At 65.6% G+C, this 112,764-nt stretch carries 105 protein-coding genes, 3 tRNA genes and 1 pseudogene (2 of these 109 only partly in view); 68 read left to right on the top strand and 41 right to left on the bottom strand.

Features of this window, described 5'->3' with window-relative positions:
* On the top strand, nt 1-351 hold the 3' portion of the coding sequence (gene lysS / locus MRBLWO13_RS01905; protein ID WP_341976084.1) for a lysine--tRNA ligase. 1,179 nt of this gene lie to the left of the window's left edge; the window shows 351 of its 1,530 coding nt (coding positions 1,180-1,530); its start codon lies beyond the left edge, outside the window; it ends in the stop codon at nt 349-351.
* Between the two features lie 4 nt (nt 352-355).
* Here the strand turns inward: lysS and MRBLWO13_RS01900 are convergent, their stop codons facing one another.
* A complete protein-coding gene (locus tag MRBLWO13_RS01900; RefSeq protein ID WP_341976082.1) occupies nt 356-1,465 on the bottom strand; it encodes a DUF4192 family protein in 1,110 nt (369 codons plus the stop codon).
* A 125-nt stretch (nt 1,466-1,590) separates the two neighbouring features.
* On the opposite strand from MRBLWO13_RS01900, the gene MRBLWO13_RS01895 reads away from it, so the two are divergent.
* From MRBLWO13_RS01895 to MRBLWO13_RS01885, 3 genes are all read left to right on the top strand, one after another.
* The gene (locus tag MRBLWO13_RS01895) at nt 1,591-1,764 is read left to right on the top strand and encodes a hypothetical protein (protein WP_341976080.1); all 174 of its coding nucleotides are present in this window, start codon (nt 1,591-1,593) and stop codon (nt 1,762-1,764) included.
* Nucleotides 1,765-1,857: 93 nt separating this feature from the next.
* The gene (gene cls / locus MRBLWO13_RS01890; RefSeq protein WP_341976079.1) at nt 1,858-3,318 is read left to right on the top strand and encodes a cardiolipin synthase; all 1,461 of its coding nucleotides are present in this window, start codon (nt 1,858-1,860) and stop codon (nt 3,316-3,318) included.
* A gap of 20 nt (nt 3,319-3,338) precedes the next feature.
* Nucleotides 3,339-4,070 carry a hypothetical protein gene (locus MRBLWO13_RS01885; RefSeq protein WP_341976076.1) on the top strand — a complete coding sequence of 244 codons (732 nt, stop codon included), beginning with the start codon at nt 3,339-3,341 and terminating at the stop codon, nt 4,068-4,070.
* 11 nt (nt 4,071-4,081) lie between these two features.
* Here MRBLWO13_RS01885 and MRBLWO13_RS01880 read toward each other — a convergent pair whose 3' ends face one another.
* Nucleotides 4,082-5,080 (bottom strand): diacylglycerol kinase family protein, encoded by a 999-nt coding sequence (locus MRBLWO13_RS01880; RefSeq protein ID WP_341976075.1) that lies wholly within the window; start codon nt 5,078-5,080, stop codon nt 4,082-4,084.
* Nucleotides 5,081-5,137: 57 nt separating this feature from the next.
* On the opposite strand from MRBLWO13_RS01880, the gene serS reads away from it, so the two are divergent.
* The 3 genes from serS (at nt 5,138) to MRBLWO13_RS01865 (ending at nt 7,709) form a co-directional block, all read left to right on the top strand.
* Nucleotides 5,138-6,421 carry a serine--tRNA ligase gene (gene serS, locus MRBLWO13_RS01875; protein ID WP_341976074.1) on the top strand — a complete coding sequence of 428 codons (1,284 nt, stop codon included), beginning with the start codon at nt 5,138-5,140 and terminating at the stop codon, nt 6,419-6,421.
* Entirely contained in the window at nt 6,418-7,260 is an 843-nt protein-coding gene (locus MRBLWO13_RS01870; protein WP_341976073.1) for an HAD family hydrolase, read from the top strand. Before serS ends, MRBLWO13_RS01870 begins: the two co-directional genes overlap by 4 nt.
* A 203-nt stretch (nt 7,261-7,463) precedes the next feature.
* A complete protein-coding gene (locus MRBLWO13_RS01865) occupies nt 7,464-7,709 on the top strand; it encodes a hypothetical protein (RefSeq protein ID WP_341976072.1) in 246 nt (81 codons plus the stop codon).
* A 19-nt stretch (nt 7,710-7,728) separates the two neighbouring features.
* Here the strand turns inward: MRBLWO13_RS01865 and MRBLWO13_RS01860 are convergent, their stop codons facing one another.
* The 6 genes from MRBLWO13_RS01860 to MRBLWO13_RS01835 form a co-directional block, all read right to left on the bottom strand.
* A complete protein-coding gene (locus tag MRBLWO13_RS01860; RefSeq protein ID WP_341976071.1) occupies nt 7,729-9,138 on the bottom strand; it encodes a rhamnulokinase family protein in 1,410 nt (469 codons plus the stop codon).
* Between the two features lie 187 nt (nt 9,139-9,325).
* Nucleotides 9,326-11,377, bottom strand: a complete 2,052-nt coding sequence (locus tag MRBLWO13_RS01855; protein WP_341976070.1) for a bifunctional aldolase/short-chain dehydrogenase — start codon at nt 11,375-11,377, stop codon at nt 9,326-9,328.
* A gap of 1 nt (nt 11,378) precedes the next feature.
* Nucleotides 11,379-12,302, bottom strand: coding sequence for an alpha/beta hydrolase (locus MRBLWO13_RS01850; RefSeq protein WP_341976068.1), 924 nt, complete (start codon nt 12,300-12,302; stop codon nt 11,379-11,381).
* Nucleotides 12,303-12,306: 4 nt separating this feature from the next.
* A complete protein-coding gene (rhaI, locus tag MRBLWO13_RS01845; protein WP_341976067.1) occupies nt 12,307-13,470 on the bottom strand; it encodes an L-rhamnose isomerase in 1,164 nt (387 codons plus the stop codon).
* Complete coding sequence (locus MRBLWO13_RS01840) at nt 13,467-13,847, bottom strand: L-rhamnose mutarotase (protein ID WP_341976065.1); 381 nt, start codon at nt 13,845-13,847, stop codon at nt 13,467-13,469. The genes rhaI and MRBLWO13_RS01840 overlap by 4 nt, the downstream gene beginning before the upstream one ends.
* Before the next feature lie 95 nt (nt 13,848-13,942).
* A complete protein-coding gene (locus MRBLWO13_RS01835; protein WP_341976064.1) occupies nt 13,943-15,874 on the bottom strand; it encodes a DUF6807 family protein in 1,932 nt (643 codons plus the stop codon).
* 300 nt (nt 15,875-16,174) lie between these two features.
* On the opposite strand from MRBLWO13_RS01835, the gene MRBLWO13_RS01830 reads away from it, so the two are divergent.
* The 8 genes from MRBLWO13_RS01830 to MRBLWO13_RS01795 all read left to right on the top strand — a co-directional run bounded on the left by MRBLWO13_RS01830 (nt 16,175) and on the right by MRBLWO13_RS01795 (nt 22,693).
* Nucleotides 16,175-17,464: an extracellular solute-binding protein gene (locus tag MRBLWO13_RS01830; protein WP_341976063.1), complete on the top strand. Its 1,290-nt coding sequence runs from the start codon at nt 16,175-16,177 to the stop codon at nt 17,462-17,464.
* A 19-nt stretch (nt 17,465-17,483) separates the two neighbouring features.
* Nucleotides 17,484-18,467, top strand: coding sequence for a sugar ABC transporter permease (locus tag MRBLWO13_RS01825; protein ID WP_341976061.1), 984 nt, complete (start codon nt 17,484-17,486; stop codon nt 18,465-18,467).
* Nucleotides 18,464-19,375, top strand: coding sequence for a carbohydrate ABC transporter permease (locus MRBLWO13_RS01820; RefSeq protein WP_341976060.1), 912 nt, complete (start codon nt 18,464-18,466; stop codon nt 19,373-19,375). The genes MRBLWO13_RS01825 and MRBLWO13_RS01820 overlap by 4 nt, the downstream gene beginning before the upstream one ends.
* Nucleotides 19,375-19,995, top strand: a complete 621-nt coding sequence (locus MRBLWO13_RS01815; RefSeq protein ID WP_341976059.1) for a hypothetical protein — start codon at nt 19,375-19,377, stop codon at nt 19,993-19,995. Before MRBLWO13_RS01820 ends, MRBLWO13_RS01815 begins: the two co-directional genes overlap by 1 nt.
* A 46-nt stretch (nt 19,996-20,041) precedes the next feature.
* Nucleotides 20,042-21,046 carry a LacI family DNA-binding transcriptional regulator gene (locus MRBLWO13_RS01810; protein WP_341978256.1) on the top strand — a complete coding sequence of 335 codons (1,005 nt, stop codon included), beginning with the start codon at nt 20,042-20,044 and terminating at the stop codon, nt 21,044-21,046.
* A gap of 86 nt (nt 21,047-21,132) precedes the next feature.
* Nucleotides 21,133-21,217: transfer RNA gene (locus MRBLWO13_RS01805), tRNA-Ser, on the top strand.
* Between the two features lie 59 nt (nt 21,218-21,276).
* Nucleotides 21,277-22,512, top strand: coding sequence for an LCP family protein (locus MRBLWO13_RS01800; protein WP_341976058.1), 1,236 nt, complete (start codon nt 21,277-21,279; stop codon nt 22,510-22,512).
* Between the two features lie 89 nt (nt 22,513-22,601).
* Nucleotides 22,602-22,693 (top strand) — tRNA-Ser (locus tag MRBLWO13_RS01795).
* 13 nt (nt 22,694-22,706) lie between these two features.
* Here the strand turns inward: MRBLWO13_RS01795 and MRBLWO13_RS01790 are convergent.
* Nucleotides 22,707-23,864 carry a site-specific integrase gene (locus tag MRBLWO13_RS01790; protein WP_341976057.1) on the bottom strand — a complete coding sequence of 386 codons (1,158 nt, stop codon included), beginning with the start codon at nt 23,862-23,864 and terminating at the stop codon, nt 22,707-22,709.
* A 369-nt stretch (nt 23,865-24,233) separates the two neighbouring features.
* Nucleotides 24,234-24,812, bottom strand: a complete 579-nt coding sequence (locus MRBLWO13_RS01785) for a hypothetical protein (protein WP_341976056.1) — start codon at nt 24,810-24,812, stop codon at nt 24,234-24,236.
* Between the two features lie 352 nt (nt 24,813-25,164).
* On the opposite strand from MRBLWO13_RS01785, the gene MRBLWO13_RS01780 reads away from it, so the two are divergent.
* Genes MRBLWO13_RS01780 through MRBLWO13_RS01770 form a run of 3 tightly spaced genes read left to right on the top strand, consistent with a single transcriptional unit; the run spans nt 25,165 to nt 26,658 of the window.
* On the top strand, nt 25,165-25,491 hold the full coding sequence (locus tag MRBLWO13_RS01780; RefSeq protein ID WP_341976055.1) for a glutaredoxin family protein: 327 nt from the start codon (nt 25,165-25,167) through the stop codon (nt 25,489-25,491).
* Entirely contained in the window at nt 25,478-26,383 is a 906-nt protein-coding gene (locus tag MRBLWO13_RS01775; protein ID WP_341976054.1) for a hypothetical protein, read from the top strand. The genes MRBLWO13_RS01780 and MRBLWO13_RS01775 overlap by 14 nt, the downstream gene beginning before the upstream one ends.
* Nucleotides 26,380-26,658 (top strand): hypothetical protein, encoded by a 279-nt coding sequence (locus MRBLWO13_RS01770; RefSeq protein ID WP_341976053.1) that lies wholly within the window; start codon nt 26,380-26,382, stop codon nt 26,656-26,658. Before MRBLWO13_RS01775 ends, MRBLWO13_RS01770 begins: the two co-directional genes overlap by 4 nt.
* A gap of 219 nt (nt 26,659-26,877) precedes the next feature.
* Here MRBLWO13_RS01770 and MRBLWO13_RS01765 read toward each other — a convergent pair whose 3' ends face one another.
* From MRBLWO13_RS01765 to MRBLWO13_RS01750, 4 genes are all read right to left on the bottom strand, one after another.
* Entirely contained in the window at nt 26,878-28,047 is a 1,170-nt protein-coding gene (locus MRBLWO13_RS01765; RefSeq protein ID WP_341976052.1) for an ATP-binding protein, read from the bottom strand.
* Between the two features lie 113 nt (nt 28,048-28,160).
* Entirely contained in the window at nt 28,161-29,174 is a 1,014-nt protein-coding gene (locus tag MRBLWO13_RS01760) for a zeta toxin family protein (protein WP_341976051.1), read from the bottom strand.
* Nucleotides 29,171-29,392: a hypothetical protein gene (locus MRBLWO13_RS01755; protein ID WP_341976050.1), complete on the bottom strand. Its 222-nt coding sequence runs from the start codon at nt 29,390-29,392 to the stop codon at nt 29,171-29,173. Before MRBLWO13_RS01755 ends, MRBLWO13_RS01760 begins: the two co-directional genes overlap by 4 nt.
* Nucleotides 29,393-29,911: 519 nt before the next feature.
* On the bottom strand, nt 29,912-30,262 hold the full coding sequence (locus MRBLWO13_RS01750) for a hypothetical protein (protein WP_341976049.1): 351 nt from the start codon (nt 30,260-30,262) through the stop codon (nt 29,912-29,914).
* Nucleotides 30,263-30,797: 535 nt separating this feature from the next.
* Here MRBLWO13_RS01750 and MRBLWO13_RS01745 point away from each other — a divergent pair.
* The 5 genes and pseudogenes from MRBLWO13_RS01745 (at nt 30,798) to MRBLWO13_RS01725 (ending at nt 35,588) form a co-directional block, all read left to right on the top strand.
* On the top strand, nt 30,798-31,121 hold the full coding sequence (locus MRBLWO13_RS01745) for a helix-turn-helix transcriptional regulator (RefSeq protein ID WP_341976048.1): 324 nt from the start codon (nt 30,798-30,800) through the stop codon (nt 31,119-31,121).
* 53 nt (nt 31,122-31,174) lie between these two features.
* Nucleotides 31,175-31,574: pseudogene (locus MRBLWO13_RS01740) on the top strand (electron transfer flavoprotein subunit alpha/FixB family protein); the annotation flags it as partial.
* A 527-nt stretch (nt 31,575-32,101) separates the two neighbouring features.
* Nucleotides 32,102-32,779 (top strand): LuxR C-terminal-related transcriptional regulator, encoded by a 678-nt coding sequence (locus MRBLWO13_RS01735; protein ID WP_341976047.1) that lies wholly within the window; start codon nt 32,102-32,104, stop codon nt 32,777-32,779.
* A 68-nt stretch (nt 32,780-32,847) separates the two neighbouring features.
* Nucleotides 32,848-34,293, top strand: coding sequence for an MFS transporter (locus tag MRBLWO13_RS01730; RefSeq protein ID WP_341976045.1), 1,446 nt, complete (start codon nt 32,848-32,850; stop codon nt 34,291-34,293).
* Nucleotides 34,290-35,588: an amidase family protein gene (locus MRBLWO13_RS01725; RefSeq protein ID WP_341976044.1), complete on the top strand. Its 1,299-nt coding sequence runs from the start codon at nt 34,290-34,292 to the stop codon at nt 35,586-35,588. Before MRBLWO13_RS01730 ends, MRBLWO13_RS01725 begins: the two co-directional genes overlap by 4 nt.
* A gap of 43 nt (nt 35,589-35,631) precedes the next feature.
* On the opposite strand, the gene MRBLWO13_RS01720 is transcribed toward MRBLWO13_RS01725, so the two are convergent.
* Complete coding sequence (locus tag MRBLWO13_RS01720; RefSeq protein ID WP_341976043.1) at nt 35,632-36,378, bottom strand: winged helix-turn-helix transcriptional regulator; 747 nt, start codon at nt 36,376-36,378, stop codon at nt 35,632-35,634.
* Between the two features lie 140 nt (nt 36,379-36,518).
* Between MRBLWO13_RS01720 and MRBLWO13_RS01715 the strand changes: the two genes are divergently transcribed.
* Complete coding sequence (locus MRBLWO13_RS01715) at nt 36,519-37,304, top strand: MBL fold metallo-hydrolase (RefSeq protein ID WP_341976042.1); 786 nt, start codon at nt 36,519-36,521, stop codon at nt 37,302-37,304.
* A 54-nt stretch (nt 37,305-37,358) separates the two neighbouring features.
* Complete coding sequence (locus MRBLWO13_RS01710) at nt 37,359-37,775, top strand: ester cyclase (RefSeq protein WP_341976040.1); 417 nt, start codon at nt 37,359-37,361, stop codon at nt 37,773-37,775.
* 70 nt (nt 37,776-37,845) lie between these two features.
* Here MRBLWO13_RS01710 and MRBLWO13_RS01705 read toward each other — a convergent pair whose 3' ends face one another.
* Together MRBLWO13_RS01705 and MRBLWO13_RS01700 are read right to left on the bottom strand one after the other, a co-directional pair.
* Nucleotides 37,846-38,793 carry a LysR substrate-binding domain-containing protein gene (locus tag MRBLWO13_RS01705; RefSeq protein ID WP_341976039.1) on the bottom strand — a complete coding sequence of 316 codons (948 nt, stop codon included), beginning with the start codon at nt 38,791-38,793 and terminating at the stop codon, nt 37,846-37,848.
* A 198-nt stretch (nt 38,794-38,991) separates the two neighbouring features.
* Nucleotides 38,992-40,335 (bottom strand): aminotransferase class III-fold pyridoxal phosphate-dependent enzyme, encoded by a 1,344-nt coding sequence (locus MRBLWO13_RS01700; RefSeq protein ID WP_341976038.1) that lies wholly within the window; start codon nt 40,333-40,335, stop codon nt 38,992-38,994.
* A 345-nt stretch (nt 40,336-40,680) separates the two neighbouring features.
* Between MRBLWO13_RS01700 and MRBLWO13_RS01695 the strand changes: the two genes are divergently transcribed.
* Nucleotides 40,681-42,162, top strand: a complete 1,482-nt coding sequence (locus MRBLWO13_RS01695) for an APC family permease (protein WP_341976037.1) — start codon at nt 40,681-40,683, stop codon at nt 42,160-42,162.
* 37 nt (nt 42,163-42,199) lie between these two features.
* Nucleotides 42,200-43,654, top strand: a complete 1,455-nt coding sequence (locus MRBLWO13_RS01690; RefSeq protein WP_341976036.1) for a benzaldehyde dehydrogenase — start codon at nt 42,200-42,202, stop codon at nt 43,652-43,654.
* 110 nt (nt 43,655-43,764) lie between these two features.
* On the opposite strand, the gene MRBLWO13_RS01685 is transcribed toward MRBLWO13_RS01690, so the two are convergent.
* The 5 genes from MRBLWO13_RS01685 to MRBLWO13_RS01665 form a co-directional block, all read right to left on the bottom strand.
* A complete protein-coding gene (locus MRBLWO13_RS01685) occupies nt 43,765-44,781 on the bottom strand; it encodes a carbon-nitrogen hydrolase family protein (RefSeq protein ID WP_341976035.1) in 1,017 nt (338 codons plus the stop codon).
* Nucleotides 44,782-44,893: 112 nt separating this feature from the next.
* Nucleotides 44,894-45,796: an AraC family transcriptional regulator gene (locus MRBLWO13_RS01680; protein ID WP_341976034.1), complete on the bottom strand. Its 903-nt coding sequence runs from the start codon at nt 45,794-45,796 to the stop codon at nt 44,894-44,896.
* Nucleotides 45,797-45,831: 35 nt separating this feature from the next.
* Nucleotides 45,832-46,698, bottom strand: coding sequence for an SDR family oxidoreductase (locus MRBLWO13_RS01675; RefSeq protein ID WP_341976033.1), 867 nt, complete (start codon nt 46,696-46,698; stop codon nt 45,832-45,834).
* Between the two features lie 105 nt (nt 46,699-46,803).
* The gene (locus tag MRBLWO13_RS01670; RefSeq protein WP_341976032.1) at nt 46,804-47,985 is read right to left on the bottom strand and encodes a 4-hydroxybenzoate 3-monooxygenase; all 1,182 of its coding nucleotides are present in this window, start codon (nt 47,983-47,985) and stop codon (nt 46,804-46,806) included.
* A gap of 90 nt (nt 47,986-48,075) precedes the next feature.
* Nucleotides 48,076-48,825 carry an IclR family transcriptional regulator gene (locus MRBLWO13_RS01665; protein ID WP_341976031.1) on the bottom strand — a complete coding sequence of 250 codons (750 nt, stop codon included), beginning with the start codon at nt 48,823-48,825 and terminating at the stop codon, nt 48,076-48,078.
* Between the two features lie 128 nt (nt 48,826-48,953).
* Here MRBLWO13_RS01665 and MRBLWO13_RS01660 point away from each other — a divergent pair, with 128 nt between their 5' ends.
* Nucleotides 48,954-49,556, top strand: a complete 603-nt coding sequence (locus MRBLWO13_RS01660; protein WP_341976030.1) for a hypothetical protein — start codon at nt 48,954-48,956, stop codon at nt 49,554-49,556.
* 17 nt (nt 49,557-49,573) lie between these two features.
* Here MRBLWO13_RS01660 and MRBLWO13_RS01655 read toward each other — a convergent pair whose 3' ends face one another.
* Complete coding sequence (locus MRBLWO13_RS01655) at nt 49,574-50,470, bottom strand: LysR family transcriptional regulator (RefSeq protein WP_341976029.1); 897 nt, start codon at nt 50,468-50,470, stop codon at nt 49,574-49,576.
* A 106-nt stretch (nt 50,471-50,576) separates the two neighbouring features.
* On the opposite strand from MRBLWO13_RS01655, the gene MRBLWO13_RS01650 reads away from it, so the two are divergent.
* From MRBLWO13_RS01650 to MRBLWO13_RS01615, 8 genes are all read left to right on the top strand, one after another.
* Nucleotides 50,577-51,608, top strand: a complete 1,032-nt coding sequence (locus MRBLWO13_RS01650; RefSeq protein ID WP_341976028.1) for an amidohydrolase family protein — start codon at nt 50,577-50,579, stop codon at nt 51,606-51,608.
* A 14-nt stretch (nt 51,609-51,622) separates the two neighbouring features.
* A complete protein-coding gene (ligK, locus tag MRBLWO13_RS01645; protein WP_341976027.1) occupies nt 51,623-52,315 on the top strand; it encodes a 4-carboxy-4-hydroxy-2-oxoadipate aldolase/oxaloacetate decarboxylase in 693 nt (230 codons plus the stop codon).
* 2 nt (nt 52,316-52,317) lie between these two features.
* A complete protein-coding gene (locus tag MRBLWO13_RS01640) occupies nt 52,318-53,253 on the top strand; it encodes an amidohydrolase family protein (RefSeq protein WP_341976026.1) in 936 nt (311 codons plus the stop codon).
* Nucleotide 53,254: 1 nt separating this feature from the next.
* A complete protein-coding gene (locus tag MRBLWO13_RS01635; protein WP_341976025.1) occupies nt 53,255-54,556 on the top strand; it encodes a protocatechuate 4,5-dioxygenase subunit alpha/beta in 1,302 nt (433 codons plus the stop codon).
* Nucleotides 54,557-54,578: 22 nt separating this feature from the next.
* Nucleotides 54,579-55,535, top strand: a complete 957-nt coding sequence (locus MRBLWO13_RS01630; protein ID WP_341976024.1) for a Gfo/Idh/MocA family oxidoreductase — start codon at nt 54,579-54,581, stop codon at nt 55,533-55,535.
* Nucleotides 55,532-56,506, top strand: a complete 975-nt coding sequence (locus tag MRBLWO13_RS01625) for an aldo/keto reductase (protein WP_341976023.1) — start codon at nt 55,532-55,534, stop codon at nt 56,504-56,506. The genes MRBLWO13_RS01630 and MRBLWO13_RS01625 overlap by 4 nt, the downstream gene beginning before the upstream one ends.
* Nucleotides 56,503-57,210, top strand: a complete 708-nt coding sequence (locus tag MRBLWO13_RS01620) for a substrate-binding domain-containing protein (RefSeq protein WP_341976022.1) — start codon at nt 56,503-56,505, stop codon at nt 57,208-57,210. Before MRBLWO13_RS01625 ends, MRBLWO13_RS01620 begins: the two co-directional genes overlap by 4 nt.
* A gap of 281 nt (nt 57,211-57,491) precedes the next feature.
* Entirely contained in the window at nt 57,492-58,511 is a 1,020-nt protein-coding gene (locus MRBLWO13_RS01615; protein WP_341976021.1) for a TerC family protein, read from the top strand.
* Nucleotides 58,512-58,735: 224 nt separating this feature from the next.
* Here the strand turns inward: MRBLWO13_RS01615 and MRBLWO13_RS01610 are convergent, their stop codons facing one another.
* From MRBLWO13_RS01610 to MRBLWO13_RS01595, 4 genes are read right to left on the bottom strand one after another with little or no spacing between them, the layout of a single operon-like run.
* On the bottom strand, nt 58,736-60,418 hold the full coding sequence (locus MRBLWO13_RS01610; RefSeq protein ID WP_341976020.1) for a helix-turn-helix domain-containing protein: 1,683 nt from the start codon (nt 60,416-60,418) through the stop codon (nt 58,736-58,738).
* Between the two features lie 47 nt (nt 60,419-60,465).
* On the bottom strand, nt 60,466-61,590 hold the full coding sequence (menC, locus tag MRBLWO13_RS01605; protein WP_341976019.1) for an o-succinylbenzoate synthase: 1,125 nt from the start codon (nt 61,588-61,590) through the stop codon (nt 60,466-60,468).
* Between the two features lie 37 nt (nt 61,591-61,627).
* Nucleotides 61,628-62,455: a GNAT family N-acetyltransferase gene (locus tag MRBLWO13_RS01600; RefSeq protein ID WP_341976018.1), complete on the bottom strand. Its 828-nt coding sequence runs from the start codon at nt 62,453-62,455 to the stop codon at nt 61,628-61,630.
* Nucleotides 62,452-63,597 carry a M20/M25/M40 family metallo-hydrolase gene (locus MRBLWO13_RS01595; protein WP_341976017.1) on the bottom strand — a complete coding sequence of 382 codons (1,146 nt, stop codon included), beginning with the start codon at nt 63,595-63,597 and terminating at the stop codon, nt 62,452-62,454. Before MRBLWO13_RS01595 ends, MRBLWO13_RS01600 begins: the two co-directional genes overlap by 4 nt.
* Nucleotides 63,598-63,891: 294 nt before the next feature.
* On the opposite strand from MRBLWO13_RS01595, the gene MRBLWO13_RS01590 reads away from it, so the two are divergent.
* The 6 genes from MRBLWO13_RS01590 (at nt 63,892) to MRBLWO13_RS01565 (ending at nt 69,415) form a co-directional block, all read left to right on the top strand.
* Complete coding sequence (locus MRBLWO13_RS01590) at nt 63,892-64,821, top strand: ABC transporter substrate-binding protein (protein WP_341976016.1); 930 nt, start codon at nt 63,892-63,894, stop codon at nt 64,819-64,821.
* Nucleotides 64,818-65,798, top strand: coding sequence for an amino acid ABC transporter permease (locus MRBLWO13_RS01585; protein ID WP_341976015.1), 981 nt, complete (start codon nt 64,818-64,820; stop codon nt 65,796-65,798). Before MRBLWO13_RS01590 ends, MRBLWO13_RS01585 begins: the two co-directional genes overlap by 4 nt.
* Nucleotides 65,795-66,589, top strand: a complete 795-nt coding sequence (locus MRBLWO13_RS01580; protein ID WP_341976014.1) for an amino acid ABC transporter ATP-binding protein — start codon at nt 65,795-65,797, stop codon at nt 66,587-66,589. The genes MRBLWO13_RS01585 and MRBLWO13_RS01580 overlap by 4 nt, the downstream gene beginning before the upstream one ends.
* Before the next feature lie 239 nt (nt 66,590-66,828).
* Complete coding sequence (gene trxA, locus MRBLWO13_RS01575; RefSeq protein ID WP_341976013.1) at nt 66,829-67,200, top strand: thioredoxin; 372 nt, start codon at nt 66,829-66,831, stop codon at nt 67,198-67,200.
* Complete coding sequence (locus tag MRBLWO13_RS01570) at nt 67,197-68,888, top strand: FAD-dependent oxidoreductase (RefSeq protein WP_341976012.1); 1,692 nt, start codon at nt 67,197-67,199, stop codon at nt 68,886-68,888. The genes trxA and MRBLWO13_RS01570 overlap by 4 nt, the downstream gene beginning before the upstream one ends.
* A 260-nt stretch (nt 68,889-69,148) precedes the next feature.
* Nucleotides 69,149-69,415, top strand: a complete 267-nt coding sequence (locus tag MRBLWO13_RS01565) for a metal-sensitive transcriptional regulator (RefSeq protein ID WP_341976011.1) — start codon at nt 69,149-69,151, stop codon at nt 69,413-69,415.
* 241 nt (nt 69,416-69,656) lie between these two features.
* Here MRBLWO13_RS01565 and MRBLWO13_RS01560 read toward each other — a convergent pair whose 3' ends face one another.
* From MRBLWO13_RS01560 to MRBLWO13_RS01550, 3 genes are all read right to left on the bottom strand, one after another.
* Nucleotides 69,657-70,745, bottom strand: a complete 1,089-nt coding sequence (locus MRBLWO13_RS01560; RefSeq protein WP_341976010.1) for an LLM class flavin-dependent oxidoreductase — start codon at nt 70,743-70,745, stop codon at nt 69,657-69,659.
* A 63-nt stretch (nt 70,746-70,808) separates the two neighbouring features.
* Nucleotides 70,809-71,441 (bottom strand): isochorismatase family protein, encoded by a 633-nt coding sequence (locus MRBLWO13_RS01555; RefSeq protein WP_341976009.1) that lies wholly within the window; start codon nt 71,439-71,441, stop codon nt 70,809-70,811.
* Nucleotides 71,442-71,651: 210 nt separating this feature from the next.
* Nucleotides 71,652-72,497, bottom strand: coding sequence for an NAD(P)H-binding protein (locus MRBLWO13_RS01550; RefSeq protein WP_341976008.1), 846 nt, complete (start codon nt 72,495-72,497; stop codon nt 71,652-71,654).
* A gap of 61 nt (nt 72,498-72,558) precedes the next feature.
* Here MRBLWO13_RS01550 and MRBLWO13_RS01545 point away from each other — a divergent pair, with 61 nt between their 5' ends.
* Nucleotides 72,559-73,014, top strand: coding sequence for a glycoside hydrolase family 3 C-terminal domain-containing protein (locus MRBLWO13_RS01545; protein ID WP_341976007.1), 456 nt, complete (start codon nt 72,559-72,561; stop codon nt 73,012-73,014).
* A 28-nt stretch (nt 73,015-73,042) separates the two neighbouring features.
* Here the strand turns inward: MRBLWO13_RS01545 and MRBLWO13_RS01540 are convergent, their stop codons facing one another.
* Nucleotides 73,043-73,972, bottom strand: coding sequence for an AEC family transporter (locus tag MRBLWO13_RS01540; RefSeq protein ID WP_341976006.1), 930 nt, complete (start codon nt 73,970-73,972; stop codon nt 73,043-73,045).
* Nucleotides 73,973-73,997: 25 nt separating this feature from the next.
* Here MRBLWO13_RS01540 and MRBLWO13_RS01535 point away from each other — a divergent pair, with 25 nt between their 5' ends.
* Nucleotides 73,998-74,525, top strand: a complete 528-nt coding sequence (locus MRBLWO13_RS01535) for a CGNR zinc finger domain-containing protein (protein WP_341976005.1) — start codon at nt 73,998-74,000, stop codon at nt 74,523-74,525.
* On the opposite strand, the gene MRBLWO13_RS01530 is transcribed toward MRBLWO13_RS01535, so the two are convergent.
* The 3 genes from MRBLWO13_RS01530 to MRBLWO13_RS01520 form a co-directional block, all read right to left on the bottom strand.
* On the bottom strand, nt 74,512-74,886 hold the full coding sequence (locus MRBLWO13_RS01530) for a helix-turn-helix domain-containing protein (protein ID WP_341976004.1): 375 nt from the start codon (nt 74,884-74,886) through the stop codon (nt 74,512-74,514). The genes MRBLWO13_RS01535 and MRBLWO13_RS01530 overlap by 14 nt on opposite strands.
* A gap of 105 nt (nt 74,887-74,991) precedes the next feature.
* Nucleotides 74,992-76,041: a PLP-dependent cysteine synthase family protein gene (locus MRBLWO13_RS01525; RefSeq protein ID WP_341976003.1), complete on the bottom strand. Its 1,050-nt coding sequence runs from the start codon at nt 76,039-76,041 to the stop codon at nt 74,992-74,994.
* Between the two features lie 188 nt (nt 76,042-76,229).
* On the bottom strand, nt 76,230-77,147 hold the full coding sequence (locus MRBLWO13_RS01520) for a LysR family transcriptional regulator (RefSeq protein WP_341976002.1): 918 nt from the start codon (nt 77,145-77,147) through the stop codon (nt 76,230-76,232).
* Between the two features lie 162 nt (nt 77,148-77,309).
* Here MRBLWO13_RS01520 and MRBLWO13_RS01515 point away from each other — a divergent pair, with 162 nt between their 5' ends.
* From MRBLWO13_RS01515 to MRBLWO13_RS01465, 11 genes are all read left to right on the top strand, one after another.
* On the top strand, nt 77,310-78,632 hold the full coding sequence (locus MRBLWO13_RS01515) for an MFS transporter (RefSeq protein WP_341976001.1): 1,323 nt from the start codon (nt 77,310-77,312) through the stop codon (nt 78,630-78,632).
* Nucleotides 78,629-79,129, top strand: coding sequence for a RidA family protein (locus tag MRBLWO13_RS01510; protein WP_341976000.1), 501 nt, complete (start codon nt 78,629-78,631; stop codon nt 79,127-79,129). Before MRBLWO13_RS01515 ends, MRBLWO13_RS01510 begins: the two co-directional genes overlap by 4 nt.
* A gap of 74 nt (nt 79,130-79,203) precedes the next feature.
* A complete protein-coding gene (locus MRBLWO13_RS01505) occupies nt 79,204-80,409 on the top strand; it encodes an amidohydrolase family protein (RefSeq protein ID WP_341975999.1) in 1,206 nt (401 codons plus the stop codon).
* Between the two features lie 134 nt (nt 80,410-80,543).
* Nucleotides 80,544-81,491 carry a helix-turn-helix domain-containing protein gene (locus MRBLWO13_RS01500; RefSeq protein ID WP_341975998.1) on the top strand — a complete coding sequence of 316 codons (948 nt, stop codon included), beginning with the start codon at nt 80,544-80,546 and terminating at the stop codon, nt 81,489-81,491.
* 237 nt (nt 81,492-81,728) lie between these two features.
* Nucleotides 81,729-83,099 carry a carbohydrate ABC transporter substrate-binding protein gene (locus tag MRBLWO13_RS01495; RefSeq protein WP_341975997.1) on the top strand — a complete coding sequence of 457 codons (1,371 nt, stop codon included), beginning with the start codon at nt 81,729-81,731 and terminating at the stop codon, nt 83,097-83,099.
* Nucleotides 83,100-83,268: 169 nt separating this feature from the next.
* Complete coding sequence (locus MRBLWO13_RS01490) at nt 83,269-84,102, top strand: sugar ABC transporter permease (RefSeq protein WP_341975996.1); 834 nt, start codon at nt 83,269-83,271, stop codon at nt 84,100-84,102.
* 61 nt (nt 84,103-84,163) lie between these two features.
* Nucleotides 84,164-85,033, top strand: a complete 870-nt coding sequence (locus MRBLWO13_RS01485; protein WP_341975995.1) for a carbohydrate ABC transporter permease — start codon at nt 84,164-84,166, stop codon at nt 85,031-85,033.
* Nucleotides 85,034-85,071: 38 nt separating this feature from the next.
* On the top strand, nt 85,072-85,380 hold the full coding sequence (locus MRBLWO13_RS01480) for an L-rhamnose mutarotase (RefSeq protein ID WP_341975994.1): 309 nt from the start codon (nt 85,072-85,074) through the stop codon (nt 85,378-85,380).
* Between the two features lie 12 nt (nt 85,381-85,392).
* Nucleotides 85,393-86,361, top strand: coding sequence for an aldo/keto reductase (locus tag MRBLWO13_RS01475; RefSeq protein ID WP_341975993.1), 969 nt, complete (start codon nt 85,393-85,395; stop codon nt 86,359-86,361).
* A gap of 39 nt (nt 86,362-86,400) precedes the next feature.
* On the top strand, nt 86,401-87,552 hold the full coding sequence (locus tag MRBLWO13_RS01470; protein WP_341975992.1) for a mandelate racemase/muconate lactonizing enzyme family protein: 1,152 nt from the start codon (nt 86,401-86,403) through the stop codon (nt 87,550-87,552).
* 30 nt (nt 87,553-87,582) lie between these two features.
* Complete coding sequence (locus tag MRBLWO13_RS01465) at nt 87,583-88,344, top strand: FadR/GntR family transcriptional regulator (protein ID WP_341975991.1); 762 nt, start codon at nt 87,583-87,585, stop codon at nt 88,342-88,344.
* 66 nt (nt 88,345-88,410) lie between these two features.
* On the opposite strand, the gene MRBLWO13_RS01460 is transcribed toward MRBLWO13_RS01465, so the two are convergent.
* The gene (locus tag MRBLWO13_RS01460) at nt 88,411-88,812 is read right to left on the bottom strand and encodes a nuclear transport factor 2 family protein (RefSeq protein WP_341975990.1); all 402 of its coding nucleotides are present in this window, start codon (nt 88,810-88,812) and stop codon (nt 88,411-88,413) included.
* Nucleotides 88,813-88,981: 169 nt separating this feature from the next.
* Here MRBLWO13_RS01460 and MRBLWO13_RS01455 point away from each other — a divergent pair, with 169 nt between their 5' ends.
* Nucleotides 88,982-94,000: a hypothetical protein gene (locus tag MRBLWO13_RS01455; protein WP_341975989.1), complete on the top strand. Its 5,019-nt coding sequence runs from the start codon at nt 88,982-88,984 to the stop codon at nt 93,998-94,000.
* Between the two features lie 108 nt (nt 94,001-94,108).
* Here MRBLWO13_RS01455 and MRBLWO13_RS01450 read toward each other — a convergent pair whose 3' ends face one another.
* Nucleotides 94,109-96,631: an excinuclease ABC subunit UvrA gene (locus MRBLWO13_RS01450; protein WP_341975987.1), complete on the bottom strand. Its 2,523-nt coding sequence runs from the start codon at nt 96,629-96,631 to the stop codon at nt 94,109-94,111.
* A gap of 112 nt (nt 96,632-96,743) precedes the next feature.
* On the opposite strand from MRBLWO13_RS01450, the gene MRBLWO13_RS01445 reads away from it, so the two are divergent.
* Nucleotides 96,744-97,127, top strand: a complete 384-nt coding sequence (locus tag MRBLWO13_RS01445) for a VOC family protein (RefSeq protein ID WP_341975986.1) — start codon at nt 96,744-96,746, stop codon at nt 97,125-97,127.
* A 65-nt stretch (nt 97,128-97,192) separates the two neighbouring features.
* On the opposite strand, the gene MRBLWO13_RS01440 is transcribed toward MRBLWO13_RS01445, so the two are convergent.
* Nucleotides 97,193-97,642 (bottom strand): MarR family transcriptional regulator, encoded by a 450-nt coding sequence (locus MRBLWO13_RS01440; protein WP_341975985.1) that lies wholly within the window; start codon nt 97,640-97,642, stop codon nt 97,193-97,195.
* Between the two features lie 236 nt (nt 97,643-97,878).
* On the opposite strand from MRBLWO13_RS01440, the gene MRBLWO13_RS01435 reads away from it, so the two are divergent.
* The 3 genes from MRBLWO13_RS01435 (at nt 97,879) to MRBLWO13_RS01425 (ending at nt 100,718) form a co-directional block, all read left to right on the top strand.
* Nucleotides 97,879-97,972: transfer RNA gene (locus MRBLWO13_RS01435), tRNA-Ser, on the top strand.
* A 153-nt stretch (nt 97,973-98,125) separates the two neighbouring features.
* Nucleotides 98,126-98,977, top strand: a complete 852-nt coding sequence (locus MRBLWO13_RS01430) for a sugar nucleotide-binding protein (protein ID WP_341975984.1) — start codon at nt 98,126-98,128, stop codon at nt 98,975-98,977.
* Between the two features lie 286 nt (nt 98,978-99,263).
* Nucleotides 99,264-100,718, top strand: a complete 1,455-nt coding sequence (locus MRBLWO13_RS01425) for a cellulase family glycosylhydrolase (protein WP_341975983.1) — start codon at nt 99,264-99,266, stop codon at nt 100,716-100,718.
* 86 nt (nt 100,719-100,804) lie between these two features.
* On the opposite strand, the gene MRBLWO13_RS01420 is transcribed toward MRBLWO13_RS01425, so the two are convergent.
* Genes MRBLWO13_RS01420 through MRBLWO13_RS01410 form a run of 3 tightly spaced genes read right to left on the bottom strand, consistent with a single transcriptional unit; the run spans nt 100,805 to nt 102,787 of the window.
* Nucleotides 100,805-101,890 (bottom strand): GNAT family N-acetyltransferase, encoded by a 1,086-nt coding sequence (locus MRBLWO13_RS01420; protein WP_341975982.1) that lies wholly within the window; start codon nt 101,888-101,890, stop codon nt 100,805-100,807.
* Nucleotides 101,891-101,907: 17 nt separating this feature from the next.
* Nucleotides 101,908-102,087, bottom strand: a complete 180-nt coding sequence (locus MRBLWO13_RS01415) for a hypothetical protein (RefSeq protein ID WP_341975981.1) — start codon at nt 102,085-102,087, stop codon at nt 101,908-101,910.
* Between the two features lie 31 nt (nt 102,088-102,118).
* Nucleotides 102,119-102,787: a hypothetical protein gene (locus MRBLWO13_RS01410; protein ID WP_341975980.1), complete on the bottom strand. Its 669-nt coding sequence runs from the start codon at nt 102,785-102,787 to the stop codon at nt 102,119-102,121.
* Nucleotides 102,788-102,997: 210 nt separating this feature from the next.
* On the opposite strand from MRBLWO13_RS01410, the gene MRBLWO13_RS01405 reads away from it, so the two are divergent.
* From MRBLWO13_RS01405 to MRBLWO13_RS01385, 5 genes are all read left to right on the top strand, one after another.
* Nucleotides 102,998-103,207 (top strand): heavy-metal-associated domain-containing protein, encoded by a 210-nt coding sequence (locus MRBLWO13_RS01405; protein ID WP_341975979.1) that lies wholly within the window; start codon nt 102,998-103,000, stop codon nt 103,205-103,207.
* Nucleotides 103,207-104,160 carry a heavy-metal-associated domain-containing protein gene (locus tag MRBLWO13_RS01400; RefSeq protein ID WP_341975978.1) on the top strand — a complete coding sequence of 318 codons (954 nt, stop codon included), beginning with the start codon at nt 103,207-103,209 and terminating at the stop codon, nt 104,158-104,160. The genes MRBLWO13_RS01405 and MRBLWO13_RS01400 overlap by 1 nt, the downstream gene beginning before the upstream one ends.
* Nucleotides 104,161-104,197: 37 nt before the next feature.
* Entirely contained in the window at nt 104,198-106,459 is a 2,262-nt protein-coding gene (locus MRBLWO13_RS01395) for a heavy metal translocating P-type ATPase (protein WP_341975977.1), read from the top strand.
* Nucleotides 106,460-106,619: 160 nt separating this feature from the next.
* Nucleotides 106,620-108,242, top strand: coding sequence for a sodium-dependent transporter (locus tag MRBLWO13_RS01390; protein ID WP_341975976.1), 1,623 nt, complete (start codon nt 106,620-106,622; stop codon nt 108,240-108,242).
* Complete coding sequence (locus tag MRBLWO13_RS01385) at nt 108,239-108,373, top strand: methionine/alanine import family NSS transporter small subunit (protein ID WP_102194762.1); 135 nt, start codon at nt 108,239-108,241, stop codon at nt 108,371-108,373. The genes MRBLWO13_RS01390 and MRBLWO13_RS01385 overlap by 4 nt, the downstream gene beginning before the upstream one ends.
* Before the next feature lie 66 nt (nt 108,374-108,439).
* Here the strand turns inward: MRBLWO13_RS01385 and MRBLWO13_RS01380 are convergent, their stop codons facing one another.
* Nucleotides 108,440-109,465, bottom strand: coding sequence for a LacI family DNA-binding transcriptional regulator (locus MRBLWO13_RS01380; RefSeq protein WP_341975974.1), 1,026 nt, complete (start codon nt 109,463-109,465; stop codon nt 108,440-108,442).
* 150 nt (nt 109,466-109,615) lie between these two features.
* Between MRBLWO13_RS01380 and MRBLWO13_RS01375 the strand changes: the two genes are divergently transcribed.
* The 3 genes in view from MRBLWO13_RS01375 to MRBLWO13_RS01365 are tightly spaced (at most 9 nt apart) and all read left to right on the top strand, a layout consistent with a single transcriptional unit that may run on beyond the window.
* Entirely contained in the window at nt 109,616-110,998 is a 1,383-nt protein-coding gene (locus MRBLWO13_RS01375; protein WP_341975973.1) for a sugar ABC transporter substrate-binding protein, read from the top strand.
* Nucleotides 110,998-111,939, top strand: coding sequence for a sugar ABC transporter permease (locus MRBLWO13_RS01370; RefSeq protein ID WP_341975972.1), 942 nt, complete (start codon nt 110,998-111,000; stop codon nt 111,937-111,939). The genes MRBLWO13_RS01375 and MRBLWO13_RS01370 overlap by 1 nt, the downstream gene beginning before the upstream one ends.
* Before the next feature lie 9 nt (nt 111,940-111,948).
* A protein-coding gene (locus MRBLWO13_RS01365; protein WP_341975971.1) for a carbohydrate ABC transporter permease crosses the window boundary here: on the top strand, nt 111,949-112,764 show its 5' portion. Its footprint extends 18 nt past the window's final position; 816 of the gene's 834 nt are visible here — the first part of the coding sequence; it begins with the start codon at nt 111,949-111,951; its stop codon lies beyond the right edge, outside the window.

Genomic DNA, 112,764 nt, shown 5'->3' with positions numbered 1-112,764 from the left:
CGTCCGACGTTCGTGATGGACTTCCCGGTCGACACCTCGCCGCTGGTGCGTGAACATCGCTCGATCGCCGGCGTCGTCGAGAAGTGGGACCTGTACATCCGCGGTTTCGAACTCGCAACCGGATACTCCGAGCTCGTCGACCCGGTCATCCAGCGCGAGCGCTTCGTCGAGCAGGCGAAGCTCGCCGCGCGCGGTGACGTCGAGGCGATGCCCGTCGATGATGAGTTCCTGCGCGCTCTCGAGCACGGCATGCCGCCGTCCGGCGGCATGGGCATGGGCATCGACCGGCTGCTGATGGCGATCACCGGGCTCGGCATCCGCGAGACCATCCTGTTCCCGCTCGTCAAGTAGCGCCTCAGCCCCGCTGGAAGGCCCACTCGGGCAGCATCGCGGCGCTGATCATCGAGCCCAGGAGAGCGGCGAGCCCGTACTCGGGATCGATCTCGCGCACCAGATCGATGTAGTGCGCGGCGTGACTGGAGCGTCCGAGCGCCCACGACAGCCACGCCGCGACCGTCAGAGGCCCGGGTCGAGAAGCGCGCGGTGCTCGTGCGGCAGCGCCCCGGACGATGGCGAGGGCCAGCCGCAGCCGGTCGGGATCGGGCTTCGGGCCGCGCCCGAGGAAGACGGCGCCGAGGTCGTCGGGGATCGTCTTGCCGCTGTGCGAATAGGCGAGCTGGGCGTCGAGCACGCGGATGCCGCGAGCGGCATCGGTCGCCCACTGGGTCAGCGCCACATCGCGGAAGATCGGTCGACCCAGGCACCACAGCAACGCCGCAGTCGCGAACGGAGGCAGATTCTCGGGCTCGTCGAGGAGCATCTCGAAGAAGGCCGGAATGTCGTCGAGAAGCACGACGGCGGCGAGCGCCTGCGGATTCTCGCCTCCGGTCAGCCGGCCGGTGGCGTCATGCGTGAGCACCTCTTCGAGATCGTGGAGGGCCGTGCCCACGCGCTCCTTCTCCGCGAGGTCGATATGAGGCAGCGCTGTGCCGGCGAGCTGATCGCCGGCGACGTCGCCGATGCCCGGAGCGACCGGCGCGGCAGGGATGTCGGCGAGTGGAGCGAGCTTCGGCTCCTCCTCCAGGTAGCTCGCCCACCCGTCCGGCGTGACGCAGAGCGCATCGACGATGCGCAGACCGACATCCTCCGCACTGTCGAGGAGACCGTCGACGGCCACCGCCACGGGGAGCACGAGTCCGTCGCGCGTCGGCAGCGCAGGTTCATCGGTGTAGACGACGATCGCGACAGCATCCGTCCCCGTCACACGCGAGATGAGCGCGATGGCCGTCTCGACGTACTCGTCGAGGTCGACATCGTCGGAGGGGAGATCGAGGCGCATCGCACCGTAGGCGCGCTTGCCGCGGAAGGGGAGCAGGACGATGCTCTCGCGCGGCGTGAAGCCGGCGAGGGCGGGGACGAGGCCGAGGAAATCGGCGGAGCCGGATGCGTGGAGAACTGTGGTCATCACGCGAGTGTGCTCGTGCGGGTCGCCCCGTGGGGGGCCGAACGGTCCGATGTGGACGGATTCTCCGAGATCGGCGATTGTGCAGGAGGAGTCGAGGCCACAGCCGGTCCGCGTACCATGGAGGCATGGAGAATTTCTGGCTCGCAGCGGCATGGTCCCTTCTGCCGACCCTCGGTGTGAGCATCGTCTTCTTCATCGTGATCCGCGGCATCCTGCGTTTCGACCGCACCGAACGCAAGGTGCACGCGCAGATCGAGGCCGAGGAGCGCGCTGCGCGAGGCATGCCGCCCCGCCCCTGACGTGCAGGCTTCCGCTACTGTGAAGCGAAGCCTCGCCCATGGCGCGGCGCTGCGGCGAACGCCGTCGTGGCGAGGAGAGGTCGAGGGGACGCGATGATTCCGGAGGCCTGGCCGTGGTGGGTCGTCGGCTTCCTACTGGTCCTCGATATCGCCATCCGCATCACCGCGATCATCATCATCCCGCGCAATCGGCGGCCCACGTCCGCGATGGCCTGGCTGCTCGCGATCTTCTTCATCCCGTTCGTCGGGGTGTTCCTGTTCCTGCTGATCGGAAATCCGCGACTGCCCCGTGCCCGCCGTCGCAAGCAGGACCAGATCAACGAGTACATCAAAGAGACCAGTGAGAATCTGCACTTCGGCACGCTGCGGCCGAATGCGCCGGAGTGGTTCGACGCCCTGGTGCAGATGAACCAGAACATGGGGGCGCTGCCGTTGTCGGGCGACAACGGGGCCCGGCTGATCTCGGAGTACCAGGAGTCTCTGGATGCGATGGCCGACGCCATCCGCAGAGCTGAGACCTACGTCCATGTCGAGTTCTACATCCTGCAGTCGGATGCCGCCACCGACAACTTCTTCCGCGCGCTCGAAGAGGTCGCGGCCAGAGGCGTCTCGGTGCGCGTGCTGCTCGATCACTGGGCGAACCGCTGGAAGCCGCGCTACAAGAAGACCATCGCTCGCCTGGATGCGATGGGTGCCGAGTGGCATCTGATGCTCCCGGTGCAGCCCCTCAAAGGGCGGATGCAGCGGCCCGATCTGCGCAACCACCGCAAGCTCCTCGTGGTCGACGGACGCGTGGGGTTCCTCGGGTCGCAGAACGTCACCGATTCGACGTACAACCTGCCGAAGAACATCAAGCGCGGCCTGCACTGGGTCGACCTGATGGTGCGCGTCGACGGCCCTGTCGTCGCGAGCGTGAACGCTGTCTTCCTCGCCGATTGGTACAGCGAGACCGGAGAGGTGCTCAGCGACCTCGACATCACCAAGGTCGAGACCGGCACCGGCGATCTGGACTGCCAGGTCGTGCCCTCTGGGCCGGGATTCGAGACCGAGAACAATCTGCGCCTCTTCCTCGGTCTCCTCTACGCCGCCAAGCGCAAGATCATGATCGTGAGCCCGTACTTCGTACCCGACGAAGCGCTGCTGATCGCGGTCTCGGCCGCATGCGACCGTGGCGTGGCCGTCGAGCTGTTCGTCTCGGAAGAAGGCGACCAGGCGGTCGTCTATCACGCCCAGCGCAGCTACTACGAGGCGCTGCTGAAAGCCGGCGTGCGCATCTGGATGTACCGCCAGCCGTACATCCTGCACACCAAGAGCCTCACCATCGACGACGAGACCGCCGTCATCGGATCCAGCAACATGGACATGCGCTCGTTCGGTCTGAACCTCGAAGTGTCGATGCTCGTGCGCGGTGCGGAGTTCGTGGCCGGTATGCGCGCCGTCGAGGATCGGTACCGCGCGCTGAGCCGCGAGTTGACTCTGGAGGAGTGGATGCAGCAGCCGCTGCGCTCCACGGTTCTCGACAATCTCGCACGACTCACCTCCGCTCTGCAGTGACGGCGGGTACCCTGGGGGCCATGACCTCCCCCATGCGCCTTGTCGCCGCGTTGTCCGCGGTCGCCGCCACTGCCCTCCTCATCGCCGGATGCACCTCGACGCCGGGTGCCGTGACGCCGACGAGCACCGGTTCGGCGCCGCCGTCGAGTGCGCCGGACGACGACTACGCCGACATCGAGGGCACCCTGCTGGACGGCGGGCGCATGTTCGCTGTCGTCACGTGGGGGTCGTCCACCTGTGTGCCGGTCGTCGACTCCGTCGAGGCGGACGGGCAGAACGTCACGGTCACAGTGAAGGACAACGAAGCCGACGAAGTCTGCACGAGAGACATGGCGCCGCGTGCGAGCATCGGGGCGCTGCCGGAGGGGGTCGACCCGACCAAGGAACTGACGCTGAACGTCACGTACGGAGACCTCGTCGATGACGTGGATCTCGACGGTGATCCGGCATTCACGGGTGTGCCCGGATCCTCGACGGACTACCTGCCGTCGGCCGGCTGGATCGGTGACGGCGGTCTCGTGCTGCTCACCTGGGGTTCGTCGAGCTGCCCGCCGGTCGTCGAGTCGGTCGAGGGTGCGGGCAATGCGGGCACGGTGACGTTCACCACCGATGACGAGCAGATGTGCACGATGGACATGGCGCCGCGGGGCACCCTGCTCAGTTTCGGTGACGATTCCGTCGAGGAGGACGGCTTCACGCTGACGCTCGTCGGCGGGAACCTCGACGGCACCGTGAGCGTCCTCGGCGACTGACCCCGGGGCGGTCAGAGCGCGTCGACGGGGTGCCCGGCGGGAAGTGCCAGGAGCAGCGCCTTCGGCTCGACGCGGCAGCGGATGCGGACGGCCAGTCCGAACTCGTCGCCATCCAACTCGATCGGTGTGGGGCCGCTTCCGGCCACCTCCGCGCTCAGCCCGCGCAGATAGTGCACGGATGCATCCCTGCCGCGCCGCTGCAGCACGAGCCGGCCGGCACGGAAGCGACGGAGCACGGAGTTGTCCCACCAGATCTTGCGCCAGACGCCGAGCCAGCCGAGCATGCCGGTGGGCTGGATGACGGCGATATCCAGGATGCCGTCGGCGATCGAGGCATCGGGGATGAGCGCGATCCCCGCAGGGAGGGTGCCGCAGTTCGCGAACAGGATGCTGTGCACCTTGGTCGAGTGCAGTCGGCCGTCGTCGATCTGATACATCGCACGGAACGGCTTCGCGCCGGCGAGGGAGCGTGCAGCGCCGTCGACGTACGCGATCCAGCCGACCGACTTCTTCAGGTCGGATCGCGTGTTCGCGATCATGTCGGCATCCAGTCCGATGCCGGCGAGCACCACGAACGCGTGTTCCGACGTCTCGCCGTCGGTGCGCGTGAGCGCTGCCCAGCAGATGTCGATCGGGTGCGTGAAGTCGCCGAGTGCTGCCCGGATCATCTCGGCCGGGTCGCTGAGCGGGAGGCCGAGGTTGCGGGCGAGGAGGTTGCCGGTGCCGCTCGGCAGGATCGCCAGGGGCACACCGGTGCCGGCGATCGCCTCCGCCACGGCGCGCACGGTTCCGTCGCCGCCGGCGACGAGCACCACATCGATGCCGCGGGCGAGCGCCTGCGCGGTTGCTCCCTGGCCGGCATCCTGGATCGTCGTCGGATAGAACGCGGGGTGGGCCCACCCCGCGTCCTTCGAAAGGTCGCGCAGCAAGGCGCGCAGCCGCTTCTCGTCGACCTTGATCGGGTTGTAGACGAGTGCCGCCTGGCGCGGGGCTGCGGCGGGCTTCGTCATGGCGCTACTCTAATCCCGCCATCCGGGTCGTTCCCGCGCGCGCCCTAGACTTGAGGGATGATCGACCTCGCTCTTCTCCGCGACCAGCCTGAGATCGTCCGCCGCTCGCAGGCCGCGCGTGGCAACGACCAGGGAACCGTCGACGCAGCGCTCGAGGCCGATCGATCGCGTCGTGCCGCGCTCGCCACGTTCGAAGAGCTGCGGGCCGAGCAGAACGTGTTCGGCAAGCAGGTCGCGAAGGCACCCAAGGAGGAGAAGGCCGCCCTCGTCGCGCAGGTCAAGGACCTCGCAGACCGTGTCAAGCAGGCGCAGGTCGTCGCGAATGAGGCGGCGGACGCCGCATCCGCTGCCCTCGCGCGCATCGAGAACGTCGTCATCGACGGCGTTCCGGCCGGTGGCGAGGCAGACTTCGTCGAGCTGCGCCGGGTCGGCGAGGTTCCCGCGTTCGACTTCGAGCCGCGCGACCACCTCGAGCTCGGCGAGATCCTCGGCGCGATCGACATGGAGCGCGGCGCGAAGGTCTCGGGTGCGCGGTTCTACTTCCTCCGCGGGATCGGCGCACGCCTCGAGATCGCGCTGATGAACCTGGCGCTCGACAAGGCGCTGCAGAACGGCTTCGTGCCGCTGATCACGCCCACCCTCGTGCGGCCGGAGATCATGCAGGGCACCGGCTTCCTCGGCGAGCACGCCGACGAGGTGTACCACCTCGACAAGGACGACGACCTGTACCTCGTCGGCACCAGCGAGGTCGCGCTCGCCGGCTACCACAAGGACGAGATCGTCGACCTGTCCAAGGGCGCGCTGCGCTACGCCGGCTGGTCGACCTGCTACCGCCGCGAGGCCGGTTCGCACGGCAAGGACACCCGCGGAATCATCCGCGTGCACCAGTTCAACAAGATGGAGATGTTCGTCTACACGACGGCGGAGGATGCCGAGGCCGAGCACCTGCGCCTCGTCGCCCTGCAGGAAGAGATGCTGACGGCTCTCGGGCTCGCGTATCGGGTGATCGACGTCGCCGCAGGAGATCTGGGCTCGAGTGCCGCGCGCAAGTACGACATCGAAGCCTGGGTGCCCACGCAGGGGGCGTTCCGCGAACTCACGTCGACCTCGAACTGCACCACGTTCCAGGCTCGTCGCCTCGACATCCGGCACCGTCCGGCTGCGGAGGACGGGAAGTCCGCCAAGACGCAGCACGTCGCGACCCTGAACGGCACCCTCGCCACCACGCGCTGGATCGTCGCGCTGCTGGAGACGCACCAGCGCGCCGACGGCTCCGTGCTCGTGCCCGAGGTGCTGCAGCCGTATCTCGGCGGCCTCGCCGTGCTGGAGCCGGAGGCGTGACCGACGCTTCGCCAGTCTCGGGGACCCCCTGGCTCGTCGGACTCGACGTCGACGGCACCATCCTGCTGCAGGACGAGACGATGAGTCCCGGCGTGCCCGAAGCCGTCGCGCGGCTCAGAGACCTGGGCCACGTGGTCACGATCGCGACCGGTCGCAGCTGGATGGGCACGCAGCGCTACGTCGAGGAGCTCGGTCTGACTCCGGAGTACGTGGTGTGCTCGAACGGCGCGGTCACCATGCGACGCACAGGCGACGCGTGGGAGCGCTGGCATGTGGAGACGTTCGATCCCTCGACGGTGCTCTCGCTGCTGCGCGAGCGTCTGCCGGATGCGCGCTACATGGTCGAACTCGGATCGGGGCAGCGGCTGTACACCGCGCAGCTCGACGACTGGACCCTCGACGGTGGGCGTCAGGTGCTGTTCGAAGAACTCGGCGCGGCGCCGGTCTCGCGCATCGTCGTGGTCTCGCCCGGGCATGACGAGGAGGACTTCCACCGTCTCGTCGCGGATGCCGGGCTCAACGAGGTCTCCTACGCGATCGGCTGGACGGCCTGGCTCGACATCGCTCCGCAGGGCGTCGACAAGGGTACGGCCATGGAACGCGTGCGCGCGCGGCTCGGTATCGACGGCCAGCAGGTGCTCGTCGCCGGTGACGGCCGCAACGACATCGGCATGTTCGGCTGGGCGCTCGGCGTCGGTGGCCGAGCGGTGGCGATGGGGCAGGCTCCGGATGTCGTGAAGGACGCCGCGGGGGAGATCACCGGAGATGTGGCCGATGGCGGGCTCGCGACGGCGTTGAACACGCTTCCGACGGCCGTCGAGGTCGGCGCGGGCGACTAGCGCTCTGGTTCGAGCCCGAGTGGGGCTCGACGACCTGAGGAACCCGCCCCGGCGCGAGACGTGCATGCGAGTGGACTTCCGTGATTCTACGGATGTCGGCCTGTCTCGTCGGGTGCGAATCTGAAGGCGCACGATCGTCGACACGACGATGATGCCGCCGAGGTTGGCTCGCCCCGGTGAAACAGGGTCGAGAGGATGACGTCATGGGTTTCAAGGTCCGAGGGGCAGTGGCCGCTGGCGCGATCGCATTGGCGATCGCGTGCGGGACGCCGATAGCGGCCCACGCGGGCGACACCGTCTATGCGTGGAACTATCAGGGAACCGACTCCGGCGGGGCGTACGTGTACTCAAATCACCTCGGTGGAACGATCACGCTCGCGTCGTTCGTAGGCGACTCGTTCTACGGTTCGGAAGCGGACATCGTTCTGGACTCCGTCGGCAAGGACTGAACGTGGTGCGGCCGCCGTATCAGCCTCGAGGGTCGAATCGGGCGGGTGGGTGAGTCGCCGCCACGAGCGCACGCAGGTCCTCCAGCGCTGACGGCACGGCACCCAGCGCGCGTGCCTGTACGAGGATGTTACCCAGAGCGGTCGCCTCGACCGGACCCGCCAGCACGGGAAGACCGGAGCGGTCGGCCGTCGCCTGGCAGAGCAGCCGATTCAGCGATCCGCCGCCGACGAGATGGATGGCGTCGATCTCGCGCCCTGACAGCGTGCCAGCGGTGCGGATCGCGTCCGCGAATGCCTCGGCGATGCTCTCGACGACGCTGCGCGCGAACGCGGCTCGCGTGGCCGGGACCCGTCCGCCGGCTGCCTGAAGCAGGGTGGCGATCCGGGCCGGCATGTCCCCTGGCAGGCTGAGTGTCGCGTCGTTCGCATCGAACAGCGAAATGTCTCCGGCGACCTCCGCCGCCGCCGCCAGCAGCTCAGGCAGGTCGATCGGCGACCCGTCCTCCGCTTCCCAGGCGCGCACGCTCTCGCTGAGGAGCCAGAGTCCGGTGACGTTGTGCAGGAAGCGGATGCGACCGTCGACGCCGCGCTCATTGGTGAAGTTCGCGTCGCGCGCGGCATCCGACAGCACTGGCTCTGCCAGCTCGACGCCGACGAGTCCCCAGGTGCCGCAGGAGATGTAGGCGGAGCGCAGGGACGAGAGAGGGGTGGCGACGACGGCGGATGCCGTGTCGTGCGAGCCCACGGCGATGACCGGCAGGGTCTTGACGACGCGGCCGGCGACGTCAGGACGGAGCGTTCCGAGCAGCGTTCCCGGGTCGACGAGGCCAGGGAGCAATCGGGTCGGGATGCCGAGGCGCTCGGCGAGCTCGAGATCCCACTCACCGGTGCGGATGCCGAGAAGTCCCGTCGTCGACGCGTTCGTCCGTTCGGCGACGCGGGCTCCGGTGAGCAGGAACGCGATGAGGTCGGGGATGAGCAGCGCGGTGTCGGCATCGGGCAGACGCTCGTCGGCCCGGTACTGGTACAGCGTGTTGAACGGCAGGAACTGCAGGCCGTTGCGCTCGTAGAGCTCATCGAAGGGGGCGACATCGTGGACGTCTAGGACACCCCTTTCGGTGCGCCCGTCACGGTAGTGGAACGGCTGATCGAGCAGTTCGCCGTCGCGCAGCAGGCCGTAGTCGACCGCCCACGAGTCGACGCCGATGCTCTCGATCGCCGGTTCACGGCGGACAGCCTCGGCGAGGCCGTCGAGGATGTTCTCATACAGGGCATCGAAGTCCCAGTGCAAGCCATCGTCGCGCTGCACCGGACCGTTCGGGAACCGCGAGACGAGTTCGAGTTCCAGTCGGTCCTCCCCGACCCGGCCGATCATGACCCGTCCGCTGGTGGCGCCGAGGTCCACCGCTGCGACCGCGCGCACGGTCATCGCCTGGCCGCCCCTCGGTCGTGCGGACGGATCGACGCGTTTTGTCCCGTCGCTGGCGCTCCTCCCCACCTCTCTCCGACCAGCGCTTCGCGCTGCCCGGAGCCTCGGGGGCGTGGGCCCGGCTCAACGACCGATGACGATCCCCGGTCGTTGAGCGAGCGAAGCGAGACGAAACGCTGCCGAAGGGTCATCGCAGGAACGCGGCCGCGACGCCGGAGTCGACGGGGATGTGCAGGCCGGTGGTGCGGCTCAGCTCCGGGCCGGTGAGCACATAGACGGCATCCGCCACATTCTCCGGTACGACCTCGCGCTTGAGGATCGTGCGGTTCGCGTAGAACTGGCCGAGGTCCTCCTCCGCGACGCCGTAGGTCGCGGCGCGGTTCGCGCCCCAACCCGAGGCGAAGATGCCGGAGCCGCGGACCACGCCATCGGGGTTGATGCCGTTGACGCGGATGCCGAACTCACCGAGCTCGACGGCGAGCAGCCGCACCTGGTGCGCCTGGTCGGCCTTCGTCGCGGAGTACGCGACGTTGTTCGGGCCGGCGAAGACGGAGTTCTTCGACGAGATGTAGATGATGTCGCCGCCGAGCTTCTGGTCGATGAGTACCTTCGCTGCCGCCTTCGACACCAGGAACGAGCCCTTCGCCATCACATCGTGCTGCAGGTCCCAGTCCTTCTCGGTCGTCTCCAGCAGTGGCTTCGAGAGTGACAGCCCGGCGTTGTTGACCACGAGGTCGACGCCTCCGAAGGCGAGGACCGCCTCGTCGAGCGCGGCCTGTACGGCGGCGGCGTCGGCGACGTTCGCGGCGACGCCGATCGCGACATCGGTGCTCCCGAGTTCCGCTGCCGCAGCCTGCGCCTTTTCGAGGTCGAGGTCGGCGATGACGACACAGGCGCCCTCGGCCGCGAGTCGGGTGGCGATGGCTTTGCCGATGCCGGAGGCTGCTCCCGAGACGAACGCGATGCGTCCCTGGTGGGACTTCGGCTTCGGCATCCGCTGCAGCTTCGCCTCTTCCAGCGCCCAGTACTCGATGCGGAACTTCTCGGCATCGGAGATGGGGGAGTATGTCGACAGCGCCTCGGCGCCGCGCATCACGTTGATCGCGTTGACGTAGAACTCTCCCGCGACCCGAGCAGTCTGCTTGTTCGCTCCGTAGGAGAACATGCCGACGCCCGGCACGAGCACGATGAGCGGGTCTGCGCCGCGGATCGCGGGGGACTCGGCTGTCGCATGCGCGTCGTAGTAGGCCTGATAGTCGGCACGGTATTCGGCGTGCAACTCGTGCAGGCGCGCGATCTGTTCCTCGGCGGATGCCGAACTCGGCAGGTCGAGAATGAGCGGCTTCACCTTGGTGCGCAGGAAATGGTCGGGGCAGCTCGTGCCGAGAGCCGCGAGTTCCGGGGCGCGCTCGGACACGAGGAAGTCGAGCACGACATCGGCATCGGTGAAGTGCCCGACCATCGGCCTGTCGGTCGAGGCGATGCCGCGGATCGTGCCGGCGAGGGCAGCGGCGCGTTCCCGGCGATCGGGATCGGGGAGGGCCTCGAAGCCGGCGCGGGTGCCGCCGAACGGGTCGGCCTTGCCGTGCTCGGCGATGTAGGCGGCAGCGGTGTCGATGATCCAGAGGGAGTTCGCCTCGGACTCCTCGGACGTGTCGCCCCACGCGGTGATGCCATGCCCGCCGAGGATGCAGCCGATTGCCTGCGGGTTCTTCGCCTTGATGGCGGCGATGTCGAGGCCGAGCTGGAAGCCGGGGCGCCGCCAGGGCACCCAGACGACCTTCTGTCCACCTGTGCCGTCGCCGAAGATCTTCGCGGTGAGTTCCTCGCCGTCTGCAGCCGTCGCGATCGCGATGCCGGAGTCGGGATGCAGGTGGTCGACGTGAGCGGCATCCACGAGCCCGTGCATGGCCGTGTCGATCGAGGGAGCGGCTCCTCCCTTGCCGTGCAGGCAGTAGTCGAAGGCGGCGACCATCTCGTCTTCCCGGTCGATGCCGGGGTAGACGTCGACGAGCGCGCGCATGCGATCGAGGCGCAGCACGGCCAGGCCCGGCTCGGTCAGCGTGCCGAGGTCGCCACCGGAACCCTTCACCCAGAGCAGTTCGACCGGCTGCCCCGTCACCGGGTCGATCTCGGTGCCCTGGGCGGAGGTGTTGCCGCCGGCGTAGTTCGTGTTCTTGGGGTCGGCGCCCAGGCGATTGCTGCGCGTGAGGAGAGCGGCGGCGGTGGGGTTGGTCATGTCAGCCTTCTTGGGTCGGTGCAGTTCGGGTCGACTCGACGTGCGAGCGCGTCATGCGTCGAGGCGGGTGTGACAGGTCCGCGCGGTGGATGCGCTCGGCGAATCGCTCGATGGATGCCGTGGCCGCGGCCTCCTCGGGACGGTTGAGGTGCCCGTGGGTGGTGTCCGGCTCTGTCGACACGTCGATCTCGACTCCCGCTTCTGCGAGTGCCAGGGCGAACGCTTCGCCGGAGACCCGGAGTTCGTCGGCCTCGCCGTTGATCATGATCGTGGCGGGGAAACCGGCGAGCTGCGCTGTCGTCGCGGTGCCGGGGATGGCGTAGACCTCGGCGCCGTCGACCGCCCCGCCGAGGTAGTTCTCGTACATGCCGAGCACGATCTCCGGGCCGAATCGGTCGGCATCGGGATCCGCATCGAGCAGCGCGCGCAGCACGGCATCCGGGGCATCCTGCACGGCTTGCAGCGTCGGGTAGGCGAGCACCGCCAGCGCGGGGACGACATCGCTCTCGTGCGCGAGACGAAGTGCCGCACCGGCGGCCAGGTTGCCGCCTGCGCTCGCGCCGCCGATCGCCCACGGCCCGGTCGCCAGACCTGATTCCGTGGCCCACTGGAATGCGAAGATCATCTCCTCGTGCGCGACGGGGTAATGAGCGCCTCCGAGTGCCCGGGCGTCCGGCGATTCGCCGCCATCCGCGGGCAACGGCGCCAAGCGGTACTCCACGCTGACGACCGTGATGCCGCGCTCCGCGAACGCGCGGCTGACCCAATCGGCCTCGGGCATCTCGAGCTCGCCGGCGGCGAACCCGCCGCCGTGCGCCCAGACCAGGCCGTGCGTGCCGGGGGATGAGGGCGAGTAGACGCGCACGCGGAGGTGCCCGTGCGGTCCATTCAGAATCCGGTCGGCGACCTCGAAGCGAGTGGTCATCGACTCAGGCGCCCCAGCCGGCCTGCACGCCGCCGACGCGGTCGGCCGCGATCCGTGCCAGATGGCCGGACTCGGCGAACGCCTTCATCGGGTCCGCTGCGAGACCGCGCGACTCGCGCCACTCGGCCAGGGCAGGACGGACGTCGGTGTAGAAGGCATCCATGAACACGGCGTTGGCGGCGAGCACATCGCCGGACTTCTGCGCCTGGGTGAGAGCGTCGCGATCGACGAGCAGCGCGCGAGCCGTCATCTCCTGCACGTTGAGCACCGAGCGGATCTGGCCGGGGATCTTGTCTTCGACGTTGTGGCACTGGTCGAGCATGAAGGCCACGTCGGGGTTGTTCAGCCCGCCACCCCTGACGACCTCGAAGAGGATGCGGAACAGCTGGAACGGGTCGGCCGCGCCGACGATCAGGTCGTCGTCGGCGTAGAAGCGCGAGTTGAAGTCGAACGAGCCGAGCTTTCCGAGGCGCAGCAGCTGCATCACGATGAATTCGATGTTGGTGCCCGGTGCATGATGGCCGGTGTCGAGGCAGACCATCGCCTTGTCGCCGAGGGATGCGACCTGTGCGTACGACGTACCCCAGTCCGGAACGTCGGTGTGGTAGAAAGCCGGCTCGAAGAACTTGTACTCCAGCACCAGGCGCTGGTCATCTCCCAGGCGCGCGTAGATCGTCTGCAGCGATTCCTGCAGGCGGTCCTGGCGTCCGCGCAGGTCGGCTTGGCCGGGGTAGTTCGAGCCCTCGGCGAGCCAGATCTTCAGGTCACGGCTCCCGGTCGCATCCATGACGTCGATGCAGGCGAGGTGGTGGTCGATCGCCTTCCGGCGGATCGCGGAATCCTCGTGGGTGAGGGCCCCGTACTTGTAGTCGTCGTCCTGGAAGGTGTTCGAGTTGATGGTGCCCAGGGCCACGCCGAGGTCCTCGGCGTGCGTGCGGAGAGCGGCGAAGTCGCACATGTCCCAGGGGATGTGCAGCGCCACGCTCGGCGCGAGCGCCGTGTACTTGTGCACCTGAGCGGCGTCGGAGATCTTCTCGAACGGGTCGCGTGGTGTGCCCGGTGTGCCGAACACCTTGAAGCGCGTGCCGGAGTTGCCGAACGCCCAGGAGGGGAGCTCGATGGCCTGCTGCTCGAGGGCGGCCAGGGTGTCTGGGGAGAGGATGCTCATGGGGCGCTGCCTTCGTCGTCTTCGTCGGATGTATCGGGCTCGCCGGCTGCGACGAGCTGGTCTTCGAGATGGAACACCTCGGACAGCGGGATAGCCGCCTGATCGGGACGACCGTCGAGGCCGATGAAGAAGCGACCCATCTCGGCCTCCCATCGGGAGGCGATCTCGGAGGCGGCGAGGTACGCCTGCGCTGCCGCGTCGTCGTCGGTCTCGTAGTAGCCGATGAGGGTGCCGCTGTCGCCCAGGAAGAGGGAGTAGTTGCGGCGACCGGCGGCCGCGATCTCGGCGAGCATCTCTGGCCACACCGGGGAATGGCGGGCGAGGTACTCGTCCAGGAGCTCAGGGCGGACCTGGAGCCGGAAGCAGTGGCGGGTCATGGGCTCACATTTCGGAGGATCATCATTGAATCGTTTCATGCAAGTCTAGAGGGTGACGGATGAGATGTGCAAGAACGGTCGTGGGACCGGCCGGGTCACTCGTCGAGCAGGCCGGCGATCTCGTCATCCGTGAGGCGTCCGTCAGCGACGGCTCCGCGGAACGACACGGTGATGCTCGCGCCGACGTCGAGTCGGAGCGCGTCCTGCCAGGCGAGCGCCGAGCCCACGCCGGGATAGGCGTCGACGCGCACGAACCAGGGGTCCTCACACGTGCGGTCGTCATCGCCGGCGAGTGCGACGGTGGCCTCGCCCTCGGCGAAGCGCGCGCTGAACGCCAGCCACGGCGCGACGGTGCCGTGCACGGCGTCTTCGCCTGCCGCTCGTCCGGTTCGCACGTCGACGTCGGATGCCGCAGGGAACCGCCAGGCGAAGCCGCCGTAGCCGCCGCCGACACGGCCGTTGCTGGCTGGGCTGCCGAGTTCGACCGGAGTGCTCTCCGCCCGCAGCGTCGTCGTCGTCCGGAACAGCCACGCACGCGGATCGGATGACTCTCGCAGCTGCCACCGCGTGGATTCGCTCAGCAGCACGTCGCCGCCGGGCGCGATCCAGTCGGCGGTCGAGGAGAAGCCGTCATCGTCGAGGGCGAACGACGTCGTCCGGATGCGGCCGTGGTCGCTCAGCCAGCGATATCCGAGGTCGCGTGTGTAGGTGGGGCCACCCCAGAAGTTCACGCCGTTCACATGCTGAAGCGCGATCGAGACACCGAGGTGCCAATCGTGATCGGCGGGGTGTGCGGCGGAGACGACGACGCCGGACGGCGTGCGCACGGGGTGCAGGAAGGGCCGCGATCCCGACGTGTGGGCGACTGCCGATCCGTCATCATGCACGGCGACGACGGCCGCGCCGACACGGAGCTCGTGCGTGCGGCCGGCCAGTGGCGCCGCAGCGAAGGGGGCATGCAGCTCGCTGAACAGGGCGCCGGATCTCGCGGTGCGCTCGACCCACTCCGCGATGCCGTCGATGGTCGTGAGGGGTGACGGTCGGTCGGTGAGGAGCGTGATCGCAGCATCCGGTACCGGAGCGGGATCGGGCGCGGTGCGCACCGCCTCCATCACGGCCATGAACGCTCCGGTCTCGACCAGGGGAGCGTGCAGGGGGGCGCCGTGGTCGCGATGATCGAGCAGCTCCTCGAAGAGCTCGGTGCGTCCGGTGTCGACCTCGCTGCCGTCCGGGTGGATGAGCCGGTCGGTCGTGTAGGAGAAGATCACGTCGGCCTCGGGCGTGCGCACCTCGATGAGCGGGTCGGAATGCTCGGGGGCGGCGAGGGTCAGCGCCGCGGAGACGATTCGCCCGTCGGTGAGCGTGATCCGGACGCTGGAGGTGTCGTCGGCCTCGATGTCGTTCGCGCGGTAGAGCTCGAGCTCGACTCGCGCGACGTCGTCACGGTGCCGGGCGCCGGCGATGCGCAGAGCGGTGGCGACGGCGTGCGAGAGCGGGTTCGTCACGACGCCGTCCACGACGGGGTGGCCGTCGAGGGTGCGTCTGCCCGCCCATGCAGAGCGCGACCAGTAGGCGGCATCCCTCGCCCAGGCGCCCCAGGTTGCGACCGATGTCGGTTCGCCCAGTTCTGCGAGGCGGTCGAACGCGTGCGAGCCGAAGCTCTGGAACCCGACCTGCACCGCTCGACCTGAGCGCTTCTGCAGGGCCAGCAGTGCTTCGAACTGCTCCATGGTCGCGAGCGGCGGTTTCTCGAGGTAGAGATCGCAGCCACGCTCGAGCGCGAGCGAGGCGAGTGCGAAATGCGTGCCGGTCGGCGTCGCGATGATCACCACGTCGGGGCGGATGCCCGCGTCGAAGGCCTCGGCGAGCCCGGCGAAGGCGGGTGCGTCGGAGCCGTAGCCCTCGCCGGGTCCACCGTTCGGATCCGCCAACGCCACCACGCGCACACGATCACCGAGACGTTCCAGGTTGCGCAGGTGGTCAGCGCCGAAACCGTGGGCTCCGACGAGCAGCACGTCTGTGGCCATCGCGGGAATCCTTCGGTCGGGGAGCGGATGCTGCATCACATTCTCCTCCAGCATATGGGAAAGCGCTTCCCGAACGACGGAGATGTATCGACGGGCGGCCTGGAGGGCGGAACGATGGGCGTGTTCATTACAACGTTTACCATACGATCGATGATGATGAGAATGAGCTATTGCGAAACGTTTCAATCCCGAGTAGATTGCCGGGAAGCGCTTTCCTGTTAGCGCGAAACCACAGCAATGACCGGTCAGCGGCGCCCGGCCCCACCGGTCGACGAAGAAGTTCACCAAGAGAGGACAACGATGTTCATTACGAAGCGAATCGCGGCGGCGACCGCCCTCGTCGCGGGTGCGGCACTCGCGCTCGCCGGCTGCGCCGGAGGCGCAGCACCCGATGCGAAGCCGGTCTACGACGCCGACGAGAAGGTCACGCTCACCTTCACCTGGTGGGGCAACGACGACCGAGCCAGCCGTTACGAAGCACTCATCGAGGCGTTCAACGAGGAGTACCCGAACATCACGATCGAGGGCAGCTTCACCGACTTCCCCAGCTACTGGGAGAAGCGCCAGACCGAGGCAGCTGGCAACGGTCTCCCCGATGTCTGGCAGTTCTCCGACTCGTATCTGCGTCAGTACGGGGAGTCGGGCCTGCTGCTCGACCTCGGCACGTACAAGGACTTCGTCGACACCTCGACGTTCGATGAAGCGCTACTCGGCACCGGGCAGCTCGACGGCAAGCAGTTCTCGCTGCCGACCGGCTACAGCGCCTGGGCGGTCTTCCAGAACGACGACCTGCTCAGCCAGGTCGGGGTCGAGCCGTATGAAGGCGGCACTTCGTACGAGGACCACGACGAATGGATGGCGAGCGTCACCGAGGCCTCCGCCGGCAGCGTCTACGGCGGCACCGACTACACGCAGCGCATCCAGAACCTCGAGCTCCTGCTCCGTCAGGACGGCGGAAATCTGTTCACTGACGACGGCGCCCTCGGCTTCGACGAGGACCAGTTGCGCGAGTTCTGGGAGTCCGGCGCGCAGGTGCGCGACGGCGTCGGCATTCCGCAGTCCCGGCTCGAGGAAATCACCCCGACCTCGGGACTCGGCGCCAAGCTGACCGCGAGCGAGATGAGCTGGTCGAACTTCCTCGGCGGATATCTCGCCGAGACGGGCGACTCCGCGCTGTCGATGGTGGCACCGCCGACCAGCGACGACGACGCCAAGGACCTCTACCGCCAGGCCGGACTGCAGGTCGCGGTCTCGGCCAACACCGAGCACCCGGAGGCCGCCGCGATCTTCCTCGACTTCCTGGTCAATTCGCCCGAGTCCGGCGAGATCTTCGGCACCACACTCGGATTCCCGGCTTCCTCGAGCAAGCTCGACGGCGCGAAGCTCGAAGGCGCTGACAAGCAGGTCGCCGACTACCTCGAGTCCGTCGCCGACCGCATCGGAGACGCGCCGCCCGTGCCGGTGAAGGGATACGGCTCGATCGAGCAGACGTTCTGGGACCTCGGCAAGTCGATCGGCCTGGGGGCGATCAGCGTCGACGACGCGGTGACCCAGTTCTTCGATGAGGCCGAAGTCATCCTTGCGGGCTGACCTCGAAAGGATCACTGCGATGTCCACCGAATCGGCGATCGCGCCGAGTGCTTCACGCGTCGCCGATTCCGGTGGCCGCCCCTCGGCCGATGGTCGAGGGGCGGTATCCCGACGGCGCGGTTCCCGCCGGGATACCGTCGCCGGCTACGTCTTCCTCTCGCCGTGGCTGCTCGGCTTCATCGGTCTCACGGCCGGGCCGATGTTGTTCTCGCTGTATCTGGCGTTCACGACGTACGACATCTTCAGTTCGCCCCAATGGACGGGGCTTGCGAACTTCGAGCGGATGATGGGGGACCAGAAGTTCTGGGGCTCCGTCCAGATCACGCTCGGGTATGTCCTCATCGGCACACCGATCAAACTGGCCGCCGCTCTCGGCGTCGCGATGCTGCTCAACGCGCGCTCGCGCGGCTCCGGCTTCTTCCGGTCGGCGTTCTACGCGCCGTCGCTGATCGGCGCCAGCGTCTCGATCGCGATCGTCTGGCGTGCGATGTTCGCCACGGACGGTCCCGTCGACGGCACCCTGAGCCTGTTCGGTATCGAGATGGGCGGATGGGTCGGCATCCCGGCGCTCGTGCTGCCGATGATGATCCTGCTCGCGGTCTGGCAGTTCGGGGCCCCCATGGTCATCTTCCTGGCCGGTCTCAAAGGGGTGCCGGCCGAGCTGTACGAAGCGGCATCCGTCGACGGCGCAGGCCCCTGGCGCAAATTCTTCAACGTCACCCTGCCCATGCTGTCCCCCGTCATCTTCTTCAACCTGTTGCTGGAGATGATCAATGCCTTCCAGATCTTCGCGTCGGCGTACATCATCGGCTCCGGTACCGGGGGACCTGCCGGCGCGACGAACTACTACACGGTCTACCTGTACACGCGTGCGTTCCGCGACGGGCAACTCGGTTACGCCTCGGCGATGGCCTGGGTGCTCCTGATCGTCGTCGGAATCATCGCGTTCCTGATGTTCCGCACCTCGAGAAGCTGGGTGCACTACGGAGGTGACTCGCGATGAGCGAGACGAGAACCCTGCTCACGGTCGACAAGAACCGGATCGCCCGCGCGGCTCCGGTCGGCCGGTCTCGCACGCGGTCGCGGACCATCGCCATCATCTGGGGGATCATCGCGATCGCCCTCGCCGCGATCGTGCTCTACCCGCTCATCTGGATGTTCGCGGCGTCCTTCAAGCCGCACTCCGAGTTCGGAGCCAACCAGGGGCTGCTGCCGCAGAACCCGACCTTCGACAACTACCTCACGGTGCTCGGCGGCGTGGGCGGCGTGCCGCTGTGGCAGTTCTTCCTGAACTCGCTGCTGCTCGCGGTCGGATCGGTGATCGGCGTCGTCATCTCTTCGTCGATGGCCGCGTATGCCTTCGCCCGGATCGACTTCCGGGGTCGGGCGGTCTTCTTCACGGTGATGATCGGAACGCTGCTGCTGCCGTTCCACGTGCTGATCATTCCGCAGTACATGCTGTTCCGGAATCTGGGGCTGGTCGACACCTTCGTGCCGCTGCTGATCGGGAAGTTCTTGGCCACAGAGGCATTCTTCGTCTTCCTCATGGTGCAGTTCATCCGCGGTCTGCCGCGCGAGCTCGATGAGGCGGCGCGGATCGACGGGGCAGGTCACCCGCGGGTGTTCTTCTCGATCACGTTGCCCCTCATCAAGCCCGCGCTGATCACGTCGTCGATCTTCGCGTTCATCTGGAGCTGGAACGACTTCCTCGGGCCGCTGCTGTACCTCAATTCACCGAGCAAGCAGCCGGTGCCGCTCGCGCTGCGGATCTTCAACGACCAGACCTCCACCTCGGATCTCGGTGCGACCATCGCGGTCTCCGTGCTGGCGCTGCTGCCCGTGCTGGCGTTCTTCATGATCTTCCAACGCTTCCTCGTCGAGGGCGTCGCGACGCAGGGGTTGAAGGGCTGATGACACGGCGCATGCCGCGGGCGCGGACCCGCAGGCCGGAGATCGACGGCAGCGTGCTGCGCTGGCCGGGCGCGGTGAACCGATACGCCCTGTTCGCGGAGGTCATGTGGGTCGGTATCCTGGTGGTCGCGTGCTCGTTGCCGATCGTGACGATGCCGGCCGCGCTCGCCGCCGGCATCCGTCATCTGCGTCGTCACCTGCGGGCGGAGGCATCCGGCGTCGGGCTCTTCCTGCGGGACGTGCAGGGGGCGCTCCTCGGTGGACTGGGCGTCGGGGCGGTCGCGGTCGCGGCGACCGCGTTGCTGGTCTGGGATGTACTGCTCGCGAGCGGGGGAGTGCTGCCCGGCGGGCCAGTGGTCGGTGTGGTCGGCGTGTTCGGTCTGCTCTTCGTCGCACTCGCCACCCTGACGGCCGCCGCCGGCTGGTCGCCGACGAGCGGATGGCTCGCCGCGGTTCGCGCCGTGCCCGCCAGGATCGGAGCGGATGCCATGGGATCGGCGTACCTCGCCGCGGCGATCGTGCTCACCGCGGTCGTCACCTGGCAGTTGCTCCCCTTGATCGTTCCGGGCGTCGGCTGCCTCGTGTTCGCGGTGGTGGCGGTCGGCGAACGGAAACGCTGAGTCGCGTGTCACACTGGACGGCGATGCGAGAAGGGCAGAGGTGACCATGTCGGTGAGCGTCAAGGATGTCGCGGCAACCGCCGGCGTATCGGTCGGCACCGTCTCGAACGTGCTGAACCAGCCCGATCGGGTCGCGCCCGCCACGGCGGAACGGGTGCTTCGGGTCATCCGCGAGCTCGGGTTCGTCCGCAACGATGCGGCCAGGCAGCTCCGGGCCGGCCGCAGTCGCAGCATCGGCCTCGTCGTCCCCGATGTCGGCAACCCGTTCTTCGCCGAGGTGGCACGCGGAGCCGAGGACAGAGCGGCCGAAGCCGGACTCACCGTCCTCCTCGGCAACAGCGACGAGAACCCGACGCGACAGGCCGCTCATCTCGAGCTGTTCCGCGAGCAGCGGGTGAACGGTCTGCTGGTCACACCCGTCTCCGACGACCTGACCGCACTGCGCGCGCTGAAGGAGGCCGGTGTGCCCGTGGTCTTCGTCGACCGTGAGGACCCGGATCAGGAGTTCGCGTCGGTCGCGGTCGACGATGTCGAGGGTGGGCGCCTCGCGGTCGCGCACCTGCTCGACCGCGGGCGCCGGCGGATCGCCTTCCTCGCCGGGCCGACGTCGATCCCGCAGGTCGCACATCGTCTTCAGGGCGCGCGCGCAGCCGTGGATGCTGTCGGTGGGGCGACGCTCGAGGTGATCGAGCGCGGAGGGCTGACCGTGCTGAACGGACGCGCAGCGGGGGAGGACATCGTCGCGCGCGTGCCGGCGGACCGCCCGGACGCCGTGTTCGCCGCCAACGACCTGCTCGCGGTCGGACTGCTTCAAGCCTTCGCTCTCGGTGGCGGCATCCGCGTCCCGGAGGACATCGCGCTGGTCGGCTACGACGACATCGACTTCGCTGCCGCCACGGTCGTCCCGCTCACCTCGGTGAGCCAGCCGGCGCGCATGCTGGGATGGACCGCGGTGGACCTGCTCCTCAAGGAGACATCCGAAGAGCCGCGTGATCATGACCGCTCCGTCCGCTTCCAGCCGCAACTCGTCGTACGGGAGTCGAGCGGCTGAGACATGCACATCCAGGACCCGCCCAGGTCGGCGCGAGAGAATGGAACTCGGCTAGACTCACGCCTTGTCGGTAGATGCATCTATCGGGAGGGTTGTCCGAGCGGCCGATGGAGCTGGTCTTGAAAACCAGTGGGCAGAGATGTCTCAAGGGTTCGAATCCCTTACCCTCCGCAGAATTGAGCACGGTGTAAGCCCCCAACGCACCGCATGCAGAGCCGAAAGGTCCCCGATTGAGCGAGAACACCCGACGCCGTCGCACCATCGCGCGGCATGGTCAGTTGCGTACGCCCAGCACGGCCTCTCAGCTGCTCAAGCTCATCGGCATCGCGATGGCGGTGGTGCTGGTCAGCGGCATCGGCGTCGCGGCGTATGTGTTCTACGACCTCGCCAGCACGGTCACGGCGAACGCCGTCGAGCTCGAGGGCCAGGAGGAGCTCCCGCCGGACATCGGTGCGTACAAGGGTGGATTCAACCTGCTCCTCACCGGCGTCGATACCTGTGAAGAGGCGTACAAGCAGTACTTCGGCGAGCGTTGCTCGGGTCCGGATTCGGAAGGCACCCTCAACGATGTGAACCTGCTGATCCACGTCTCCGAGGAACCCCGCCGCATCACGGCCGTCAGCTTCCCGCGCGACCTGATGATCCCGATCCCGGAGTGCGTGGATGCCGACGGCGACGTCCGCTCCGGGATGAGCAAGCAGCCCCTGAACACGGCGTACACCGACGGTGGCCTCAACTGCGTCGTGAAGACGATCTCCGCGCTCACGGGCCAGGAGATCCAGTTCGCGGCATCCGTCACGTTCGGTGGCGTGATCGAGATCACGAACGCGATCGGCGGCGTCGACGTGTGCCTCGCCAACCCCATCCAGGACGATCACACCGGCCTCGACATGGCGGCCGGAAACCACACGATCCAGGGGATCGAGGCGCTGCAGTTCCTCCGCACCCGCCACGGCGTCGGCGACGGCAGCGACCTCGGTCGCATCGGCAACCAGCAGCAGTACATGACGAGCCTGGCGCGCAAGATGATCAGCGGCGAGACGCTCGGCAACATCCCGGTGATGCTCAAGCTCGCGACCACCGGCGTGAAGAACCTCGAGCCGAGTCAATCGCTCGCCGATCCGATGAAGATCGTGCAGATCGCGCTCGCGGTGAAGAACGTGCCGTTCCAGGACATCGTCTTCCTGCAATACCCGAACGTCACGGACTACGACGACCCCAACAAGGTCATCCCGGACGAGGAAGCCGCGGCGGCCATGTGGGACGCGATCAACGCCAATTCGCAGTTGCAGATCACCCACGTGAACACCGACAGGGACGGCGTCGTCGTGACGGACCCGCCTCCTGGCGAGACAGATCCGGCCGCGACGCCGGATCCGTCGCAGCCCGTTGTGGCGCTGCCGGACTCCATCAAGGGCAACTCCGCGGCCCAGCAGACCTGCTCGAACGGCAACGTCCGCGAGTAGCGGCCAGCCGCGGGAGGGCGCCGGTTCGTGCCCGCCCGCGGGAGCAGTTATGATTACTACGTGCATCCGTGCTTTCGGGTCGGATGCCTGGAGACGTCGCATAGTCCGGCCTAGTGCACCACCCTGCTAAGGTGGAGACCCCTCACGGGGTCCAGGGGTTCAAATCCCCTCGTCTCCGCCATAAAAAGTCCTGATCAGAGCATGCTCTTGTCTAGCTGGATCTCGCTCAGCGCAGCTCTTAAATTCGGATCCTCAACGTGCGATGCGTACTCAGCGCGAACCGTCTGAAGACCATCCAGATGCTGGAGTGCGGCGATCTCCTGCCTTTCGCCCAGCACGTGAGCGTAGATTCTCAACAGAGTCGCCGCGTTCTTGTGCCCTAGCCACTTCGCAACCTGGTGCACCGGGATCCCAGCGCGTAGCCAGCTCGAGGCTGCGTAATGCCTGAGGTCGTGGATCGTGTGGCCGAACGAGGTCTCGCTCCATTTGACGTATCGGCGGAAGAGATTCCCTCGGAGTTGCTTGCCGGTCTTCGAGACGAACAAGTACTCGCCGGGCTTACGCTCGCCGGCGTGTCCACGCGCAATCTCAAGTGCGCGTGCCGTGAGCGGCACTGTGCGGGTGTTCTTCGTTTTCGTGCCTTTCTCCTGGTATCCGTCCGACTGTGCACGCGAGATTCGGATGCCCGGGAACGGCACCTCCTGCAGTCCGCGGATGCGGCTGGCGCGGAGCTCCGACCATCGGAGGCCGGTGAGGCTGATGAACTCGGTGACGTCGGCCATGCGCAGATTCAGATTGCGCTGCAGCGCGAGCGTCTCGGCGAGCTCATCGTCCGTCGGCGGATTGACCTCGTCGTCGCGATCGTCGCTCTGCTCGCCGGCAGGCATGGGTACACCGCGGACCGGGTTTCGTAGGCGCATGCGTTCGCGAACCGTGTACTGGAACAGCGCACTGAGCGTGGTACGGGCGCGCGACACGGTCGAGTACGCTTTCGTCTTCAACTCGTTGGTCAGGTGGGTGAGGATGTCTCCCTCGGAGATCGCGCTGATCGGGAGCCCCGCCCATCCCTTCGGGGTGTTGGCGAGGTTGTCCCGATCCGTACGCCAGGTGTGCGGGGCCACTTGGCCCAGACGAGATGCCAAGAAGTCTTCAACAACCTCGGCGAATGACTTTGAGCTCTGCGCCGGTGGCATGAACTCACCGAACTGGATTGCTCGGTACTGATCGCGCTCCCAGGCCTCCGCATCGGACTTGCGGCGAAAGGTCTCCATGGCAACGATGCGGCCGTGTTGCTTGATCCGCACCTGATAGCGCGGGACACCCGATTTGGTGCGGCGGGTTTCGATGCTCATGGTTCGATCCCTGCCAGTCGAAGGATGTCAACGCGGCGGTAGACCCGGCGGTGCTCGGTCAAGACGATTGGTTCAATCGGTGCGTGGCCAGCCAGTGCAAGAGCCCGCAGAGTCGTTCGATGAAGTCCGAGCCGTGCCGCGGCTTCGGATTCGGAGTAGAAGAGGCACTCCAGGCGGTCTCCATCGCGCGAAGTGTTGCCCTTCGCGGTGGTGGCGGCCCTTGATGATGCAACGGTCTTGGTGCCGCGGTGGTGCTGGGGCATGATGATCTCCTCTCGCTTCTCGAGTCAGGTGAGCAGGGCGTTCGCCGGCGCGGGCACGGGAACGCTCACCAATCCGCAATTGGTCGGTGCGGGTGTGTGGAGGAGGTTAGGCATTCGCCGGTCGGCCGACGTTTGACGTCATGCCGACCAGCCAGCCCGCCGCGCGAGCCTTCTGGATCCAGTCCGAAGCAGTCCGCTCCGGAACATCGAGTTCCAGGGAGATCAGCTTGACGGGCGGGAGATCCGCGAGTGCGGCCGTGCCGTACAGGATCTCGATCACCTCCCAGCGCTCATCCTTCATGCCTCTCTTCACGACTGCCTGAGCCATCCACGGCGGCAGAATGCGACCGTCGACTGTCGTGAGGTCCGAGACTGTGGTCCACTTCGCACCGGGGCTGTCGTCGAGCAGTAGGGCGATGCAGTGGGGGATCGCGACCTGGAGGATCGATTGCGGTGCCGCATGCTTCAATCGATCCTCGCTGAAGTCCGATGCCACTGCCCGATTGAGGATCGTCGTGATGACGTAGCGGTTTCGATCCTCGAGGTAGTGCGCCTCAATGGTGGTCTCGACGCCAGCCGCTTCATCAATGGCGGTTGCTACGAAACCTGGCGCGATGCGCAGTGCGGACCCAACGACCTCAGTGGCATCCGTCGCAGCCATCTTCCTGCCGTCAAGTGTCTTCACGTCGACCTTCACCCCCTTATTTTGCCTTATCGCACATGCGTTCCGCAGATTGCTCTTGACTGACTATACGACTTAGGAGTGTACTGATGTCAAGTGCTTTTTGAGTTCCGCATTTATTGGAGGTCATGCTCATGCGGATTGTCGCCATCTCGAACCAGAAGAACGGATCAGAGGATCTGGCGCCCGGCCCATCCGGCCCCCCGCGGCATACTGTTGCTGGCTCTAGCTCTGGGTGGAGCGCCACTCAACGGCGGCGCAAGAGGGCCCGCGACGCTTGGGAGCAAGGTGCGCTACCACTCAGGCTGCCGATCGAAGCGCTGACGCATTCCGTCGCCTCGGTGAGGGGGTGGCGATGACCACCGTGACTGTGTACTCGACAGGTCCCGCATGTATCCGCTGCACGCTGACCTGCAAACGCTTGGACGCGGTCGGCATCGGACACACGGTGATCGACATCACACGTGATGCCGACAAGGCGATCCGGGATTTCCTCACCGACGAGCTCGGTTACTCCGAAGCGCCCGTCGTGATCGTCGACGACGAACCGGAGCATCACTGGTCGGGATTCCGCCCCGACCTCATCGACGCTCTCGCCGTCCACGCCAGGAGAATCGCGAGTGAACAGCTACAGGTCTCCTCGGCGGGCCTGACGAGGAAGGCAAGCCATGTCCGACGATGATGACGCCCTCGAACGCATCGAACACGAGACCGAGGACGTGCGGGTGAAGATCGCGCACACCTACCACCAGCTCTACTTCAAGAAGCAGGCTCGAGTCGAAAGCCGCCGCGCCTACGCGCGTGACTACTACGCGGAGCACCGCGAGGAGCTTCTCGAGAAGCAGCGTCAGTACCGGGTCGCACAGCGTGCCCGCGACCCGGAGCGGTACAAGGAGTTGCGGCGGGGGAGGGCGAAGCGCTGGAGGGAAGGGCACAAGGAGCGAGAGAACGCCAAGAACAGAGCGAAGTACCGCGCCAATCCGCTCCGTGAGCTCGAACGGCGGGCCAAGTACTACGCCGAGAACGCTGATGAGATCAAGGCCCGGCGCCGTGCCAGGTACGCCGAGAACCGGGAGAAGGAAATGGCCAAGCAAACCGCGTGGCGCGACCGTGAGAAGCGCCGCCGCGAGTTGGGGTTGCCGGTGCGCCGGCTGCACGTCAGTACCGCGGATGACGTCGCCGCGAATGATGCGGCGGCGAGCGCGTTCTTCGCTCAGACGTGGGGCAAGCGCGCGATCAACCGCATGGTCAAAGGGCCGCCAACGCCGCCCGAGCTCTTGGCCGCCTTCAAGCGGCAGAGCAAGCGGATCCGCGCCGCAGGCATCCTTGCTGACAAGCGGGAGGTCCTGGAGCGGCTCGAGAAGGAACTCGGCCGCAAACCTCCGGGCCCGAAGCCGACGCCGAAGTCCAGGCGCAGCGCGAAAGAGATCGAAGAGGTGCGCCTCGACGCGATCGGCAAGCGGATCAACGATCAACTCCGGCACCGCGAGCCTCCGCGACATCCGCACCACCTCGACCCTGCGGCACCGCACCCGATGCTGCAACCGAACCAGACGATGGGAATGAACCGATGACCACGACGAACGCCGTGCCTGCAATCGACCAAACCGACGTCGAGGCGACCCTCTACCGGGTCGCGGTCTCCTCATTCACCTACTATCCCGACAAGGAAGCAGAGGAGCCCGGCTACACGCTCGACGAAGACCAGGACTGGTGTCTCGCGCCGCTTGCGGGCCTGCCAGCGGGGCAGCGAGATCAGTTAGGAGCGGCGATCCGAGTGATGGTCACCGAACCTACCGCGAACCGCCGTGAGTTCATCGCGATGCTCGCCGACCTCGCGGAGGAGTGAGGCGATGTGTCCTGCGCGAGACGGTTGCCGATGTCGGGCAGGCGTCTTTCCTGGTGGCTCATCGTAGCTCCCTGCGGGGTGCTCCGTTCCGGGCTTTCGCGGCATATGCTCCCTCGCTGCGCTCGGTCCGCTATTTCACGGTCCCGGCACTGCGCACCCCTCCGGTCGCGTCCGTAGCCACTTACCAGGAAGCCGACGCAAGAGTGGTCAGGATGCGATCTACAGCTCGATCTGTCGTCCGATGAAGGCGGCCATCCCTGGGACGGTGAAGGCGACGACGCCGTGCTCCGGGGCGAAAACGAGGCCCTTGCTGATCAGCGCGGCACGGACGGGGCCGATGCTCTTCGGTTTCTTGCCGAGCCGGGTCGCGATCTCTCCGGAGGAACTGCCGTCGTCGCCGTCGGCGGCCATCGCCCTGAGATACTGCTGCTCGGAAGGCGTGGCCCTGTCCCAGCGGACCCGGAAGAATCCGCTGTCGAGCTGGTTGTTTCCCTGGAGGACGCCGATCTCGGCATCCCGCGCGGTGATGGTGGATCCGGGTGCTGCGTTCCAGGTCTCCTGTCCGTATTGCTGGATGAAGTACGGGTAGCGGCCGGATGCTGCGACCACGACGTCGACGGCATCATCGTCCCAGGATGCGTCTTCGTGCGCGGCGGGAATTGTCAAGGCCTCGGCCACGACGCTCTGGTCGATCTGGTGGATCCGCGAGTACTGGAAGCGTTCGGCGTACGACTTCGCTTCGGCGAGGATTCGCGGCAGACTGGGCAGGCCCGCAAATGCGAACAGCGCAGGCCAGTTGTCTTGGGCGGCCGCGTGGGCGATCGTGCAGAGTGTGACGAGCTCGTCGACGGCGAGGTCTTGCGCCTCGTCGACGAGGATTGCCAGGCCGACGCCTTCTTCCTCGGCTGCGTCCGCAAGATCGTGGATGAGCTTCTTCAGGTCGGTGTCCAGAATGCCGGTGTCGGCACCCCCGCCGGGCGTCCCGGAGAGGTCGAGTCCGAACGTCCACGTCCCGGTGGTGTCGTACGAGGTCTTGAAGCTGACCGCGGTCTTGAGCGCCTTCAGGAGCCGCTTCCCGGAGGAAGGCCGTGCAAGATCCGCGAGAGGCGCGTACAACGCTTCACCGAGCAGCTCGCGCAGCGGCTTACCCGACCCGGCCTCGATCTGCGCAACGATCCAATCCTTCTTGAGCGCGTTGCGCCGGAACTCCGAAAGCAGCACCGTCTTCCCCACACCGCGCAACCCGTAGAGCACGAATGGCTGATCGGTGCGCCCGAGCTCGGCGCGCTTCAATGCGATGGCCCACGTCTGAAGCGCATCGTCACGTCCGACAAGCGCGGCCGGTTTGCGACCCGCTCCGGGTGAGTAGGGGTTCCGTACGGGATCCATCTGACGCCTCCTGCTGACGAAATCGAGGGAAGCCTAGGGATATCTAGTCGAGTCTAGCGAAATATTAGACTCGGTTAGACTTTACTAGATTTCCCTAGTTCGACTCGCAGGCCTCAGCGCGACAGCCCGCCATGCTCGGGGCCACCCGGCACCAAGATCGGCGTCGCAGCATCCACCGCCTCCTCCGTCCGCAACGAACGACGCAGCAGTTCGAGGCGCGCGGATACTTTCTGCGCCATCACCATCGCGAACTTCCCGCCCGTGGGGACGTGCAGTTCGGGGATCAGCTCATCCAGCGCAATGGCGTGGAGCTCGACGAGCGACTCGGTCACGCCGCGCGACAGATCACGTCTGGAGGTCGCGAAGTCGGTGACGTGGTGCAGTTCACTCAACCACTGCGTCGCATCGAGTCGGCTCATTCGGGCAGATTGCGCAGCCGCCAGTGCCGCGTCAGCGCCGGCGAATGCATCTGTTGCTCCCGCGCGTTGCGCGTCGAAGGCCACCCGACCGCCGCGTCCCAGCACTGTGAGGCGATCCACGGCTGCTGACTCTTCGATGGCGGGAACGAGCGATCGTGTAGCGGTGAATCCGCGATCATGCGCAGCCAGGCTTGTGTACTGCGCAGGAGCACCCGCATGCACCTCGCGCAAGTATCGCGACACAACGCACATCAAGCTCTCGGCGCGTCGCGAGGCGACGACGACGATGCGCGTAGCGAATCCTTCTGCAGCGAACCGTGCCGCCGTGGCTAGGGCGATCGACGGGTCTTGGAACGCTCCCTCAAGGAGCAACGAGCGATGGTTCTCACGGGCGAATCGGACGCAGTCGCGCACCCATCCGGCGGTGGCGCGAGAAAGGGCCGCGGATGCTTCAGGGGAGCGAGAGGCAGCGAGCTCGAGAAAGCGCGGATGGAACGCCCCAAGGTCGTCCGCGTTCAGCGCCGCGACGTCGGCCCCGTGTTCTGCGATCAGTTGGCCCGTTGACCGAGACCTACCGGCTCCGGGCTGGCCGATCAGCAAGACGAGCGTCGGATCATCGCTTGAGACTGCGGGCGGGAAGTAGAGCGGCAGGATGTCGCGCCGCAGAACTTCCTGATGGTTCTCGTTGCTGAGCTCCCAGTCGCTCACGACGTCTCCCCAGTGAGTTCGTGGGAGCGGGTGTTGATCCGCTCTACCAACGCTGTGACGGCGGCGCGGTCGTACGCGTCGACGGTGAGAACGTCGTCCCGCCAATCTGCGATCTCGGGCGTAATGCGATCGGCCGCTCGAGGGTCGAGCCCGGCTGCTCGAAGCAACAGTGCAATCAGCGTCGTCGCAGACTCCCGCATCACGTCATACGTGACCACGTCGTCTGCTCGCCATGCCGAGATCCGGGACAATCGTGCCTCCTGGAGGCCAGATTACAGTGCGAGGTGTTGTGTACCTCGGTCACAATGGCTCTCTGGAAGAGCCAAGCGACTCGGCGGCTGGCGGCGAGGTTGCCGGTGCAGAAGAGCTAATGACGGACGTACGGAGCGCGGGCAAGCCGCGCACAGCAGACGGCGGTTCGCGTCGTCATGAGTAGACGAACGACGAGACTTCGCTAATGTACGGGACATGGCCGTAATCAAGGGGGAGTCGGCTCAAGCCAAGGGAGCGGACGGCGCAAAGCGCGCGAAGCGTTGGCTTGAGTCAACTACAAGAGTCAACGCACACTGGGTAAATCCGAACCTACCCGCCGTGGAGAAGCTGACTTTCGCGTGGCCGCACGGAGGGCAGACGTTCTCATTCGACCTCGGAGGAACGCTCAAATACGGTGACTATGACGGTCACATGTTCTTCGCCGAATCGAAGAACTACGACGCCCCGAACGATCTGCGCGTCCACTACTCGCAATTCCTGGTGGCCACCACCCGACCGTCCTCATTCGCGAGCGAGTCCCACTCCTGCTGGGGGAGAACCACTCCCTGGCGCATTAATCCTTGTGAGTCGGTCATGGCGGTGAGTTGATCAGCTTCGGAGTTGAATCGGGTGTCGGGAGTGAACCACGTGTCGAGGTAGTCGAGCCACGCTTCACGCTCGCCCTTCGTCGTGTCGAATGTGGATGCTGCTTCAAGCGCGGCGCGGATGTATGTCTCGGGGTCCGTCGTGATCGGCTCCGGTCGCCAGCCGTGGTCCATGACGGTGGGATCGACGGACTCCTCACCATCCGGACTCGTCGGGGGAGTGGGCTGCATTGTCGGCTTGCCGGTTGGATCGGTCGGCGTCGGTGGACTCTGAGTGAGCATGGAGCCGATAACGATCGCGACGATGCCGGCGACCAAGACCAAGCCGCCAATGACTGCCCACGTCAGCCCACGCCTCCCTGACTGTGCGCTCGCCATTATCGTCGACCCCCCTGATCCTCCAGGATGGCGACCGTGCACGGACGGTACGGCTCGCGCGACGGTTGCCGTGCGGGAATTCTACGTACGAGGCGAACCAGCGTGTAGCGACTTTTGGCCAGAATGTGGATAACCCGGATGCAGTCGGTTCTCATGCATTCCATGTCCCGGGGCTTTCGAGCGGCGTTCAATCCGGGACGCTTGGCCTGGATCTCTGGGGACACCTCTTCCGCAGTCGACGCGCCGCAGGTGGTGGGCTTGGAGCCCAACGCCTGGATCGCGCGTGTCGCCGACATGGCCATACTGTATAGCAGTATGGTCGCGAAGTACAGGTCTAAATCGGATGGTTTGCTAGACCTGTCGACGGGCAGTGCGAGAGAATCGGAACATGCCACGACTAGCCCAGCCGGCGGGATCAGAAGACGCCCAGGATCCGATCGCGCTCCTCGGTAACCTCGTCAAGGTAGCGATCCTTCGGTTCCTCCGCAGCAACCCCGACGTCACGGTCGGCCCGATCTGCGACGCTTTGGCGCTCGGGCCAACGACGATTCAGCCGCGTCTGAATGAGCTCGAGGCTGCGGGGCTGGTGATTGCTGATCCACCGAGTTCGGCAGGGGGATCTCGCAAGGGTGTGTGGGTCAAGTACCGGGTGAACAACGAGGCAGTGACGGATCTGTACCTTCGGCTCGGACTCGCGATCGGGGAGTTCTGATTGCGGAGTGGGACTACGCGGCGCTCGGGGACGGCCGGGCGGTCGAAGCGGTCGAGGTCGCATCGTGGCGCCCCGAGCTGCGTGGCGCGACCAGAGCCGTATCCGGAGGCCGCGGGCTGGCGTCGAAGAAGAAGATCGTGCTCGTCGAGGAGCTCGCCGACGCTCTCTGCGCGGCGGTCGGCGCTTCGCGCGCGGCCGTCGATGCCGGGTACATCCCGCAGTCGCACCAGGTCGGGCAGACCGGCGTCTCGGTGTCGCCGCGGCCGTATGTCGCACTTGGCATCTCCGGCGCGATCAAGCATCGCGCCGGAGATGCCGACGTCGAAGACGATCGTCGCGATCAACAAGGACCCGGAGGCGCCGATCTTCGAGATGGCCGATTTCGGCATCGTCGGCAATCTGTTCACGATCGTCCCGCAGATCATCGCCGCGCTCGAGTCGCGGAAGAAGTAGCGGTCGACATGGCAGAGCGAATGCTGCGGCGGGGCCTTCCCCGTGTGGGCGGCGGCGAGCCGTGGCCGCCGGCCGGTGCCGTCGCCGATGGGGCGGAGGACGCTTCGGTGGCGACCTCCAGCGTGACGGTGTCGGATGCGGCGACGACGGCGCCGTCGGTCGCCCCCGAGTGTCACCTCTCCGATTCTCCACGACATCTCCGCAGCAAAACGCTCGAAGACCTGGCCGCCACGTGCGGCATCGCCGCGGATGGACTTCGTGGACAGGTCTCGGCCTTCGATGGTCAATCGGCACGCGGGGAGGACCCCGGTCACCGGCGAGGGTCGACGGCATATGCGAGGTACGCGGGCCTGGTCCCACGGTGTCGCGCGTACGAACACATATCAAGAAGCCGGACAATCCAAGCGAGGTTGCCTGCTCGCCGTCGGTGCTCGAGCGCTTGCGCGAACAAACGTCCTATCTCCTCGCGAGCTCGAGCAGTAGGATCGGTTCGACTGGGGACCAAGAGCCGGCAAAAGGCGGTCGTGATGGACGTGGCTTGGGAAATTATGGAGGTCGCCGTTTCCGCCGAGCGACTTGAGGAGCGGCGTGAGGCGCTCGGCCGTTTGTTGCTTCGCGCGCTGCGAGCGGACTCATTCGTCTCCTACCGACTCGATTCTTCTGGACCGTACGCGGATCCGGTTGACGTGAATCTCGGTGCAGAAAGGCTTCGCGCGTACGACACTCACTACCGGCACATCGACACGCTTACGCCGCGGATGCTTCGAATGGGAAAGGCGTCGGCGATCACGCTGACTTCCCGGATCAACGACGAGTTTGCGCACGACTTCCTGTACAGCTCGGGGATGCACCACGGCCTGAACTATTTTCCGAAGAAGCCCGAGGTGGGATCTCTGGATCTGCGCGTCTGGAGATCCCAGAGCGGGGGGAGCTTTTCTCGCGATGACGTGCGCATGCTGCAGGCGGTCGGGGACGTCGTGCATCGGCTCTGGGAGGACCCGCCTCTCACGCTCATGCCTCTGACATCGCGCGAACATGAAGTGGCGAGGCTGGTGGCCGAGGGGCTGAGTGACCGTGCGATCTGTCAGTCGCTCGGGATATCGCTGCCGACTCTGAGGACTCACCTGACTCATGCATTTGGAAAGACGGGTGCTCCGAACCGGGCGGCACTCGCGACGTACGTGGTGACGCATCGTCATAAATGACGATGGTGGCGGTTGCTGGTACCGGTAAGACTCCTCTCGACAAAGATCGCGAGCACAAAGGAGTCTCCATGTCCCGAGTCGAACCCCGCACCACGCAGCCTCAGGTTGCGTTGCTGTACCGCATCGACCGTTTCCCTCGCTGGGGGTTGAGCAGTCTTTCCGTGCTCACGATCGGACTGGGCATGTTGTTCGTCCAGTACGACATCTTCAATATCAACGTCTCGTTCGTGCAGACGTGCGCTCAGATCATCGGAGGGTGCACGCCGGCTACGGCCGACCAGTTCATCGGACTGCCGATCTTCCTCAGCCTTCTCGGATACGGTGTTGGCGCTCTCGTGCTCGGACCGCTGTCCGACCGCTTCGGACGCCACCGGCTCCTCATCATCGCGATGATCATCACCGGTCTCGGATCGCTCTACTCCACGTTCTCCATCGATGAGACTCATTTCGCTCTCTCACGAATGATCACAGGCATCGGCGTCGGCGCCGACCTCGCGATCATCAACGTCTACGTCAACGAGATCTCCCCACGTCGGATGCGCGGTCGCTATACCAGCGTGCTCTTCTTCATGGCAGCTCTCGGATCGGCGCTCGGGATCTGGCTCGGTCTGTACCTCACCACCCCGATGACCCCCTGGCCCCAAGGTCTGCCCGTCGCCATCGCCTCCGACAGCTTCACCACAGGGTGGCGTTGGGTCTATGCGGTGGGGGCGATCCTCGCCGCATTCTCCCTGATCCTTCGACTGGCGCTACCGGAATCCCCGCGCTGGCTCATCGATCGGGGCGACCACGGCGAGGCTGCGCGAGTCATCGGGCGCATGGAAGCGATCGCCACCCGACGTTCCCCCTTGCTCCCAGAGGATGCCATCGCCATCGCGCCCCCCGAACCGACGATCAGCACGCTGAGCGCGATCCGAGAGCTGCTCACATCCCCGCGGTACCTCTGGCGGCTCGCCGTCATCGGAGCGACATGGCTGCTTGGCTACATCACGATCTATTCTTTCGCCGGCGCCTTTACCTCAGTACTCGTCCGCCAGGGATTCACGCCAGCTGAGGCCGGAATCGTGTCTGCTGTCGGACTGAGCGGTTTCATCGCGGCCGCAATCGTCGCCCGGTCTGTCATCGACCGAGTCGAGCGCAAGTGGTGGATGCTCATCGGCAGCCTCATCACTCTCGTAGGCGTGCTCGTCACCGCGTCCGGGGGGGACCAGACCTGGATGATGTTCCTCGGTGCTGTGATCATGTTCTTCGGTCAGAACGTGTGGGTCCCAGCGCAGTATGCGCTCACTGCAGAAAGCTTCCCCACACGTTTCCGGACCACGGCTTACGCGCTGGCCGACAGCGTCGGCCACGTCGGCGGGGGCCTCGGTGTGTTCCTGCTCGTCGGAGTTCTCTCGCAACTGCCGCTACTCGGAACCCTGCTGGGTCTTGTCTCGTTCCTCGTCGTCGGCGGGATCATCAATCTGCTCGCTCCGCGGACTCGCGGGCGCACGCTCGAGGAGATTTCATCGTGATCCGACCCGCGCCCGTGGATGATGTCGTCGCCGGAATGTGGACGGAGATCGCCGATCAAGAGTCGCTCGACGTACAGACTCGCTCCGGTCCCGTGAGCTCCTTCGGGTTGGCGGTGAAGGCGAATATCGGAGTCCGCGGCTTCTCACGCTCCGCCGGATGCCGGATCCTCGACGTGCGTCCGGAAGACTCGGATGCACCGGTCGTTGCCGCGTTCCGTTCGGCGGGTGCCGTCGTTCTCGGGATGACGAACATGCACGAGCTCGGTCTCGGGGTGACCTCCGACAATGCCGTGTACGGAGCCGTCCGGCTTCCTTCGAACAACGCGTACTCAGCGGGAGGATCTTCCGGGGGAAGCGCCGCGGCGGTCGCCAGCGGAGTGGTGTCTTTCGCTCTGGGAACCGACACAGGCGGGTCGATCTCGATTCCCGCCAGTCACTGCGGCGTCGTCGGGTTCCGTCCGAGCACCGGAAGATGGCCGACGGCCGGGCTTGTGGGCCTTTCGTGGACGCGGGACACCCCTGGGGTTTTCACCACATCGGTAGACGATGCGATCCGTGCCGATTCGTGGGTCACTGGAAGCGTCCGCGGTGTCCATAGCGGACGAGTGCGCCTCGGTGTTCCTCGCGAGCTCATCGCAGACTTGGCCTCCCATACTGGTCTGGCCTTCGCCGCCGCGCTGGAGCGGCTTTCCTCCGTTGTCGAACTGGTGGAGGTGTCATTGGCATCGATTCTGGATCGAACTCGAAGAGCGGAGCCTCTCATCGTGGGATGGGAGTCGCGACGAGAGCTGGCTCGTGCAGCAGCCGACGCCTTGGGGCGGGATCCTGAGGCGGCCTTCACGACGCTGGCTGCGCGGGTGGCGAGTCCAGACGTCGCGGCCCTTCTCAACCAGCAGCTTCTCAGCCCTATATCCGCTGACCAATATGCCTCGGCTCAGCGGGACACCGTTGATGCACGGAGGCTGACAGAGCACCTCTTCGCATCGAAAAGGCTGGACGGCCTCATCTTCCCGACCACTCCGACCTCGGCGCCATTGATCGGGGCCAGTGCGAGCATCGAGCATCTCGGTCATCAGGAAGCGTTGTTCGGACTGTATACGCGAAATACCGGCCCGGGAACGATGCTGGGAACGCCCATGGTGACGGTTCCGCTACCCAGAAGCGATGACGAGACCCCAGTGGGGGTCACCATTCAAGGTCTTCGTCACGGCGATCAACATGTTCTTGCACTCGCCGCCGCACTGGAACCGCTCCTTTCGAATCCCGCTGTTCCGGCGTACGCGATCTCCGACTAGAGGGAGGAAGAGGGTGGCGCCGGACGTAAGACCCGGCCACGAATCAACGGTATCCGCGCACGCGTTCCGAGATGCGTTCGGCGAAAGGGCTGAACGAGAAGAAATTCTGGAATCTCCTTTCGAGAGCGACATCCCCTTCAAGAGAGATCTGACCGGTGCTCAGCGCATGCTCGCAGGAGACGTAGCCGTAGGCGAGTTGATACAGAACGCCAGGGTTTGCAATCACCACGAGATCGGCGGGAACCTGAGGAGGCCCGAGACATACAGAACCGCGGTTGTGGGAGTCGAATGCCATCCAACCGCACGACGGTTCGGATTCCGGGAATCTGAACTCCATCGAGAGGCCTCCCTCAGGAAGCGCAGTGAGGTCGATCGAACGGAACATGTGCCACAGCGCAGCTGAAGGATCCTCTTTAACGGTCTCCATGTCAGCGATCGCGGTCTGTGGGAGTCGCCAATCGATGGCCCAGTTTCCCAGGGCTATGATCACGGGTTCGAGAGCGACAGCCGCGGGTGTGAGTCGATAGCCGACACCGTTAGGAGAGTCCGCGTCAAGTCTCGTGACGAGCCCGTCGCGGGTCATATCCCGCAACCGTGACGCGAGCAGGGTTCTTGAGATCGACGGCACGCCGCGGTGGATGTCGTTGAATCGGATGCTCCCCGCGAGCAGCTCTCGCACGATTAGGAATGTCCACTTGTTTCCGACCAGGCGAGCCGCTATCGAGACGGGACAGTAGTCAAGGGATGGTCCCGGGAAATCCGCTTCCTCAGTCTCGTCGCTGTGCAACATGGCCACCTCCGAGGGTATTCGCGGACGTGCCGCGTCGTTCGAGGTCGGGTACACGATACCGCGACGCAAATCGGTAAACCGGGTGCGTGGTCCAGATCTTGTACTGGCGCGGCGGACCGAGATCTCGATTGTCTAGGACAATGACAACCACATTCACGCTTGTCGGCGGCCCCACAGGGATTCTCGAGCTCGCTGGCCTTCGCATCATCATCGACCCGACATTCGACGAGCCGCGGACCTTCACGGGCCCGGGCACTGAGGGTACTCGGGGCATCACGAAGACGGAGGGACCTGCTATCCCCGTCGATGAGATAGGCAGGATCGATATCGCCCTGGTGTCTCACGACCAGCACATCGACAATCTCGACGAGTCCGGACGCGTCCTCCTGCAAGGCATCGAGAACGTATTCACGACGGATGTCGGCTCGGGTCGTCTCGGCGGCGGTGCCGTCGGCCTTGACCACTACAAGTCGGCCGCGATCGAGTTGCCCGAAGGGGGTGAGCTCACGATCACGGGGGTCCCCGCCCACCACGGCCCCGATGGGGTGCGCCAGAACGCCGGGCCGGTCACCGGGTTCGTGCTGCAGGCCGAAGGCGTGCCCACCGTGTACGTCAGCGGTGACAACTCGGATCTCGAGGTGGTAGCCGAGATCGCTCGCCGCTTTCCCGCGATCGACGTCGCCGTGCTCTTCGCAGGAGGGGCGAAGTTCGAGGAGCTGGGTGGTGCGTACCTCACTCTTAGCAATGAGGCGGCCGTCGAGGCAGCCAAGCTCATGCCGGCTGCGATCGTCGTACCGGTCCACGCCGACGGCTGGGCACATTTCAGTCAGACGGCGCAGGGGCTCGTCGAGCTCTTCGCCGCCGAAGGCATGCCTCAGCGGATCGTCGCCCCGAGTCCGGGCCACACAGTGACGTTGCCGGTCTGATCATCGCCTCCGTCCGATCCGAACGAGCGAACGCCCGACAGTGAAGGAACCGTCATGACGAAGGAACAGAACAAGCAGATGGTAGTGGATTTCTACGCGGCGCTCGAGCGAGGTGACTTCGACACTGCAGCCGCCATGTGTCATGAGGACTTCGTGTTCTACAGCCAAGTGGACTCTCCGCGCCCGGGCGTACGGGGATTCATCGAAGCGGAGAAGAAGCACCTTGACTGTTTCGAAGGATTCACGATGAAGGTCGATACGATCGCGGAGGGTGAGAGGGTGGCCGCGTACGTCGATTTCGAGGGACCGCAGACGCAAGAGTTCTACGGCATCGCGCCCTCGGGTCGACGGCTGCACATGACCATGCTCAATCTCTTCACCGTCCGGGACGGCAAGTTCATCGAGAAGCGCGCACACTACGACCGTTACGACCACATGATGCAGCTCAGTGCCGATCCCGTGAGTATCTGAGGCGCAGTCCGCTCAAGGCGCCGACTCCGGTCGACGCGGGCTCCGGACCGGCGACCTCGCCGACTGATCCTCACTCCTCGGATGCCGCTGATCCGTCAGGTCCGAGCCGCACCGCGCCGGGGACCAGGTGCAGGTAGTGGTCCACGATGTTGGCCGCGACCTCACGAAAACGGTTGATGAGATCCTCGGAGGACGGACGCGCGTCAGAAACGAGGGCCAGGCTGGATGGTTCCGCATCCCGGAGCGGCACGTAGGACACCCCGGGATGCGGGAAGAGCACTGCAGCGGTCGAGGGGAAGGTGTCGACGGCATTGCCGTAGGCGACAGTCGCCAGGCTCTCAAGGATGGAGCGCACTTCGCCGCCCACTCGACTTCGTTCGCCGCGTTGCGCATCGAACGACCAGTACGATCGCCATGCGGAGGGTGTCCCGGCGGCGGCCACAGCGAACGGGCGGTCCAGAAGGTCGCCCACGACGAGAGAATCTGCCGCCGCGAGTTCGTCGCCGGCCGGCACCACGGCCACGCGCGGCTCGGCGAACAGGGGCTCCACGGTGAACCGTTCATCTGACACCGGCAGGCGGAGCAATGCGACGTCCACTTCACCGTCCGCGAGAGCGCTGAGCTGATTCGTCATCGTGAGTTCGACATAGTGGAGGTCGGCGTCGGGCTCGGCGGCGCGAAAGGCGGAGAGGATCAGATGCGTGAGCGGTCCAGCGCCCTCGCCGAACACGCCGACACGGAGCTTCTTCGTGCGTCCCGCGGCGACGTCCCGCGCCTGATCGACGGCGAGGCCGAGTACTGTCAGCGTGTGTTCGACGTCGACGAGGAAGACCTCGCCCGCAGGGGTCAGTGACACCCGGTGACTGTTCCTGTCGAACAGGCGGAATCCGAGTTCCTTCTCCAGATTGGCGATCTGAGCGCTGATCACCGATTGTGCGACGAACTCCTTGTCGGCGGCGCGACCGAAGTGCAGCGTATCCGCAACGCGTGCGAAGTACCTCAGCTGTCGCAGTTCCACCTTTGCCTCCACGCGAACACATACCGCCGTCCGCGCGAGAACCGGAGGATCGCGTGCGGAGTGTCGGCGCATGCTGCGCCGGCACTCCGATGATACGACGCGGGCGATTGATCTCACATTCATTCGCCGCCACGATCGCGTGATCCCCCTGGGCGGAACATACGAGCCGCGGACGAGAGCGGAGTCGTCACCGAGGGGTCACACCTCGAGCTCCTCCACGATGGCTTTGAGGGTCTCGATGAACGATGTGATGTCGTCATCCGTCATCGGAAGCGACAGCGACACCTCGCCGCGATGCACCGGGAAGAATCCGCGATTCGCGAGTTCCAGCGAGATGATCTGCGTCTTCTCGGCGTCGAGATTCGTCCAGTAGTCACGGTGGGTGCGGATGGAGAGGCCCTCCTCTCGCATGTAGCCGTATGCCATGTGCGAGAAGCCTCTGCCGTACATCGTGAAAGGGCTGTGGCGTGATGCGGACCATTCATTGATCTCGCTGATGACCCGCGCCGCCATACCGTTGAGTCGATCGAACGCCGAACGGTCGAGGGCCTCCATGCAGGCTGCACCCGCGATGAGCGCCAGACGGTGGCCATGATGGGTGCCGGAGATCGAGACGCGCCCATCCTCCAGCACCTCCATCACGTCGGCAGAACCGCCGACGGCACCGAGAGGCATGCCGCCTCCGATGATCTTTCCCATCACTGTGAGGTCGGGGACCACGCCGTACAGACCCTGAAGGCCGTGGTAGTCGGCGCGGAGGCTGATCGTCTCGTCGAAGATCAGGAGCATGCCGAGTTCAGTCGTGAGTGCGCGCAGGCCCTCCACGAACTCCTGGTCCAGAACGACGAGTCCGCCCGCACCGCTCTGCAACTCGAGAATCACACAGGCGATGTCCTCTGCGTTCGCCCGCAGAAGACGCTCGCAGGATGCGAGGTCGTTCTGCGTGAGTGCGACGATGTTCTGGACGTCGACGTCAGGAATTCCGCCGCTGTCAGGCAACGCGTTCGGAGCATCGGCGGGACCGCTCAATTCAGGGTTCGGGTGTGCTGAGATCTGCAGCAGGTCGCTGAAACCGTGGTAACCGCCTTCGAACTTGGCGATCTTCGTCCGCCCGGTGTAGGCGCGCGCCACGCGGATCGCGCTCATGCAGGATTCCGTCGCGGAACACGAGAACTGAATCTTCTCCACCGAGGGAATGCGGTCGATCAGGATGCGGGCGAGGGCGGCCTCGGCCGAACTCGGATTGCCGAAGGAGAAACCTCCAGGGATCGCATCCAAGAGCGCGTCGTTGACGGACCGGTGACTGTGCCCGAGCACGTTCACGGTGTAGTTGTTGTTGAGATCGAGGAGCCGGTGTCCGTCCACTGTCTGGATGTACGCACCCGACCCGCTTTCTGCGAACACGGCGTGCGGGCCGAAGTTGAACGAGTTTCGGCTGTACCCGCCGGGTATCAGTTCTTTGCCTTCCCGCGTGAGATCCGCGGACACGGCGAATCTCGTCGAGAACCTCTTGAGGCTCGATTCCAAGGACAGTTCAGACATTTGATCTCCAGGGGTGGATGGGACGGTCCGCAGCAGGATCGGAAGCCGGGTCGTCTCGCACGTTGTTTCATCGTCCGATCGTCGGCGCCGGAGGTCAACGAGGGATTCGCGATCGTTCGATCTTCTGAGACGATCGCCCACCCCGCGCCTCGCCCCTCGCCCCGTCCTTCGGCCTTGGCGCCGTCGCTCGGCGGTCGAACCCGAGGCGCGACGATCTCGTACGCCGATCGCTCGATCGTGAATGCGTCGTTGCCGTATGTCCTGGCTGAACGGACGATGGGAGAGCGCGCTACCCGAATGCGCATTTCTGGTCTGTGCAGACCATCCCGATGAGGAGAGCCAATGATGACCAACCCTCCAGGCGTCGATCCACACCTGCAGGCTGCCTTGACAGGCAGTCTGCGCGGCGGATCGCTCGGTGTACCCGCCATCGTCTTCTTCGTCGTCGCCACGGCGGCTCCTCTCGCCGCCGTGCTCGGCGCGGGCCCAGTGGTCTTCGCATTCTCCGGCGTCGGCGGCCCCGCCATGTACGTCATCGCTGCTGCCGTTCTCCTTCTCTTCGGCGTGGGGTTCGCGGCGATGAGCCGTTTCGCCACGAGCGCCGGGGGCTTTGCCGCCTTCGCAGGGAAGGGCCTCGGACGTCACGCCGGATATCTGATGGCCGGCGTCGCGATACTCGCTTACGCCGGAATGCTGATCGGCCTCTTCGGGCAATTCGCCGTGTTCGCCGCCGATCTTCTCGCCACGCTGTTCGGGTGGGACATCCCATGGCAGCTCATCGCGTTCTTGGGGGTCATCCTCATCGGCGTGTTCGGTTACCTCGACATCGGCCTCTCCGCATCCATCCTCGGTGTCCTGATGATTCTCGAAGTCCTGATCTTGATCGTGTTCGATGTCGTCGTCATCGCCGCGGGCGGGGCGAGCGGCGTGAACCTCGATGCCTTCGCGTTGCAGAACGTCTTCACACCCGACATGGGGGCGGGGCTCCTCTTCGCCTTCGCATGCTTCGTCGGTTTCGAAGCGACCGTCATCTACGGCGAGGAGGCGAAGCAGCCGAAGGTCACCATTCCCCGCGCCACGTATGCGTCCATCATCGTGATCGGCGTGGTCTACACCGTCACGATGTGGGCGCTGGGCCTCGCCTACGGGTCTGATGAGGTGCAGGCTGCGGCGATCGCCGATCCCGTGGGATTCGTCTTCGCCGCGAACACGCAGTTCGTCGGGGAGTGGTCGACGGTCATCATGCGCGTGCTCGTCGTGACGAGCCTGATCGCAGTGCTCCTGGCCTTCCACAACACCTTGAGCCGTTACCTGTTCTCATTGGGTCGCGCCCGTTTCCTCTCGATTCGTCTAGGGAACACACATCCGCGATTCCGCAGCCCCAGTGTGGCGAGCATCGTCCTCTCAGTCGTCACGGCTCTTGTGCTCGTGGGCTTCGTGATCGCGCAGGCAGATCCGTTCCTCACCATCTACCTGTGGTTGGTCGGAGTCGGGACGCTGGGCGTGCTCGTGCTTCAGGCTGCCGGCGCGGCTGCTGTCATCGGCTACTTCCTTCGTCACCGCAGTTCACGGACGAATGCCTGGTCCAACTTCATCGCCCCCGCTCTCGGTGGACTGGGACTCGTCGGAGCGATCGTGCTCGCTGTGATCAATTTCCCGCTGCTGACTGGCATCACCGAGGGGCCGGCCACCTTGCTGCCGTGGCTTCTGGTCATCGCCGCCGCCGCCGGGCTCGTCGTCGGGGTGATGCGCTCACGCGGCGGCGGGATCGTGGATCTGTCGACCGGCGTGATCCAGGTCGGGGTCGACGATGAACTTCACCAGTGACCGAAAACCGTATAAGCCACAAGAGGAAAGGAAGACGATGACGTTCTTCGAGCCGTCCAACTGGGATGGAAAGCTGTTCAGCGAGGGCTGGCGGGTATCCGCACAATCCGCACCCGTCCGCGAGCCGGCCACAGGGGAGACGATCGCCCGTTACGGTGTCGCCTCAGCGGAGGATGTCGCCAGCGCTGCGATCTCCGCTCAGCGTGCTCAGCGCACCTGGGAGCGCGTTCCGGCGGACGACCGGGCGGCGATCATGAGGCGGGCTGGTGATCTCTTCGCGGAGAACTCGCCCGTCATGCAGGACTGGCTCATGCGCGAGGCAGGATCGGGACCGGGGAAGGCCGCATTCGAAGCTGGTCTCGTCGCCTCGGAGTTCTACTTCGCCGCAGGCACGGCTCAGATGCCGTATGGACAGTTGCTCCAGAGCAACCGCCCTCGACTGAGCATGGCCCGGCGTCGCCCGGTGGGCACCGTCGGCGTCATCTCGCCCTTCAACTTTCCCGGCATCCTCACCGCTCGCTCCGTGGCGCCGGCGTTGGCGCTGGGAAACGCGGTCATCCTGAAGCCGGACCCGCGCACGAGCGTTGCCGGCGGACTCTTCTTCGCGGCTGTTCTGGAAGCCGCAGGGCTGCCGGAAGGCCTCTTCCATGTGCTTCCCGGGGGTGCTGAGGTCGGCAGTGCTCTCGTCGAAGAGCCCTCCGTTCGGGTGATCTCCTTTACGGGCTCGACACAGGCAGGGCGCGCGGTCGGTGAGCGGGCCGGACGCCTTCTCAAGCGGGCACATCTTGAACTCGGCGGAAATAACGCGCTCGTCGTCCTCGATGACGTCGACGTCGAGGCTGCGGCCTCTGCAGGCGCATGGGGGTCCTTCCTGCACCAGGGGCAGATCTGCATGACGACGGGACGCCACCTCGTGCACGAGCGGATCTACGACGAGTACGTCGAACGCCTGTCCACCAAGGCGAAGAACATCCCGGTCGGCAATCCCCTGGACGGCGCACCGCTCGGGCCCATCATCGACGCGAATCAACTGTCGAAGATCGACTCCATCGTCCACGACACGGTCAAGGCGGGCGCAACGCTGACGGCCGGAGGCAGCCATCGCGACCTCTTCTACGATGCGACGGTGCTCGCCGATGTGACTCCGGATCATCGTGCCTTCGCGGAGGAGATCTTCGGACCGGTCGCCCCGGTGACGCGCTTCTCGAGCATCGACGAGCTGATCGAGATCGCCACGGCAACGGACTACGGCCTGTCGCTGGGGATTCTGTCGAACGACGCGTACCGGGCGTTCGAGTTGAGCGATCGCATCCCGTCAGGGATCATCCACATCAACGACCAGACCGTGGACGACGAGGCCGTGGCGCCCTTCGGAGGGGTCGGCGCGTCCGGGACGGGAGCCCGGTTCGGGGGGCACGAGGCGAACATCGAGGCGTTCACCGAGACGCAGTGGATCACAGTGCAGGCCGACATCGCCCGCTACCCGTTCTGAGAGCAGGGGGTTCCTGGTCCCACCAACGGCTCCGTCGCCGCCGGCCGTGAGATGTCACGACCGGCGGCGACAGAGCCGTGGGAGCGAAGTTGCGGTTCTGTCGCCGAAGTTCATTCCTCGACGTCTGCGGGCGCGTCGTGCGTCGCGTCGCCCTGAGCGTGCCGGTGTTGCTCTGGCTCCGCCCGCATCGACGCGACGGCGTTGCGCGGAGAGTGGTCGACGAGCAGGCGAGTGACGTCGGGTCGTGCGTAGTGTCCGGCTGGGTCCACGAAGGCCTTCGCCAACTCGATGGCCGCGAGGTCGATATCGGCGAAAATGAGGCCCTCTTCTGTGGGGTCGAGAGGGGTTGCCCAATCCGAGGAGTCCGGTCCGATGATTCGGGCGATCCCGCCTCCGCCCGTATAGATCTGGGTGGGCTGCCCGTCCTTAGTGGGGAACTGCATGGCGCCCTCGTCGGACATGATCTGTGACGCCATGAGCACGAACGTACTGCCTTCGAGGGCGTAGGTCTTCGAGATGGCGATGAGCGCCTCGGCGCCGAGCATTGGTGCATCGCCCTGGATGCCGATGCAGGGCCACCCGGCGACGTGTACTTGCTCGTTCTGCGAGTAGTAGACGAACTTGCTCAAGGGCTGAAGGTGCTCGAAACAGTTCAGCGCGCCGAGCCGGCCGACCGTGCTGTCCACGACTTTGAGACCGCTTCCGTCGCTTTCGCCGAAGAGGGTCCGTTCGGCATGGGTCGGCTTGAGCTTTCGGCGGTGCTGGATGACTTCTCCGTCCGGGCCGATGATCTGCTGCGCCATGTAGAGGGATCCTCCTGATTTCTCGGAGAATCCGACGACGACCGTGATGTCGTTGCGGGCCGCTGCGTCGCGGATTCGAGACAGATGCGCACCGTCGGCGGTTGGCGAGTTCGCGCGATATCGCGCGATGAACGGGAACTGCTCGTGGACCGGATACGACCAGAGGAAGACCGGGTAACCGGGGATCCACGTCTCTGGGAACGCCACGAGCTCCGCTCCGCCGGCGGCGGCCTGTTCGATCAGAGCTATCGTCTTCTCCGTGGATGCCTCGACCTCGAGCCACACTGGTTCAGCCTGCACGGCAGCAACACGATGAATTGTCATGATTCTTCCTTTCGGGAGGGAATGTGCATGACGGTATCCGGCGTGGTCCCTGGCCAATTGGCATGCTCTGCCGACTACTTGACTCTTTCTGCCTCGATCGTCGGGCGGTGGATCACGACACCGGCACGCGGTAAGCGCGCGGCGGGCACCCCTCATGACGCGAAAACGCGCGACTGAAGACGGATGGGTCCCGGTAGCCGCAAGCTGCGCCGACCTCAGCCACGCTCATTGATGTCTCTCGTAAGAGCCTTCGCGCTTGACCGATCCGTTCTTCGCGCATCCGTTTCGCCGGCGACTCCCGGAAGTGCTCGAAAGCGCTGTACAGCCTGCGTTGCGACACGTGGAGTGCGGCGGCGACGTGAGCGACGCTGAGCGACTCGTCCGAGAGATTCGCCCTGATGAACCTCATCGCTTCCTCGCGGATCCGACCTATCTCGCTCCTGTATGCCGTGCCCTCTGCGTACCCCGCGCTGAGAAAGATGAGGTGCTCGAAAGTGGAAGCGAGCCCGCCCGGCGGACTCTCTTCATTGAAGGCACCTCTTGCAAGACCGACCAGTGAGCTCAAGCCCGGAGTCGACCGATGGATCGGTCTTGCGGTCATGTGACCGATCCGGTGATCGGCGACCCCCAGTGCGCGACGGCTGACACTGAAGACCAGAAGGGCCTGCGCAGTGTCGGCAAAGTCGAGAACGTAGGGGGTGCGTGGGTCGTAGAGGACGGCCGATCCGGGCATCAGATAGGCGGTGCGGCCAGCCTGAGAAACCGCGCTGCGAGACTCCAACTGGATCATGAAGAGGATCTCATCACCTCTGTACGCCCGTGCCTCGTCTGCTCGTCGTTCCACACGGAGGCTGCTCGAGGTGATCTCGCTCAGGTCGATCCGTTTGTCCAACCGGACGCTGCGGAGTGAGGCACTGAACTCACTCGGGTCATCGGTGCGACACCGGACGGGCACGAATGTGTTGCAGCTCAGCTCCTGCCACTCACTGATGCTGGGCGTTCTGACTCGTTCCATGACTGATCCTGACTGTCTTCACCACGAGCTACCGGTCATTCGGACGGCCGCTCTGACTCCATCTCACGCAGATATGTCTCAAGACTGATCGGGGCGAGGCCGGTGAGCTTTTCGATGTCTGGGCTCACGCGGGACATGACACCGCTCCCGATGGCGGTGTAAGTCGTCACCCAGGCATCCACCTGCCATTGAGGAGCGTTGAAGGCGGCGCGGGAACGGTAGGCTTCCTCGATCGTCTCGGGGTGATAGCTCACCTTTTCGCCTCGGATACGAGACAGAGTCTCTGCGACCTCGGTCAGGGTGAGCGCCGCCGGACCCGTGAGGTCATATGTTCGGCCAACATGCCGCCCGGGTTCGGCGAGGACCGCGGCAGCCGCCCTCGAGACGTCTGCGCGTGCGACGAAAGCCGCCCTGCCATCACCTGCCGGACCACGGATCACGCCGTCCTGGCCGACCAGGGCTTCCATGAAGTCGATGTAGAACCCATCGCGGAGGAACGTCCAGCCCATGCCGGACTCCTTGATGTACTCCTCGGTGATGTGGTGATCACGGGCGAGCGTGAACGTCGCATCCGCAGCCGCCGCTGCGAACGACGTGTAGACGACGTGCTTCACACCCGCGGACGCCGCTGCATCCACGAACGCGCGGTGCTCATCGAGCCTTTCGGCGCTCTCGGAAGCGGAGACCATGAACAGCACGGCAGCCTCTCCGATCCCGGCTATCGCGGCTTCTCGATGGGAATAGCTGAACCGGTGTATGGAGCTGTTCGGCAGCTGTGGTGCCCTGGCAGGATTCCGCACAAGAAGACGCTGGGGAATCCCGCGCCTCGCAAGGTTGGCCGCGACGTATCCGCCGACGGCCCCCGAAGATCCGGTGACGGCGATCGCTGGAAGTGCTCTCATTGTCTTGACCTTTCCATCGTGTCGTCAGTCTGCACGTCAGTGCTGAGATCCGCGAGCCCGCTCCTGGAATCGCGTCATGCCGGCCACGGGTCAGCGGCGTGACGGTCAGGCATCGATGGGCCATCCGGTGTAGGCCTCAGCCAAGAAGGTCCGACCTGCCTCCGACTCGACCACTGACTTCAGCTCACCGATCTGCCGACGCTGATCGAACTCCGACGCATCGCTTGTGACGTGCAGCATGCTCGTCATCCACCAGGAGAAATGCTGCGCTTTCCAGATGCGGTTCAGCGCGGTCTCAGCGAAAGCGTCGATCAGTCGCGTGTCCCGTTCCTGTAGAAGGGCCTTCAGGGCGCGACCGAGCAAGACGACGTCAGCCACGGCCAGATTCATCCCCTTCGCGCCAGTGGGGGGAACGGTGTGCGCCGCATCGCCGACGAGAACGGCGCGTCCGTGTCGCAGCTTTCGCGCGACGAAACTGCGGAATCGCAACACGTCTCGCTGCACGACAGGACCGGTGCGGAGAGTCGTCCCCGGAACTCTCGCCTGCAGCGTGCTCCAGATCTCTTCTTCCGTCAGAGCGCTCGGGTCGGCGTCGGGCTCGCACTGGAAGTACATCCGCTGGATCTTGGTGCTGCGCTGGCTGATCAAGGCGAAGCCATGCGGCGAGCTGCTGTAGATGAGCTCGTCAGAGCTCGGCGGGGCCTCGCAGAGGATTCCGAACCACGCGAAGGGATACTCGCGGAAGTAGCCTCCGGATGATGCACCCGCGATCGCGGGGCGCACGACACTGCGTGAGCCGTCGGCGCCGACGACGAAGTCCGCTTCGATCACGAGCTCGTCACCGTCAGCAGTGGAGGCGACAACCCGGGGCTTGTTCGTCTCCACACCCTCGACGCGTGTCGCGATGACGCCGAATCGAAGGTCTTGCCCGGCGGCAAGCCGGAGCGAGAGGAGGTCCTTCAGGACCTCGTGCTGCGGATAGAGCCAGACGCTTCGGCCGACCAGGCCCGGGAAATCGATCCGATGGCCTTCCCCACCGAAATGCAGTTCGATGCCATCGTGGCGGTCGCCGACCGTGTCCACACGCGTGTTCGGATCGATCGTCCGCAACAGGTCCGCCGTGCCCTGCTCGAGGATGCCTGCGCGAATGGTCGACTCGATCTCCGTCCGCGTGCGTTGGTCGATCACAACCGATTCGATGCCGGCCTCTGCGAGCAGATGCGAGAGGATCAGGCCGGCAGGACCGGCTCCGACGATCGCGACCTGAGTGCGAACCAAAGTGCTCACGGTGTCTCCTTCGACGATGAACCGCGCTTCACTGGGCGCGTCGTTCATCAGTGTGCACGCGGGAACCTGCATCGATCGGTATTCTCCCATTCAATGGGAGTTCTGAAGATCTCTTTCGATCGATTTGGCGGCGGCCAGGAGTGCGAGAACGGCTGGCTCGGTCGGAGAGGCCCGGGGGAGCACGACCGAGAGGGCGGCGACGACTTCTTCGTGATCCCGAACGGGGATGGCAACGCCGGTCGAGATCACCTCGATGGAGCCCGGGGCCACGACATGACCGCGACGGCGGATCGAGGTGAGAAGTTTGCGCAGGGCCTCCGCATCGGTGATCGTCTCCGGCGAGAGCGAGCGCAGAGGCGCCGCGAGCACGCGCTCGCGGACGGCCGGATCCGCGTGCGCGAGCAGCACCAAGCCGGCGGAGGAAGCGTGCACGGGGAGGCGCCCGGCGATTCGGGTGACGTTCGCCCCCGAATCCGGATCCGAAAGGCGTTCGAGAAACAGGGCTTCGTCATGTTCGAGTACCGCGAGCTGGGTGTGCTGGCGTATCTGCGCCTGCACTGCTTCCATGTGGGGCAGGGCGGCCTGGCGGAGGCGTAGTGCTCGCGACCCGCGCAGGGCGAGCTCCCACAGTCGCATACCGAGGCGAATGCGATTCTCGTCGTCGCGCTCGAGCAGGCCGGCCTCGACCAGGTCGTTGACGATCCGGTGAGCGCTCGACTGCGGCATGCCAGTGCGTCGAGCGATCTGCGTCGCCGTCTGCACCGTACGTTCTCCGGTAAAGGAGTCGAGGACACGCACGATGCGTGAGGTCATGGAGTCGCCCGAGCGAGAGTTCGCCATGGAGTCACCTTCTCACGACCCGGTCCGCGACGTCCTGCATGCTGGTGATTGGAGAGCGGTAGCCTCGAGCCATGTCCCTCTATGCGTCGAGCCCCGATCTTCGATGGGTACCACTAGACACATCGTCGGTGGCCGACCTCTTCGCATCGCTCTCGGTTCGGTGGTGGCTTTCCGGAGGAGTAGCACTCGACCGATGGCTGGGGCGACCGATTCGTGAGCGCAGCAACATCGACGTGAGTGTCGTCGCGGGAGATCTCGCGCAGGTCGTCGCTGAACTCCCCTCGACACTCAGCGCATGGGTTCAACCCGCTGGCGCCCTCGGCGCGATGGTGCCGTTCGTCGATGCGCCGACGGATGTTGACCTGCAGCCGGTGCTGATCCGAGATGACGAAAAGGACGCGTGGGTGTTGCAGATCAATGTCGAGGACGGCACGCGCGACTCCTGGGTGTACAAGCGAGATCCGCGATTGCGCCTGCCCTGGGAGCGTGCGGTCATACAGATTGACCGCGTCCCGACCGGGGTCCCGGAGGTGCAGCTCGTGTGGAAGGCGCTTCGGCCGCGCTCGGAGGACGACGTCGATAGGAATGCGGTCATCCCATACCTTTCCGAGGAAGCGATCAACTGGTACGAGCGAGCGATCCTGTCGGTGCACCCGCACTCGAACTGGTCGATTCACGTGCGGAGCCCGCTCACCCCGGCGAAGGCGAGCTGGGACCGCAAGAAGCGTTAGTCCGATGGCCCCGGAGCCTACTCGCCGGTGGCGACGGCGTTCAGTACGGCGGCTCGGAACCACCTCTGAGCAGCTGACAGGCTGGCTTCGCGGCGGGTGTACAGCGAGACCGGCGTGCTCTGGCCCGGCCAGGGAAGTTCAGCGATCTGGAGGCCGGGGAACCACCCGCTGAACACCTCGGCGACGTGCCGCGGCAACAGCACGACCAGGTCGGTGGCCTCGAGTACCGCCGGCACGGTGGCGTACTCCTCGACGGTCAGTGCGACCTGTGGCATCAGCCCGTGCTCTGTCAGCGCCTGCAGCGGGAACACGTGACCGCCGCGGACCGAGACGCGCACGAAGCGCCGATCTGCGAACATCTCGGGTCCGGTCGCAGGGAGCGGGTGCTGCCCGGAGGTCAGCGCGACATACTCGACCGCGCGCACGTGCGTGCGCCACAACCGCGCGCTGCCGATCATCGACACGGTCATCGCCAGGTCGATCGTGCCGCGGATCAGCCCGTCCTCGACCTGATCCGAATCCAACCGCACGACCTGCAGATGCGGGCTCGATCCCGCGCGGGCGAGCGCGGCCATGATCGGGGGCAGAAACGTCTGTTCACCGATCGAGGTGAGACCGAGCGAGAGCTCGCCGGTGAATCGGGCCGGCTCGAAGGCATCAGGGTCGCTCACAGTCTGATCGATCTGCGCGAGGGCCTCGTGCAGAGGGCCGAACAGCTGCGTGGCCCTCGCCGTCGGCACCATGTCGTTGCCTTCGCGTCGGAACAGCACATCGCCGAACTTCTCGCGCAGGCGCCGCAGGGTGTAGCTGACGGTCGGCTGCGTCACGTGCAACTGTTCCGCCGCCGCGGTCACGCTCCGCAGCTCGTAGAGCACGACGAACGTGCGCAATTGGTTCAGATCCGTGATCGGCACACATAGACCCTATCTATGAGTGATGTCGTTTGTATCTATTGGACTATATACGGCGCGCGACCTAGAGTCGGGACCGACAGCATCCGAGTGACAAGGACGACACGCGTTGATCATCGACATCCATGGCCACTACACCACGGCGCCCGCGCCGCTTGGCGCTTGGCGCGACCTCCAGATCGCCTTCGCGGAGGGTGCTGGCGGGGCACCGGATCCAGCCGCCCTCCGCATCAGCGACGACGACATCCGCGAGACGATCGAAGCCAATCAGCTCCGCTTGATGGACGAACGCGGCAGCGACATCACTGTCTTCAGTCCTCGCGCCTCTTTCATGGCCCACCACATCGGAGACCACGCGGTCAGCGAGACCTGGGCCCGCATCTGCAACGACCTCGTCGCGCGGGTGAGCGGGCTGTTCCCCGATCGATTCCTCCCCGGTGCCATGCTGCCGCAATCGCCGGGGGTCGACCCAGGGACGATCGTCCCTGAACTGATCAGAGCCGTCGAGGAGCTCGGCGCGGTGACCGTCAACCTCAACCCCGACCCATCGGGTGGCCGGTGGTCCGCCCCCGCGCTCACCGATCGCTCCTGGTACCCGGTCTACGAGAAGCTCGTCGAGTACGAGATCCCGGCGATGGTGCACGTCAGCACGACCTGCCGCCCCGATGTGTTCCACACCACCGGCGATCACTACCTGGGCGCCGACACCACGGCGTTCATGCAGCTGCTCAAGGGCGATCTGTTCACCGACTTCCCCGACCTCAAACTCGTCATCCCGCACGGCGGCGGCGCCGTGCCGTACCATTGGGGGCGGTTCCGCGGCCTCGCCATGGCGCTCGGCAAGCCAGACCTCGAGGAGCACCTGCTGGGCAACGTCTTCTTCGACACGTGCGTCTATCACCAGCCGGGCATCGACCTGTTGACCGACGTCATCCCGACCGACAACATCCTGTTCGCGAGCGAGATGATCGGCGCGGTCCGTGACATCGACCCGCGCACCGGTCATCACTTCGACGACACGAAGCGTTACGTCGACGCCACTCCCAATCTGTCGGATGCCGCGCGGGGCCAGGTCTTCGAGGGCAACGCCCGCCGCATCTATCCGCGTCTCGATCGCGCTCTGACCGCCCGCGGGCTCTGAATGAGGATCACACCATGCGACTGAACGATCTCGGCATCGTCCACACCAACATCCAGCGTCCCGACCCCGACGACGTGGCCCGCCTTTCGCAATTCGGCGTCGCCACGATCCACGAGGCGATGGGACGCGTCGGCCTCATGCGTCCGTACATCCGTCCGGCCTACAACGGGGCGCGACTGTGCGGCCCGGCGGTCACGGTGCTGCTGCAGCCCGGCGACAACTGGATGTTCCACGTCGCGGCCGAGCAGGTCCAGACCGGCGACGTCCTCGTCGCCGGTTGCACGACGGAGAGCGAGGACGGCTTCTTCGGAGAACTGCTCGCCACTTCGCTCACCGCCCGCGGCTGCAAGGGGCTCGTGATCGACGGCGGCGTCCGCGACGTCGCCGACCTCGAGAGGATGGACTTCCCGGTCTTCTCCCGCGCCATCAACTCCAAGGGGACGGTGAAGGCCACGCTCGGCTCGGTGAACGTGCCGGTCGTCGCCGCGAACGCGCTCGTCAACCCGGGAGACGTCGTCGTCGCCGACGTCGACGGAGTCGTCGTCGTGCCGCGCAATCTCGTCGGCGCCGTCGCGGATGCCAGCCGCAAGCGCGAGGACGCCGAGGAATCGAAGCGGCAGAGGTTCCGTGAGGGCGTGCTCGGCCTCGACCTCTACGGCATGCGCGAACCGCTGGCCGCTGCGGGCCTGGAATACGTGGAGAACTGACCATGGCGCATGGCGACACCACCGGCGGATTCACCAAGACAGACGGCTGGCTCGACTGGTACGACGGCCCGACGACGCCGACCTTCCGGTTGCCCGCAGGCGCGGTCGACGCGCACTGCCACGTCTTCGGACCCGGCGCGGAGTTCCCCTACGCGCCGGAGCGCAAGTACACGCCCTGCGACGCCTCGGCGGATCAGCTCTTCGCCCTGCGCGACCATCTCGGCTTCGATCGCAATGTCATCGTACAGGCGACCTGTCATGGCGCGGACAACAGCGCCCTGGTCGACGCGCTCCGCCGCAGCGAAGGCCGCGCTCGCGGTGTCGCGACCGTGCGACCCGATGTCACCGACGCCCAGCTCGCCGAACTGCACGCCGCGGGCGTGCGCGGTGTACGGTTCAACTTCGTCAAGCGGCTCGTAGACGCCGTGCCGACTGAATCCCTCCATGAGATCGTCGCGAAGATCGCCCCACTCGGATGGCACGTCGTCATCTACTTCGAGGCCGACGACCTCCCTGACCTCTACGAATTCTTCTCCCGCATCCAGACCGACGTCGTCGTCGACCACATGGGCCGGCCCGACGTTACGAGGGATCCGAACGGCCCGGAGTTCGAGCTCTTCCTGCGGTTCATGCGTGAGAACCCCAACGTGTGGACAAAGGTCTCGTGCCCCGAGCGCCTCAGCGCGACCGGTCCGCGCGCGATCGACGGCGAGCAGCATGCCTATACCGATGTCGTGCCCTTCGCCCGCCGCGTGGTCGAGGAGTTCCCCGACCGCGTGCTGTGGGGAACGGACTGGCCCCACCCCAACCTCAAGGACCACATGCCCGACGACGGGCTGCTGGTCGACTACATCCCGCAGATCGCGACGACGCCGGACCTGCAGCAGAAGCTGCTCGTGGACAATCCGCGCCGCCTCTATTGGCAAGAAGGAGCATGACATGGCACTCGACAAGCCTTACAAGGACGTTCCCGGCACGACAATCTACGACGCCGAACAGGCGCGCAAGGGCTACCACCTCAACCAGTTCTCGATGTCGCTGATGAAGCCCGAGAACCGCGAGCGCTATCTCGCGGACCGCGAGGCCTATCTCGACGAGTGGCCGCTCAACCCCCGCCAGCGACAGGCCGTGCTCGACTTCGATCTGAACACCTGCATCGAAGAGGGGGGCAACATCTACTTCCTCAGCAAGATCGGCGCGACCCACGGGCTGAGCTTCCAACAGATGGCCGGCTCGATGACCGGGATGAGCGAGGCCGCGTACCGCGACATGATGGTCGGCGGAGGGCGCCGCCCCGAGGGGAACCGCCTCAAGGACCTCGACGGCTGGGCACCGCCCGCGCAGGGCGAGAAAGCCGACACGATGCGACCGAACCCCCCGGCGAGGTACACCTCCGCCCTGTTCACGTCCCATGTGCCCGCGATCGGCGCAGCGATGGATCTGGGCAAGACCGAGGAACCGTACTGGAAGAAAGTGTTCGACGGCTACGAATGGACGCGCAGCTGGGCGAAGGAGAACAAGCCGGATGTGGTCATCCTCGTCTACAACGACCACGCCACCGCGTTCGACGCCTCGATCATCCCGACGTTCGTGCTCGGCACCGGTGCGCACTACCCGATCGCCGACGAGGGCTACGGCCCGCGGCCGGTCCCCGACGTCAAGGGGTACCCCGAGCTCGCCGCTCACATCGCCCAGTCCGTGATCCAGGACGACTTCGACCTCACCCTCGTCAACGAGATGGTCGTCGACCACGGCCTCACCGTGCCCCTGTCGCTCGTCTACGGCGATGTCGAGGAGTGGCCCGTGCGTGTCATCCCGCTGGCCGTGAACGTGGTGCAGTACCCGGTGCCGTCCGGCCGCCGCTGCTACGAGCTCGGACGTGCCCTCCGGCGCGCCCTCGACAAATGGGACGGCGAGCAACTCAACGTCCAGATCTGGGGCACCGGTGGCATGAGCCACCAGCTGCAAGGTCCGCGAGCCGGTCTGATCAACGAGGAATGGGACAACGCCTTCCTCGACCATCTCATCGAGGACCCGCTGGGGCTGACCGAGTGGGATCACATGGAGTACGTCGACGAGGCCGGGTCCGAGGGCATCGAACTCGTCGACTGGCTCATCGCCCGCGGCGCCATGGACGACCAGTTCGGCGGCGGAACGCCCGAGACGAACCACCGGTTCTACCACGTGCCGGCGTCGAACACCGCCGTCGGGCATCTCGTCCTGACCAACCCGTCCGCCTGACGTGATCCCCGAGGAGAGAACGATGACGAACGACAAAGTCCGAGTAGCAGTGGTCGGCGCCGCCGGCGCCTTCGGAATGAAGCACCTGGACGCACTGGCCAACATCCCGGATGCCCAGGTGACGGTGGTCAGCGGAACCCGGTCGGGGCCGACGCGCGAGGTCGCCGGGAAGTACGGCGTCCCGGCCGTCGTCGTCGGCCTCGACGCCGTCCTCGAGCGCGAGGACGTCGATGCCGTGATTCTCGCGACGCCGACCGGTCTGCACGCGGCGCAGGCGCAGGCGGTGCTCGCCGCGGGCAAGCACGTGCAGGTCGAGATCCCGCTGGCGGATTCGCTGGCGGATGCCGAAGTCACGCTCGCGGCCGCCGAGGCATCGAACCGCGTGGCCATGGTCGGCCACACCCGGCGGTTCAACCCATCGCATCAACTCGTGCACGAGCGCATCGCGGCAGGCGAGTTCACCGTGCAGCAGATGGACGTCCAGACGTACTTCTTCCGGCGGAGCAACACGAACGCGAAAGGCGAGCCGCGTTCCTGGACCGACCATCTGCTCTGGCATCACGCCGCGCACACCGTCGACCTGTTCGCGTATCAAGCAGGCAGGATCGTGCAGGCGAACGCCATTCAAGGACCGATCCATCCCGAACTCGGCATCGCCATGGACATGTCGATCCAGCTGAAGAGCGAAAGCGGAGCCATCTGCACGCTCTCGCTCTCCTTCAACAACGAAGGTCCGTTCGGCACGTTCTTCCGCTACATCGGCGACACCGCAACATACATCGCGCGCTACGACGACCTGTTCACCGGCAAGGAGGAGCAGATCGATGTCTCGCACGTTGCCGTCAGCATGAACGGCATCGAGCTGCAGGACCGCGAGTTCATCGCCGCGATCCGCGAGGGTCGCGAGCCCAACTCATCGCTCCGCCAGGTCATCGACTGCTATCGCGTGCTCGGTCTGCTGGAGGAGCAACTCTCGTGAAGCTGCCGCGCGTCGGACTCGGCTGCATGTCGCTGAGTCACGCGTACGGCCTACCGCCCTCTGACGAGGTGGCCCTGAAGATGCTGCGCACGGCTCTCGACGATGGTGCGCAGATGCTCGACACTGCCATGCTCTATGGCGGAGGCCGGAACGAGGAGCTGGTCGGCCGTGCGATCCGTGGACGCCGCGACGAGATCGTTCTCGCCAGCAAAGGCGGCATGGCCATGGTCGATGGCTTCAAGAAGATCGACGGCCGTCCGGACTCGCTGCGCGCACAGGTCGACGCTTCGCTGGCGCGCCTCGGAACGGACCACATCGACCTCTATTACCTCCACCGCTGGGACAAGACGATACCCATCGGCGACAGCGTCGGCGCGCTCTCGGAGGCAGTGGATGCCGGCAAGATCGGGGCGATCGGGCTGTCCGAGGTCTCGGTGGTGCGTCTGCGAGAAGCGCAGGCGGTTGCACCGATCGCCGCCGTGCAGAACGAGTACTCGCTGTGGAGCCGCAACCCGGAGCTCGGCATGTTGCAGGCCACGGCGATCCTCGGCGTCACGCTCGTGGCTTTCGCGCCACTCGCTCGGGGGTTCCTCAGCGATTCGATCGGAGACCCGACGTACTTCGCCGCGAAAGACATCCGTCGGGCGATGCCGAGATTCCAGTCGGAGCACTGGAGCACCAACGCCGCGTTGCTGCCGGCCTGGCGCAGGCTGGCGGTGGAGGCAGGATGCACCCCGGCTCAACTCGCCCTGAGCTGGCTGCTCTCCCGAGGCTCACACGTCTTGCCCATCCCCGGGACCACGAGTTCCGCCCACGTACGCGAGAATCTGGCCGCGGCGGATCTCGCCGTCGATGCCGGGCTGCTGCGGCGAGCGGGCGAGCTGGTCGACGCGGCATCGGTCTCCGGTCCGCGGTACAACCCGGTCCAGAGCGCCGAGGTCGATGCGGAGTCGTTCGAGAGCCTCCGATGAGAGCCATATCCTCGATGGCGACCAGGGTGCTTCTCGCCGAGCTGTCCGCGGCTTCGGCCGCGATCGGTCTTCCCCTGGTCGAGATCGAGTCAGTGGGTGGTGTGGATGCGGCGCGCCGGGTGGCGCTGGGAGAGCGGGTGGACCTGGTCATTCTGGCATCCGATGCTCTGCAGGATCTGGCCCAGCATGGGCACGTCGTGCCGTCCTCCGTGACGCCGCTCGCGTCGTCTCACACCGCGATCGCGATTCGCTCGAGGGGGAGCTTCGACGCGACTCCTCCCTCAACGCCCGCCTTCGATGATGCGGTGGGCGTCCGAGCCGCATTGCGCGACGCCGGCAGCGTTGGCTATTCCACAGGTCCGAGCGGCGCTGCGCTGCTGCGTCAGATCGAGAACTGGAACATGGCCGCTGAGATGCGCGATCGTCTTGTCCAGGCACGGTCGGGGACACCGGTTGCCCGCCTCGTCGCTGACGGCGAGGTCGACATCGGCTTCCAGCAGCTCAGCGAGATGATCGGGCAGGACGGTATCCGGATTCTCGGAGTGCTGCCGCCGGACTGCGCAATCGAAACCGTCTTCGCCGGCGGCGTGGCGACGGCGACGGCCGATCCCGCGGCAGCCCTCTCGGTGCTGTCCTTCTTCTGCTCAGCCGCTGCCGCACCGATCAAGAGGATGCACGGCTTCAATGACGCATCTGCGAGCTGATCGCAGAGCACCGAAGCCGGTACGGCGATATCGATGAAGCGCGGGCCGTCCCTACGTCCGTATGAGCGGGACGACAGTCGTCGCAAATGGCAGGCGGTTCGGATTCGGCGAGTTCTCAGGGATGCTCGGACTGGGTCGCTTAGCCTTGAACCTCAAGGGGAGTACTCCGACACGGTCGGCTCGTCACTACGGATGCAGGGCGCATTCCGGGCCACCGGTCTCCGGTCAGGAGATGGAGAAGACCTTGGACGTGGACGTTCGCGCCAGGTTTGGAGCCTCTTTTGCACATCAGCCCGCTCGTATGGGGCGTCACGATCGCGGTTACGATCGCCTTCTTCGTCTACGAATTCTTCGCGCACGTCCGCAAACCCCACGAACCGACGATCGGTGAATCGGCGCGTTGGTCCGCGTTCTATATCGGTCTCGCCCTGATCTTCGGCGTCGCCGTCGGCATGGTGTCGGGATGGACCTATGGGGGCGAGTACTTCGCCGGCTACCTGACCGAGAAGGCCCTGTCGATCGACAACCTCTTCGTCTTCCTCATCGTCATGACCGGATTCGCGGTCCCGAAGATCTACCAGCAGAAGGTGCTGATGATCGGCATCATCATCGCCCTGATCCTGCGTGGCATCTTCATCGCCGTCGGCGCCGCACTGATCGAGAACTTCTCCTGGGTGTTCTACCTCTTCGGCGCACTGCTCTTGTTTCTCGCGTACCGGCAGGCGTTCGCGCACAGCGACTCCAACCCCGCCGACGGCAGGATCATGAGATTCGTCCGCCGCCATCTTCCCGTCAGCGACACCTACGATCGTGACCGACTGACGGGCGTGAAGGACGGTCGGCGTTTCGTGACGCCCATGCTCCTGGTGATCATCACCATCGGGTTCGTCGATCTGATCTTCGCGGTCGATTCGATACCCGCGATCTACGGGCTGACCGAACAGGCCTACATCGTGTTCACCGCCAACGCGTTCGCACTCATGGGCCTGCGCCAGCTGTACTTCCTCATCGGCGGGCTGCTCGAGCGACTCGTCTACCTCGCACAGGGACTGGCCGTGATCCTCGCCTTCATCGGCGTCAAGCTCGTCCTGCACGCCATGCACGTGAACGAACTGCCCTTCATCAACAAAGGCGACGCCATCAAGTGGGCCCCCGAGATCCCCATCTGGTTCTCCCTCCTCTTCATCGCACTGACCATCGTCGTCGCCACCACAGCCAGCCTGATCAAGACCCGCGGCGACCGCCCACCCCACCTCGAAACCACACTCCCAGCAAACGACACCGAGAAGAACCTCACGTAACACGTCCCTCGCCCGGACTCCCCACTCCATCCCGCAATTCTGTCCTGTCGAATGCCCCTGGACAGGTGAAGGGGTAGCCAGTCCGAGGAGAAGTCCTCGCGACTCTCCTGCCTCGGCCGAGGCTCATGGAGGTCACGAAAACTGGGTGCTGCCACCCGGGCCGGATGCTCCAGATCGGTGACCGGCCCGCCGCGACTGCGCAACCGGATGGCCAGTCGGTTGCTCTAGCCCTGGTTTCCGGTGAGGTTGTGAACGTGTTCCGAGGGCGCCTGTCCGCCGGCGAGCGCGATGATCTGCATCTGAAGCATCGCTGAGAACCGCTCCCGAGGATCGTCGAGGTCGATCCCGCCGACCTCGGTGACGCGTCGTAGACGGTACCGGAAGGTGTTCCCGTGCACGAACGTCGCAGCGGCCGCCTGGGCGATGTCGCCGAACGCATCGAGCCAGGCGCGGAGGGTGTCGACGAGCGAGCTTTGATGCTCGCGGTCGTACGCGGCCAGCCGGGCGATCGGACCTGAAGGGAGTTCGGTCGCATCTGCGGGCAGTTCGAGCAGGAGCGCCTCGGCGTACACGTCGTCGAAGCGAGCAACTCGGCGATCAAGTGTCGACGACTCGAGCACCTTCAACGCTCGGTCCGCCTGGGAGCGTGAGCGCGGTAGATCACCAAGCCCCGAGGTGACGCGTCCGATGCCGATGAGAGCCTGAAGCGGTGAGTGGACGCGATCGAGGAAGTCCTCGGCGAGCCGGACAGCAATCGAGCCGGAGTCGGCCGCCGCAACCGGCACGATCCCGTACGTCACGTCCTCGATGAGGCCGGACGCCGCCCTCGGGTGCGCGAACGACAAATGGGTGGCGAACGCATCGGCGAGCTTGCGGCGTTCGGTCGCGATATCGGCATAGGTGAGGTGACCGCTCCCGGGAACGCTGAGTGTCAACGCGAGAACGACCGACGACTCGTCGCGCAGTCCCAGCCTGCGGGCTGCCTCCTCGCTCCCAGACGCACCGCGGAGCACGGATGCCACGATCTCGGCGCTCCTCCGACGTTCGACATCAGCGTCGGTGCGCTGCCAAACGAGATGCATGGCTGCGAGGCGGGAGGATTCGAGCAGGATCTGCTCCTGCTCGACGCTCAGACGTTCGGAAGCGACCCAGATCGTACCGAGGATCTCATCACCCGCGCGGACGGCGATGGCCACTCGGCCTCCCTCCTCCGGAGGTGCGCCGGCCTCCTCGGGCAGCGGAGCCACGGTCACGGATCCGCTGGCGCGATAGATGGCCTGGAACACGCCGGCCTCTTCGAGATAGCGGGTGTACTGGGCGGGCACCTGACGGCCCAGGATCGTCTGGACACGCGAGGCGTCCGCGCCTTCTCGCACACTGGAGAACGCCAGAAGTCTCGAATGGCGATCCTCGATGGTCACGGAAGCCTTGAGGAGCGCCGCGACCGAATTCGCGACCGCGAACAGATCGCCTGCGATGATTCCACCGAAAGTCTCTCCGCGCGAGCCGTCGACGTCCCGCGGCGTCATCAGTGTTCTCAGCATCGCGGCGAGATGCCCCCACGACGCTCCCGGCGAGAGCGAGAGCACGTCGACTCCTGCCTTCTCCGCCTGGGTGCGGACCGCGGGGGTCGCCTCGAACGGGCCGCGCACGACGAGACCGGTGGAACCGTGCGCGGCCAGGCCGTCGATGATCGTCTGCATGGCGGCGCCGGTGCGAAGACCGATCCCGAGAACCAGCGCGTTCTCTCGAGCTTCGAGCTCGTCCTCCGGGTCTTGGATGAGGATGGACTCGACCCGACGGGTGAGATCGAGCGGGCCGCAGACGGCCTGAAGATGAGCCGGGCCGAACTCGGCCAGGATGCGACCGATCGTCGTCCCCGGACGGAGCGAAGGTTCCTCTGTCATCACTCCTCCTTGGAGTATGGGCGGCGCCAGCAGGCTAGCAGGACTCGTCAGCCGGACATGGAATTCCACTCGCGGTGCACAGTGAAGCGCTCCAGAACCTCAGGAAGCGGTGTCACGCCGAGTCCTGGTCCCTTCGGTACCGAGATCCTTCCATTCTCCAGCCGGAACGGCTCGGTGAGGTCCGTTGCGAAGTAGCGCTCCGAAGCGGATGTGTCGCCGGGCAGGGTGAACCCGGGAAGCGCGGCGAGGGCCACGTTCGCAGCACGACCGATCCCGGTTTCCAACATGCCCCCGCACCAGACCGGCACATCGTGGGCGGCACACAGATCGTGTATCCGTCGCGCCTCGAGATAGCCGCCCACACGGCCGGGTTTGATGTTCACGATGCTGCAGGCGCCGAGCTCGATGGCGGCGGCAGCCGCCCGGGAGGATGTTATCGATTCGTCGAGACAGATGGGCGTCGAGATGACGCGGGCGAGGGCTGCGTGTCCCAGCAGATCGTCGGAGGGCAGTGGCTGCTCGAACAGCGTCAGATCGAACGCGTCGAGCCGCGCGAGCAGACGGAAGTCACTGCGGCGGTACGCCGCGTTCGCGTCGACTTGCAGATCGATGTCGCCGAACCGTTCCCGCACCGCACGCACGGGCTCGACGTCCCATCCAGGTTCGATCTTCAGCTTGATGCGCAGGTATCCCGCCTCAAGCGAAGCAGCCACGGTGTCCAACAGTTGATCGATGGTATCGGTGATTCCGAGCGAGACTCCGCACGGCACGGAGTCGCGCACCGCGCCGAGCGCTGCAGCGAACGAGACGCCCTGCGCGCGCAGTTGAGCATCCAGGACCGCAGTCTCCAACGACGATTTCGCCAGACGATGCCCCTTGAACCCGGCGAGCACCGGCGCGATCCGGTGCGCGTCGAAGTCGTCTCCGAGCTGTCTCTGAGCGGTCCGGATCTCGGGGATGAAGAAATCTTCGAGCACGTCGGCCGCACCGCCCGTGTATTCGGAGGAGTACAGCGGAGACTCGCTCGCTCCGCACTCGCCCCAGCCCTCGGCATCCTCAGTGACGGCACGCACGACCAGCACCTGCCGGACGGTTTCGGTGCCGAATGAGGTGCGGAAGGGCGTCACGAGTGGCATCTCGACGATGCGGGTCTCGATCCCGGTGAGTTTCATGCGATCTCCTGCTCTGTGGGTTCTGAAGGGGTCAAGATCAGCGACCGGGTGGCGAAGCTGCATCTGTATGAGATCCTGCGGCTTCGACCAGATAGTGTCCCTCGCGGTCGAATCCCACAACCCGGGCTCCGGCCTTCATGCGTCCACCCAGCTCGCGGCGCAATTCGAGGCGCCATCGGGCGGCGCGCGCGGGGTCCTCGAGACGCATCGACTCGATGTCGGCGGGCACGCGGATGCGAACCGGCTCCGCATGCGAAAGCCGGCCATGCGGCGCAACATCCCGGGAAGGGAGAGGCCTGTCCAACTGCCAGCGAACGAGCAGGCGGTCACTCGCGTCATCGCGATTGACGTCGTCGTCCATCGCCCCGTAGAGATCGGAGAAGTACTGGACGGGCTCTGCACCGAGCTTCGACAGGTTGAAGTGGGCGTTGCGTCGGATCGCCGGGTCGAACGTCCACGTCATCGTCGTCATTCGCTGTTCAAGCGCCCACGCGCGCTGGTGCAGCTTGAGTGCCAGCCCGATACTGCGACCCTGGGCGCTTCGCGGGACCCCGGCGATGTGACTGTGGAAGTTGTGGGTGCCGGGCGGCGAGCAGAAGCCGAAACACGCCCCGAGCAGTTCATCACCGTCATAGGCGCCGAACACGGGACTGCCCGAGATCGCCAGAGCTCGCAAGAGATCAGCCGTCACCGGCGTGCCGGTTGGGCCGGTGCGCCAGACGAGCTCGTAGAGCCGTTGCACAGCGGCGAGCGACCCCATGTCTTCCAGTTCGCGGATCACGACCCCCGAACGGCTCGCCGCCTGAGTCGCGTCATCGCGTGGGCCGATGCCGGCTCCGGCGACGCCGTCATGGACGGACGTCACCAGCTCGTCTCCTTCTCGTACCGCAGTTCATCGAGCAAGGCCGCAAGCAAGAGGGTGCGGGGAACCAGTTCCGCGACGATGACGTGCTCGTCCTCCGCGTGCGCTCCTCCGCCGACAGCGCCCAGGCCGTCGAGAGTCGGGGTGCCGACACCCGCGGTGAAGTTGCCGTCGGATGCGCCGCCGACGGCGATGCCGGCCAACGTTCCGGTCGTCGTGTCGGCGGCTATCCGGTTGATCCGCTCGAACAACGCCGCGGAGCTCGATCGGGTCAGCGGCGGATGCGCAGGCCCACCGACGATCTCGATGATGGCGCCGTCGAGTCGAGGGGTCAAAGCCGACAGTTCACGGTGCACTCGCCGCTGCTCTGCGAGCGATGATGTCCGGACATCGACCGTGAAGGAGGCAGCGGCCGGAACAGTGTTCGAGGTGCTGCCTGCCTCGGTGCGGGTCGGGGTCACTGTGGTTCCCAGCTCGGGCGAGTTCAGCTCCGCGACGGCGAGCACCTGGTGGGCGAGTTCGACGGTCGCGTTGACGCCGCGCTCCGGCTCGAGGCCGGCGTGCGCCGCGCGCCCGAGAACGTTCACCACGTAGTGCGAAACACCCTTTCGCTCGGTCTTCAGTGCCCCTCCCGGTCCGGATGCCTCCAGGATCAGCGCGGCGGAGTGTCTACGCGCTTCCGCCTCTATGAGCGGACGGGAAGTGGTCGACCCCGGCTCCTCGTCACCGGTGATGAGAAGGGTGATCCCTTCCGTTGACGCCAGTGCGGCGAGCGCGTGCAACGCCATGACGATACCCGCCTTCATATCGAAGCATCCGGGCCCGGTGAGGCGGCCGTCCCGGACCTGCGCGGGATTGCTCAGGAGTGACCCGATCGGCCACACGGTGTCGTGATGTCCGAGCACCAGGACGCGCGATGAATCGCCGAAGCGCCAGCGGAGGTGAGTGACACCGTCGATCAGGATGCGCTCCGCGCGCCTGCCCAGGTACCTCGCGCCGACCTCGTCGACGAGGTCGGCGCTGCGGGCGATCGCGGCATGGTCCTCAGAAGGTGACTCGCATCTCACCAGCTTCAGGATGTCGGCGACCATGGTGTCGGCATCGAGGAGCTGTTCGCGGAGTGCGGCTGGCGGTCGTGCAGGCATCAGTGCTCCTCGGATCGACGGTGTTGTCCATACCAGTGTGAAGATCTGAACTCTCGATGAGGATGTCCGATCACATGAATGAAAGCGCGTTCATTGGGAATATTCGACGAGTCACCTCGGTAGTGAAATCCTCCCAACCGACGGGCCTCGGTTGTGAAAAACGTACGAAGTACGGCAAGGGCGCCTCGCCTACGCTCTGAAAATCAGGGCGACCGGGCGCGTCGAGAACGTCGACCTGCGTGACTCGCCTGAGCCCAGGCCCTTTGGATCCCATCGACGAAGAAGGAAGAATCCATGCCCAAGAAACTCACCCGCTCGTTGATCGGCGCTCTCGCGATCATGAGTCTCGCGCTCACCGGGTGTACGAACGGCGCTGATGGCGACGAAACCGGAAAGCCGAATGTTCCGCAGGGCGATGAGGTCACGACCACCGCGGACCCGTCGCTGACCAAGTTGCTGCCGGCAGACATCAAAGAGAAGGGTTACATCGGGATCGCCATCGACATCCCCTATCCGCCATTCGCTTCCTACGATGAGAACGGACGGGAGGTCGGCTTCGACCCCGAACTCGGCCGACTCATCGCGCAGAAGCTCGGCATCGATGTCGTCATCTCGAAGCAGCCCTTCGACTCCGTGATCCCCTCGCTGCAGGCGAAGAAGCACGACATCATCATGAGCGGTATGAATGACACACCCGAGCGGGAGAAGACGATCACCTACGTCGACTACACGCTCGGCGGGTTCGCGATCCTCGTGCGGGCCGGCAACCCGACGAACATCAAGACTCTGACCGATCTGTGCGGGAAAACCGTGTCGGTGCAGAAGGCCACAGTCCAAGGGGAACTGCTGCGCGCCACAGAATGCCCGGGAGACCCGATCGAGGTCATGGAGTTGCCGACCGATCCGGACGCACTCACAGCGCTGCGTGCAGGTAAGAGCGACGCGTACTCGTCCGATGCACTCGTGGCCGAGTACGTGGCCGTCACCACCGACGACGGCGAGGCGTACGAAGTGGTGCGCGATCCGCAGAACCCCGCCGGCTTCAACCCGGTGTACAGCGGCATCGGTGTTCTGAAGGAGAACACGCAACTGGTCGAAGTGATCCAGAAGACACTGCAGGCGCTCATCGACGAGGGCAGCTACCAGGAGGTCCTCGAGCGCAATCACATGAGTTCCTATGCCGTGGAGTCGGCTGAGACGAACCAAGGCGGAGCGGGCCTGTGACAGTCATCGCACCCCCGCAGGGCTCACAGCGTCTCAGCAATGCGGACGATGTCGACGCAGTGCCGCGCCGCCATCCGTGGCGCTGGTCGGGTGCGGTCGCTCTGCTGGTCATCCTTGCCCTCTTCCTCTATTCCGTCGTGACCAATCCGAACCTCGACCTCGTCACCATCGGAAGATTCGTCGCCGACAAGCGGATCCTGGTGGGCGTCGGCCTGACCGTGTTGATCACGCTCATCGCCATGGTCGTGTCGACTCTTCTCGCCGTGCTCCTGGCGGCGATGCGATTGTCGAAGAATCCCGTCCTCTCGGGAGCGGCGTGGTTCTACGTCTGGATATTCCGTGGCACACCGCAGATCGTGCAGATCGTGCTCTGGGGCTATCTCGGCCTGCTGTACCAGAAGCTCACGCTGGGCATTCCGCTGACGGAGATCGTGTTCTGGCAGGTGGACACGAACGACCTCATCAACGCGTTCGTGGCGGGAACGCTCGCACTCACCCTGAACCAGGCGGCCTACTCGTCGGAGATCGTGCGAGCGGGCATGATCTCCGTCGACGACGGGCAGCGGGAAGCTGCGTACTCGCTCGGCATGTCGCCCGTGTACACATTCCGCCGCGTGCTGCTGCCTCAGGCCATGCGCATGATCATCCCGCCGATGGGCAACGAGACCATCTCCATGATGAAGAGCACCTCACTGCTGATGGTGATCGCCGTGCCCGAGGTGTACACGGCAGCGACCGCGATCTCCGCGCAGAACCTCAAACAGGTCGAGATGCTGGTCGTCGCGAGCATCTGGTACCTCTTCATGACGACAGTGCTGTCCATTCCGCAGTACTACCTGGAGCGGCGATACGGACGCGGCTCAAGTCATGCCCTGCCGCCGACGCCGCTCCAGCGGCTTCGGTCCGTGCTCGACCGCAGCAAGCCGGGCGCGGAGCCGGCACCCCCGACGCAGACGACAAAGGTGATTGCCGAATGAACACGATCGAGAATCTGACGTCGCCGACTACTGCTGCCCTCGTGCAGATCCGCCGAGTGCGTAAGAGCTTCGGCACGCATCAGGTGCTTCGCGATGTGTCGCTCGAAGTGCATGCGGGAACCGTGACCGTGCTTCTGGGGCCGTCCGGGTCCGGCAAGTCGACCCTTCTGCGATGCGTGAACCACCTCGAGACCATCGACGGAGGACGTATCGTCGTGAACGGGGAGCTGATCGGATACCGGCAGACGGGCAACAAGATACATGAGATGACGCCGACCCAGACGGCCAGCCAACGGCGAGGGATCGGCATGGTGTTTCAGAGATTCAATCTGTTCCCGCACATGACCGCGCTCGAGAACATCGTCGAAGCACCGGTCGGAGTGGTCGGACGCTCGCGGGCTGCGGCGCGGGAGCGCGCCATGACGCTGCTCGCCCGCGTCGGCCTCGCCGACTTCGCGCATCATTACCCGGCACAACTCTCCGGCGGACAGCAGCAGCGGATCGCGATCGCGAGGGCGCTCGCCATGGATCCGAGGGTCATGCTGTTCGATGAGCCGACCTCGGCGCTGGATCCTGAACTCGTCGGCGACGTGCTCGACGTGATGAAGGAACTCGCGCGCGACGGAATGACGATGATCGTGGTCACGCACGAGATCGGTTTCGCGCGAAGCGTTGCCGATCAGGTCGTCTTCATGGACGGAGGCGTGGTGGTCGAAGCCGGCCCGCCGTCTCAGTTGATCGACGACCCGCAACGCCAGCGCACGCGCGCGTTCCTCGAAAGCGTGATGTAGAAAAACCCGACACGCCCGCCAGGATACGACAGACATCCGATCCGGAGATCTTGTGATGTCGTTGCGTCGTCCACATGTACCCATGCGAACGGATCCACGGTGAGATTTCGATCGGTATGAGAGAAGGAGTGTGAGGCCTCCTGTGGTTGATCGCGAGATGTTCGACGAGCCGACCAATCACCTCGACATCGATGTCTCCTTTGAACTACCCCATACCCCTAGGGGTATATGCTCGATTCATGGCTACTCGAGAGATCACGGCGGCGAACTTCGATCAGACTCTGGACGACGGTGGCATCGTGCTGCTCGACTTCTGGGCGGAGTGGTGCGGTCCGTGTCGAATGTTCGGACCGATCTTCGAGGCCGCGTCCGAGAAGTATCCGGACATGGTGTTCGGCAAGGTCGACACCGAGGCGGAGCGCGAGCTCGCCTCCGGATTTCAGATCACATCCATTCCCACATTGATGGCGTTCCGCGACGGAATCCTCGTATTCTCGCAGCCGGGCGCGCTGCCGAGCGCCGGCCTGCAACAGGTCGTCGACGCGGTCCGGAGCCTCGACATGGACGACGTGCGAGCGCAGATCGCCGCGCACTCTGACGGGCCGGCATGAGGATCGTCATCGTCGGCGGGGTCGCCGGCGGCATGAGCTGCGCGGCGCGAGCCCGGCGCCTCGACGAGACCGCGGAGATTCTGGTACTCGAGCGCGGCGCTCATGTGTCGTTCGCGAACTGTGGGCTTCCCTACTTCGTGGGGGGCGAGATCGAAGACGCGGCCTCCCTGCTGGTCCAGACACCCGAGCTGCTGCGCGCGTCGTTGAACCTCGACGTCCGCACGGGGCACGATGTCGTGGGTGTCGATGCCGGCGCGCAGTTCGTGGTTGTCCGCACCGCGGCGGGCGAGGAGCGCATCGGGTATGACGCTCTGGTCTTGGCGCCGGGTGCGCGAGCGGCGCGCCCGGACATTCCCGGGCTGGACTCGCCGCGGGTGCGGACGTTACGCAGCGTGGAGGATGCTGTGCACCTGCGCGCTCATGTCGAAGCCGGCGTTCGGCGCGCCGTCGTCCTCGGGGCCGGGTTCATCGGCGTCGAAGCAGCAGAAGCTTTGGCGTTACAGGGCGTCGAGACCACTCTTGTCGAGTTCGCGGACCATGTGCTTCCTCCGGTCGACGCCGAGTACGGCTGGATGATCGCTGACGAGTTGCGCAGACTGGGTGTGGATGTGCGAACAGGTGTCTCCGCCGAGGCCGTCGTCGCAGGGGACGACGCTGACGTCATCACCCTGTCTGACGGCGCGGAAGTGATCGCCGACCTCATCGTGCTCTCTGTCGGAGTGCGACCTGATACGGCCGTCTTCGAGGCGGCGGGGGTGGCCTGTGAGCGCGGGGCGATGATCGTCGACGAGCACGGGCGCACGTCGCTGCCGAAGGTGTGGGCCGTGGGAGACGCGGTGCTGAGCCAGGATCCCGTGACAGGGATCCGCCGGCCGGTGTTGCTGGCCGGACCCGCCAATCGTGCCGGACGCCTGGTAGCCGATGCCATCATCCGCCCTGACCGGGCGCGGCCGATCCCGCAGCCTCTCGGTACGGCCGTCGTGCGGGTCGGGGAGTTGACTGTTGCTGTCACCGGCGCGAACCGCGAGGCGCTCTCTCGGTCGGGAATCGATTTCCGCACGATCAGCCTGCACCCGAATCAGCATGCCGGGTACTTTCCCGGTGCCGCTCCGATCCATCTGAATGTGCACTTCAGGGAGGGAGACGGACGAATCCTCGGCGCGCAGGCGTGTGGCCGCGACGGCGTCGACAAGCGGATCGATATCCTCGCGACGGCCATACGCGCAGGGATGGCGGTCGCCGATCTGATCGATCTGGATCTCGCCTACGCGCCGCCCTACGGTCAAGCCAAGGATCCGGTGAACCTCGCTGGAATGCTCGGCGCCAACGTCCTCGATGGCACGTTGCGGCTCTGGGCCGCTCAGGACCTCGCACGAGTACGCGAGACCTCTCTGATACTCGACGTGAGAAGCGACGCGGAAGTGGCGGAGGGCATGATCCCCGACGCGCTTCACATTCCCCACACCCAACTGCGCGGGCGCGTGGGGGAGGTACGTCTGGCCGCAGCCGGACGACCGGTGCGAGTGATGTGCGCGTCCGGTGTGCGGTCGGCGATCGCGCACCGGATCCTCGATCAATCCGGGTTCGATTCCGCATCGCTCTCCGGCGGGATGACGACGCTCCGCGCCGTGCTCGCGGACCGCGCGGATCAGGTGCTGATCGCCCCAGCATCGCCCCACGATGTCTGATCGCGCGCGGGTCCGATGCCGGGCGACGACGGCGGAACGGCTCGTCCACGCCGCCGCCGCGGTCTTCGTCGCGGCTTTGGGGGCGTCGATGGCCCCGTCATCTCCGGTGGTGGCGGTCGTCGCCGGACTGATCGCAGCGTGCGTGGCCGCGATGGCAGCGACCGGCCAGTGCGCCACCTCGTGGATTCGCGCAAGCACGCGGACGTCTTCCGGCCGCAGGGTGCCCACGGATCAGGTACCAGAGAGAGAAAGGGATGCTGATGGACACCGCAGATCATGATGCGCAGCGGCGCGTCGTCAACCGACTCCGCCGCGCGCGGGGGCAGCTGGATGCGGTGATCGCCGCAGTGGAGGCCGAGTCATCCTGCCGAGACATCGTGACGCAGCTCGCCGCGGTGACGCACGCACTCAACAGAGCCGGCTTCATCATCGTCGCCTCTGCCCTGGAAGAGTGCATCGGTCGCTCCGACGACACCGAGGGGCCGACCGTGGAAGAGCTCGAGAAGGTCTTTCTCAGCCTCGCGTGAACCGCCGCACCAAGAGAAAGGAGCTCTCCCATGTGCAGAGCAGTCGCATGCAACACCTGCGGCAAGACGACCTGGGCCGGATGCGGCCAGCACGTCGCAGATGTCATGGACCGCGTGCCTACGGCTCAGCGCTGCACCGGACACGAGAAGGCACCCGCAAGAGCCTTCTTCTCGCGTCTGTTCGGCGGGCGATCGATGGTCGCGCCGGCGATCGAATCGGCGCGGCCATCGCACACGGCGCTCAGGCGCGCCGTGTGTCGGCTGCGCCGTAATGGTCGGCGATCAACTCGAGCGTCGTGGACCGGGTTCCCACAGCATGACTGCCTGTGACCAGCATCAACTCGTCCGCATCCGTGGCCGAGTGAAGCTCCTCCAGCTGAGCGGCGACTTCTGCGGCTGTTCCGTGGAAGGTGCGGTCCGTCCACTCGTCGATGAACTGCCGTTGCGCAGACGATGACGGGTAGTCCCGCACGGCATCGGGAGAGGGCAATGCGTAGGTCTCGCGCTGGAACATGCGCATCATCGCCATCGCGGTGGTCGTCGACTCTCGATGAGCCTTCGCCGGGTCCATCTCCGCAACCGCGCCGACGCTGACGATGGCGTACGGTGCGCTCAGCGCGTCGGACGGCTGGAAGCGTTGGCGGTAGATGCGGAGGGCGTTGACGACATCGGGGCTGCCGAACTGCAACGCGAAAGCGTACGGCCGCCCGAGCGCTGCGGCGAGTTGCGCCGAGTACAACGAGGAGCCGAGAATCCACAGCTCGGGGGGGGGGGGGGGGGGGGGGGGGGGCACCGGTGCACCAGTGGTGTTCTGCTGCTCCTGCCACGGGCCCGGGACTGCATGCACGCCGGCAGGCGCATCGGAGGAATCGTCATTCAGGAGCGCGATCAACTCCTGAACCTGCTGGGGAAACTCGTCGTTCGCGGACGCATGGCGTCGTAGGGCCGCGGCCGTGGTGTGGTCGGTCCCGGGGGCTCGCCCCACGCCGAGGTCGATGCGCCCCGGTGCCAGAGCCTCCAGCATGCCGAACTGCTCGGCGATCACCAGGGGTGCGTGATTGGGCAACATGACGCCGCCGGCGCCCAGGCGGATGCGGTGGGTCTCGCTGATGAGGCGCGCGGCCATGAGCTGCGGTGAAGCGATCGACGCTCCAGGCATGGCGTGGTGCTCGGACATCCAGAAGCGTTCGTACCCGTGTGCATCCGCGGTTCGTGCCGCCGTGATGACCTCATCGAGAACGCGGCTGGACGAGGACCCCTCGCCGGTCAGGCCTCCGTCGAGGACGGACAGGACAAGTGGGGCGTGTCCGAATGGTGACGGACGAAGCATGAGGAACCTCCATGAGAGAGGCCGGGCGCCACATGCCTGTGGCGTCCGGCCGAATGGGCTGAATCAGGCGTGTGCAGCGGCGCCCGTGGCGGCCGACTCGGGCAGGTTGCCCTTGACGAGCGGTGTCCCCGCCGCAAGGGCGCCGACCCAGGTGGCGGTCGGAGCGACGCACGCCCAGTTGGAGTTCAGCAGGGCAAGGAGCGTGGTGTGCACTGTCTCTGCATCGACCGAGCCCGCGTCGTTGGTGATGTCGATGGCACCGGTCGCGTCTGCGAGCACCTCGGCGGTGAAGCCGCGCGCCTCGGCGTCTGCGGCGGTCGCGAGGATGCAGTTGTTCGTCATGTAGCCAGCAAGTGTGATCGTGTCGATGTCGTTCTCGCGGAGCCACTCCTGCATTCCGGTCTCCGGGAAGATCGAGCTGTAACTCTTGACCACCTGCTTCCACATGGTCGAGTCGCGCTTCTCCAGAGACGCGTGGAGCCGGAACTCCGGCGTCGTCGGGTTGAACACGGGTGCGTCGTCACCGGCCGTGTGCTGCACCATGACCACGGGGATGCCAGCCCGCTCGGCCGCATCGATGGCATCGGCGATGCGGCCGATCGACTCATCGCGCGGCGGGAACTGGATGGGCAGCAAGCCGGTGAAGTACTCCTGCTGGGGGTCGATGACGATCAGGGCGCGGCGGGGGGATGACATGTGTCCTCCTGAAAGGTGAAAGCGGATGGTGCTTCCAGCTTCGTCGAATCGATCCCGGGAGAACATTGGCACGCATGCACATAATCGATGGATTCAGGCCATCCGCGACTTTTCGACGGCCCGTCTTCACCGAGGTCATCTGCGACGGATGCCTCGGGCGCGAAAGGGCCGGGCGTGCCGCTGCGACGCCCGGCCCGTTGTGTCGTCACGTCAGGCGGCGATGTCCTTCAGCCAGTCGGCAACCGATCGCGGCTCCATCTCGAGACGCGACTGACTGCTGCTCTCGTTGCTGATGACCTCGTCCGGCTGCGTCGCCCGCCAGCGGTAGGAGTCGACGACGGGAGCGGCGCCAGCCTCACCGAAAAGCGGGGCGATCACCGCGGCGAACTCGTCGGGCGTCTGGGCTTCGAAGACGACGCCCTTTCCCCGGTGTGCGGAGAATCCCGCGGCGAGATCCTTTCCGAGCAGGCCGGGGAGTGCGCCGACCTCGACCACGCCGGTCACGTCGCGGCTCTGGATCAGTCGAGTCACGACGTCGGCGATGTCGAGATGCGAGCTCCACGAGATCGCGTAGTCCTCGCGGATCGGATACCGCAGAACGCCTTCGGACTCGACGCCGGCCGACACCGTCGGGAGCAGAAGGTTCTCGAGGAAGAGCTTCGGGGCGACGACTGCGAGCGACACGCCTGCGGTGCGGAGTCCTTCGACGAGGGTATCCATCGGCGACGCGCTGCCGGGCGCGCCGAACGGGTAGCCGCTCGTCGATACGACCACGCGAGCGGGGAGCGAGCGAGCGACAGCCGCGACGATCACTTCGGCGTGGCGCTGCTGGATATCACCCGGTCCGACCGGCAAGTGGACGAAGACCGCGTCTGCACCGCTGTATGCGGTCACCAAGGATTCCACGGAGGACAGGTCGACCGCAATCGCCTGACCAGTTCCGGCGTATTTCGAAGGGTCGCGGACGGCGGCGATCGGGGAGAGGCCCTGCGCGTGCAGAGCGGCGAGGACAGGGGCGCCTTGGGCGCCGGTGGCGCCGTGGATGATGATCTTCATTCCTCCATTACTGCATACCATGCATCAGTTAAGTCAAATGCAGTAATGGAGATCGCAGCGATTGTTTTCCGAAGATGTCGCTGCCGAGTACGGCACCGTCGTCGTCGATCCGCTCCAGGCCGACCTCGCCATCGTGCGCATCCATGCGCCGTACGAAAAGAGGTCGACGGCATTCGAGAATTACTTCCACGCGGGCTCGCTGGAGATGGACGATGAGACCGTGTCTCACCTCACCGATCTGAGCCGGAAGACGACCACGATCGTGGACGTCTTCCTCGACAGGCCGGCGATTCTCTCCCCGGTCCTGGTCGCGGCGCATGCGGTCGTGGCCAACTACGGCGCCCACCCGCGAGCGGTGCTCGACGTGCTGTTCGGGCGCGACGCGCCGCGCGGACGTCTGCCCTTCGATCTGCCTTCCAGCATGGCGGCGGTTGAGGCGTCGCGCCCCGATGTTCCGTTCGACACCGCTGATCCCCGCCTGCGGTTCGGGCACGGACTGAGCTACGACTCGCGCTGAGCCACCGCCACCTCTCCGGGTGACCTTTTCATGCAGAGACGGTGTCAGCGAGAAGCAGCAGGAGGGGGATCGTGGCGACGGCGAGCACCGTCTGGATGCCGGTGATGGCCGCCATGAGCCGAGTGTCTCCACCCATGCGTGACGCGAGGATGGTGGCGCTCGGGGCCGTGGGGACCGCGGTGATGAGGATGATACTCGTGAGGGAAGCGCCGGTGATTCCGAAGGCGAGCGCGATCCACAGCGCCGCGAGCGGGAGTACGCACAATTTGAGGAGAGATGCGATCCCGACATCAAGGAGGTCGCGCACGCGGAACGTGAATCGCAAGGCGGCACCGGCGATGAGCGTGCCGACGACCAGAGCGGGAGCGGCGATCATGTCGAGGGTCGTCTGCAGGAGAACCGGCATCGTGATGCCGCTCAGGTTGAGGAGCAATCCGACCCCGCATGCGAGGATGAGCGGATTCGACGCGAGGTCTCTCCACAGCGCGAAGCGCCGGGGCGTGGCGCCCCGCTCGCCGTGGAGGGAGAGCGTCGTGACGCAGATCACGTTGACAAGCGGCACGACGATGGCACTGGCGAGAGCGAACGTCGCCACGCCTTCCTGTGCGTGCAACGCCGACGCGAAGACCAGCCCGACATAGGTGTTGATGCGAATCGACCCCTGCATCAGTGATGTGAGTTGCGGCCCGGCCGCCCGGGTGAATCGTGCTGCACCTAAAGAGACTCCGGCGACCGCCAGGGTGGGGATGCTGACGCTGAGGGCTAGTGGCCCCGGCGACACAGCGCCGAGGTCAGCAGCGCCGATGGAGGTGATGAAGAGGGCGGGGGTGAAGACCCAGTAGCTGATCCACGAGAGACCTGACCAGAAGACGGCATCTGTCAGGATGCGTCGGCGCAGAATCAGCCCGCCGCCGAGCAGCAGGATGATCGGGGCGATCCCCGTGGTGATGACGTCCATGTTGCAACTGTGATGCAATGAGTCAATGCAGTTCAACCATGACAACATGACCGGCCCGCTGCTCGCCGCAGATCTCGTGACCCTCGTCGGTCAGGGGTGGCACGAGGGAGCCGCCGCGGCAACGCTGGCGGCGCATGAGATCCGACGGGCGGAACTCGATGCGGTCGCTGGTGAGCGGCTCCGGGCGTGGGCGGAGAAGATCGTGCCCGTATTCCATGCGACGACCGTTGATGCGCGCTGCACGACGATCAATCGACTCCTCGCGGCAGGCACGACGATTCCGTATCTCACCTCACACGACGCACTTCGACCGCATCTGCACTTCGCGTCGGAGACGCAGGACGTCATCGCGCGTGTTCGGGCGGTGACCGCGGGTGGGCTCGCCCTCTTCGTCGTAGAGTCCGAGGGCGCTCGGTTGGGCGTGTGTCGGCGGGAGAGATGCCCGGTGGCGTTCGTGGACACCAGCCGAAACGGCAGACGTGCCTATTGCTCGGCGAAATGCGGCAACTACGACGCGGTGCGCCGCCACCGCGCACCGCTCAGTCGGCGATGACGGGGCTGTCGACGGTCCCGGGGTCCTCAAGGCCGAAGAGCCGAGGCGGGACCGTCATGGCCCAGGCGTTCATGGCGTCGAGCACCGGGCGTAGCTGCATGCCTACGGGCGTCAGTTCGTAGACGACGCGGGGCGGGATCTCGGCGAACGCGGTGCGGGTGACGAGCTCGTGAGCCTCGAATTTGCGGAGGCGGCTGGAGAGCGTGTGCGCGCTGATTCCCGGGAGTGCGGTGAGCAATTCGTTGAATCGATGCGGTTTCTTGAGGAGTTCTCGCACGATCAGAGTCGCCCAAGGGCCATCGAGCAGACTGAGGAATCGAGCGACGCCGCATTCCTGCAGTGCGCAGTGATCGAATCTCATGTGATCATGATAATGCCATTAGTGCGCGTGCCGTCGTCGATGCATTCGGTGCAGTGTTGGCATTTCGATTGATGTCAGGCGCGGCTTCCTCAGGTCAGTCGGGGTTCAGGCCGCCTCGAGTACACCGGTGGAGGTGAAGACTTCGAGCGCACGTTCGAAGGGGGTGATGTCGATGTTCTGTTCTGCGAGCCATGTATCGTTGAAGTAAGTCGATGAGTAGCGCTCGCCCGTGTCGCAGATCAGGCTGACGATGCTGCCTGCGCGACGGCTCGAGGAGAGGCGCTGCGCGAGTTGCAGCGTTCCCCAGATGTTCGTGCCGGTGGAGGCTCCGACGCGCCTTCCGATGATTCGGGATGCCCAGCGCATCGTGGCGATCGACGCCGCATCGGGTATGGGCAGCACCTCGTCGATGAGGTTCGGAAAGAAGGATCGTTCAACCCGGGTGCGCCCGATGCCTTCGATCCTCGACGGCGTCGACGTGACGTAGGAGCTATCGTTCCGCCGCCAGCCCTCGTAGAAAGCAGACCCTTCCGGATCGACCACAGCGATGCCGGTCCCGAAGCCCGAGAAACGGGCATAGCGTGCGATGGACGTGCTCGTACCTCCGGTTCCGGCGCCGACCACGATCCACTCCGGCACCGGATGCTTCTCGCGCAGCAACTGGGTGAACAGCTCGCTGGCGATATTCCCCTCCCGCCAGTTCGTCGCTTGACTCGCGAACGTGAATTGATCCATGAAATGCCCATCGCGCTGGACAGTCACGCTCTGGGCTGTGCGGACCACATCAGCCGGATCCTCGACGACAAGCACCTGGCCGCCATGCCGTTCGATCAGGGCGATCTTCTCGCGACTGGTAACCGCAGGGATGACAGCGACGAAGTCCAGACCGAGGATCTGTGCGAAATACGCTTCGCTGACCGCCGTCGACCCACTCGAGGCTTCGACGATCGTGGTCCGCGGGCCGATGTCACCGTTGCAGAGACCATGGGTGAAAAGAGACCGGGCAAGTCGGTGCTTGAGGCTGCCGGTCGGGTGCAGAGACTCGTCCTTCAGATAGATGTCGATGTCTCCGGTTCCCGGCGCGTGAAAGGGGATCAGCGGCGTCCACCCGCTGCGCCCCGCTTCCGCCTGCAGAAGTTCGAGCGCCTGCGTCACCCACCGTCGGTCGGACCGACGCCCCCGGATCCCTGTACTGGCATCGGGAACCTGTGACTCGCTGTACATGGAGGCCTCACTTCTCGCTTCGGTGCGCCGTGCGCACTCGACGTCTGCGTGTCCTCACAGTGTGATGTTTCGCAAGACTAACTGCGAGCGCAGAAAAGTGAGAGATGTCAAACTCTTGCTTACGTATTCGGTGCCAGTGCCATTGATTCGGCCGCTTCCCGGAGCGATTCGAGTACCCGCACCACTGCGGTCGAACCCCGCTGTGAGCGAAGGACGGTCGCGGTCACGTGGCGATGGCGCTCTGGCAGGAGGGGGCGAGTGCGGAGTTTGGGATGCTTCACGAACGACTGCGTCATCCTCGGCATCATCGCGAGCCCGAGTCCGGCGACCACGTAGCTCTGCACAGCGAGATTGTCGTCGGTCGTGATGTCGATGCGAGGGGAGAAGCCGGCATCCGCGCAGGCGCTGACGAACTCCTGGCGGCAGCGAACGCATCCGGCCACCCAACGCTCCTCACGGAGTTCTGACAACTCGATCTGCTTGCGCCGGGCGAGCGGATGGTCATCGGCAAGCATCAGAACCATCGGCTCATCGATCAGACTGATCGAGACGAGGCTCTCTCCCATGTCAGGAGTCGGCTGATCGTCGTATCGGAACGCGACCACGACGTCGTACTCGCCGCGTTCCAGGCCCTCCAACGATTCCGGAGGTTCCGCCTCGAACAGCTCGATCTCGATGCCGAGATGGCGTGCTCGCAGCCGCGAGATCGCGGACGGGATGAGTGTCGCATTGGCACTCGGGAATGCGCACACGCGGACTCGCGCCTCCTTGAGGCGCGTGACCGCAGCGACCCGCTCCTCGGTGGCATGAAGGTCCGCGATAAGCGATTCGGCCCGTTCAGCCAGCACGTCTCCCTGCTCGCTCAGCTTCAGCCCCCGTCCTTCGCGGGAGAACAGCGTCGTCTTGAGGTCGCGCTCGAGCGACTTCATCTGCTGACTCACGCCAGGCTGGGTATAGCCGAGTTCGCGCGCCGCTGCGGCGAAACTTCCCAGGCGGACCACGGCTGCGAAAGTCACGAGTTTCTGTGTGTCGAGCATGGCTGAAGTATAAGCAGGTGTTTGATTCGCACAAGTGAAACCTGGTTTGCATTTGTGTCACTCGTCGTGATGATGAGAGAACCGCATCACCCGAGCGGTACCAGGAGCCCCGCGATCAAGTTGTGCGAACGCAGGCCCGAGCTTTTCGAAGGAGACGGAAAGATGGCTTCACAGACAACGGCCCGGTCGCAGGACCGGAGTACGCGACGACGCGCCATAGGCGGCAGTGTCATCGGCACCGCCCTCGAGTGGTACGACTTCTTCCTATACGGCACCGCCGCAGCTCTGGTCTTCAATACCGTGTTCTTCCCCACGGTCGACCCGCTCACTGGAACGCTTCTCGCCTTCGGCAGCTTCGCGGTCGGTTTCGTCGCCCGCCCCATCGGGGCGATCGTCTTCGGGAATTTCGGAGACCGGATCGGGCGCAAGCGCATCCTCGTGATCACGCTCATGATCATGGGGATATCGACGATGCTCATCGGTCTGCTCCCCGGTTACGGGACAGTCGGCATTCTCGCTCCGATCGCCCTGACGGTGCTCCGCTTCGTTCAGGGTTTCGGTCTTGGCGGTGAGTGGGGCGGCGCGGTCCTCATGTCTCTGGAACACGGCGACCCTAAGCGTCGAGGCCTCGCGGCCAGCTGGCCTCAGATCGGTGTCCCACTCGGACTGCTCCTCGCGAACGGTGCGCTCACGCTGATGTTGTGGCTGACCGATGACGAGGCGTTCCTGGCCTGGGGCTGGCGAGTGCCGTTCCTCCTCAGCGCCGTACTGATCGCCATCGGGCTCTGGATCAGACTCAACGTCACGGAATCGCCCGAGTTCGAGAAGCTCGCCGCCGAGGGGCACCGAGTCAAGCATCCGATCCTCGAAGTGCTGCGAACCCAGCGCCGCGAACTGCTCATCGCCACCGGTTCACGCATCGGCACCGATGTCGCCTTCTACATCTTCGTGTTGTTCGTGGTCACCTACCTCACGCAGATGGTGGGCATCGAGCAGACGACAGCCACCCTCGTGGTCCTGGTCAGCGCGGCGACGATGATCCTCTTCATCCCCATCTTCGGGGCACTGTCCGACAGACTCGGGCGTCGCCCGGTGTATATCGGCGGCGCAGTTGGCGCACTCCTGTGGGTGTTCGCCTTCTTCCCGCTGCTCGAGACGCAGAACCTCGCTCTGATCCTGCTCGCGGACTTCGTCGGGATGCTGTGCTGGGCCGCGATGTACGGGCCGCTGGCGGCGTTCACCACCGAGCTCTTCCCGGCGAACGTCCGTTACAGCGGCGCGTCCCTCGGCTTCCAGTTGTCGGGAATCCTGGGCGGGGCTCTCGCGCCCATCATCGCCGTCGCCCTCTACGGACGATTCGCAAGCTGGGTGCCGATCGCGATCTACGTCGCCGGCATGCTGATCATCACGGTCGTCTCGGTCATGGTCGCCCGGGAGTCCTCACGCGACACTCCCGCACTCACAGCGGTGGAGATGCAGCGATGACCTCGCGCAGACACCAGGACGTCATCCATCGTCTCCAGGCCGCGGGGTACTCGCTTCCCGACATGCCACCGGCGGCCATCGGGGCCTATACCGCGGCGCTCGCAGCCGGCCCACTGGTCTTCACCTCGGGGCAGTTGCCCCTCCGTGACGGCGTGATCGCCACCACGGGGAAGGTCGGTGAAACCGCCGGTCTCGTATCGCCGGACGTCGCCACCGAATTTGCAGCCCAGTGTGCAGTGAACGCGATCGCCGCCCTTCAGCGAGAGCTCGGCGACCTGGGCCGCATCGACCGCATCGTCAAGGTCACCGGCTTTGTGGCCAGCGATCCGGGTTTCACGGAGCATTCGAAGGTGATCGACGGCGCCAGCTTCCTCCTCAAGGAGGTGTTCGGGGAAGCGGGCGTGCACACGCGGTCGGCGATCGGTGTGGCGGCGCTGCCCAAGGACAGCCCGGTGGAGATCGAGCTCGTTGCCCTCCTTCATGTCGACGCTGGTTGACCGACTGCATCCAACCGAAAAGCAAACCCCTTGGTCCGCGATCGCGGACCCTGACAACGATTGGTGGAACTCGCATGACTTGGGATGAGACCTACCCGGAGGAATTCTTCGGACCCCGAAGCGGCACGCTTCTCATCAAGAACCTGCGCGGTATCGTCACCGGGCGCCTGGGCGAGGTTGTCCGAGAGGTGGAGACCGTTCTCATCGAAGGTGACCGGATCGTTGCGATCGGGGGAGCGCCCGATGTGGAGGCCGATGTCGTGATCGACGCCAAGGGTGCGGTGGCATTGCCTGGCCTCTTCGATACGCACACGCATTTCTCGATCGGAGACTTCAACCCGAAGCAGAACACGATCGGCTTCATCGAGAGCTACATGCACGGCGGAGTCACATCGATGATGTCCGCCGGCGAGGTGCACTTCCCGGGGCGGCCGATGGACCGCTTCGGCGTGAAGGCGGTGGCGGTCGCTGCGAACCGCTCCTTCACCAATAATCGCCCTGGTGGGGTCCGCATCCACGGCGGGTCACTGATGACCGGACCGTACATGGAGGAGGAGGACTACGCCGATCTCGCCGAGCAGGGAATCTGGTTGATGAAGGTCGGGTTCGGCGGCTTCAACGTCCCCCAGGACGCGGTTCCGCATGTGCGCTGGGCGCAGGCGGCCGGATTCGTCGTCATGTCGCACTCGGGCGGAGCGTCGTCGGTTCCCGGTGTGGCGCCGATCACCGTGGACGACCTCATCGCGATGCGCCCGGACATCGCCGGTCATATCAACGGCGGCACGACGAGCCTTCCGGAGGCCGATGTCGAGCGGCTCGTGAAGGAGTCGGATGCTGCGCTGCAGCTCGTGCAGGCGGGCAACCTGTCGGCCAGCCTGAACATCCAGCGCATGGCTGCGGAGCACGACGCGCTGGACCGGGTCATCCTGGGCTCCGACACCCCGTCGGGCACCGGCGTGATGCCGCTCGCGATCATCAAGACGATCGCCGAACTCTCGTCGATCGGCGGCGTGCCTGCGACCGATGTCATCGCCTACGCCACCAGCAACGCCGCCCGCGTGCTGCGTCGTGAGGAAGGCGTGCTGGAGGAAGGCCGTCCGGCTGACCTGGTGCTGGTGCAGCAGCCCGTCGGTGGCCCCGCCGATCACCCGATCAAGGCGCTCAACCGCGGTGACATCACCGGCATCGCCGGCGTCATCATCAACGGGCAGATCCGTGCGCTTCGCAGCCGGAACTCCCCGGCCCCCATTCGGGAGGTCGAGGTGCGATCGCACCGTTGATCGGGGAAAGTCGGTGCAACCTCGCGCACGAGGCTGCACCGACTTCCTCATGCCAAAGGTGAGGCGGTGCCTTCCCCGCCCACGGCCCGCATGCGCGGGTACGATGGATCCAGGCCAGTCCGGAGGGATACCCCGTGAAGATCGCGATCCATGCCTTTGAGGGCGTGACGCTGTTTCATCTGTCGGTGCCGCAGATGGTCTTCGACGAAGTCACCAGGCAGGGGCTGGCCGACTGGGAGACGGTTCTCTTCTCCGACCGGGCCGGATCGGTGCGCACGGCTGAGGGCTACACGCTCGGGCGAGTCGAAGGTCTCTCCGCGACGGAGGACGTCGATCTGATCGTGCTGCCCTCCTGGGTCGACGACGGCAGAGAGCTTCGCCCTGGGTTCCGACGCGCTCTTCTCCGTGCTCACGACCGGGGAGCGGCCATCGCCGGGCTCTGCCTCGGCGCGATCGCGGTCGCCGACCTCGGACTGCTCGACGGGCGCAGCGCAGCGACGCACTGGCGTGCCGCAGAGGGGCTGGCGAGCCGGCATCCGGGTGTCACCGTGGATTCCCGCGTGCTCTACCTGGACAACGGAGATGTGATGACCTCTGCGGGTACGGCCTCCGGGATCGACGCGTGCCTGCACGTCGTGCGCACGCGGCTGGGAGCGGAAGCAGCGAACCAGGTGGCGCGGAGTCTCGTCGTGGCACCTCATCGCGAGGGTGGGCAGGCGCAGTACATCGAGCGGCCTGTGGCGCAGCGCTCGGCCGACGACCCGATCGGAGCGGCGTCCGCATGGGCTCTGCGAAATCTCGCGGAGGACCTCTCCATAGAACGCCTCGCGCGCGCGGCGCACATGAGTCGCCGGACCTTCGTCCGCGCCTTCCGCGACTCGACCGGAACGACGCCCGCCGCCTGGGTGCGATCGCGTCGCCTCGACGAAGCGCGTCGTCTCCTGGAGGTGACCGATCTCTCGGTCGACCAGATCGCCGCATCGTGCGGCTTTGGCAACCCCGTGACGCTGCGGCAGAACTTCGCCGCGGCTTTCGGGAGCACGCCGTCGGGCTACCGCCGCCGGTTCGACGCCCGCTCCTGATCAGCGACCCGTCGTCTGCGCGTGGTGCCGGCTGCCGCGAGAGGGCTGTGTCCTGTGTGGACTGCTGGCCTCTCCGGCGCTTCGCGTGCTTCTCGCGTGCCGGCTTGCTTTGCGCGTGCCTCACCGCTCGGGAGGCGCGCCGGACTATCGTCTAGATCAGATATATGATGTAATGACTGCAGCCCGCCCTTAGGCGGTCTTTTCACGACAAAGAAGCCGACTCGAAAAGGACCCGCTATGAACACACAGCAGCGACGCTCGCAGCGCGCGATCACCCGATTGCTGGCGCTCGGCACGACGACGATCGCCACCGTCGGAATGCTCGCAGCCTGCAGCGGAAGCCCCACAGGGCAGACAGACGACCAGTACGGGTTCCCCGCGGTCGAGCAGGACGCGACTGCTCCGCTCACCGTCTGGGTCGATGCTGCCCGCGAACCGATCGCGAAAGCATTCCAGGAGGAGAACCCCGAGGTCGAGATCAACATCGAGACCTACGACGGCAGCTCCGGCGGCAGTGATTCGTTCAAGACGAAGGTCGCGTTGTTCGACCAGTCCGGCGAGGGCTGGCCGGACGTGGTGTTCTCCACTCAGCAGAACGACACGGCGTGGGCGGGTGTCGAGCAGAACGGCGTGCAGCCCTACGCGGCCGTCCTCAACAAGGGGCTGATGTCCGATGAGTTCCTCGGCGGTTTCACGGACGGCGCTCTCGATCCGATGACGCGAGACGGCAATGTCTACGGCGTGCGCAATGATCTCGCACCGGTCGTGTACTGGTACAACGAGACCCTCATGTCGGAGTTCGGCTACGAAGTACCCACCACGTGGGAGGACTATCGCGACCTGAGCGACAAGGTCGCCGCCGAGCACCCTGGCTACATCCTCGGCTCGGTCGGCGACTCGTTCTCCGGGCCCTACACCTATTACTGGAGCGGAGAGGCACCGATCTTCCAGGTCGACGGCGATTCCTTCTCCAGCGATTTCAGCGACGAGAACGCCGAAAAGGTGACCGGCCTGATCGACCACATGCTCGACAACGGCACTCTCGTCCAGGACAGCGTCTTCGGTGCAGACTTCGTCACGAAGTACGGCGACAAGCTGCTCGGTACTCCCGGTCCGGCGTGGTACGCCGGGGCGATCTTCCAGAACCCCGACAGCCTCAACGCCGAAGCCGGCTCGATCGGCGCCGCGGCGCCTCTCTTCTGGGAGGGCGAGGATGAAGTGACCGGCAACGTCGGCGGCGGAGTCTGGTATGGCTCGAGCCACTCGAAGAATCTCGAGGGTGTGGCTGCGTTCCTCGAATACGTGAGCAACTCCGACAAAGCCGCCGAGCTCGCTACCGGCCTTCCCGCATACGCGTCGACGGCAGCGGCGTGGCTCGATCAGCAGTCCGCGTCGGGATACTTCGCCGGGGACTTCTCTGCGGCCATCACACAGGCGGCGAAGAGCGTCTGGAGCGGCTGGGGCTTCCCGTCCTTCAGTCCTGAGACGGCGTACTCGTCGATCGTCATCCCCGGTCTCGCCGCCGGAAAGTCGCTCAGCGAACTGACTTCCGAATGGCAGGCCGAGTACGAGAACGAAGCACAGGTGCAGGGCTACTCGATCAAGTAGCCGTCGTTCGCCGCGACTCGTCATTCGCCCGAGCAAAGGAAATCCCATCTCCATTCCCACCACGACGCCCGCCGCGCTCCCCCTCGAGGGGATGCGGCGGGCGCCCGGCCCCAACTCCCGACGGCCCGCTCGTCGGCGGCTCGACCGCTCGCAGGCGAGCGTCGGATACGTGTTCGTCTCCGGTTACACGATCCTCCTGATCGCCTTCGGCATCCTGCCTACGCTTTACACGATCTTCCTGGCGTTCACGGCCGACGGTGCCTTCGCCGGTTTCGCGAACTTCGCCCAGGTGTTCGGTGACTACCGGTTCCTGCCGGCGGTCGGTCATGTCGCGTTGTATCTGGTCATCTACTTGGTGTCGTTGCTCGTCTTCGTCGTGCTTCTCGCACTCGTGGTGCATTCCCTCGGACGTCGATGGCTCTCGAGCAGTTTCCGATTCGTCTACTACATCCCCGGGGCACTCGCAGGTGCGTCGAGCGTGATGCTTTGGCTCTTCCTGCTGGACCCCTCGGTGAGCCCGGTTGCGTTCATTCTGCGAGCATTCGGGCTCGAGACATTCGTTCAGACGGTGTCGATCGACAACCTGCCGCTCATCTTCACCGTCGTCGCGTTCTGGACCGGGGCCGGAGGCTGGATCGTCATCATGTACGGAGCCCTCAACAACATCTCCGGTGACGTCATGGAGGCAGCGCGCATCGATGGCGCCGGACCTGTCCAGACCGCATGGCACATCCAGATCCCGCTCCTTCGCAAGTGGATCTCCTATATGGCGGTGATGTCGCTCGCGGCCGGTACTCAGCTCTTCGTGGAACCACGCGTGCTCTCCCAGGCGTCAAAGGGCGTCGTGCCCCCCGACTACTCCATCAACCAGCTGGCGTACCTCTACGCGTTCCGGCAGGGCGACTTCAACGGCTCCGCCGCGATCTCGTTGCTTCTGCTTCTCGTTGCGGCGGCGCTGTCTGCGATCTTCGTCTTCCGAGGAGGACTCTTTGAGCGCGACTGACTTCGCTCCCGCAAGAAGCGACGAACGGGCGAACTCGAGGAGATCCCCCGAACCGTCCGGGATGAGTCCCGGAAGCTGGATCGGCCGGGCCTTGGTCGTGGCGATCCTGCTCTTCTTCGCCCTCTTCTTCGCGGTGCCGATCGTGTGGCTGCTGTTGGCGCCCACGAAGACCGCGGGGGAGCTGCTGCTCAACGCGCCCTTCAGCGCGGGCACGTTCGACACCCTCATCGCCAGCTGGAACGCACTGGTCGCGTTCCAGAACGGCATCGTGTGGACGTGGCTCGGCAACTCGGTTCTTTACAGTGGTGCGGCACTGGTGGTGACGCTGCTGGTCAGCATCCCTGCTGGCTATGCCCTCGCATTGACCGAGTTCCGCCTTCGCAGAGCATTGCTCATGCTCACCCTCGTGGTCATGCTCATCCCCAACACGGCGCTGGTGCTCCCGATCTTCCTCGAACTCTCGGCTGTCCGGCTCATCGGGAATCCTCTCGCCGTCATCCTGCCGTTCTCGTTCTTCCCCTTCGGTGTCTACCTCACATACATCTATTTCTCGACCAGCGTCTCGAGGGACCTGCTCGATGCGGCGCGGATCGACGGCGCCGGCGAACTCCGGGTGTTCGTGAAGATCGCCATGCCCCTGGCGACCCCCGTGATCGCACTGGTCGGCTTCTTCAACCTCGTCGGCAACTGGAACAACTACTTCCTCCCGTTCGTCGCTGCCCCAGGGCGAAAATCACCGATCCAGGTCGGACTCGTCGAGTTGCTGTCCAACGTGCCGCTGTTCAATCCCACGAGTTCGGCGTCGGTGACGATCAGCCTGCCGGTGCTCGCGCTCGCCACGATCGTCTCCGTTGCACCGGTGCTCGTGATCTTCCTGTTCTCCCAGAAGTTCCTGGTGAGCGGAATGACGGCCGGAGGTACCAAAGAGTGAGCGGCTCGGACTCCGTCGCGAACGTTCGACGGTTCGGCATGGCGGCACGACTTGTGCCTTCGAAGCGGGATGAGTACCTCCGGCTGCATCGCAGCGTCTGGCCTCAGGTGGAGAAGACCATCACGGAGTGCGGTATCCGCAACTTCACGATCTTCGAACTCGACGGCGTGCTGATGGCGTACTACGAGTACGTAGGGGACGACTACGACGCCGATCAGCGTGCCATGGCTGCCGACCCCGTGACGCAAAGGTGGTGGGCCGAGACTGCGCCGTGCCAGCGGCCTTTCCGGGAAGGATCCGCTGAGCCGAACTGGGAGCAGTTCGATGAGATCTGGCATCGGGACTGAAAGATGGAACCGATGCGTACACGAACGATCGGCCGCGTATCGGTGACCGAGCTCGGATTCGGCGCGGCTCAACTCGGGAACCTCTCTCGGAGCGTCACGGACGAGGACGCGCGGGCGGCCGTGGATGAGGCCTGGTCGCAGGGGATCCGTTACTTCGACACGGCTCCGCACTACGGTCTGGGACTCTCCGAGAGAAGGCTCGGTGATGCTTTGGCAGATCGCCCGCGAGACGATTTCGTCGTGTCGTCGAAGGTCGGCCGCCTCCTTATCGACACGCCCGAGCGTGCGGCCGCCGGGGTACTCGATGACGCTCAGGGGTTCATCGTGCCCGCGACCCATCGACGCAGATGGGACTTCTCCCGTGACGGGGTGATGCGCTCGGTCGAGGACACCCTCGGCCGGCTGGGTTTCGATCGCCTTGACATCGCCTACCTTCACGATCCTGACGCGCACTGGGAGCAGGCTTCCACTTCTGGGGTCGCCGCCCTCATGGAGCTTCGTGATCAAGGCGTCGTCGGCGCGATCGGTGCCGGAATGAATCAGGCGTCGATGCTGGCACGATTCGTCCGAGAATGCGACATCGACGTGGTCATGGTGGCCGGGCGCCTCACGCTCCTCGATCGCACGGCGCAATCGGAACTGCTGCCCCTCGCTGCGGAGCGGAAGGTCGCCGTCGTCGCGGCCGCGGTATACAACTCCGGCCTGCTCAGCACCCGGATCGTCTCCGATGACGCCAGCTTCGATTACCGGCAGGCCTCGCCGGAGAACATTCGTGCAGCGAAGGATCTCGCTGCGATCTGCGAGGACGCGGGGTGCGAGCTGCCGGAGGCGGCTGTGCAGTTTCCCCTGCGGGATCGGGGGGTGGCGTCCGTCGTCGTCGGCATGCGCACACCCGATCATGTGCGTAGCGCGTTCCGCCGGTATTCGGCATCGGTACCCGCGGTCGCATGGCGGCGCTTGGTCGACCACTCCCACATATGATGTATGTTTTTTTGCTCGGAAGTCAGGTTTGAAGACACAATGAAGATCACCGGATACCGCACGATCCGCACCCATAGAGATTGGGGGCGCCCTGTCGGAGACGTCAATGGTTTCATCGCTTCCGGCATCACGGAGGTCGCCGTCGTGATACTTGAGACGGACGCCGGGATCGAAGGCGTCGGCGTCGGTTCCGACCACGATGTCGCACAGCTCTTTCCCGCCATCGAGGGGCGAGATCCTCGCGCCGTCGTGAGTCTGTACGATGCGCTTCTGTCGCATTCGTTCAAGGCGGGACATGGGGGTGCCACGTTCGGCGGAATCGGCATCCTTGATTCCGCGCTCTGGGATCTCAAGGCGAAGGCAGCCGGTGAACCGCTCTGGCGCCTTCTCGGCGCGGCGGACCGATTCGTGCCGGGTTACGCCTCCGGCCTTGACATCGCGCTCGGGGATGACGAGCTGGTCGCTTTCTATGCGACCATGGCGGATCGCGGTTTCGCCGCCGGCAAGCTCAAGGGCGGACGAGATGCTGAGGCTGACATCCGGCGACTGCTGCTCATCCGGGATGCGTTGAGCGCCAACACACGGCGGCCGGCCCTCATGCTCGACGCGAACGAGTCCTGGCATCTCAAACAGGCGGTGCGGTACGTCTCCGAAGTCGAGGTGGCCGTCGACCTGACCTGGATCGAGGAGCCGCTGCGGCGGTGGGATGCGGAGGGGCATGGACGTCTCTCCTCGCAGGTTCGCACGAGCGTGGCGACGGGGGAGAATCTCACCGGGCTGGAACAGTTCCGGCCTCTGCTCGATCAGGGCGCCGTGGACATCGTGCAGACCGGTGCGGTGTGGGGGATAACGCATTTCCTGCGCGTCGCCGCGGCCGCGCATTTCCGCGATCTGCCGACAAGTCCGGTGGGACTCACGAGCAACCCCGCGGTCGCCCACGCTGCGGCCGCCGCCCCCAATCATCTCTCAGCGGAAGTGCAGGATCTGGGGGCGCCCTTCGGCGTTACGGTCGACCAGGAGTATGCGGACGGCGGCATCGTCCTCGGCGATCAGGCCGGAGCAGGTATCCAGATCGACGAGACCCTCATCCGCGACGCGAATCCGCAGGGCAACTGGCGGGAGGAAGCGGGTCCGCACGTTCGACCAGCACGCGCCGGTCTGGCGATGACCGCGCAGGATGGCTCCCGGTGAGTGCGCGGGCGTTCCCCTATACTTCACACGATGACTGACTCCCCGACCAGACCGCTCCCCGAGGACGTGTTCAGTGGGACCGCACGCGGTCGAGCCGGCCGGCTCGGTGTCGTTGTCGTGCACGACATCGTCACTGCCATCGTCACAGGCGAGTTGCCCGAGAAGTCGATGCTTCCGATCGAGGCCGACCTCAGCGTGCACTTCGGGGTGAGTCGTACCGTCGTCCGAGAGGCGATGAGGAGCATCGAGGAGAAGGGGCTCGTCACGGTGGTGCGGGGCAGCGGCACCACGGTGCGACACCGCGACTCGTGGAATCTGCTCGACCCTGTCGTGCTCCAGGTCATGCTGGAGAACGACGCCTCGCTCGGTGTCCTGGATGACCTCGCGATCGTGCGCAGCGCACTCGAGGGTGCCATGGCCGCTGCGGTGGCAGGACGGCGCACGCTGTCGGAGGTCGATCAGCTCGACCATGCCTTCCAGCGCATGTCGGAGACGATCGACGACATCGACGGATTCTCCGACGCTGACATGGCCTTCCACACGGCAGTCATGTCGTTCTCGCACATCCCTCTGGCCGAAGGCATCACAAAGACGCTCTACTCCCGGGCGCGGGAGAGTGCTCGTTTCACGAGGAATGCCACGAAAGCCGCGTTCGATGCGACTCTCGAGGAGCACAAGAACATCCTCGATTGCATCCGCGAGGGAGATGCTGCTGCGGCCGAGGCGGCGATGCGGCATCACATCATGGAATCCTGGGAGCGCCGTAGACCGCCCACTTCTCGCAAGCCGTAGCGTCCCCCTGGCAGCAGAACGGTGAGGACCCCTTCGCTTGCGAGGCCCTCACCGTGGATGCGTCTGTCAGTTGCTTCCCCAGAAGGCGTCCTCGCTGGACGCGTCTTCGGAGAACAGGTGGACTGAGACGATTTTTCCGTCTCGCACGGTGAGCAGGTCGACGCCCGACATGTTCATCGAGGCGTCTGCACGGCTCCCGGAGAACTGAACGGGGACGGCCACCATCTCGCCGTTCACCATGGCGGGGCCCGTGACGGTCAGGGAGAAGCTTCCCTGGCTCGCTTCCGTCATGCCGCCGAGGAGGGCACCGATGCCGTCCAGGCCGACGTGATCACCGGAGAACCGGTGGTTGCCGGGCTGGTGCCACACGATGTCGTCGCTGAACTGCGCCATCACCGTGGGGAAGTCGCCGCGTCCGAGGGCATCGAAGTACGTCTGCGCGACAGCCGCGGGGGTCGTTCCGGTCATGATGTCTCCTTCTTTAGGGGTACCTGTTTGACAGCAGTTGTATTACATCATATGTTTACTTTTCGGATTCAAGATGAATTCTGTGAGAACTCGATGAGGAGTCAACGTGGCCCGTGGTGGATTCGTATCCTTTGCAGCTCCAGCTATGGTCGCGATACTGGGGGGTGCCATGCTCGTGACGACTCCCGCCGCCGCAGCTGCGGCTGAACCGGCGACCTTCTATGTCGCCGTCGACGGTGACAACGCGTCTGCAGGAACGTCTTCGTCAGCGCCGTTCGCGACCGTCGAACGTGCGCAGGAGGCCGTCCGATCGGTCAACCACGATTCTGATGTGATCGTGATCGTCGGCGACGGCAGGTACGAGATCGCCGAACCGCTCGTGTTCCGGACGGCGGACGGAGGCCAGGGCGATCACTCGGTCACGTGGCGCGCAGCGGCGGACGCCGAACCGGTGATCTCCGGCGGAAAGGCCGTCGTCGGATGGAACGATGACGATGGGGACGGCATCTGGCAGGCACCCATCGATTCCGAGTTCGACTTCCGCCAGCTGTATGTGGAAGGAGCGCAGGCGACACGCGCCAGCGTGGAGGTCGATGCGAACCGGTTCACTTGGTCGCGGTCCGGGTTCTCCATCGACGCCGCGTACCTGTCGGGGCAGATCGGAACGATCTGGGCGAAGCTGGCGGCGCTGTCCCCCGTTGACCAGCGACGAGTCGAACTGCGCAGTCGCGGCTCGTTCACGGACCGATACGCCCCTTTCCTCTCGATCGAAGGCACATCCGCCACAATGCGGCAGCCGTCCTGGGACAACAACACGTGGGGATGGGACACGATCGACAAGCCCCTCCCGAACAACGACCACCGCACCCTGCGCATCCAGAACGCCTTCGCCCTGATCGACACCGCGGGCGAATGGTTCCACGACATCAACGCCGGATCGCTGCACTACAAGCCGAAGGCGGGAGTCGACCCCAACACGCTCGAGATCATCGCCCCCGCGATGGAGACTCTGATGAGTGTGAGCGGCGACGGCGTCGACGACAAGGTCGCCAAACTTCACTTCGAGGGTCTCTCGTTCGCGCACGTCAGCTCCCTGCGACCGAGTTCCGATGAGGGCTTCGCCAATCAGCAGAACGGCACTTTCATCACGGGCCGCATCTACGCCCTCGTCGATCCGGTGACCGGCGACCTGCCGACATCGGACCAGCGGGTGTTCACCGGGGTCGAGCAGGCTCCGTCCGTGCGAGTCATCCGTCTCGGAGACGACGGCGTCCACCGATATGCGGATGACGGGTCGGCTGTGAACGTCGCCGACCTCCCGAGACTGATCAACATGCGCGACTACCCGAATCTGCCGCTCAACTCCTCGCAGCTCGCTACATGGAACGCTGCACACCCGAGCGCGCAGAAGGTGAACTGCGCGCTGCCGACCTATCCGTCGGACTGCATCGGATTCGAGTCGTTCCGCAGCTTTTTCGAGCAGTCGTCGGCAGCGGTTCAGGTTTCGGCTGCCGTGAACGTCTCGTTCGAACGCAACACCTTCGCCCATCTCGGGGCGACGGCGCTCGGCGTGGGGAACGACTCCGCTGCCACGCTCAGCGGCGTCGGGCTCGGCACCGAGAACGTCTCGGTGATCGACAACTCGTTCCATGATCTCGCAGCGACGGCGATCTCCGCCGGCGGGATCGAGGAAGAAGCGCATCACCCGACGCTCGCGGGGAATCTGAACGCGGGGATCACGATCAGCGACAACCGGATCCGTGACATCGGGAAAGATCACTACGACGTCTCCGGCATCCTCATCACCTTCTTCGACGGTGCGGAGATCGTGCACAACGAGCTCTCGAAGGGGCCGTACGACGCGATCGACAGCGGGTGGGCATGGGGCATCCCCGACGCGGGGGGAAACCCTGCGTACCAGGGACGCGGCGCGTACCTGTTCTCGAAGCGCTACGCGAACGACGATCCGACGATCAACCGCAACGTGCACATCGCGCACAACGTGATGTGGGACTTCAAACAGCAGGGGTCGGACGGCGGGATCCTTTACAACCTCGGTGCGACTCCGGGGAGCTCCTGGGACAGCAACTACGTGATCGGCGCGGACGGGTACAAGCTCTACTTCGACGAGGGCACCCGGTACATGACGGCGAAGAACAATGTGCTCACCGCCGGGGGCACGTGGACGTTCGCCAACGCGTTCACGGACGGTGCCGCGACACCCTCCAACGGCCAGCCCAACACCACGCGCGACAACACCGTCGACGGGACGTGGGTGCTCGGCGGTGGCTTGAATCAGGGGCCGTGGTGCTATGACTCGGGTGCATGCGACCCCAACGGGGACGGGCGGTGGAACAACAGGATCACGACCCGGAGTCAGATCGGGATCTCGGAGTTCCCGCTCGACGCGCAGCGCGTGATCGCGCAGGCAGGCATCCGACCCGAGTATCGGCGCGACGGCGACCGAGTGGGCGAGCCTCGTGGGCTGGACCTGTCGCTCTCTCGCGACGAATCCGGGTCGCAGCTTCTGGCGGCGACGATCGAGAACCTCGGATCTACCGCGTTGTCCGATATCGCGCTCACCGCGACACCTTCCGCCGCGGTCGGCCTCGAGCCGGTGACGCAGGCTCCCGCGACGCTCGCCCCGGGGGAGACGGGCACGGCGGTTTGGCGGATCACCGGAAACGCCGCCATCACGGACGGGTCGGTGTCGGTGTCAGCGGCCATGACCGAACAGGGCTCTTCGCAGAGCGTCAAGCGTTCCCTTCCTGTCGTGCTCGGCGGGCCCGTCGAACCCGGGCTGAGCACAGCCGGATTCTCGACGTACCTGTCGCCCCAGGCAGTGCAGGACGGTCGCACGATCGCCGTGCAATCCTCGGGCCGGGACATCGGGAACGCCGGCGACGAGTACTCCACGGTGTACGCGCCAGACGGGCTCAGCGAGGACGGTTCGGTGACAGTGAAGATCAACGCCGTTGAAGGGGCGTTCTACCGTACGGGCCTCGCCGTGCGGAACGATCTCAGCCGACTCGCAGATGCTGCGGTGGCAGAGAAGTCGACCGGCTACGCGACACTCGTCGCTGAACCCGGGTGGGTCGCCTTCCGATTCGACCAGAACGGCGACGGTGTGATCGACACCCAGGTCGGGCAGGCAGGCGTGTCGGCTCGTCCGATCTGGCTGCGTATCGTCCGCGAGGAGAACGCCCTCACCGGGTGGTACTCCACCGACGGCACGGCGTTCACACAGATCTCGGGCATGGTTGCGCTCGTCGGTGCTGATGCGGGGGCCCTCGACGCGGGGGTTCTGCATTCCAGCGCGGATCGCACATCCGTGCACGCCAGGGCAGCGCTCACGACGTCAACCGCGACGTTCTCAGACCTGACGTTCACGAACGAATCCACAGCGCCCGTCATCACGTCGGGTCGGCCGAACGACGCGGTCGTGGGTGACCAGTACACGTTCACGCTCACGGCCACACGCACCTCGAGCTTCTCCGTCGTCGATGGTTCCCTTCCTGCCGGGCTGAACCTCGCCGAGGATGGAAAGATCGAAGGCACGCCAACGGAGGCCGGGGTGTTCTCTGCTACCGTCGAGGCGCGCGGTGCCGGCGGCGTGGCGACTCAGGAGATCCGCATCATCGTCCGAGATGTCGCACCGGCGGCTCCCGCCGTCGTCGTCAGCGAACGCGAGGCGACGGTACCCTCCTTGGCGACCGGTGCGGGTGTGATCGACGTCCGGAACGAGGCGGAGCATCCCGCTGCCTACGATGTGACGGTGACCGACGCCGCCGGCACGACGGTGCACAGCACCGAGCTCACCGTGGACTCCGGTGCCACAGCTTCCACCCGTGCAATGCGACTCAAGGCCGGTTCCTACCTCATCACCGTCGTCGGCGATGATGGATCTCCGGAGGTCGCGACGGAGATGGTGATCGCCGACGGCACGTTCTCCGAACTTCCCGAGCCGTGGAAGTCCGGCCAGCCAGGCGGCGCCACCTCGCAGTCGCTCGGTGTGGATGGGGACCAGATCGCGATCATACGGCAGCGAAGCAACGACATCAGCGGGGAGAACTCGACGAAGACCGATTCGTACAGCTCCGTCTATCGAAGCGATGTGCTCGGGGCGAATGACTTCGTTCAGGTCACGGTGACCGGCCAGGAGCGAGTGAGTGACTTCACGAAGACAGGCATCGTCATCCGCGACGATCTCTCGATATCGACGGCGGGCAGCAGCGGTGCATCCAACGGTACGGGCGCGTCCAGCGGGTTTGCCGCACTCGTCCTGACCCCAACGCGTGGCATCCGATTCACCGTGGAGAACTCCGGATCGAACTGGTATCCGATCGAGGTCGCCGCGACCACACCATGGAACGTCGTACAGACGATCACGACCCCCGTGACACTGCGGTTGACCCGAGAGAACGGTACGACGCTCGTCGCGTCGTACTCCGTCGACGGCGGAGCGACGTTCCAGCCGCTCGGTTCGCGTGCCGGGTTCTTCACCTCGAAACCGCAGGCGGCACTGGATGCGGGTGTGGGGCATGTTGCGAATGGCGGGCTCCAGGGCCCGGTGTCGACTGCAGGATTTCGAGACCTCCTGTTCGGTGCGGACATCGTCGCTCCCGGCCTCAGCGTGGCCGCCACGGCGCCAGCGAATGAGGGCGCAGGGGACGGTGCTGCGACTGCGACGCTGACCAACCCGACGTCGCGGGATGCCTTCATGGTCGTCACGGCGACGCGGGTGGTGGATGGCAGCGTGGTGTTCCGGGCCGGCACGAAGGTCGATGCGGACAGCGAGGCGACGATGACAATCCCGCGGCTCGACGCCGGCGATTACGCCGTGACGGCGCGCGACGAGCGCTCCGGCGCGGTCGGGAACGCCACCGTGACGATCGACGCAGCCGAGGCGATAGAGATCACGCCGTCGGTTGCCACTCGATGCGTAGCAGGGAAGGTGCATCTCTACGCATCGGTTCGCAACGACTCCAGCGACCCCGTCTCGGTCACGATCTCGACGGTGTACGGCACGAAGTCGCTCCTCGCGATCCCGTCAGGGAAGACGGTGGCGGTTCCCTTCAACACGCGACTCGGATCCATCCCGGCCGGCGTTGTGGACTTCGCGGCCACCTCAAGTGAAAGGGTGAGTGTCTCAGTCCCCGTGGCCTACGCTGCGGCAGCCTGCCGATGAGGAGAGGCGGGGCCTCTACCGGGCGGTAGAGGCCCCGCGCTGTCGATGTCGGCGATGTCTGCACCGGTCACGAGGTGATGATGGTCGATGCGAAGCAAGCTGCCTCCATCACCTGCTGAGAGACTCGCGCAGGTATCGACCGGTCACGCTATCAGGGCGTGATGCGACTTCATCAACGGTGCCGCTCGCAACGATTCTGCCGCCCGCGGTGCCGCCTCCCGGGCCAAGATCCACGACGAAGTCCGAGTTGGCGATGACGTCGAGATCGTGTTCGATGACCACGATCGTCGCCCCCCGCGCGCGGAGCCTTTCCAGTACTCCGATGAGTACGCGGGTGTCGATGGGGTGAAGCCCCACGGACGGCTCATCGAAGACGAAGAGCGCGTCGGATTGATCTCTGCTGAGCTCGGTCGCGAGTTTCAACCGCTGCGCCTCGCCCCCGGACAGAGCGGGAGTGTCCTCACCAAGGGTGAGGTAGCTCAGTCCGAGATCCGCGAGTGTCTGCAGCTTCTTCTTCGCCTTCGGAAGATCGCTGATGTACACGAGGGCTTGCTTGACTGTCATGCCGAGAAGGTCGGGAAGGCTTACTTCGACGCCGTTTGCTCCAAGTCGGGTGATCGTGTGCGCGAGAGGCGCGTATCTACTTCCGTCACAGTCGGGGCAGGGGATCTCGACATCGGGCAGGAACTGCACGTCGAGGACGACCTGGCCGGTGCCTTCGCATCGTGGGCACTTCAGTGACCCGGTGTTGTAGGAGAAATCGCTGGCGTTCAGACCCTGTTCACGGGCGCCGTGAGTAGTCGCGTACGCCCGGCGGAGCTCGTCGAGCACTCCGCTGTAGGTGGCGACCGTGGAGCGGACATTGACCCCGATGGGGGTGGCATCCACCACGTCGGCGCGGCGGATCCCGGCCGGGTCGAACGACCGCACGTGCACAGGCATCTCCGCACCACTTTCCCGCGTCCGAAGGGCAGGGACGATGCTGTCGAGTACGAGAGTCGTCTTGCCTGATCCCGACATGCCGGTGACTGCGGTGATGCGTGCCACCGGGATCTGCACATCGAGGCTGTGCACGGTGTGGATCGGATCCGTTTGGATGTGCAGCGCTCCGCTGGCGAAGACATCTGCCGCCGACGGTCGGTCTCTGATCACGGTCTCTTCACGCCCGTCGAGGAACCCGCCGATCAGTGAGGAGGCGTCTGCCGAGACCTCCGCCACCGTCCCTTGTGTCAGGACGCGACCACCCTCGGAACCGGACCCGGGTCCGATCTCGACCAGCCAGTCGGCTTCTCTCAGAACCTGGACGTCGTGGTCGACGAGAACAATCGAGTTGCCGCTGGCCAGCAGATCCCGCATGACGCCGACGAGGCCCTCGACGTTCGCCGGATGCAAGCCGATCGACGGCTCGTCGAGCACATAAAGGACGCCGGTGGTCTCGTTGCGGACCGCGCGAGCCAACTGAACCCGCTGCCGCTCGCCGGTGGACAAGGTGGAGCTGGCGCGATCGAGCGCCAGGTAGCCGAGTCCCAGCTCGAGCAGCCGCTGAGCCATGTCGGTGAACTGCGTGATTATCATCCGTGCCATCGACAGCATCTCCGCCGGGAGGTCTTCGGCAACGCCCGCCACCCAGACGACCGCCTCGTCGAGAGTCTTCGCCGAAGCCTCGGCCAGATTGATCCCCGCGACCTCGCTGCCCAACGCCTGAGCGCTCAACCTCGAGCCGTGACAGGTCTCGCACGTCCCCGAGGTGATGAACCTACGCACACGGTCGAGGCCTCTTTCACCCGTTGCCTTGTCCAACGCCTCCTGGACGGCAAGTCGCGCGTTCCGGTACGTGAAGTTCATCTCGAAGAGCTTGCCGTTCTTCGACGGCACCGCGATGTGCTTCTTCTCCGCGGGGCCATTCAGAACGATCTGATGCTCAGCGGCGGTCAGTTCGGCATAGGGAACATCTGTCCTGACGCCGAACTCCGCCACGACCTGCGGCATGACCGATAGCCCGAACATCCCCCACGGTGCGACGGCTCCCTGCTCGATGCTCTTCGACCGATCGGGAATGAGCGTTGCGTCATCGATTCTTCGGACAATCCCGGTGCCAGAGCACGTCGGACAGGCGCCGTCGGAGTTGAACGCGAGCACTTCTGCTCCGGGAGGGTAGAACGTCGCCCCGCAGACTGGGCACACCAGGTCGAGATTGGCGGCGACGTCGATGGTGGGCGCCAGGCGATGTCCATTGGGGCACAGGTGCGAGCCGAGCCGTGAGAACATCACTCGCAAGACGCTCAGGAGCTCCGTCGACGTGCCGAAGGTGGAGCGCACTCCGGGTATCCCTGGTCGCTGTCGCAACGCGAGAGCGGCGGGAATATGACTGACCGAGTCGACAGTCGCTCTCGTCGCGTGCGTCATGCGACGGCGGGTGTAGGTGGAAAGCGCCTCGATGTACCGGCGGGATCCTTCTGCGTACAGCACACCCATGGCGAGCGAGGACTTACCCGAGCCGGATACTCCGGCCAGGGCCACGAGCTTGCCCAGCGGAATATCCACATCGATGTTCTTCAGGTTGTGCACGCGAGCGCCTCGCACCCGTACGGCACCGGCATCCGTCAACTTCGAGCTTTCCTGATTCACCATTTCCGTCGCCTCATCCGCCCAGTCTACCCGGTCGAAATAGCCTAGTTATATTCCTTGTCAACTAAATCCCGTATGGTGGTCAGACGATCAGCTCCAAACGAGAAGAGGAAACATGAATGCTCCCGCTATCGGATCCGTATCGTGGTTCGAGATCGGCAGTGGCAAGCCAGATGACGTGAAGAAGTTCTTCGGTGAACTCTTCGGATGGCAGTTCCGCTTGAACACCGATCTCGAGGGTGTCAACTACCACGCCGCAGTCACTCCCGGAGCGCCTGGCCCGACGGGGGGGATCTTCGAACACGCGGACTCCTCCGATGAGTACGCCGTCTTCTACGTCTTGGTCGAGGATGTTCCTTCGACCATCGAGAAGGCTCGGAGTCTTGGCGGTACCGTCACGATGGAGCCCGTTGTGGACGCCGCCGGTGTGAGTTTTGCGCGCCTGCGTGACGCCGACGGACACCACTTCGGCGTCTACTCGATGCCGTCACCGGCGTGACCTCGAGCCCTGCCTCGGGTCCCGTTTCGAAACTGGACCCGAGGCAGGGCTTTGTCGCGCAGGCCCTACTCGTTGCCTACTTCGTCGCGGTGTTGAGCGCTGACGCGCAGCAGCTTCAGTGCGATGGCGAGCCGGGCGAGTTCGGCGGGGCCGAGTACGGATCGAAATCGCTTCTCGAGTTCTTCTTCGAACACCGGATGCGCGATCTCCAGTTTCCGGATGCCCTCCGCCGTCAGTGAGATCAGGGCCGAACGACCGTCAGCGGGGTTCGGTGACCGTCGGCAGTAATCGGCATCGACCATGCGGTCTATGACTTTGCTCACTCCTCCCACTGTGATCGAGAACTCGTCGGCGATATCCTGCGTTCGTGCGCCGGGGTTTCGATGGAGGAGTTGCATGATCTCGAACCAGGTCAGCCTCAGGTCGCAGTCGCGCCGCAATCTGGCGTCTACCGCGCCCCACAGGATCGTCTCGAACCGAACGAGATCGTCATAGATCGCCGCGACATCGGTCACTCTCGCATCCGCCCTGCTCCTAGGGGTGAGGGGTGAGATCCGCGTGATGAGGATTCCTTGGAAGACGTTGCCACACTCACATCGTAGGTCCCGGGCGCTCCACGTTCTTGTGGCTGCTGGGCTCGCAGTCCTCTCCTGGTGATCGGAGAGGTCGCCCGCAGTGGACTGAATCGTGCGGACTCAGCGCGAACCGATGTGGCGGATGATGTCGTGCGTGGAGTGCGGCGGGCATGTGAGGAGTGCGTGATTTCGCCTGCGATGGGCTCCGTGCGGCCCTGCTAAGGTGGAGACCTCTTACGGGGTCCAGGGGTTCAAATCCCCTCGTCTCCGCAGAAAAAATCCTGATCAGAGCATCGGAACAGTCGCCCGCTCGTCGGAGTCCCGGGTCGAGGAATCGAGCGCCGCATCCTGTTCGGGCGCATCTCCGGTGAGCGTGAACGCCCGCCCGCGAGCTCACGCCGGCGCCGCAACCATGGAGCGCATATGAACACGCCGCCGCAGGAGTGGGGCCGGGGACGAAGGTTCCCCGGGAGGACCCTGCTCGTGGGCTGCGGAAAGCTGGGGATCAAGCTTGGCGAGCGGCTCATCGCTGACGGCGTCGAGGTGTTCGCGATGCGCCGCTCAAGCGCGGAGCTTCCTGCCGGGTTCTCGGTGATCACCGACGACCTTCGCGTTGCCCGGAGGCGTGCTCTCCCTGCGTGCGATTCGGTTGTGATCACTCTGCCGCCGGATGCCGAGGCGCGAGCTGAGGCGGACATCTATTCGGCCGCGCTGACCAACCTTGCGGACGCCCTGCCGTCACTCCCTTCGTGCGTCGTGTTCGTCTCATCGACACGGGTGCTCGAGGGGTGTGCGGGTGCCGCTCCTCTCACCGAGTCGGATGCGGCGGCCCCGGCCGGGGCACGCGCGCGGTCGCTTCTGGAGGGAGAGGTCCTGGCTGCTGAGCTGCTCTGCGCCGTCACCGTCAGGCCGGCAGGAATCTACGGGCCAGGGCGGGACTCGCTGATCCGTCGTGTCCGAGAGCATGCGCCCGTCGACTACTCACGACGGACGAACCGCATCCACGAGGACGATCTCGTCGGGCTGCTCCACGCGATGCTCTGGGCGGAGACCCCGCCGGCACTCATCCATGCGGTCGATCGAGAGCCGGTCCTGCTGGGTGAAGTGGTGACCTTCATCGCGGATCGCCTGGGCGTGGAGCCTCCACCGCGAGTCGTACCGGAGGTCGGCGGCGGGACCGTGCTGGACGGACAGCTGCTGGTGGACTTCCTCGGGTCGCTGCGTTTCCCGTCGTTCCGGGAGGGTTACGCGCAGATGCTCGGAGAGTCCGCGTGACCACGCGATTTCGGTTGTAAGCGCGGCCCGACTTCGTGCGGGCGTCGAGGCGTGTTCCGCTGTCGTCCTCACTCGCGGGCGCGCCACCCGACAGCATCCGTCACGCCGGCGGCCCCCTCCCGTCGGTCGCGACGCTCATCGGACGGTCGGTGCAGGGGGCTGGTCGTGACGCTCGGTGACGGCTACACTCTCAACCGCAAGGCATTCATAAACAACATTTCCTAACGGGATGCAGCGCCATACCGCCACGGGGATACGACGATGTGATCCCACGAAAGGATGACCGATGAAGAAAGCCATGATGAGGAGCAGCCTCGCCGGGCTGGCCGCGGTGCTCGTGACCGCAGCGATGATCATGCCCACGGCGGCTGCCGCAGACCCTGTCGGCACACTTGCCGACACCCTGATCTCTCAGGGGCGCCCGGCCACGGCATCCTCGATCGAGGACTCGACGTTCGGCGCAGGCAAGGCCGTCGACGGCAGCTCCACGACGCGCTGGGCGAGCGAAGAGGGCTCGGCTGCGCAGTGGATCAGCGTCGACCTCGGAGCCGGAGCCACCGTGTCGAAGGTCGACCTCAACTGGGAGGCGGCCTACGCCAAGGGCTACAAGATCCAGATGTCGGCAGACGGCAGCACCTGGACGACTCTCAAGACCGAGACCGCAGGCAACGGCGGCACCGACAGCTGGACCGGCTCGGGAACGGGGCGCTACCTGCGCATCTACAACACCGTCCGCGGCACGGCGTGGGGCTACTCCCTGTGGGAGCTCAAGGTCTACGGCACTCCCGGCGATGGTTCGGGCGGTCCCACCACGGGAACCCCGGTCGAGAAGGCTGGCACTCTGGAGGTCTGCGGCCTCAAGCTCTGCAGCGAAGACGGCGTCCCCGTGCAGCTGCGCGGCATGAGCACGCACGGGCTGCAGTGGCACAGCGACTGCATGACCGACTCCGCGTTCGACGCCCTGGCCGACGACTGGAGCGCCGATGTGGTGCGCCTGTCCACGTATGTGGAAGACGACGGCTACGTCAGCAACCCGACGCACTTCACGAACCTCGCGGGTGATCTGATCCAGGAGACCCACGACCGCGGCATGTACTCGATCGCCGACTGGCACATCCTCGAGAAGGGTGACCCCAACGTCAACCTCGAGAACGCCAAGAAGTTCTTCAAGGCGATCGCCACGCGCCACGGCAGCAAGGGCACCGTTCTCTACGAGATCGCCAACGAGCCGAGCGGCGTGCAGTGGAGCACGATCAAGAGCTACGCCGAGAAGATCATCCCGGTGATCCGCGCGATCGACCCTGACGCCGTGATCCTCGTCGGCACGCCCGACTGGTCATCCTTCGGGGTGTCCGGTGACCACGGACCTGCGCCGATCATCGCCAACCCGGTGAACGCGACGAACATCATGTACGTGTTCCACTTCTACGCGACCTCGCACCGCGACGAGTACCTCACGGCACTCGACAACACCTCTGACGTGCTGCCCACCTTCGTGACGGAGTGGGGCGCCGAGGAGTACACCGGCGGCGGAGCGCTCGATCTCCCCATGGCCGAGCGGTACCTCGACCTCATGGAGGAGAAGGACATCAGCTGGGTGAAGTGGAACTTCTCGGATGACCCGCTCAGCGGCGCCGCGTTCAAGGTCGGCACCTGCGACACGAACGGCCCGTGGACCGGTTCCACCCTCAAGCCGGTCGGCGCCTGGGTGATCAACCACGTCCGAGCCGGAGCGCTCTGACGAACAGGTCCGGTCACTGACCGGTGAGGACGACGGCCCGGGGCGTGATGCTCCGGGCCGTCGGTCTTGAACGGCGGCCTCGGAAGTTAATCCCCATGTTTACGCGCGCTCGCCGGGAGGGGGAGGCGGAAGGTGGCCAGCGCATCGTCGCTGAGGGCGCGAGGGATCGGCCCCACGACTGGGCGGAAGCCAGCTGCCTCGTACAGGGGGGTCGTTCCGTCACCGGCGCCCACAGCCAGTTCGATCGCCTCGAACTCGTTCGATTCCGACCACGAGATCACGTCGGTGAGAAGCGCGCGATCGATTCCCCGGCCCGCGGCCGTCGGCCGCACCGCCAGTCTCTCGAGGACGAGCGTGCCGTCGTCTCCTGCTTTGGGAACCACGAGCACGAACCCGGCCAGCGGCTCTCCCGCCGCGGTGAACCGCGCGACCGGTCCGTCGAAGAGCTCCCTGAGCCGGTCGTCCGTTCCGCGCATCTCGGCGGATCCTTCGCGAGCGGAGGCGACCTCGGTCCACAGGCTGACGCATCTCTCGACGTCAGCCGGAATCGATCCCCGCACCAGCTCGATCACGGGCCACTCCTCGGCGAGGAGGCCGTAGCTCATCCAGTCGAGCCAGGTGCCTGAGTGATGGAGGGTGCTCTTGCGACTGACCCCCTCACGTCGCATCCCGAGGTGTTCCATCAGGCGCCATGAACGCTCGTCGTCGGCGAAGCATCCGGCGTGGACTCGTCTCATACCAAGTGACCCGAAGCAGGTGTCGATCACCGCGCGGACCGCCTCGGTGGCATATCCGTTTCCTTCGTGGGCGGGGTCGAGTGCCCAGCCGAGCTCCGCTTCGACGCCCCGCGCATCGCCGGCCACCTCTTCGTCGGCCCCGCCGTCGATGCAGCGCACCGTGACGTCACCGATCGGTGTGCGGGGCTCATCCTCGCGCTCAGCGTGCAGATCGATGATGAACGTCGACGCGAGCCGGTCGGGCGCCCGAAAGTACGCGCGAAAGGCGCCGAGCGTATCCGGAGCCGCGCTCAGCCACTGGCTCACCTCCGGAAGCCGGCGCCACCCCCACATCGTGTCGATGTCCTCCGCGGTGCAAGGCCTGATCTCGAGCCGCGGCGTGCGGGCGGGCCAGACGCCGCCGCACGCCGCGGCGCTCAGTCGCCGTGCGCTCACCGACAGAAGCTGAGTCCTCACCGATAGAAGGCGAACACCCAGACGAGGAAGCCGACGCCGCCGACGACCAGGACGGTGGTGCCGATCGTCTTCATGCGCTCCATCGCCGGGCTGATCGAGCGGTAGTAGCGCTCCATGCGTCGGCGCCGACGACGCCTGCGGACCTGCGAGGCCAAGGAGGCCGGGCGGGCGCTCACGACAGTTCCATGAGTATGCATCCCCGTCGGTTTACAAAGCCGTGAGCACGGGGTTGCTCGGCGTGAGGTCGGTCCAGTTCACGGTTCCCGTGCCGGCAACCACAGCGCCGAGGCTCGACGGGTTAGTGATGTCGAAGCAGAGGCTGTACGTGCACTCGACCTGCGGGATCGGGAGGAGCGGGATGAAGATCGCCGTGAAGGTCATGCAGAGTCTGGTCGGGATCTTCGGGCCGTAGGGCGGGAAGATGTCGTTGGGCATGTTCACGTTGCCCAGCACCGAGAAGGTGGAGGTGAAGGCGCTGATCTGTCCGATCGTGCCGACACCGGTCGTTCCGCCGACGGTGTAGTTGTGACTGGTGCCATCGCTGAAGGAGATGCTCCCGCCTACTCCGATGACCGTGTATCCGGGCTTGAAGAAGCCGACATCGCAACCACCGCTGTTGAGGTTGAAGACGATGCTGCCTGTCACGGTGCCGAGGTTGAGCACGGTGAGCGACTGCGCGGTGAACGCGCCCAGCGAGCCGGTGGTGAGGCAGCCGCAGCCCGGCCCGTTGGTCGAAGCGGCTGCGAGCGGTGTTGCAACCGCCAACGCAATGGCCGGTGCCGACCAGGCGAGGCCCTTGGCGACGGACCGACGCGAGACTCCTTCGCCCTGCGTGTGGTGCGGCTTCGTTGCCGGACGCTGAATGTTCATTTCCATGTGATTACCCGAATTCCCCAGTGGCGGATGCGCTATTCCCAGAGCGCGACGAGGGGCGACATGACCCCTCGTACAGAAGACGGAGTTCGAGTCGGATCATTACGCGGAACGTCGACATTCATTTGGTCCGACGCGCTCGGGAATACCCCTAGGGGGTATAGGGTTGACTTCAGTATCGGACCGAAAGCGTCCCAGACGGAGAGGAACATCATGACCACGACTGAGTACCAGGTGACCGGCATGACGTGCGGACACTGCGAGATGTCGGTGCGCGAAGAGGTCGAGCAGATCTCCGGCGTCGAGAGCATCCAGGTGAGCGCGAAGACGGGCCAGCTCGTCGTCACCGGCGCGGACGACCTCGACGACGCCCAGGTTCTGGCTGCGGTCGGCGAGGCCGGCTATTCGGCAGTGCGCGTCTGATGAACGCCGGCGGACGACTCGCGCTCTACGGGGCAGGATTGGTGGTCGCATTCGGTGCGGCCTTCGCCGTCGCGGGCGCGGTCGTCCCCGGCGACATCGCTGCGACATGGGTGAAGAAGGATGAGATGAACGGTCACACAGAAGAGGCAGGAACCGCGGCGCACGGTGCGTCGGAACACACGACGGCCGACGCGCTGAAGGGTCTGTCCCTGAGCGCCGGTGGGTTCACGTTGTCGCCCGTCGAGGCGCCGGGCGCCGTCGGAGAGAGCGGGGAGCTGAGCTTCCGCATCCTCGACGAAGCGGGGGAACCCGTGACGTCGTACGCCACCGCTCACGACAAGGAGCTCCACCTGATCGTGGTGCGTTCCGACGGGATGCTGTTCCGCCACGTGCACCCGGAACTCGACACGAGCACCGGCATCTGGTCGCTCCCCTGGACGTGGGCGGATGCTGGAAGCTACCGCGTCTACGCGGACTTCACTCCGAGCGGCAAGGAGGCGGTCGGGCTCACCCTGACGCGCACTGTGCAGGTCGCCGGATCCTTCGCCCCGACGCAGCCGGCGCTGTCGAAAGTCGACGACGTCGACGGCTACACGGTCTCGCTCGAGGGTGACCTCGCGGCCGGAGCGTCCGGCGAACTCACGATCACGGTGACCCGCGACGGCGAACCGGTGACGTCCCTGCAGCCGTATCTCGGCGCTTTCGGGCACCTCGTCGCCCTCCGCGAGGGCGACCTGGCCTACCTGCACGTGCACGCCGAGGGAGACGACCCCGAGGCAGGAGAGACATCCGGGCCCGAGATCGGGTTCATGGCCGAAGCGCCGACCGCGGGACGATACCTGCTGTACCTCGACTTCCAGGTCGACGGCATACTGCACAGTGCGGAGTTCGTCGTCGAAGCGACACAGGCGCCTCACGGAGAACAACCCGACACGCACGACGATTCGCACTGATCCTCCGGATCAAGGTGCGAGAAGAGAGGGAACGACGATGAGCACATCGGCAGTGCCTGTGCGAGGACCGGGCATCGAACTGGAGATCGGCGGCATGACCTGCGCCTCCTGCGCGATGCGGATCGAGAAGAAGCTGAACAAGCTCGACGGCGTCGAGGCGAGCGTGAACTACGCGACCGAGAAGGCGAAGGTCACCATCCCCGAGGGGTACGATCCCGCACTGCTGATCGCGGAGGTCGAGAAGACCGGCTACACCGCGCACCTCCCGAAGCCCGCGGTCGCCGCGGGTAGGGATGCCGGCGACTCCGAGGACCCCGAGCTGACGTCTCTGCGGCACCGGCTGATCGGCTCGATCGTGCTGACCGTGCCGGTGATCGCGATGGCGATGATTCCCGCGCTGCAGTTCACCTACTGGCAGTGGGCATCGCTCGCGCTCGCCGCTCCCGTCATCATCTGGGCGGCATGGCCGTTCCACCGTGCCGCCTGGATGAACCTCCGGCACGGCACGGCGACGATGGACACGCTCATCTCGATGGGCACATCCGCGGCGTTCCTCTGGTCGCTGTACGCGCTCTTCTTCGGCACCGCAGGCACGCCGGGGATGACGCATCCCTTCGAGTTCACGATTGCTCCATCGGACGGCGCAGCCAACATCTACCTCGAGGTCGGCGCGGGGGTGACGATGTTCATCCTCGCGGGCCGCTACTTCGAGAAGCGGTCGAAGAAGCAGGCGGGGGCGGCGCTTCGGGCTCTGCTCGAACTGGGTGCCAAGGAGGTCTCGGTGCTGCGCGGCGGCGTCGAGGTGAAGATCCCCACCGCGGAGCTCGCTGCTGGTGACGAATTCATCGTGCGACCGGGGGAGAAGATCGCGACCGACGGGGTCGTCGTCTCCGGCACATCGGCGATCGACGCCTCGATGCTCACCGGCGAATCCGTGCCCGTCGAGGTCGGCGAGGGGGATGCCGTCACCGGCGCCACCGTCAACGCCGGCGGTCGTCTGGTGGTGCGGGCCACCCGGGTCGGCTCCGACACGCAGCTGGCGCAGATGGCCCGGCTCGTCGAGGAGGCGCAGACCGGCAAGGCCGAGGTGCAACGATTGGCCGATCGCGTCTCCGGGGTGTTCGTGCCGATCGTCATCGCCATCGCCGTGGCTGCCCTCGGGGCGTGGCTGGGGGCCGGGTTCCCCGTCACCGCGGCGTTCACGGCGGCCGTAGCCGTCCTCGTGATCGCCTGCCCCTGCGCCCTGGGACTGGCTACGCCGACGGCGCTGCTCGTCGGCACCGGCCGCGGCGCGCAGATGGGCATCCTGATCAAGGGCCCGGAAGTTCTGGAATCGACCCGCCGGGTCGACACCGTGGTGCTCGACAAGACCGGCACCGTCACCAGCGGACGGATGACCCTCGTCGACGTCGTCACCGAGTCCGGTGTTGATCGTGCCGAGCTGCTCCGTTTCGCCGGCGCGCTCGAGGACGCATCCGAGCACCCGATCGCACAGGCCATCGCGAAGGGCGCGACGCAGGAGGTCGGCACGCTGCCCGTTCCCGAGGACTTCGCGAACATCGAGGGCAAGGGCGTGCAGGGCGTCGTCGACGGTGTGGCGGTCGTCGTCGGCCGCGACACCCTGCTCGCCGACTGGGCGCTGCACCTGAGCCCCGAGGTCGCGAGTGCGAAAGCGGATGCCGAGGGCGACGGCAAGACGGTCGTCGCGATTGGCTGGGACGGCAGGGCCCGCGGCATCCTGGTGGTCGCCGACACGGTGAAGCCGACCAGCGCCGAGGCGATCTCCCAGCTCAAGGAGCTCGGCCTCACCCCGGTTCTGCTCACCGGTGACAACGAGGCGGTGGCCCGCCGGATCGCCGCCGAAGTCGGGATCGAGCAGGTGCACGCCGAAGTTCTGCCCCAGGACAAGGTCGACGTCATCACCCGGTTGCAGCAGGAGGGCAAGGTCGTGGCGATGATCGGCGACGGTGTGAACGACGCTGCCGCCCTCGCGCAGGCCGACCTCGGGCTGGCCATGGGCACGGGCACCGACGTCGCGATCGAGGCATCCGACATCACCCTCGTCCGAGGCGACTTGCGCAGTGCGGTCGACGCGATCCGCCTGTCGCGCCGCACCCTCTCCACGATCAAGACCAACCTGTTCTGGGCCTTCGCCTACAACGTGGCCGCGATCCCGATCGCCGCGCTCGGCATGCTCAACCCGATGCTCGCCGGCGCTGCGATGGCGTTCTCCAGCGTGTTCGTCGTCGGCAACAGCCTGCGCCTGCGGGGGTTCCGGAGCGTCACGGCGGACAGGTGAGCCGTCCGTCGGGACACTTTGTCGGTCCGAAAGCACACCTGCAGGCGGAAACCGCGTTTTTCGGCCTGCAGGTGTGAATTCGAGCCGACGGGTGTACCGCGGACGGACCCTCCCGCTCGCCTCGCGGACGGCGGGCACGCACTCCGGTAGGGTCGCGGTCATGGCGAACGCAACAACGCAGGCACCCAAGCGCGAGGCCTTCGGCTCCCGGAACGTGTTCATCCTCTCGGCCATCGGCTCGGCGGTCGGCCTCGGGAACATCTGGCGCTTCCCGTACGTCGCCTACGAAGGCGGCGGTGGCGCGTTCCTCATCCCGTACCTGTGCGCGTTGCTGACTGCCGGCATCCCGTTGCTGTTCTTCGACTACGCGATCGGCCACCGCTTCCGCGGGTCGGCGCCGCTCGCGTTCCGGCGCATCCACCGCGCTGCGGAGCCGCTGGGGTGGTGGCAGGTGCTGATCTGCGTGGTCATCTCGGTGTACTACGCCGTCATCATCGCGTGGGCGGCGATGTACACCTGGTTCTCGGCGCAGCTCACCTGGGGGCCGGGCAACGAGAACGACTTCTTCTTCGTCGACTTCCTGAAGTCGGCGGATGTCGCCGCAGTCGGCGTCTCCACTGAATTCGTGCCGCAGGTCGGGGTGCCGCTGATCATCGTTTGGCTGGTCGTCATCGGGATCATGGCGCTGGGTGTCAAGCGCGGCATCGGCAGGGCGAACATGATCCTGATGCCGTTGCTCACGGTGATGTTCGCGATCCTCGTCGTGCAGTCGCTGTTCCTCCCCGGGGCGATGGACGGCCTCAACGCCTTCTTCACGCCGAACTGGGAGGCTCTCGCCGACCCGGCCGTGTGGGCATCGGCGTACGGCCACATCTTCTTCTCGCTGTCGGTCGCCTTCGGGATCATGGTGACGTACTCGTCGTACCTGAAGCGCAAGACCGACCTCACCGGCTCCGGTCTCGTCGTCGCGTTCGCCAACTCGGGCTTCGAGATCCTCGCCGGCATCGGCGTCTTCGCCGCCCTCGGATTCATGGCTCAGGCGCAGGGGACGGAGGTCGCGGGTGTCGCGTCGTCCGGGATCGGCCTCGCGTTCATCGCCTTCCCGACGATCGTCTCCAACGCCGCCGGCGGCTCGATCATCGGGGTGCTGTTCTTCGGAGCACTGGTGTTCGCCGGGGTCACCTCGCTCATCTCGATCCTCGAGGTGATCGTCGCCGCCCTCCAGGACAAGCTCGGCTGGGGGCGCATCCGGACCACGATGGTGGTGTCGATCCCGCTCGCGATCGTCTCGATGGCGCTGTTCTCGACGACGACCGCGCTGTCGGTGCTCGACACCGCCGACGCCTTCGTCAACGCCTTCGGCATCATGGCCGTGGCGCTCGTCGCGGTCATCGTGGTGGCCTGGATGCTGCACAAGCTGCCGGCTCTGCAGGAGCACCTCAACCGCCGCTCGAGTTTCGGCGTCGGCCGCATCTGGAAGATCTGCGTCGGCGTCCTCGGTCCGATCGTGCTCGGCTACCTGCTCGTCAGCGAGATCATCGCGAAGACCTCGGCCCCGTACGGCGACTATCCGGCATGGTTCCTCGCGATCTTCGGCTGGGGGATGGTCATCTCGCTGGTGATTCTCGCGCTCGTGCTGTCGGTCCTCCCGTGGAGCGGCCGTTCGCACGCCAAGGATGACCCTGAGTACGACGAGTTCCTGGTCGACGAGAGCTATGAGGCCGACCCGGAGACCGGCACGATCGATGCACTGGCACCGTCCGAGAAGGGAGCACGCGCATGACCACGACAGCGATCGTCATGATGATCATCGCCATGGTCACGGTCTGGGGCGGCCTCATCGCCGCGATCGTGAACCTCGCACGCCACCCGGAGGTCGCGGAGTCCGAGCCCGCTCCGCCCGTCGAGCTCTAGGCCGTCGAGCTCTGAGACCGTCGACCGAAAGGGCGGCGTGATCGCCTCCCCGGTGGCCGCCGGCGCTCACGCCGGCGCGCCGACCGATTCCCGCTCGATGAGCGGCATCGGCACCAGCTCGTGCGCCGGCTCGCTGTCGCCCAGGAGCATCCGTACTCCGCGTCGTGCCATCTCCTCGTACGGCAGCCGGGCGGTGGTGAGCCCTGGGCGCTGATAGCCGGCGAGTTCTTCGTCGTCGTAGGAGATCACGGAGATGTCGTGCGGCACGCGGGTTCCACGTTCGGCCAGAGCCTGATAGACGCCGAAGGCGACGTTGTCGTTGCACGCGAGGATCGCGGTGAGGTCGGGATGAGCATCCAGCATCCGATGCGTCTCCGCGTAACCGACCTGGGGGATCCAATCCGGCACGGCCACCCGCACCGGGATGACCCCGGCCTCGGCGAACGCCTCTTCCATTCCGGCGAAGCGCAGATCGATCGTCACGCTCTCACGGGGGTTGCCGAACGCATGGGGCACATCGCCGATCAGCCCGATGCGACGGTGGCCTGCGCTGGTGAGCCGCCGTACCACCGTCAGCCCGGCCGTGTGCTCATCCGGGAGGATGCTGGGGTGATCTGCCGTTGTCGTTCCGTTCACGACGACCACGGGCACGGTGGTCTCGGGCAGATCGATCAGGCGCGCCCCCAGGAGACCCACCAGTACCCCGTCGACCCGTCGGTCGATCATCGACTCGAACGCGTCGGCGATCCCGGATTGGCCGGCCTCGCCGGCTTCTGCGATCAGTACCGTGTGGCCGTACTCCTTGGCCGCGGCAAGGACGCCGCTGATCATGCCGGAGGCATAGCGGGTGATCGTCACCTGGTCGGAGATGAATCCGATCGCCCTGGTCTTTCCGAGCCGTAGGCTCTGGGCGGCGGGATTGGGGCGATAGCCGAGTTCTGCGGCTGCGGCGCGCACGCGCTCGGTCGCCTGCTCGGAAAGGCGGGTGCCCGGCTTGTCGTTGAGGATCATGCTCACGGCTGCCTTGGACATGCCGGACTGTCGGGCGACGTCGGCGAGTGTGACGCGTCGCGTGACCGGCTTCTCCATCATCTGCCTCCCCGACAAGTGCTGAACCATTTCAGCATAACTCTTGCCATCGGGCGGGATCGGGTGCTACTTTCCTTTTGCTGAATCAATTCAGCACCTGAGTTCGTCGTCGTCGACGGCTCAGACCGAAACTCACGAGCGGGGAACGACAACGTGGTTGAACTCAGTCGCAGGGCGATGATCGCCCTGCTCGGACTCGGTGCCATCGGCACCGCCGTCTCATGGCCTCGCCTCACCGGTGGGGACATCCCCGGCAGAGGCGATGACGCTCTGACCGTGGCGCTCTTCGGCACCGCGCAGGATGCCGCGGCCCGGCAGGCGCTCGTCGAAGGGTTTCAGCGGAAGCATCCGGGAATCGCCGTGCGCATCGTCGCGATCCAGGGGCAGGACTGGAGCAATTACTTCGCCAAGATCCTCACCATGGTCGCCGCGGGAACGCCGCCGGATGTCGTCACGGTGGCCACCGAGGGCACGCAGCTGTTCGCCTCACGGATGGCGCACCCGATCGACGAATACGTGCAGCGCGACGGCGACGAGCTGAAGGAATACTTCGACGACGTGAATCCCGCACTCGTCGAGGCGTTCATGTACAAGGGCAATCTCTTCCAGCTGCCCGACAACTTCAACGCCCCGAATGTGTTCTACAACACGGGTGCGCTGGAACGGGCGGGGCTGGAGCGCCCGCGTGACGACTGGACGGTCGACGACTTCTTCCAGGTGTCCCGCGCGATGAAGAAGTCGGCCGACGGCAACTTCCTGCCCTATTTCTGGAACAACCGCCTCTGGGGCGGAGTGGTGCCGTGGCTGTACGTGAACGACACCAGCTTCCTCACCGAGGAGAAGGCCCCCGGCGGGGACTGGCTCTGGAACAGGTTCTATCCGAACGAGAAGCCGCGCGGCGGTGGACCGCTGTGGGAGAACGCCGACGCCCTCAACGAGCGCACGATCGAGAGTTTCGAAGTCCTGCAGCAGATGGTCAGCGAAGGCCTCGCGGCCAACCCGGCGCAGGGCGGCGGCAACGAGCTCGTCTCACTGTTCTCCACCGGCAAGGTCGGGATGACCCCCGCTGGCGGGTTCTGGGTACAGGGACTGAACGATGCCGGCGTCGCCAACGACGAATACGACGTGAGCTTCTTCCCGAAGATGCGCAGCCAGCGGCACCAGTTCGGGGCCGGCGGCTACGCCATCATGGAGACCTCGCCTCGCAAGGACGAAGCCTGGGAGTGGCTGAAGTACTGCATCTCCGACGAGGGTCTCCGCATCGCCCACCCGCGCCCGGATTCCTCGATCCCTCGCCGTTCGATCAACGACGAGCTGTACGGCGCAGGCATGGGGCCGAAGCACTGGCAGGTGTTCTACGACACCTTGGACAAGTTCCCCGAGAGTGGGCCGATGCCCGCACCTCCGCAGCAGGCAGCCGTCGAATCCGCGCTGATCAAGAACGTCGTCACGACCATCACCAACGGTCAGGGCGGCGTCCGCCGCGGGCTCGAGACGATGCAGCGTGACCTCGAACTCGCATTGAAGGGACGATGATGTCCACCACGACGCTCTCCACCCGTGCCACTGTCGTGCCCAAGGGCGCGAAGCCCGCTCCGGAGAAGAAGCGCGGCAACCGCCTCCTCATCTGGGTGTTCCTGGCGCCGACCGTGATCGGGCTCGGCATCTTCACGTTCATCCCGATCATCGGGTCGATCGTTCTGGCGTTCTTCCGCTGGGACATCATCACGGCTCCGGAATTCGTCGGCGTCGACAACTTCGTCCAGCTCGCCGCGAATCCCACCGTGCGGGTGTCGTTCCTGAACACGATCGGGTTCGTGATCGTGGCGGTGACCCTGCAGCTCGCCGTCGCGCTGGGGCTGGCGGTTCTGGTCCAATCGAAGATGCCGAACTGGCTGCGCACGTTCTTCCGTTCGGCGCTCTTCTTCCCGCTGATCCTGTCCGCGGCATCCGTCTCCCTGGTGATGGCCTACCTGTTCAATCAGGAGTTCGGGCTGGTGAATCAGGTGCTCGGGTGGTTCGGCGTCGCCAAGATCGGCTGGCTCACCACGGGCTTCGGAGCGAAGGTCGTGGTGCTGCTGGTGTACGTCTGGCAGAACTTCGGGTTCACGTTCCTTCTGTTCATCGGCGGTGTCGCCGCCATCCCGAAGGAGGTCTACGAGGCGTCCTCGATCGACGGTGCGACCGGGTGGCGGCAGTTCCGCCAGATCACGATCCCCCTGATCAGCCCGACGATGCTCGTCGCGAGCGTGATGGCGATCATCGGCGCCCTGCAGATCTTCGACCAGCCCTACGTCCTCACCCGAGGCGGACCAGGAGATGAGACCCGCACCGCGGTGATGGTCATCTACGAATCCGCCTTCCAGCAGCTCGAGTTCGGCCTCGCCTCGGCGATCGGCATCGTGCTGACCATCCTGATCATGCTGGTGACCGCCGTGCAGTTCCAGCTCAGCAAGCGTTTCGTCTTCTACGGGTGAGGAACTGACATGACTATCGAAGCGGTCCAGAGGACCTCTCCGCTGCGCGGACTGGGTTCGCTCGGCAAGTACACGCTGCTCATCGTCGCCGCGTTCCTCACCCTGGCTCCGGTCGTGTGGACGCTCATCACGGCGATGTCGCCGCAGAACATCGACACCGGCGCCATCGAGTTCGGCGGCGGCGCGTTCGCCGACGTCTTCGCGCGCATCCCGGTCTGGTTGTACACCTGGAACAGCGCCCTGGTGACGCTGCTGATCGTGGTCGGGCAGATGCTCAGCGCGGCGATGGCCGGCTACGTCTTCGCGCGGTTCGAGTTCCGCAGCAAGAAGATCCTGTTCATGCTGATCCTCGCCACGATGATGGTGCCGATGCAGGTCACGATCGTGCCGGTGTTCATGCTCGTCAGAGGCATGGGACTCGCCGACACCCTGCTCGCGCTGATCGTTCCGGCACTGCCGACGGCGTTCGGCACGTTCCTGATGCGACAGTACTTCCTGAGCCTGCCGCCCGAGCTCGCCGAGGCGGCCGAGATCGATGGCGCCGGACCCTGGCGCGTGTTCTTCGGTGTCTACCTGCCGCTCGCCGCACCGGGGCTGGCCATCGTCGGCATCCTCGCCTTCAACTACCACTGGAATGAGTTCTTCAGGCCGTTGATCATGACGATCAGCGAGCAGAACTTCACCCTGCCGCTCGGCCTCGTGACGCTGCAGGGCAACCTCGGCACCGGAAGCGTGGCCACAGTGCTCGCCGGTGTGGTCATCTCGATGATCCCGGCGCTGCTCGTGTTCATCTTCGGACAGAAGCCGCTGCGCGAAGGCCTCACC

The sequence above is a fragment of the Microbacterium sp. LWO13-1.2 genome (genome assembly GCF_038397725.1).
In the GTDB taxonomy this organism is placed as follows: Bacteria; Actinomycetota; Actinomycetes; order Actinomycetales; family Microbacteriaceae; genus Microbacterium.
The sequence above is the reverse complement of the archived record's forward strand: the minus strand, read 5'-3'. Positions and strand labels throughout refer to the sequence as shown.

Coding starts and splice junctions, on each gene's coding strand:
- MRBLWO13_RS01900 (WP_341976082.1), bottom strand. CDS start 1,465: ATGACCACAGTTCTCCACGCATCCGGCTCCGCCGATTTCCTCGGCCTC.
- MRBLWO13_RS01895 (WP_341976080.1), top strand. CDS start 1,591: ATGGAGAATTTCTGGCTCGCAGCGGCATGGTCCCTTCTGCCGACCCTC.
- cls (WP_341976079.1), top strand. CDS start 1,858: ATGATTCCGGAGGCCTGGCCGTGGTGGGTCGTCGGCTTCCTACTGGTC.
- MRBLWO13_RS01885 (WP_341976076.1), top strand. CDS start 3,339: ATGACCTCCCCCATGCGCCTTGTCGCCGCGTTGTCCGCGGTCGCCGCC.
- MRBLWO13_RS01880 (WP_341976075.1), bottom strand. CDS start 5,080: ATGACGAAGCCCGCCGCAGCCCCGCGCCAGGCGGCACTCGTCTACAAC.
- serS (WP_341976074.1), top strand. CDS start 5,138: ATGATCGACCTCGCTCTTCTCCGCGACCAGCCTGAGATCGTCCGCCGC.
- MRBLWO13_RS01865 (WP_341976072.1), top strand. CDS start 7,464: ATGGGTTTCAAGGTCCGAGGGGCAGTGGCCGCTGGCGCGATCGCATTG.
- MRBLWO13_RS01860 (WP_341976071.1), bottom strand. CDS start 9,138: ATGACCGTGCGCGCGGTCGCAGCGGTGGACCTCGGCGCCACCAGCGGA.
- MRBLWO13_RS01855 (WP_341976070.1), bottom strand. CDS start 11,377: ATGACCAACCCCACCGCCGCCGCTCTCCTCACGCGCAGCAATCGCCTG.
- MRBLWO13_RS01850 (WP_341976068.1), bottom strand. CDS start 12,302: ATGACCACTCGCTTCGAGGTCGCCGACCGGATTCTGAATGGACCGCAC.
- rhaI (WP_341976067.1), bottom strand. CDS start 13,470: ATGAGCATCCTCTCCCCAGACACCCTGGCCGCCCTCGAGCAGCAGGCC.
- MRBLWO13_RS01840 (WP_341976065.1), bottom strand. CDS start 13,847: ATGACCCGCCACTGCTTCCGGCTCCAGGTCCGCCCTGAGCTCCTGGAC.
- MRBLWO13_RS01835 (WP_341976064.1), bottom strand. CDS start 15,874: ATGGCCACAGACGTGCTGCTCGTCGGAGCCCACGGTTTCGGCGCTGAC.
- MRBLWO13_RS01830 (WP_341976063.1), top strand. CDS start 16,175: ATGTTCATTACGAAGCGAATCGCGGCGGCGACCGCCCTCGTCGCGGGT.
- MRBLWO13_RS01825 (WP_341976061.1), top strand. CDS start 17,484: ATGTCCACCGAATCGGCGATCGCGCCGAGTGCTTCACGCGTCGCCGAT.
- MRBLWO13_RS01820 (WP_341976060.1), top strand. CDS start 18,464: ATGAGCGAGACGAGAACCCTGCTCACGGTCGACAAGAACCGGATCGCC.
- MRBLWO13_RS01815 (WP_341976059.1), top strand. CDS start 19,375: ATGACACGGCGCATGCCGCGGGCGCGGACCCGCAGGCCGGAGATCGAC.
- MRBLWO13_RS01810 (WP_341978256.1), top strand. CDS start 20,042: ATGTCGGTGAGCGTCAAGGATGTCGCGGCAACCGCCGGCGTATCGGTC.
- MRBLWO13_RS01790 (WP_341976057.1), bottom strand. CDS start 23,864: ATGAGCATCGAAACCCGCCGCACCAAATCGGGTGTCCCGCGCTATCAG.
- MRBLWO13_RS01780 (WP_341976055.1), top strand. CDS start 25,165: ATGACCACCGTGACTGTGTACTCGACAGGTCCCGCATGTATCCGCTGC.
- MRBLWO13_RS01775 (WP_341976054.1), top strand. CDS start 25,478: ATGTCCGACGATGATGACGCCCTCGAACGCATCGAACACGAGACCGAG.
- MRBLWO13_RS01770 (WP_341976053.1), top strand. CDS start 26,380: ATGACCACGACGAACGCCGTGCCTGCAATCGACCAAACCGACGTCGAG.
- MRBLWO13_RS01765 (WP_341976052.1), bottom strand. CDS start 28,047: ATGGATCCCGTACGGAACCCCTACTCACCCGGAGCGGGTCGCAAACCG.
- MRBLWO13_RS01750 (WP_341976049.1), bottom strand. CDS start 30,262: ATGCAGCCCACTCCCCCGACGAGTCCGGATGGTGAGGAGTCCGTCGAT.
- MRBLWO13_RS01745 (WP_341976048.1), top strand. CDS start 30,798: ATGCCACGACTAGCCCAGCCGGCGGGATCAGAAGACGCCCAGGATCCG.
- MRBLWO13_RS01735 (WP_341976047.1), top strand. CDS start 32,102: ATGGACGTGGCTTGGGAAATTATGGAGGTCGCCGTTTCCGCCGAGCGA.
- MRBLWO13_RS01730 (WP_341976045.1), top strand. CDS start 32,848: ATGTCCCGAGTCGAACCCCGCACCACGCAGCCTCAGGTTGCGTTGCTG.
- MRBLWO13_RS01720 (WP_341976043.1), bottom strand. CDS start 36,378: ATGTTGCACAGCGACGAGACTGAGGAAGCGGATTTCCCGGGACCATCC.
- MRBLWO13_RS01715 (WP_341976042.1), top strand. CDS start 36,519: ATGACAACCACATTCACGCTTGTCGGCGGCCCCACAGGGATTCTCGAG.
- MRBLWO13_RS01710 (WP_341976040.1), top strand. CDS start 37,359: ATGACGAAGGAACAGAACAAGCAGATGGTAGTGGATTTCTACGCGGCG.
- MRBLWO13_RS01700 (WP_341976038.1), bottom strand. CDS start 40,335: ATGTCTGAACTGTCCTTGGAATCGAGCCTCAAGAGGTTCTCGACGAGA.
- MRBLWO13_RS01695 (WP_341976037.1), top strand. CDS start 40,681: ATGACCAACCCTCCAGGCGTCGATCCACACCTGCAGGCTGCCTTGACA.
- MRBLWO13_RS01690 (WP_341976036.1), top strand. CDS start 42,200: ATGACGTTCTTCGAGCCGTCCAACTGGGATGGAAAGCTGTTCAGCGAG.
- MRBLWO13_RS01685 (WP_341976035.1), bottom strand. CDS start 44,781: ATGACAATTCATCGTGTTGCTGCCGTGCAGGCTGAACCAGTGTGGCTC.
- MRBLWO13_RS01680 (WP_341976034.1), bottom strand. CDS start 45,796: ATGGAACGAGTCAGAACGCCCAGCATCAGTGAGTGGCAGGAGCTGAGC.
- MRBLWO13_RS01675 (WP_341976033.1), bottom strand. CDS start 46,698: ATGAGAGCACTTCCAGCGATCGCCGTCACCGGATCTTCGGGGGCCGTC.
- MRBLWO13_RS01665 (WP_341976031.1), bottom strand. CDS start 48,825: ATGGCGAACTCTCGCTCGGGCGACTCCATGACCTCACGCATCGTGCGT.
- ligK (WP_341976027.1), top strand. CDS start 51,623: ATGCGACTGAACGATCTCGGCATCGTCCACACCAACATCCAGCGTCCC.
- MRBLWO13_RS01640 (WP_341976026.1), top strand. CDS start 52,318: ATGGCGCATGGCGACACCACCGGCGGATTCACCAAGACAGACGGCTGG.
- MRBLWO13_RS01635 (WP_341976025.1), top strand. CDS start 53,255: ATGGCACTCGACAAGCCTTACAAGGACGTTCCCGGCACGACAATCTAC.
- MRBLWO13_RS01630 (WP_341976024.1), top strand. CDS start 54,579: ATGACGAACGACAAAGTCCGAGTAGCAGTGGTCGGCGCCGCCGGCGCC.
- MRBLWO13_RS01620 (WP_341976022.1), top strand. CDS start 56,503: ATGAGAGCCATATCCTCGATGGCGACCAGGGTGCTTCTCGCCGAGCTG.
- MRBLWO13_RS01610 (WP_341976020.1), bottom strand. CDS start 60,418: ATGACAGAGGAACCTTCGCTCCGTCCGGGGACGACGATCGGTCGCATC.
- menC (WP_341976019.1), bottom strand. CDS start 61,590: ATGAAACTCACCGGGATCGAGACCCGCATCGTCGAGATGCCACTCGTG.
- MRBLWO13_RS01595 (WP_341976017.1), bottom strand. CDS start 63,597: ATGCCTGCACGACCGCCAGCCGCACTCCGCGAACAGCTCCTCGATGCC.
- MRBLWO13_RS01590 (WP_341976016.1), top strand. CDS start 63,892: ATGCCCAAGAAACTCACCCGCTCGTTGATCGGCGCTCTCGCGATCATG.
- MRBLWO13_RS01580 (WP_341976014.1), top strand. CDS start 65,795: ATGAACACGATCGAGAATCTGACGTCGCCGACTACTGCTGCCCTCGTG.
- trxA (WP_341976013.1), top strand. CDS start 66,829: ATGGCTACTCGAGAGATCACGGCGGCGAACTTCGATCAGACTCTGGAC.
- MRBLWO13_RS01570 (WP_341976012.1), top strand. CDS start 67,197: ATGAGGATCGTCATCGTCGGCGGGGTCGCCGGCGGCATGAGCTGCGCG.
- MRBLWO13_RS01565 (WP_341976011.1), top strand. CDS start 69,149: ATGGACACCGCAGATCATGATGCGCAGCGGCGCGTCGTCAACCGACTC.
- MRBLWO13_RS01560 (WP_341976010.1), bottom strand. CDS start 70,745: ATGCTTCGTCCGTCACCATTCGGACACGCCCCACTTGTCCTGTCCGTC.
- MRBLWO13_RS01555 (WP_341976009.1), bottom strand. CDS start 71,441: ATGTCATCCCCCCGCCGCGCCCTGATCGTCATCGACCCCCAGCAGGAG.
- MRBLWO13_RS01550 (WP_341976008.1), bottom strand. CDS start 72,497: ATGAAGATCATCATCCACGGCGCCACCGGCGCCCAAGGCGCCCCTGTC.
- MRBLWO13_RS01540 (WP_341976006.1), bottom strand. CDS start 73,972: ATGGACGTCATCACCACGGGGATCGCCCCGATCATCCTGCTGCTCGGC.
- MRBLWO13_RS01535 (WP_341976005.1), top strand. CDS start 73,998: ATGCAGTTCAACCATGACAACATGACCGGCCCGCTGCTCGCCGCAGAT.
- MRBLWO13_RS01530 (WP_341976004.1), bottom strand. CDS start 74,886: ATGAGATTCGATCACTGCGCACTGCAGGAATGCGGCGTCGCTCGATTC.
- MRBLWO13_RS01520 (WP_341976002.1), bottom strand. CDS start 77,147: ATGCTCGACACACAGAAACTCGTGACTTTCGCAGCCGTGGTCCGCCTG.
- MRBLWO13_RS01515 (WP_341976001.1), top strand. CDS start 77,310: ATGGCTTCACAGACAACGGCCCGGTCGCAGGACCGGAGTACGCGACGA.
- MRBLWO13_RS01510 (WP_341976000.1), top strand. CDS start 78,629: ATGACCTCGCGCAGACACCAGGACGTCATCCATCGTCTCCAGGCCGCG.
- MRBLWO13_RS01505 (WP_341975999.1), top strand. CDS start 79,204: ATGACTTGGGATGAGACCTACCCGGAGGAATTCTTCGGACCCCGAAGC.
- MRBLWO13_RS01495 (WP_341975997.1), top strand. CDS start 81,729: ATGAACACACAGCAGCGACGCTCGCAGCGCGCGATCACCCGATTGCTG.
- MRBLWO13_RS01485 (WP_341975995.1), top strand. CDS start 84,164: ATGAGTCCCGGAAGCTGGATCGGCCGGGCCTTGGTCGTGGCGATCCTG.
- MRBLWO13_RS01480 (WP_341975994.1), top strand. CDS start 85,072: ATGGCGGCACGACTTGTGCCTTCGAAGCGGGATGAGTACCTCCGGCTG.
- MRBLWO13_RS01475 (WP_341975993.1), top strand. CDS start 85,393: ATGCGTACACGAACGATCGGCCGCGTATCGGTGACCGAGCTCGGATTC.
- MRBLWO13_RS01470 (WP_341975992.1), top strand. CDS start 86,401: ATGAAGATCACCGGATACCGCACGATCCGCACCCATAGAGATTGGGGG.
- MRBLWO13_RS01465 (WP_341975991.1), top strand. CDS start 87,583: ATGACTGACTCCCCGACCAGACCGCTCCCCGAGGACGTGTTCAGTGGG.
- MRBLWO13_RS01460 (WP_341975990.1), bottom strand. CDS start 88,812: ATGACCGGAACGACCCCCGCGGCTGTCGCGCAGACGTACTTCGATGCC.
- MRBLWO13_RS01455 (WP_341975989.1), top strand. CDS start 88,982: ATGCTCGTGACGACTCCCGCCGCCGCAGCTGCGGCTGAACCGGCGACC.
- MRBLWO13_RS01450 (WP_341975987.1), bottom strand. CDS start 96,631: ATGGTGAATCAGGAAAGCTCGAAGTTGACGGATGCCGGTGCCGTACGG.
- MRBLWO13_RS01445 (WP_341975986.1), top strand. CDS start 96,744: ATGAATGCTCCCGCTATCGGATCCGTATCGTGGTTCGAGATCGGCAGT.
- MRBLWO13_RS01430 (WP_341975984.1), top strand. CDS start 98,126: ATGAACACGCCGCCGCAGGAGTGGGGCCGGGGACGAAGGTTCCCCGGG.
- MRBLWO13_RS01425 (WP_341975983.1), top strand. CDS start 99,264: ATGAAGAAAGCCATGATGAGGAGCAGCCTCGCCGGGCTGGCCGCGGTG.
- MRBLWO13_RS01410 (WP_341975980.1), bottom strand. CDS start 102,787: ATGGAAATGAACATTCAGCGTCCGGCAACGAAGCCGCACCACACGCAG.
- MRBLWO13_RS01405 (WP_341975979.1), top strand. CDS start 102,998: ATGACCACGACTGAGTACCAGGTGACCGGCATGACGTGCGGACACTGC.
- MRBLWO13_RS01400 (WP_341975978.1), top strand. CDS start 103,207: ATGAACGCCGGCGGACGACTCGCGCTCTACGGGGCAGGATTGGTGGTC.
- MRBLWO13_RS01395 (WP_341975977.1), top strand. CDS start 104,198: ATGAGCACATCGGCAGTGCCTGTGCGAGGACCGGGCATCGAACTGGAG.
- MRBLWO13_RS01390 (WP_341975976.1), top strand. CDS start 106,620: ATGGCGAACGCAACAACGCAGGCACCCAAGCGCGAGGCCTTCGGCTCC.
- MRBLWO13_RS01385 (WP_102194762.1), top strand. CDS start 108,239: ATGACCACGACAGCGATCGTCATGATGATCATCGCCATGGTCACGGTC.
- MRBLWO13_RS01380 (WP_341975974.1), bottom strand. CDS start 109,465: ATGATGGAGAAGCCGGTCACGCGACGCGTCACACTCGCCGACGTCGCC.
- MRBLWO13_RS01370 (WP_341975972.1), top strand. CDS start 110,998: ATGTCCACCACGACGCTCTCCACCCGTGCCACTGTCGTGCCCAAGGGC.